Below are 115,343 nucleotides of genomic sequence, written 5' to 3' on the forward strand. Positions count from 1 at the left end.
TGCGGCGGTTACATCCCTGGAATGAGTGTAAGTGCACAAAATACCACTTCGTCTAGTACACAGAACTCAAGAAGGATTTCCGGAGTAGTGACAGACACTCAGGGTGAACCGATTATCGGAGCAACTGTACTTGTAAAAGGAACAGGCATCGGTACAGCAACAGATATCGACGGCAAGTTCTCTCTGGATATTCCATCAAATGGAAAAACCTTAGTAGTATCTTTCATTGGATTCGACGCGCAGGAAATTCCTGTTACAAATAATGCTACGTACAAAATACAGTTAAGCGGAACAGACTATGCTCTGGACGAGGTAGTGGTGACGGCTTTAGGTATGAAGCGTGAAAAGAAGGCGCTCGGCTATTCAGTGCAAGACGTAAAAGGAGACGCTCTTATTGAAAACCGGACTGCAAACATTGCCACATCACTGAATGGTAAGATTGCCGGTATGAATATTTCTTCAACTTCTATTCCCGGTGGTTCAAACCGTATCGTCATCCGTGGTAACAACTCTATATCCGGTAATAATATGCCGTTGGTAGTAGTGGATGGAGTGCCGTTCGACAACTCTCAAGGCGTTGACGACGTAAATACAAACTCTTGGGGTGCAGGTTATTCGGATACCGGTGACGGACTATCTATGCTGAATCCTGATGACGTTGAATCAATTTCTGTACTGAAGGGTCCTTCGGCTACAGCTCTTTACGGTTCACGCGGTGGTAACGGTGTGATTCTGGTTACAACCAAACAAGGACAGGGTGGCAGAACCAAAGTGTCATACAATAGCAACTTTACTTTTGAAAATGTAATGATCCAACCGGAATTCCAGAATGAATACGGTCAGGGTACAGATGGAGCATTTGTGGCTACCTCACGTAACTCCTGGGGTCCCAAAATGGGTACGGTTGTTACAGACTGGACAGGACAGACCCGTCCTTTGGAAGCGAAAAACAACGATTTTTCCGACTTCATGGACACCGGTACATCGTGGACCAATTCTCTTGACATCACAAGTTCCGCCGGTAAGATGAACTATCGTGTAGGTATGTCAAACACGATGCGTAAGGGTGTTATCCCGAAGAATGAGTTAAACAAAACAAACTTTTCTATTCGCGCAGGCGGCGAAATCATCAAGAACCTGACTCTCGATGCTAAATTGAACTATACTTATCAGAAAGGTCAGGGACGTCCTGAATTCTCTGCTTCAGGTTTCAACCCGATATTCGCTCTTATTTATACTCCGCGCAGCATCAACCTGCACGAGATGAAAGATGTTTTTGATAAAGACGGAAAGATTATCGACTGGTATCCCAGTATGCTTACGGTGGTAAATAACCCGTATGCACTGACTTCTCTCAGCGGTAACAAGGACGTAACCAATCGTATCAATGGTTTCGCTTCATTGACATACGAGGTTAGCAGCTGGCTGAAAGCTATGGTTCGCTTCGGTGGTGACACTTATGGCAAGAAGACCGAAAAGTGGATACGCCATGACTTGATTTCAAGTGCAGGTTATAAGGATGGTCGTTTCTCAACCGGTCAATACAATATGGCTGAATACAATGCAGATTTCCTGGTTACAGCACAAAAGGATAAGATTGCAGACTCCAAAATCTCCGGAATGCTTTCTGTTGGTGGTAACCTGATGAACCGCCAGTACAATAGTTTCTATGCCACAGCCGAAGGTTTGAACATTCCTGAACTGTATACCATTCAGAATGGTCAGTCCAAGACTACTTCGACTTCCAAATCAGAAAAAGAAGTTCAATCCCTCTATGCACTGGGACAATTGTCATGGGATAACTACCTGTTCCTCGATATAACTGTACGTAATGACTGGTCTTCCACATTACCGAAGGATAACCGCTCATTCTTCTATCCCTCATTCTCTCTGGGTTGGGTAGTGACGGATATGTTGACCAAGTTCAAAGTAGATGTTCCCAGCTGGCTTTCTTTCGCTAAAGTACGCGCATCTTATGCTGAAGCAGGAAATGACACCGATCCATATCAGCTGTTGTCTGTATTATCTACAGTTTCTAACATGGCAGGTGGTCAGATGGGCGTAGCAGAACCTTCTACGAAAGCAAACTCTAACCTTAAACCGGAGATTATCAAATCTACCGAGTTCGGTGCTGATATCCGCTTCTTCGATAACCGTTTAGGATTCGACGTTACATACTACAACAAACGTGCATATAACCAGATCATATCCATGCCTTCATCCATCACTTCGGGATATAGCGCCAAATATATCAATGCAGGACGTGTGGACAACTGGGGATGGGAACTTCAGATGAATGCCACGCCGGTTCGCACACGCGACTGGAACTGGAATCTTTGGGTTAACTTCGCCAAAAATTCTTCTGAAGTCGTAGAACTTTACGAAGGAGTGGAATCCATTACATTAGCTCGCCCGATGGGACAAAACTGTTATGTCATGGCTAAAACAGGTGAACCTTACGGACAGATTTACACGAATGGTTTCAAATATGACGAAAAAGGAAACCGCCTTGTGGGTGATGACGGCAAATACATAGTAGATCCTACCCTCCGTGTTTCCGGTAATATGAACCCGGATTGGACAGCAGGCATCGGTTCTTCATTAAGATGGAAAAATTTCTCTTTCGGATTCCTGATTGATGTCCGCTATGGTGGCGATGTATATCTGCAATCTATGATGCGTCTGCAATCTAATGGCCAGACCAAAGAAACTGTTGCCGGACGCGAAGAATTCTATTCAACCGGTAAGGGATTGATTTCTCAGGGTGTTAATGTAAACACAGGAGCTCCCAATACCGTTGAACTGAATCCTACCGCTTATTGGGGACAGTTCTATGGCAACATTGGAAACTACGTTTATGATGCTACCAACGTACGCCTTCGCGAACTTAATTTCTCCTGGATATTGCCGGACAAATGGTTCAACAAGACAATCATCAGTGGTATTAAAGTCAGTGCTGTAGCCAACAACGTATGCTTCCTGTACAATAACCTTCCGGGATTCGACCCTGAATGTACATACTCTACTGGCAACGGACAGGGTGTAGAAACCGCTGCTCTACCGTCTACCCGTTCATTTGGTTTCAATCTTAATGTTACATTCTAAAAATGAAGATAAAATGAATAAGTTATTTAAATCCATTATAAGCATTATTGGTCTTTCAATGGCCTTCGCGGGCTGTGTAGGCGATTTTGACGATATGAATACCGATCCCAACAACCCGACACCGGGTTCAGTAGATCCTAAGTTCCAACTGATATTCATACAGGGACGTGGTATTCCGTATGCCAATCAGTGGCAACAGATAGACCAGCTGATGATCAGTACTTTCTGTGAATATTCGGCTAACGACGGACTCTCGGCTTCCGACTATAACATAGACGCACGCTATGTGGACAACATTTGGGAGTTGACTTACACCGTGCTTACCAATGCCAATTCATTAATCCGGGCCAATGAGAGCAACCCTGTTCACAATAACGTCGTTCAGATGGCACGTATCTGGAAAGCGTATGCTATGTTGCGTTTAACGAATTGTATGGGAGATGTACCTTACTCTGAAGCTGCCAACGACATTGATCAGCCTAAGTATGACACTCAGAAGGACATATATTATACCATATTCGAAGAATTGAAAGATGCCGTAAGTAAACTGGATGAGTCGGCTGCCAAGAATGTCGGTTCTTATGACCTTATTTATGGTGGTGACGCCACCAAATGGAAGAAATTCGCCAACTCTATCCGCCTGCGCATGGCTGTCCGTATCTCCGACGTAGATGCCGCCAAGGCTAAAACAGAAGCCGCAGCTGCCATTTCAGCAGGTGTATTCAGCAGTGACGCTGATGCCGCCTTCCTGACGCAAGGAGAAGATAAATTTGCCCAGAACCCTATTTATTATCATAAAGGTTCTTCGGTGTTGCATATGTCAACGGCTTACAAACGTCTTGTAGAAGGTATCGGTGGACAAGCATGGCCTACCGCAGCCGACCGCGAAGCCAATAAGAATATCACCGAAGTTATTCTTACTGCCAAGAATGCTCCTGCTGTTGTCGATCCTCGCGCTCCGATCCACTTTGAACCCGCAGGTATCATCGAAAGCCCTGCAACTCCAAGCATGAACGGCAATTGGGACGGCACAGATCCGGGACACGTAGCTTCGGGTGTAGGTGCTGCAATGGACAATGGACAGTTTGTTAGCGACTTCTCAAAAATCGGTCCCTGGTATTATGAAACCATTGACAGAAAGTACCCTTTGTTCAAGTACAGCGAACTGTGCTTCCTGAAAGCTATTGCCATCGAACTTGGTCTTGCAAGTGGAGATGCCAAAACAGAATATGAAGCCGGCGTACGCTCAAGTATGACAGAACTGGGAGTTCCGGAAAACAAAATCGCAAATTATCTGGCTTCAACTTCTCCAAACTATTATGGAACCACAGCCAAGTATGACGACGTTACAGGAACTAACAATACACCTATGGATAAGATTCTTACCCAGAAATACATTGCTCAGTTCCAGGAATGTTCTTTTGAAACTTGGGCAGATCATCGCCAGTTCCACAAACCTACGCTTATGCCATTCGCAAGCGTAAGTTCAAGTGTCTTCAACATGAATCCTTCTGATCAGGCTAATAATACTCCAAACGCTTATATCAAGCGTATCTATTATCCTTCTTCGGAATATACCGTTAACGAAGCTAACGTGAAAGAAGCCGAAAAGCGCATGGGTGGAAGCAACAGCATACAAAATAACCTATGGTGGGATGTTAACTAAAAACTGATTCTTACGAAATGCGTAGTTGAGTAATTCAGCTACGCATTTCGTTATACATATAACCTCTCATCTGAAACAATATGAAAAATATTCTTCTCTTAATTCTTATATGTTGTCTTTCTCTGTCCAATCGGGCACAAGAACAGATGAATCTTTCATCGAAAATATCCGGTAAAGCAATCAAATTACCCGGATTTGTAACCAGTCCTCATTTTGAGGAACAAGTTATCAGCTTTATCCATACTCCAGGAATCAAAGTTCATATAAATGCTCCCGCAGAAACTAAATTCGGAAAGGATAAACCCACAAAACTTGTACTATATGCACTACCGAATGGCAACAGTACAGACTGGACCATCGGGAAAATGCCGGCAGAAGGTGATGACTGGCATTATCATATACAACACATAGGAGCTCAAACACGGTATATCAGAGCTACTGATCCGGAATGTAACTTTATTACGGTTTACCTGGAAGCAGACACCAAAAGTTGGGGAAGTTGGAGAAAAGCTGAACCTACACGGGATCAAAAGATCAAAGAAACAGTAGAGTATATTCTTTCTCTTTTTTCCAAGTATAATCCACATATCGAACTGAACAGCCACAGTGGAGGAGGAAACTTCATTTTCGGTTTTATGGATGCAGTTTCTGAAATTCCGGATTATGTGAAAAGAATCTCTTTCATTGACAGCAATTATAACTGGGATAATGAACGTTACGGAGATAAATTACAAAAATGGCTGGAAGCTTCTCCCGACAATCGCTTATTTGTAGCTTGTTATGATGATGCTAATGCTCTGCTGGATGGAAAGCCATTTGTCTCAAAAACAGGAGGGACCTGGCACAGAACCTATTTAATGCAACGATATTTGAAAAAGAAAATGAAACGTCTGTCATGGAATAAAACCGAAAATGATAGTATTATTTATTTCACGGCAGACAACCATCGGATTCAGTTTTATTCCCGAAAGAATCCGGAGCAAAAGATTTACCATACAATACTGGTAGAGCGAAATGGCTATATCCAGTCAGTATTCTCCGGCACGAAATACGAGGGAATGGGATATCAGTTCATGGGTAGAAAGGTTTATGACATGTATCGGCAAGATTCAGGGTCCTGGTAGAAGGCAGACTATATTCCTTGAAAGCCTTACTACAGGACCCCGTACTATACAAATTGTCAGTGATGAATCAGTTCCAATGGTAATTACAAGTTATATTCCTGATTAATCCTGCTGACCACTTGCAACTTTCCATCCTTCAGCAAAGAACGTGCATTAAAGAAATTCACGCCGTCTGCTCCTGCTTCGATAGATAGTTTTGCAGCTGTATATAGCTCTTCAGCCGTAATATCAGGAACAAATAAACCGGATACATACTTATTCTTATGGAAAGTTTCGCGCAAACCGTTTTCTATGCTAAACGGTATCCATTCAAGGCTTTCCGAATAAAACGACTGATAATTCATCGGGCATACAATATCTATTTTCCAGGTAGGCCAGTCCTGATAAACTGTCATGCGGGCACGAGTGGGATAAGGAAAAACAGCCGCCGAAACCAATTTACCTTCAGAATGGGTCGCTTCTACAATCTCATTCACCAAAGAAGTGACCTCATTCAAACGAAACTGCAACCATTCCGGACTCATCCACGGAGCCTGCAAATCTAACGGAGAGTAACCGAACAGTTTCTTAAACTTTTCTATTGCTACCGGATGATAGCCAAAATCATATTCAGCGCGATAGGTATCTTGCTGAATCTTAAACTTGTATTGTTGTAGGCGTCGTCCCAGTACAGCATCATTATAACGAATAAAATCCAGATGCACAGAAGTCAGTCCTTCCAAAGCTGCATAAGAAGCCGCTTTATCTTTCATATACCGTCGAGCCTCAGGCACAGAAGGACTCAGCCATTTATAATGCTTTACATAAGGGTCATATTCATGACTGTTATAACCTATCCGGTTTACATCAAACCATTCGGGATGCGCCAACGCCGCAGAATCCCCGGGAGCATTCACAGTAAACATCCACGCATGCACTTTTGCACCCTGATAGGACTTGGCAGCCTCAATATAACGCGCCACTTCTTCCGGTGAGCCACACATATAATAATTCTTGATACCGGCCTCATCGAAAGGCTTCATCCAGAGAATCAGAGACTCCACCGTGGCACTTTTATCCACATCGTCCCAGACTCCCAAAGCAACCTTTTGTTCCTGGTTTTGAACTTTCTTTTTTTTACCGGCTGATAACGGCTGAACAGCCAAACTGAAAATGCACGCAAATGCTGCACATAAATAAGTAAATTTCATGATGATGATTTTTTTGGTTCACAGCAAAGATAATATATCTTCTATATAAATAAGGTGAATATCTGATTATTTGCAAATTATTAATTATAATGCTAAAAATAATAAAATAAGTGTTTTTGATATTAAAATAAAATCTATCTTTGTTGCTACGAATATCCCCCTTAACAATAATACTATTATGAAGAAACTTCTGCTACTGATCTTTTTATTGTGTAGTACCTTCTGGTGTCAGGCACAAACAGACCGGGTTATTTTGGGTGACGAACAAACTTCCGAGTATTTTCCCATCCTAAAGGATAAACGGATTGCCATTTTCTCTAATCATACAGGAATGATAGGGGATAAACATCTATTGGATGTCCTTTTAGAAAACAAGTTCAATGTAGTTGCCATTTTCTCACCGGAACACGGATTCCGTGGAAATGCAGATGCAGGCGAGCACGTATCCAGTTCAGTAGACTCTAAAACAGGGGTGCCAATTCTGTCTCTTTATGAAGGGAAGGATAAAAAGCCAAGTAGGGCTTCAATGCAGAAATTTGATATTCTGATAGTAGATATACAGGACGTAGGATTACGTTTTTACACCTATTACATAACGATGTGCCGGCTAATGGATGTCTGTGCGGAATATAACAAGAAAGTTTTGTTATTAGACCGTCCTAATCCGAATGGGCATTATGTAGATGGACCGATTCTGGATATGAAATATAAATCAGGTGTGGGATGGTTGCCGATTCCTATTGTACACGGAATGACATTAGGGGAACTTGCATTAATGATTAATGGAGAAGATTGGTTGCCTGGTTCACGCAAATGTGATCTAGCAGTGATCAAATGCAAGAATTATACACATCAGACTAAATATCAGCTGCCAATTCCCCCATCTCCTAACTTACCGAACATGAAGTCGATATATCTGTATCCGGCTACATGCTTTTTTGAGGCAACTCCCGTCAGCTTGGGTAGAGGAACTTCACTCCCATTTCAGGTTTATGGGCATCCAAATATGACCGGATATAGCTACAGTTTCACCCCAAGAAGTATTCCCGGAGCTAAGAATCCGCCGCAGCTGAATAAACTGTGCCATGGAGTAGACCTAAGCAATATGAGTAATGAAGAAATCTGGAAACGAGGTGTAGATTTATCTTATGTCATCGATGCATATCGTAATCTGAATCTGGATGATCATTTCTTCCGTCCATTCTTTGAATTGCTGGTAGGAAGGGATTATGTACGGAAAATGATAAAAGAAGGAAAAAGTGCCGATGAAATTAAAGCTATGTGGAAAGATGACGTTAAGAAATTCAAGGTGCAACGTAAACCATATCTGCTTTACGAAGAATAAATTCATATACTATTACAAATCATAAATCAACCCTATGAGCCCGATATCTGTAATCATTACTATTGCCGCTTATTTCGTGATCTTGTTCACTATATCTTATATAGCCGGCAGAAAAGCCGACAATGAAGGCTTCTTTGTTGGTAACCGTAAATCGGCCTGGTATGTTGTGGCATTTGCCATGATTGGGTCCAGCATCTCCGGAGTGACGTATGTATCAGTACCGGGTATGGTGGCTGCCAGTAGTTTCGGCTACCTGCAAATGGTATTGGGATTTGTTGCGGGACAGTTCATCATAGCATTCGTATTGACGCCACTGTTCTACCGGATGAACCTGGTATCCATCTATGAATATCTGGAAAATCGTTTTGGTATGTCTTCCTATCGGACAGGCGCATGGTTCTTCTTCATCTCTAAGATGCTGGGAGCCGCGGTACGTTTGTTCCTCGTATGTCTGACACTTCAACTGCTGGTATTCGAACCGTTTGGATTACCATTTATTTTGAATGTGGCCATTACCGTAGCATTAGTATGGCTCTATACGTTCCGGGGTGGAGTAAAATCTCTAATCTGGACAGATTCACTCAAAACATTCTGCCTGGTGGTATCCGTAGTTCTCTGCATCAGTTATATTGCTTCCGATCTCAATCTGTCGCTGAGCAGTATGATCAGTACAATAGTCGATAGTGACATGTCACGCATCTTCTTCTTTGACGATGTAAACAGTAAACAATATTTCTTCAAACAATTCTTTGCCGGGGCATTCACTATGATTGCCATGACAGGACTGGATCAGGACATGATGCAACGTAACCTCAGCTGCAAGAACTTCAAAGATTCACAGAAAAATATGATTACGAGTGTTATATCACAGTTCTTCGTAATTCTGTTGTTCCTGATGCTGGGAGTATTGCTTTACATCTTCGCTGGTAACCAGGGCATTCAGGTAGAAAAGAGCGATGAACTCTTCCCATTGATAGCCACCGGTAACTACTTTCCTGCAATTGTAGGTATCTTGTTTATCATCGGACTTATTTCTTCGGCTTATTCCGCTGCCGGCTCAGCGCTGACAGCTTTAACAACTTCCTTTACAGTGGATATCCTCGGGACAAAAGGCAGGACGGAAGAAGAAATCGTAAAGATACGCAAGCGGGTACATATTGGTATGGCTGTAATTATGGGTATCACGATATTCGTATTCAACCTATTGAATAACACAAGTGTAATCGATGCCGTATATATACTGGCAAGTTACACATACGGCCCCATTCTCGGATTATTCGCATTCGGTATATTCATGAAACAACAGGTTCGCGACAAATATATCCCATTGGTAGCCATCCTCTCCCCTATCCTTTGCTTCATCCTGCAAAAGAATTCGGAAGCCTGGTTCAATGGATATCAGTTCAGCTACGAACTGCTGATATTCAACGCTCTGTTCACGTTTATCGGACTTTGCCTGTTGATCAGAAAAGATAAGAACTAATAATTAACTTAATACATCATCCATGAATGTAAGACTTCATTTTTTGTTCACTTTGCTCACCGCCTCCCTGATCCCCCAGACGGGAGGCGCGCAAGAGCTTCCGACGGATGTCCGCCAGGAAATCGGTAAGTTTCTGGACGCAACCGCACGGAAAGAAGTTTCCGTAGGGCGCATCCGGATTGACTCTGTCGCCATTGAAGAAAATACGTTGCAATTATTCGCTAACATGAACTGTGCATATATTCCTTTCCGGGAAGATAATGTGACAGAGATTTATCAAGGTGTGCAGGCATTGCTTCCGACAGAGTTTTCAAAATACAACCTGCAAATCCGCACAAATAAGCATAGCATTGAAGAATTAATCCCCCAAGCACTACGCAGCAAAAAGGACAAAAAAGCCAAAACATTCAATCCTGCCGGAACAAAACCTTTGGTAACGGCCCTTTCTACCCCCTATACCCCTACAAATGGCCTAAAGAACCGTCACATTGCCTTGTGGCAGAGTCACGGCTTCTATTATGAGCCCAAACTGACACGTTGGGAATGGCAACGCGCCCGCATCTTCCAGACGGTGGAGGATTTATATACGCAAAGTTATGTACTGCCTTTCCTGGTTCCCATGTTGGAGAATGCAGGAGCTAATGTGCTGATGCCCCGTGAACGGGATAGCCAAATAGCAGAAGTTGTCGTAGACAATGACGGTTGCCTTCACTCCCGTTCCGTTTATACAGAAAAGATAGGCGATAAGAACTGGATGCAAGGTACCGGTGAAGGTTTCGCCCATCTGCGCGATCAATATATCAATTTTGAGAACCCATTCCGTGAAGGAACCTTCCGCACTGTTGAGACGGTGAAAGGTAAGAAGGAGAAAGAAAGTACTGCCGAATGGATTCCTGAACTCCCGTCAACCGGACAGTACGCCGTTTATGTATCCTATAAATCATTGCCAAACAGTACGGATGATGCCCTTTACACCGTTTATCACAAAGGAGGGGTATCCCAATTCAAAGTGAACCAACAGATGGGTGGCGGCACCTGGATTTATCTGGGTACATTTGGTTTTGATGCCGGAAAAAGCGATGCCGGAAAAGTTGTTTTAAGCAATCGTTCTGAGAAAGCCGGACGTATCGTTACCGCTGATGCCGTAAAAATCGGAGGTGGTATGGGAAATATGGCCCGCCGTATCTCTGATGCAGGTGCCACAGAGAATATTAAAAGTTCTCAAGCTACAGGAGCTACGAGCTACGAGCTACAAGCTACAGGTGCTTTGCAGCATGACGGCGCAGCCAACTCGTCACTCGTAGCTCGTAGCTCGTCACTATATGAGATAAGTGGTTATCCCCGTTTCTGCGAGGCAGCACGCTACTGGCTTCAATGGGCAGGTATTCCGGACAGTGTTTATTCCGACAGCCAGGGTAAGAATGACTATACGGATGATTACAAATGTCGTGGTATCTGGGTGAATTACCTTGCCGGTGGTTCTGCGGTTAACCCGACAGAACAAGGACTGAATATCCCGGTAGATATGGCTTTCGCCTTCCATTCAGATGCAGGAACTACGCTAAACGATTCCATCATCGGAACACTGGGTATCTACTATACCAACGTCTACAATGAAGAATATGCCAACGGAGCATCCCGCTATCTGGCACACGACATGACAGACCTGATTCAGTCAAATATCGTACGGGATATCCGCAGTCTATACGAACCGGATTGGACACGCCGCGGTATGTGGAACCAATCCTACTACGAGGCACGCGTTCCCCGTGTCCCCACTATGTTGCTGGAGTTACTTTCTCACCAGAACTTTGCAGACATGCGTTATGGTTTAGATCCACGCTTCCGTTTTACGGTAAGCCGTGCAATCTATAAAGGTATGCTGCAATTCATTTGCTCGCAATACCACATGGACTATATCGTTCAGCCGTTGCCTGTCGACAATATGGCATTGAAAATGATAGGCGAGAATGAAATAGAACTGACCTGGCAACCCGTAGCCGACCCACTGGAACCAACGGCAAATGCTGAGAAATACATTGTTTATACTCGCATCGGAGATGGCGATTTCGACAATGGCGTGTTGGTAGATAAGAATGCCTATCGCACTGCCCTCCCTGCCGGCATGGTATGCAGTTATAAAGTAACCGCCGTGAACAAGGGTGGAGAAAGTTTCCCGTCCGAAATACTCTCTGCAGGACGCGCTTTCAACGAGAAAGGAACAGTACTCGTAGTAAACGGCTTCGACCGCATCAGTGCTCCGGCAGATTTTGTCGCACCTGTTCCCGGAGATACTTTACTTGCCGGTTTCTTAGATGATCTGGACCACGGCGTACCTTATCTGAAAGATATCAGCTATATTGGTAAGATGAAAGAATACCGCCGTTCCATTCCATGGATGGACGACGATGCTTCCGGCTTCGGCGACAGCTATGGCAATTACGAAGATAAAGTAATCGCCGGAAACACATTCGATTATCCCTCTATTCATGGAGCCGCCATTTTGAAAGCCGGATATTCTTTCATATCTTGCAGCGATGAAAGTGTGGAAAATAGAACAATGAACCTGAACGACTATAAGTATGTAGACCTGATATTAGGTAAAGAATGTCAGACCAAAATGGGACGTGGCGGTGTGAAGCCGTTAGATTTCAAAACATTCAGCCAACCTATGCAGGAAGCTATCACCGCATATTGCGGACAAGGCGGAAACATCTTCGTCTCGGGTGCTTATGTAGGAACCGACCTTTGGGACAATCGTCTTGCCGCGGCTCAGGAGTCCGATAAGAAATTTGCAACAGAAGTCCTGAAATATAAGTGGCGCGTGGGGCAGGCAGCTACAGAGGGTAAGGTGAAATGTGTAGCTTCACCGTTCCCCGCCCTTTCAGGCAACTATACATACCATAATGAACTGAATGCAGACAGCTATGTCGTAGAATCACCGGATGCCATCGAACCTGCAACGAAAGATGCATACACCATAATGCGCTATTCGGAAAACAACCTGAGCGCCGGAGTAGCTTACAAAGGCGACTACAAGACTTGCATACTGGGCTTTCCGTTCGAAGCATTGCGCACCGCCTCTGAAAGAGAAGCGTTAATGCGCGCCATCCTGACATTTTTTAATTAAACCAATCATCATCTATGAAGCGAAGACTTTTAATAATGTTCCTGTTGGGGTGTCTGCTACCGTTCGCGGTACAGGCACAACATGACACATTCCGTTTTGCGCAAATAACGGACATCCATTTCAGCCCCAACAACCCTAACCCGACGGAAGACTTACTACGTTCCGTCGCGCAAATAAATGCGACAGACAGTATCGACTTTGTTTTGGTTACGGGCGACATCACCGAAGAGGGCGACCGTGCCACTATGCTGAAAGTTAAAGAGACATTGGATTTACTGAAAGCGAAGTATTACGTGATCCTCGGTAACCATGAAACCAAATGGAGCGACTCCGGTTGTACTGCCTTCGGTGAGATTTTCGGCGGCGAACGCTTTGAATTCGAGCATAAAGGCATCCTGTTTCTGGGTTTCAACTCCGGCCCGTTGATGCGTATGGCTTACGGACATGTCGTTCCGCAGGACATCCGTTGGATGACGGAAGAAATGGATAAGTTTGGAAAAGACAAACCGGTTATACTCGTCACACACTATCCGTTACTGGACGGAGATGTTGATAACTGGTATGAAGTAACAGATGCAGTGCGCCCCTATAACATTCGTTTGTTCATCGGCGGGCACTATCACCGTAACCGGGATTTGCGTTATGATGGCATTCCGGGTATTTTGATGCGCAGCAACCTGCGTGATAAAGATGGAAAACCGGGATATGGCATCTATGATATAACGAAAGATTCGATCCTCGTCTACACTCAACGCATCGGCGAACCGAAAAAGCAATGGGCTGCTTTCTCGCTGGCTCAGCCCTATTATGATCGTAATGGAAAAGCAGAGAAATACCCCGACTTTTCAGTCAACACAGAATACCCGAATGTGAAAGAACAGTGGATAGTGCAAACCGGTGCAGGTATCTATTGTTCGCCTGCAATAGAAAAAGACAAAGTGTTCGTCGGAGACGATATGGGGTACCTGACTTGCTATGCCTTGAAGAATGGAAAGAAACTGTGGAATTTCCAGTCCGGTAAGCGCATTGTAGGCACTCCGGCTGCGGCAGATGGTATAGTCGTATTCGGTTCTGCCGACCGTAACATCTACGGTCTGAACAGTAAAGACGGAAAACTGCTATGGACTGTAAAAGCAAAAGACCCGGTACTGGGTGCGGTAACCGTTGAAAATGGAATTGCCTACATTGGTGCCAGCGATTCTACTTTCCGTGCTATTGATATCCATACAGGTAAAGTGATCTGGGCATATACCGGTGTGAAAGGATACATTGAAACCAAACCACTGGTAACAGCCGACAAAGTGATCTTCGGTGCCTGGGACAATACCCTCTATGCATTGAATAAGGCAGACGGCAAGGAATTATGGAAGTGGACAGGCGGTTTAACGCGCATGCACTTCTCACCCGCCGCCGTATGGCCGGTAGCCGCAGAAGGCAAAGTATTTATCACTGACCCGCAACGTGCCATAACGGCTATCAATATAGAAAACGGAGAAACTGTGTGGCGCACTTTCCAGTCTATGGTACGTGAAACGATTGGCCTATCGGAAGATGGAACGCGTGTATTCAGCAAGACCATGAACGACAGTATTGTCTGCTATGCCACACAGGGAGATCAACCCCGCGAATTATGGGCAAGCAACGTCGGCTTCGGATACGAACATGCACCCTCCATGCAAGTGGAAAAGGGAGGCGTAATGTTCGGCAGTACCAAGGAAGGACTGATCTTTGCTTTGGAAGCCCAAACCGGTAAAGTCTTGTGGAAACATAAGATAGGTAACTCACTGATCAGTACCGTAGTGCCGCTGAACGGGCGACAGGTATTGTTCACAGCTACCAGTGGCGAAGTGGGACTGCTACGAGTTAAGAATTAAAGAATTAATAATTAAAAGCAATATAGGACATTATGAATAAAATCAATTGTTTCGTTCCTTTTTCAGGAGCTGCACAAGCGGAAAAGACAGTAAAAGGCCTGCAAGAAACCGGCTTAGTGAATAACATTTATCTGCTCGCCCTACCGGACGTTACAGAAAACCTGCCCGGATGCAGTACCCTGCACATGCAATCCATCCAGTCCAGTGCGGCCATAAGAGACATAGCCGGACATAGCGATGCAGAATATACGCTGATCTATACAAAATATACGACACTCGAACTGGGTTTATTCGCCCTGGAGCGTATGATACACATTGCTGAAGACAGCGGCGCAGGCATGGTATATGCTGACCGCTACCAGGTAAAGGAAGGCAAGCAAACCAATGCCCCGGTGATCGATTATCAATTCGGCTCATTGCGCGATGATTTCGACTTCGGTTCCGTACTGTTATTCCGTACGGATGCATTCAAGGAGGCCGCTGCCCGCATGAATGAAGACGAATATAAATTTGCCGGGCTTTATGACCTTCGCCTGAAAGTAAGCCAGAACGAAAGTCTGGTACACATCAATGAGTATCTGTACAGCGAAATCGAAGACGATACCCGCAAGAGCGGTGAGAAGATATTCGATTACGTGGATCCCAAAAACCGTGACCGCCAGATTGAAATGGAACAGGCTTGTACCGAGCATCTGAAAGAAATCGGCGGCTATCTGGTACCCGAATTCAAACAAATAGAATTCTCAGCAGGCAACTTCGAGTACGAAGCTTCGGTTATCATCCCCGTACGCAATCGTATCCGTACCATCCGCGATGCCATCCATTCGGTATTGAAGCAGAAGACCGACTTTAAGTTCAACCTGATTATCATCGACAACCACTCTACGGACGGGACCACAGAAGCTATTGACGAATTCAAGAACGACGAACGCCTCATCCACATCATCCCCGAACGCAATGACCTGGGCATTGGCGGTTGCTGGAATATGGGAGTGCATCATCCCAAGTGCGGTAAGTTCGCCGTACAATTAGACAGTGACGACGTGTACAGCGATGAAAATACATTGACCACTATGGTTCGCGCTTTCTATGAACAGAATTGCGCCATGGTGGTAGGTACTTATATGATGACGGACTTCAATATGAACATGATTGCTCCGGGTATTATCGACCACAAAGAATGGACACCCGAGAACGGACGCAACAACGCACTCCGCATCAACGGTCTGGGCGCTCCGCGTGCTTTCTATACTCCGGTACTGCGTGAAGTGAAAGTTCCGAACACCAGCTATGGTGAAGACTATGCACTGGGATTGAACTTCTCCCGCCAATACCAAATCGGCCGTGTGTATGACGTAGTTTACTTGTGCCGCCGCTGGGACGACAACTCGGATGCTTCACTGGATATCGTGAAAATGAATGGTCATAATCTGTATAAAGACCGCATCCGTACCTGGGAGCTCCAGGCACGTGTGGCAATGAATAAAAAAGGATAACTATGAACCAAACCATAAACAATCTACTCATCGAGCAACTTGCCTCCTGGGAAACGGCACGTAATAATTATGCCGCCCTCAGCGGTGTGCAGGTGAAGGAACTGGATGTAAACGGCATTCCTTATAAGGTACAGTTCAATCCTGCACGTATCGTTTCTTCGGGAGCTAAAGTAGATGCCCAGTCCATCAAGGAACGCAAATGCTTCCTCTGCCCGGCCAATTTACCGCCGGTGCAGAAAGGGATTCCGTTCGAAGGACATTATAATATCCTGGTCAATCCGTTCCCCATCTTTCCCCGCCACCTGACGATACCGGAAGTGGCACACGTGAACCAGCGCATAGCTGTCCGTTTCAAGGATATGCTGGCATTGGCACAGACGTTAACGGATTACACGATATTCTATAATGGTCCCAAGTGCGGTGCCTCCGCCCCCGACCATGCTCACTTCCAGGCAGGCAACAAAGGTTTCATGCCTATTGAAAAGGACTGGCACGGACAGGTAGCCGGCAAAGTGGCAGATTACGGTGAAGCTACCCTCTGGTACTTGAATGACGCTCCCCGTGCAACATTGGTCATCGAAGCAGCCAATAAGAAACATGCTGCCGCCCTGTTCGATATCATTTACCACTCACTGGATATCAAACCGGGAGATGACGAACCGATGATGAATGTATTGGCATGGTATGAAGATGAGAAATGGATCGTATGCGTATTTCCACGTGAGAAGCACCGTCCGGCTTGCTATACAGCCGAAGGAGATGCCAATTTATTGAGTAGTCCTGCATCCGTAGACCTCGGCGGAGCGTTTATCACACCGGTCGAAAAAGACTTTCTCAAGATCACAGCCGAAGATATAGCCCAGATCCTGAGTGAGGTATCGCTTTCTGCCGAAGACTTCCATCGGGTGCGTCAGCGTATTAAAGAGAAGATATAGTTAATGATACTATTTGAACTCTCCTCCTCTTGGGAATCTGAGATAGTAATGCAATATAACACTTAAATAAGTATGAAAGAGCCCAAAGTACACGTAGGCATATTGTTCGAGCCGCAAATAGAGTTTATCCTACTGAATCCGTACCACATCAACGGTATGGAAATCAGTGGTAAGCAGGTTGTGACCTACAACGAAGGCAGGATACTGTGGAACGGACGCCTTTATGACGAGCTTCTATTTGAACCTGTAAACGAAGCCACCGACGCTTTCGAACTGCTCGATGTCACCATCGGCATCAACTTCCACTGGGAGCGTAAAGAAGACCAACGCTTCCTGGGTTCCCTAAAGATTATTGTGGAGAACAAGAAGCTGACAGGTATCAATGTTATTCACGTAGAAGATTACCTGACCAGCGTAATCTCCAGTGAGATGAGCGCAACGGCTTCATTAGAGCTGTTGGAGGCACATGCCGTGATTTCACGAAGCTGGCTTTTGGCTCAGATTCATAAAAACAAGGAGATTACGGAAAGCCAGGCAGAGTATTCCGCTTTCACCCAGACAGATGAAGAGTTAATCCGTTGGTACGACCGTGAAGACCACACCCGTTTCGATGTCTGTGCAGACGATCATTGCCAGCGTTACCAAGGCATTACCCGCGCCTCCACTGAAATCGTAAAGCAAGCCATCGCTGCCACCCGCGGACAAGTATTGACATCTGACGGTAAGATATGCGATGCCCGCTTCTCCAAATGCTGCGGCGGTGCATTCGAAGAATTCCAGTATTGCTGGGAAGATACGCCCCATCCGTATCTCCGGAAACAACGCGACTTCCGCATCTTCAATCCCAAAACCTGCGACCTCAGCTTTGAAGCTACCCGACCTGTTGGAGGATTACCCGACCTGACGGATGAACAGAAAGCGGAAACATGGATTCGTACCTCTCCACCGGCCTTCTGCAACACCACAGACAAGAAAGTCCTCTCACAGGTATTGAATAACTACGACCAGGAAACCACCGACTTCTATCGCTGGAAAGTAGTTTACACCCAGGAAGAGCTTTCCGCACTGATCCTGAAACGTTCCGGCATCGATTACGGGCAAATCATTGATCTTGTTCCTATCGCCCGTGGAACTTCAGGTCGGCTCTGGAAACTGAAAATCGTAGGAACCAAGAAGACGCTCACCATCGGTAAAGAGCTGGAAATACGCCGCACGCTGTCCACCTCCCATCTGTACAGCTCCGCATTCGTAGTAGATAAGGAAGACGTCTCTCCCGAAGGCATCCCCGCCCGTTTCATCCTTACCGGAGCAGGCTGGGGGCACGGTGTAGGGCTATGCCAGATCGGTGCTGCCGTTATGGGCGAACAAGGCTATAAGTATGACGCGATACTGCTACACTATTACATAGGCGCAAGTATCGAGAAGCTATATGAATAAACAGAAATAAGAAAATACCATGAAACAATCTACCAAGAAAACCAGTCCGTGGGCATGGATACCTACCCTGTACTTTGCACAAGGTTTGCCCTACGTAGCCGTGATGACCATTTCCGTCATCATGTACAAGCGTTTGGGAATATCCAACACGGATATCGCTCTCTACACCGGTTGGCTCTACCTGCCATGGGTAATTAAGCCTTTCTGGAGTCCATTTGTCGACTTGATCAAGACTAAACGGTGGTGGACCGTCGTCATGCAATACATCCTTGCCTTTGCATTGGCAGGCATTGCATTTTCCATCCCCACTCCCTTCTTTTTCCAGTTGACACTGGCAGTATTCTGGATAGTGGGCTTCACCTCCGCAACTCATGACATTGCCGCGGATGGATTCTATATGCACGCCCTGACGGAACATGAACAATCGCTCTATGTGGGCATCCGAAGCACATTTTACCGTATTGCCACGGTAGCCGGACAAGGCTTGCTGGTCATCATTGCGGGATTGATTGAAACCGGAACCGGTCTCGAACCCGCCATGTTGCAAGTTCAAGTCTCACCCGCTTACACTAACACCCTGACCTTGCCCGACTTTGAGGATACGAATATCGACACACAAAAAGAAGCCTATTTCGTATATACCTCTCCGATAGTACAAGCGGGTGTCACCGCTGCCGCCGATAATGATTCGGTAGATATAAAGACACAGATTGCCGAATTGGAAAAGGCTGTCAAAGCATCCAACATAGCCAATCACTTCGTTCCGGCCGAGGAAGCCAAAGAAGGCGATGCCACCGTAAAAGCAGAGAAAAAGGAGAGCACTTTCACCGCATGGGTACGTGAAACTTTCGGCGAGAAGCGCGAAGTAGCCGAAGGTGCTGTTGATAACGTTGCCATAGTAGGCGTACGCCTGTCCAAACAGCCATCTGCCGATGAAACCAAGATACTGAATGTCACCTTCAAAGACGGTGACCAAAGTATCAAACTGGAACAGAACAGCCTTTCCACCCGGTTCGAGTTCACTGCCGAGAATTGGGACAAGCCCGCCTACCTACTGTTCAGAATAGATCATAAGATTAAGAACGAGACTTCCGCTACCTTCGAAGGTGCATCCGGTAACATTCCGTTTGCCTGGTTGATAGTATTCATCGTACTGTCCGGATTCTTCTTCGCGGTGAGTATTTACCACAACTGGATATTGCCGAAACCCGCATCCGACCGTCCGTCGAAAGACGTTACCGCCCAGAATCTGATGAAGGAATTCTTCGATACTTTCAAGAGCTTCTTCACCAAACCGCAGGCAGGAGTCGCTATCCTCTTTATGTTGCTCTACCGTCTACCGGAAGCACAGCTCGTGAAGCTGATCAATCCTTTCCTTCTGGACCCAATAGACAAAGGCGGACTGGGACTGACTACCGGACAAGTTGGTTTCGTCTATGGTACTATCGGTATCATCGGACTGACAATTGGCGGTATCATTGGCGGTCTTGTTGCTGCACGGGGCGGATTGAAGAAATGGTTATGGCCAATGGCATGGAGCATGTCCCTCACCTGTCTGACATTCATCTATCTGAGTTATGCACAGGATCACTCGTTGCTGACAGTCAACATCTGTATCTTCATCGAACAGTTCGGCTATGGTTTCGGCTTCACAGCTTATATGCTGTATCTGATTTATTTCTCGGAAGGCGAGCACAAAACTGCCCATTACGCCATCTGCACAGGATTCATGGCACTGGGAATGATGTTGCCCGGAATGGCTGCCGGATGGTTACAGGAAACCATCGGTTACCGCCACTTCTTCGTATGGACCATTATCTGTTGCGCCGCTACCATCGGAGTATGTGCATTCATCAAGATAGATCCGAGCTTCGGAAGGAAAAAAGAAGAGTGATAACAAGTGATAAGTGGTAAGCAAGAAATCATAAATTATAAATCATGAAGAAATACATTCTCCTCTGTGTCCTCTGCGTCCTCTGTGGTGCATCGCAGGCACAAAAGATTCGGATAAAGACAGGCATCGAAGTCCTGAAAGACCAGAACTTCAAGTGTCTGGAAGGCAAACGCGTAGGTCTGATTACCAACCCCACCGGAGTGGACAATCAGATGAAATCCACCATCGACATTCTGCACGAAGCACCGAACGTGAATCTGGTCGCCCTCTTCGGCCCGGAGCACGGGGTTCGTGGTGACGTACATGCCGGCGACCACGTGACGGACATCAAAGACGCCACCACCGGACTGCCCGTATATTCCCTTTACGGCAAAACCCGCAAGGCTACGCCGGAGATGCTGAAAGACATTGACGTATTGGTCTACGATATCCAGGACATCGGTTGCCGCTCATTCACCTATATCAGTACAATGGGGCTGGCTATGGAAGCAACGGCCGAAAACGGTAAAGAATTTATCGTATTGGACCGCCCCAACCCGGTAGGCGGACTCAAGATAGAAGGCAACCTGGTAGAAGATGATTGCATTTCCTTTGTCAGTCAGTTCAAGATTCCGTACCTTTACGGGCTGACTTGCGGCGAGCTGGCATTGATGCTGAACGGAGAACGGATGATGGCGGCACCGTGCAACCTGCACGTTGTGAAGATGAAAGGCTGGAAACGCAAGATGGACTATGCACAGACGGGGTTACAATGGGTACCCTCTTCTCCGCATATCCCTCATCCGCACTCGGCCGTGTTCTATCCGGTAAGCGGCATTCTGGGTGAACTGGGATACATGTCCATCGGAGTAGGCTATACGATACCGTTCCAGATGTTTGCCGCGCAGTGGGTAGAAGCAGAAAAACTGGCGGAACGCCTGAACGCATTGAACGTGCCGGGTGTTAAGTTCAGGCCGATGTATCTGAAACCCTTCTACTCCGTGGGCAAGGGCGAATTGCTGCAAGGCGTACAGGTACACATCATGGATGTGCAGAAAGCCCCGCTGAGCGACATCCAATTCCTGGTGATGCAGGAAATCGCAGCGCTCTATCCCGACCGTGCCGTATTTGAGCATGCCGACAAGGGACGTTTCCGCATGTTCGACATGGTAAGCGGCTCGGAAGAGATACGCAAGCGGTTCTCACAGCGCAACCGGTGGGAAGATGTGCGCGACTATTGGTATAAGGATGCTGACGACTTCCGCCGGTTGTCGAAGAAGTACTACCTGTACAAGTAGGGAATAGTAAACGCTTCTTACACCCGAAGAGGCCATAAAGACATACGTATGTCACCCCTCATGAGATACGTATGTCAGGAGGTATGAGGTACTGTAGGTCATGGGTCATGAGATACGTATGTCATGAGTGGTGAGATACGTATCTCACCACAGGTGACATCGGGGCGACATCAGAGCAGCCCCACAGCACACCCTGACAGGGGTACAGGCAAAAGAGGAAAAGAATGATAAGGAAAAGAAAGGCGAAAACACTATGGTAAAAAGTAGCTACACTTCGTTTTTGCGGGAAATAAGGGGACTTATTCCGCAAGATAGGATATACACCGACGAACTGCGCCGGTTAGCATGGGGAACAGATGCGGGTTTCTACCGTCTGATCCCACAAATCGTGATTCGTTCCAACAGCGAAGAGGAAATCTCCGACCTGTTGAGACTTGCCGACCGTTACAGTCTGCCAGTAACGTTTCGTGCCGCAGGAACCAGTTTGTCGGGACAAGCCATTAGTGACTCTATCCTGATCGTAGCCGGAAAGCACTGGGAGAAGTACAGCATTTCTCCCGATCATGAACAGATCACCCTGCAACCGGGCATCATCGGCCAGCGGGTCAACGAGATTCTCGCGCCCTACGGACGTAAGTTTGCTCCGGACCCGGCAAGCGTGAAATCGGCCATGGTAGGCGGCATCGTCATGAACAACGCCTCGGGCATGAATTGCGGCACACATGCCAATAGTGACAAGGTACTTCTCTCCGCCCGCATCGTATTGGCGGACGGCACCGTGCTGGATACAGGGGACGACATTTCGCGTGCTTCCTTCGAAGCCACCCACCCCGATTTCCTTAACCGCATCTGCGAACTGCGCGACCGGATACGTGCCAACGAAGAACTCGCCACACGCATCCGCTACAAATATTCCATCAAGAACGTAACCGGACTGAATCTCCTGCCATTCGTCCGCTTCGACGACCCGTTCGATATTATTGCCCACCTGATGGTAGGCTCGGAAGGCACGCTTGCGTTCCTTTCCCAGATTACCATGCGCACCGAGTACGACTATCCGCACAAGGCAAGCGCCATGCTCTACTTTACCAGTATCAAGGATGCTTGCCGGGCGGTGGTGGCGATGAAGGAGCTTAAAAATGAAGAATTCTTCATTCCTCATTCTTCATTCATTGTGAAGGGTGCCGAGTTGCTGGACTACAAGAGTCTTTCTTCCGTAGACGACCCCATATATATAAGGTATAAGCAAGAAGTCTCCGATCCCTCCGGCCTCACCGCCGTGCTGACCGAGACCAAAGCCCGCACCCGCGAGGAACTGGAACAGAATATCTCAGCGATCGAAGAGTGTCTGAAACCTTTCAGCACCTACATCCCCGTGCACTTCACCGACCGACCGGAAGAATATTCCAAGTATTGGGCTATCCGCTCAGGCATATTCCCATCCGTAGGCGGTACACGCCAGCCCGGCACTACCTGCCTCATTGAGGACGTAGCCTTCCACATCGAAGACCTGCCCGAAGCCACTGCCGCCCTGCAACAGCTCATCGCCCGCCACGGCTACGATGATGCCTGCATCTACGGTCATGCTCTGGAAGGCAACTACCACTTTATCCTGAACCAATCTTTCAGTACCGACACCGAAGTAAAGCGCTACGAGGACCTGATGAATGACGTAAAGACCTTGGTAGTCGATAAATACGACGGCTCGCTGAAAGCAGAACATGGCACCGGACGCAACATGGCCCCCTTCGTGAAATATGAATGGGGAGAGGCAGCTTTTGAAGCCATGAAGGCAGTCAAGCAGTTGTTCGACCCGAAAGGGCTGCTCAATCCGGGAGTTATCTTCAATGATGACCCGCAATGCCACATCAAAAACTTCAAACCGTTGCCGTTGTTACGAGCTACAAGCTACGAGCTACAAGCTACGAGTACCATGCAGAATGATAGCGCAGCACTGGTAGCTCGTCGCTCGTCGCTCGTAGCTCTTTCAACTGACAAGTGCATCGAGTGTGGCTTCTGCGAAGTGAACTGCCTGTCGTGCGGCTTTACCCTTTCTTCGCGCCAGCGCATTGTATTGCAACGGGAAATATCACGTCTGAAACAAAGCGGTACAGACCAGGAACGTCTGTCTCTACTCGAAAAACAATACCGCTACCCGGGCAATCAAACTTGCGCAGGAGACGGACTATGCTCCATGTCCTGCCCGATGAATATCAATACAGGCGACCTGACCCATATCATCCGCCAGGAAGCACTGCCGAAAGGTAGCCTCGGATATAAAGCAGGAGATTTCGTAGCCAATCACTTCGCTGGTGTTAAGAGTAGTCTGCGCCCCGTTTTGTCATTAGCCAATTTCGGACACTCCGTATTGGGAACCAAAGCCATGAGCAGCATTACGAAAGGAATGCACAATGTATTGGGCGTGCCTTTGTGGACGCCTGCCATGCCAAAGAGCTATAAAGTTGAAACAGCTACCAGTGACAAGCTACCAGCTACAAGTACTATGCAGAATGACAGCGCAGCACTTGTAGCTGGTAGCTCGTCACTCGTAGCCGACAAAGTCGTTTATTTCCCCAGCTGCATCAACCAAACCATGGGCCTCCCGAAGCACTCCCCCGTGGAACAACCTTTGGTAAACAAGATGATCTCCCTCTTGCAAAAAGGCGGTTACGAAGTCATCTTCCCAAAGGAGATGGATAAGCTCTGCTGCGGCACCATCTGGGAAAGTAAAGGTATGCTCGACATTGCCGATCGCAAAGCCGCAGAACTCGAAGCCGCCCTTTGGGAAGCCAGCGAGCAAGGCAAATATCCTATCCTCTGCGATCAGAGCCCCTGCCTGCACCGCATGCGCGAAACCATTCAAAAGATGAAGCTCTACGAACCTGCAGAATTCATCTACACCTTCCTGCGGGACAAACTGGTCTTCACGCAGACCGACCGCCCCGTAGCAGTACACATCACCTGCTCCATGCGCAAAATGGGGCTGGCAGATACGATTGTCTCCCTGGCAAAACTTTGTTCCACGCATGTCTTCGTACCCGAAGAAGTAGGCTGCTGTGGTTTTGCCGGCGACCGCGGATTCACCTATCCCGAACTGAATTCCTATGCCTTGCGCAAACTCCGTCCGCAGATAGAAGCATCCGGCATCACCATCGGCTACTCCAACAGTCGTACCTGCGAAATAGGACTGACTACCAACTCTGGTATCCCCTATGTCTCTATCGCCTATCTCGTAGACCAATGCACGAAGAGCGTGAAAGCTGAAGCAACTGATAACTTATAACTAATAACTTAACACACTTATTACAATGAACAGTCAGACTAAGACAAACAAGCGCATTCTTGCCCTCGACATCCTTCGCGGTGTCACCATTGCGGGCATGATTATGGTGAACAACCCCGGCACTTGGGGACATATATATGCCCCCCTGCGCCACGCTGAGTGGAATGGCCTCACCCCCACCGACCTCGTCTTCCCCTTCTTCATGTTCATCATGGGTATCTCTACCTATATCTCCCTGAAGAAGTACAACTTCGAGTTCAGTCATGCAGCCGCCCTGAAGATATTGAAGCGTACTATTATCATCTTCCTGATCGGACTTGCCATCGGCTGGTTCTCCAGATTCTGTTACTACTGGGCAGGCTCCCATGAAGGTCTCAGCTTCGGCGAACAACTCTGGGCATCCGTCTGGACTTTCGACCGCATCCGTATCCTGGGTGTCATGCAGCGTCTGGCCCTTTGCTACGGTGCTACCGCTATCATTGCGCTGACCATGAAACACCGTCATATCCCTTATCTCATTGCCACATTGCTGGTAGGCTACTTCATCCTGCTGATGTGTGGCAACGGATTTGCTTACAACGAAACCAATATCCTCTCCATAGTGGACCGTGCCATCCTCACCCCCGCACACATGTACAAGGACAACGGCATTGATCCCGAAGGTCTTTTAAGCACCATCCCCTCCATTGCCCACGTATTGCTGGGCTTCTGCGTGGGTCGCATGATGCTGGACAGCAATAAAGCCGAGAGCCGCGAAGCGTTACTAAACTCTCACCTGATCAAATTATTCCTGGTTGGTGCCATTCTTACTTTTGCAGGCTTCCTGCTGAGCTACGGTTGTCCTATCAACAAGAAAATCTGGTCTCCCACCTTCGTTCTCACCACTTGCGGACTGGCCTCCAGTTTCCTGGCACTGCTCATCTGGATCATCGACGTAAAAGGATACAAGAAATGGTGTACTTTCTTCGAGGCTTTCGGTGTCAACCCCCTGTTCATGTACGTTCTGGGTGGAGTACTAAGTATCCTGTTCGGCAGCATCAGCTTCCCTTGGGGTGATGGCAGCGTCAGCATACACGGATTCTTATATAAGATCGTTCTTATGCCGATATTCGGTGAGACAGGCGGTTCACTGGCCTACGCACTGCTCTTTGTAGCCATCAACTGGTGCATCGGCTATCAATTGTATAAACGGAAGATATATATCAAGATATAGGAGGTAAAGGAGATATAGGAGATAACTCCTATAACTCCTTAAAACAACAAGTAAATAATTAAACTTAAAACGATATGATATTAATAGCAGACAGTGGCTCTACAAAAACCGATTGGTGTGTTGTAGAGAAAGGTAAACTCATCCAGCAGATTTCTACGAAAGGTACCAACCCTTTCTTTCAGTCGGAAGAGGAGATCAGTAATGAAATTGCGACAGCGCTGCTGCCCCAGTTAACGTCCCATGCCTTCAACGCTGTGTACTTTTATGGTGCCGGCTGTGGCTTCCCCGACAAAATTGCCATGGTACACCGTGCCATTATCCAGCATCTCCAGGTTTCGGGCGACGAAGTGGAAGTAAATACGGACATGCTTGCCGCCGCTCGCGGACTTTGCGGACACGAACCGGGCATAGCCTGCATCATGGGCACAGGTTCCAACTCGTGTTACTACGACGGCAAACACATTGGTGCCAACGTCTCTCCCCTGGGTTTCATTCTTGGCGACGAAGGTAGCGGTGCTTGCCTGGGTAAGTTGCTGGTAGGTGATATTCTGAAAAATCAGATGACTCCGGAACTGAAAGAGAAGTTCCTCAAGCAGTTCAATCTGGAACCGGCAGACATCATCGACCGTGTATACCGTAAACCTTTCCCGAACCGCTTCCTGGCAAGCCTGTCTCCATTCCTCGCTCAGAATCTGGACGAGCCTTGCGTGCGCACGCTGGTGCTAAACAGTTTCAAGGCTTTCCTGAAAAGGAACGTCATGCAATACGATTATCAGCATAGCAAGGTACATTTCATCGGCTCCGTAGCATTCCATTATAAGGAGGTACTTGCCGAGGCCGCACAGGAAATGGGCGTTCAAATAGGCACCATCCTCCAGAGCCCCATGGAAGGCCTGATTAGCTACCATAGCTAATCACCCCAGCCCTCATAAATCATAAATTATAAATCATAAATCTCATCATCATCATGGCATTCGTAAAGATATCAGAGCAACCTTCGCTCTACAACGACTTGGAAAAGAAATCTGTCCGCGAAATATTGGAGGACATCAACACAGAAGACCAGAAAGTGGCATTGGCTGTTCAAAAAGCCATCCCACAGATCGAGAAACTGGTGACACAAATCGTTCCACGCATGAAGCAAGGCGGACGCATCTTTTATATGGGAGCAGGCACCAGCGGTCGCCTGGGTGTGCTGGATGCATCAGAAATTCCTCCAACATTCGGTATGCCTCCTACGCTCGTCATCGGACTGATAGCAGGCGGTGATACAGCCTTGCGTAATCCGGTGGAAAATGCGGAGGACGATATGCGTCGCGGTTGGGAAGAGTTAGTTGAACGTAACATTACGGATAAAGATACCGTCATCGGCATTGCCGCTTCCGGCACGACTCCCTACGTTATCGGTGCCATGCAGAAAGCACGTGAGCACGGCATTCTTACAGGCTGCATCACCAGCAACCCCGACTCTCCGATGGCAGCCGAAGCAGATGTTCCCATCGAAATGATTGTAGGACCGGAGTATGTAACAGGAAGCTCACGCATGAAATCGGGTACAGGACAGAAAATGATACTGAACATGATTACCACTTCCGTCATGATACAACTGGGCCGCGTGAAAGGTAATAAGATGGTGAACATGCAGCTGAGTAACCAGAAATTGGTAGACCGTGGCACCCGCATGATCGTAGAAGAACTGGGATTGGACTATGGAAAGGCAAAGGCACTGTTGCTAATGCATGGTTCAGTGAAAAAGGCAGTGGATGCTTATAGGGGGGTAACATTATGAAACTCCTCCCTTCCTTTTTCTTCTTTGTGTTGCTTGCCCTGCAAGCCAATGCACAATCCTTGCAACGTGTTGCCCCCGAACAAGTCGGCATGGATTCCCGTCATTTGTTGTACGCTGACGAAGCGATAGAAACCGCCATCGCCAATAAAGACATTCCCGGTGCCGTACTCGCTGTAGTACGCAACGGGAAGATGGCCTACCTCAAAGCATACGGCAACAAGCGTGTGTACCCTAACACCGAGCCTGTGACTGTAAACACCATTTTCGATATGGCTTCATGCAGTAAACCCATGTCCACTGCCATCTGTACCCATATCCTGGCAGAACGTGGTAAGCTCCGCCTCCTGGATCCCGTCAGCCTCTACATACCTGAATTTAAGTCCTGGATGAGCGAAGACGGAAAAGGTAAGAAAATCATCCGCATCGCCGACTTGTTAACACATACTTCCGGTCTTCCCCCTTATGCCCCAACCAGTGAATTGGAAAAACAATATGGCTCCCCCAGCCCCGACGGAATGATAGAGTACATAGCCAACTGCCGCCGCGACTTCAAGCCGCAGACCGACTTCCAATACAGTTGCCTTAACTACATCACCCTGCAACGCATCATCGAAACCGTCAGCGGACAATCCTTACGTGACTTCGCCCGCGAAAATCTATTTGATGTATTAGGTATGGCCCATACCGACTATCTCCCCTGCAAGCGCGACAAGGATGGGAAATGGATCAATACAGCAGATGCCCATTGGACAACCTCTACCGAAGGTGACTGGCATAGCCTCATCGCTCCTACCGAGAAGCAATCCGACGGCAGTGTCCTCTGCGGACAAGTACACGATCCACTCGCCCGTGTCATGAATGGCGGTATTTCCGGCAATGCCGGCGTATTCTCTTGTGCCGAAGACATAGCTGTCCTCTGCGCCGCCCTGCAAAACGGCGGAGAATGGAACGGACACCGCATCCTCAGCCCATTGGGAGTAAAAGCTATGCGTACCGTCCCCCGTGCCACTGCTACATTAGGACGCACTTTAGGATGGGATAATTTCACCGCCTACGCTTCCAATAACGGAGATTATTTTGGTCCGAATACCTACGGGCACACCGGATACACCGGTACTTCCATCATCATAGACCCGGACAACGATACTTCCGTCATCCTGCTCGTCAATGCCGTGCATCCCGAAGACGGTCACAGCATGGTTCGCCTGCGCTCTCTGATAGCCAATGTTGTTGCTGCTTCTATCTATCCCACCCCACGTATTTATACGGATCATTATTATAAGCGCTTCCTCCAATTCATGGATGAACCTGCCATTACCTCCAAAGACATCGTCATGGTGGGCAACAGCCTTACAGAAGGTGGCGGCAACTGGAACACCCGCCTCAACAAGAAAAACATCCGTAACCGTGGTATCATCGGTGACGAAGTTATGGGTATTTACGACCGCCTGCACCAGATACTTCCGGGACACCCAGAGAAACTATTCCTCCTTGCCGGTGTCAACGACATCTCACACGACCTCACTGCGGACAGCATCGTCAGCATGATACGCATGACCGTAGAGCGCATTCAGCGTGAATCTCCTGATACGAAACTCTACCTGCAAAGTCTCCTGCCTTTCAACGAGAGCTTCGGACGCTACAAAAAGCTAACCGGGAAAACCGACATGATTCCCGAAATCAATGCGCAACTGGAGGTTTTAGCTAAAGATCACAAGATTACATTCATCAACCTCTTCCCGTTATTTACAGAGAAAAGTACGAATGTACTGCGCAAAGAACTGACCAGCGACGGCTTACACCTGAATGAAGAAGGATATAAGATTTGGGTAAAAGCGTTGAAAAAGAAAATGTAGATCCGTACTCTATAAACACAAGAGGCTGCCCATGAAATGAGCAGCCTCTCTATCTATTGTAAAAGAACGTCTACTTTACTGCTTCTAACAGCATATCAAATGTCAAGGTTGAATAACCAAGAATTGAACCATATCCGGCTTCTCCATATCCACATTGATAAGGAATATACAATATCCAGCGTTCTTTCGTATGCATATACTGTAATACCGTAGTCCATCCTGAAACGACACCTGTCACCCTAAAAGAAGATGGAGAATCGAAGTCCGTGGGCACCTTGGCGCCCTCGCCTTCAGAAAGCAGTACCCCTCGGTCTATTGCACTGTAACCAACAAAATTACCATCGAATCTATCCCCTAATATTATTGTACCATAATAGTATGTCGTAACTGACTGCGTATAAAGCGGACGCTCCCCAAGGGGGTTATCTGACGAGATTTTCTTACAGTAAATATACAAGGAATTCTCTGTCGTACTATTGTAGTTATCCTTAATAGCAAATAATTCACCTACAGGAATCTTACTAAGCTTAACAGAGTCACCGTTATCACCTTCATATTTCGCCCCTTCTATAATTCTATCAGCCCGACCACCTATGATCAGATTCAATGAATCAATATAAGCTTCATTCCGTTCTCGCCAGTTATCATACCTACCTACTTCCTCTACTTCTTCACAAGAAGTAAATACACCTGTCAAGAGTAACAGGAAAGGTAGAAATATTAAGAGTCTTTTATTCATTCTATTAATTTATTGTATTACTTATTGCAACCCCTTCAGCAATGAAGTGATGCTAACACGGTCTGCAATGATGTTATTCAGTTCAGCAATAGCCACGCGTTCCTGTTGCATCGTATCACGATTACGCAGCGTCACGCAGTTATCTTCCAGAGTTTGGTGGTCAACAGTCACGCAGTACGGAGTACCAATGGCATCCTGACGACGGTAACGTTTACCGATACTATCTTTTTCATCATACTGGCAGTGGAAGTGGAACTTCAATGAGTCGATAATCTCACGAGCCTTTTCAGGCAGACCGTCTTTCTTCACCAACGGCATTACAGCCAACTTCACAGGAGCAAGTGCGGCAGGCAATCTCAGTACTACGCGGCTTTCTCCACTCTCCAGTTGTTCTTCGCAATAAGAAGCAGACATGATACTGAGGAACATACGGTCCACACCAATAGAAGTTTCCACAACAAACGGAGTATAACTTTCATTCGTTTCGGGATCGAAGTACTTAATATTCTTACCTGAGAACTTCTCATGCTGGGACAAGTCAAAATTCGTACGGCTATGGATACCTTCCACTTCCTTGAAGCCAAACGGCATTAAGAACTCGATATCTGTAGCTGCATTCGCATAATGAGCCAACTTATCATGATCATGATAACGATAGTGGTCATCACCGAATCCCAATGCCTTATGCCATTTCAAACGGATTTCTTTCCATTTCTTGAACCATTCCAGCTCAGTACCCGGCTTCACGAAGAACTGCATTTCCATCTGTTCGAACTCACGCATACGGAAAATGAACTGACGGGCAACAATCTCGTTACGGAATGCCTTACCAATCTGTGCAATACCGAAAGGTATCTTCATGCGACCGGTCTTCTGTACATTCAGGTAATTCACAAAGATACCCTGGGCTGTTTCAGGACGCAGGTAAATCTTCATGGCACCATCCGAAGTAGAACCCATCTCTGTAGAAAACATCAGGTTGAACTGACGAACTTCCGTCCAGTTCTTTGTACCGCTGATGGGGCAAACGATTTCTTCATCCAGAATAATCTGGCGAAGCTCGTCAAGGTTATTATCATTCAGCGCCTTTGCAAAACGTTCGTGCAATGCGTCGCGTTTAGCCTGGTGTTCCAATACGCGACCATTTGTGCTACGGAACTGCGCTTCATCAAAAGCCTCTCCGAAACGCTTGGCAGCTTTGGCAACTTCTTTATTGATTTTATCGTCGTACTTTGCAAGTTGGTCTTCAATCAGCACATCAGCACGATAACGTTTTTTGGAATCACGGTTGTCAATCAAAGGGTCATTGAATGCGTCTACGTGTCCGGAAGCCTTCCAGATGGTGGGGTGCATAAAGATAGCGGAGTCGATGCCGACAATGTTTTCGTGCAGCAACACCATGCTCTGCCACCAGTATTGTTTAATGTTGTTTTTCAGTTCCACACCCATCTGACCGTAGTCATACACTGCTCCCAATCCGTCGTAGATGTCGCTGGAGGGGAATACGAAACCGTATTCCTTACAGTGTGATACGAGTTTCTTAAAAACGTCTTCTTGTGCCATTTTTTTGTTATATCTATTAATTTTAATCCTGTTCTTTATTAAAAAGCGCCACAAAGATAGGGATTTATATCATAAGTCGGGCAGGTGGGGTATTAATTTATCTTATCGTAACAAACTCTCACTTTGCACTTCCGTCACAATCTGTCCGTCAAACAGATTGATGATGCGGTGGGCATACGAGGCATCATGTCGCGAGTGAGTCACCACTACAAATAATTAAAAAACCTTCATTTGCAGGTTTTCCCGAGAAATTTAGTAATTTTGCGTTCGACTGAAAAATTCAGTGATTATTCAGAATAGATATTCCCGGAACAGATATGAGCGAAGACTTTGAAGCACCAAAAGACGATTTGGAAAACGGACTCCCGGAAGGGAGCGAAGGACATTCGGATTATAAACCCGCTGACGCGAAAGACGTAAAAGCAAAATACCAACTTAGCGGTATGTACCAGAACTGGTTTCTGGATTATGCTTCATACGTTATTCTGGAGCGTGCCGTACCCCACATAAATGATGGTTTGAAGCCTGTGCAGAGACGTATTCTGCACTCCATGAGGCGTTTGGAAGATGGACGTTACAATAAGGTAGCGAACATCGTAGGACATACCATGCAGTTTCACCCGCATGGTGACGCTTCTATCGGGGATGCGCTGGTGCAATTAGGACAGAAAGATTTGCTTGTAGACTGTCAAGGAAACTGGGGTAATATACTCACCGGTGACGGTGCTGCTGCTCCCCGTTACATTGAAGCACGCCTGTCGAAATTCGCCCTCGACGTAGTGTTCAATCCCAAAACTACCGAATGGAAACTTTCCTATGACGGACGAAACAAAGAACCGGTAACCCTGCCTGTTAAATTTCCTTTGCTGCTGGCACAAGGAGTAGAGGGTATTGCGGTAGGTCTTTCATCCAAAATACTTCCCCATAACTTCAATGAACTTTGCGATGCATCCATCCACTATCTGCATGAAGAGGAATTCAAACTGTATCCGGATTTCCAGACAGGCGGCAGCATTGATGTTTCTAAATACAATGACGGAGAACGTGGCGGTGCGGTACGCATACGCGCTAAAATTGAAAAGATTGATAATAAGACACTTGCTATCAAAGAAATTCCTTACGGGAAAACGGTAGCCAGCGTTTGCGACTCTATTGTAAAGGCAAGCGAAAAAGGCAAAATCAAGATAAAGAAGGTAGAAGACCTGACATCTGGCAACGTAGAGATATTGGTTCACCTGGCGCCTGGTGTTTCATCGGACAAGACGATAGATGCCTTGTATGCTTTCACTGATTGCGAAGTAAGCATTTCGCCCAATTGTTGCGTCATCGACGATCAGAAACCTCACTTCCTCACCGTGAGCAACATACTGAGAAAATCAGTAGATAACACCTTATCCCTGCTGCGCCAGGAGTTGGAAATACGCAAAGACGAAATACTGGAAAGTTTGCACTTTGCCTCACTGGAAAAGATCTTCATTGAAGAACGCATTTATAAAGACAAGGAATTTGAGCAGGCCCAAAATATGGATGCCGCTTGCGAACACATCGACGAACGTCTGACGCCTTATTATCCACAATTCGTACGCGAAGTAACCAAGGAAGATATCCTCAAATTGATGGAAATAAAGATGGGGCGCATCCTCAAGTTCAACTCCGACAAAGCGGAAGAACTCATTGCCCGCATGAAGGCGGACATAGAGGAAATAGACCATCATCTGGCTAATATCGTGGAATATACGGTAGACTGGTATTTGATGCTGAAAAACAAATATGGCAAGAATTTCCCGCGCCGTACAGAATTGCGCAACTTCGATACCATCGAGGCAAGCAAGGTAGTGGAAGCCAACGAAAAATTATACATCAATCGCGAAGAAGGCTTCATCGGCACAGGTCTGAAGAAAGATGAATTCCTCTCAAACTGTTCCAGCCTCGACGATGTCATTATCTTCTTCCGCGACGGGCGGTATATAGTTACTCCTGTTTCCGACAAGAAATTTGTGGGTAAAAATATTCTTTATGCCAATGTATTCAAGAAAAACGATAAGCGTACCATCTACAATGTGGTTTACCGTGACGGAAAAGAGGGTACACATTATATCAAGCGTTTTGCAGTGACAAGCATTATCCGTGATCGCGAATATGATGTGACGCAAGGCACGCCCGATTCACGCATCATGTACTTCACTGCCAACCCCAACGGTGAAGCGGAAGTCATCAAAGTAACCCTGAAACCCAATCCACGGGTACGACGCATTATCTTCGAAGAAGACTTTAGTGCCGTCGGCATTAAAGGACGCCAGGCAAGAGGAAACATTCTAACCAAGCTTCCGGTACACAAGATCGCCCTGAAACAGCGTGGCGGTTCTACTCTGGGCGGACGAAAAGTCTGGTTCGACCGTGACGTGCTTCGCCTTAACTATGACGGACGAGGCGAATACCTGGGAGAATTCCAAAGTGATGACAGCATCCTGGTGGTACATGACAACGGGGATTTCTACATCACCAACTTCGACCTAAGCAACCACTATGAAGCCAATATCCGTATATTAGAGAAGTTTGACCCGAACAAGATATGGACAGCCGTACTTTATGATGCGGACCAACAAAATTTCCCATATATCAAACGTTTCTGCATGGAGGCAACCAACCGCAAGCAGAACTATCTGGGAGAGAACAAGAACAATCGCCTGATTTTACTGACGGATGAATGCTATCCCCGCCTGGAAATCATATTCGGCGGACACGACAGTTTCCGTGAACCTATGATTATAGAGGCTGATGAATTTATCGCTGTAAAAGGTTTCAAGGCAAAAGGTAAACGTATCACTACGTTCACAATGGAAACTGTCAATGAACTGGAACCTACACGACAGCCGGAGGTTTCGCAGGACACAGAAGATCAGGAGGAAGAAGAGCCGGAAAATCTGGACCCCGATCATGGAAAGAGTGAAGATGATATCCGGGATGAAATAACGGGGCAGATGAAGCTGTTCTAAGTGATTAACGATTAGCGATTAGTGACAAGCAACTATATCAATGAAGTTACATAAGATTGTTGTAATAGTAGGATGCCTGCTTTTGTCAGGTGGAAGTATAAAAGCGCAAAGTGTTGAAGACAAGGCGCTGCAAGAGCTGAGGGCGGACTCTTCTGCAAGGACACGCTTTATAACCCGCGCCACAATGTACGGTGTCGGCTTCACGAATGTATTCGACACCTACCTGTCACCGCAGGAATACAAAGGCGTTGACTTCCGTATTTCCCGCGAAAGTATGCGCATGACGAAGTGGATGAACGGTAATGTATCTCTGCAAAGTTTCTTCCAGGCAGACTTAGGCTATACACACAACCGGGTGGACAACAACAATATGTTCTCCGGTCTGGCAAACTGGAATTACGGATTGCATTATAATTTTCCGATTACTTCTAACTTCAAATTACTTGCCGGAGGACTTATCGACTTAAATGGCGGCTTTGTCTACAATCTGCGCAATGGCAACAACCCGGCACAGGCACGCGCTTACATCAATCTGGATGCATCGGGAATGGCAATATGGGATTTAAGAATCAAAAACTATCCGATTAGTCTGCGCTATCAGGTTAACCTGCCTTTTGCAGGTATTATGTTCTCACCCAACTACGGACAGTCGTACTACGAAATATTTACGTTGGGCAACTGGAACGGGGTAATTAATTTCACTTCCCTACACAACCAGCCATCCCTGCGGCAGATGCTGACTGTTGATTTCCCGGTAGGAAGAGCCAAAATGCGTTTAGCCTATCTCTGGGATGCACAACAATCCAAAGTAAATGATATAAAGACGCATACCTATTCGCATGTGTTTATGGTAGGTTTCGTAAAAGAATTGTTTCTCATTCGTGACAAGAAGAAAAAATAGAGTGATAAAGCGATAACATCGTGATAAGGGGATAGAATAATGGGAATAAAAGAAATATATCATAGTAAGTTTAGATGGCTGGGAGTAGCGCTCATGATACTGCCTTTGCTATCCAGTTGTATCCGGGAGGAAGAGTTCAACAATTCACCACAGGGAAACTTCGAAGCTTTGTGGAAGATCATTGACGAGCAATACTGTTTCCTGGATTACAAACAAATAGACTGGGATGCCATCCACGATAAATACCAACCTCTCATTACATCCAACATGGGTAATGACGGATTGTTCCAAGTGCTTGACAGTATGCTGGCGGAACTGAAAGACGGTCATGTGAATCTGTACAGTTCTTCAAATGTGGCCCGTTACTGGGACTGGTATCTGGATTATCCCCGCAACTTCAACGAAGGTATTATCGAACGGCAATATCTCGGAAAGACGTACCGCATCGCTGCCGGCATGAAATATAAGATTCTGGATGACAACATCGGATATATCTATTATGAATCATTCTCCAGTGGTGTCGGTAACGGCAATCTGGATGAAGTCCTTTCTTACCTTGCTCCATGTAGTGGCCTGATTCTGGATGTTCGCAACAATGGTGGCGGAAATCTGACTAATTCAGAGCGTATAGCGGCCCGCTTCACTAATGAGAAAGTGTTGACGGGGTATATCCAGCATAAGACGGGAAAGGGACACAGTGACTTCTCTGATCCCAAACCCATTTATTTGGAGCCCTCCAATAGCATCCGTTGGCAAAAACCAGTAATGCTTCTCATCAACCGTCACTCTTATAGCGCAACAAATGATTTCGTAAATGCGATGCGCTATTTTCCTAACGTTACTCTGGTAGGTGACAAAACCGGTGGCGGTTCGGGATTACCTTTCTCTTCAGAGCTTCCGAATGGTTGGGGCGTACGTTTCTCTGCCAGCCCCCACCTGGATGCAGACAAACAACATATCGAATTCGGCATTGATCCGGATGAGAAAGTAGATATGGATGAGAATGATACCAAGAGCGATGCCATTATTGAACGGGCACGGGAACTCTTAAAAGTAGTCCAATAAACACTTTCTATGCCAAACTGTTTGCCAGAAAGAAAAAACTTTCTATCTTTGCCACCGCTTAACAAGAAAGCCACTGCGGGTGTGGCGTAATTGGCAGCCGCGCCAGACTTAGGATCTGGTGCCGAGAGGCGTGTAGGTTCGAGTCCTATCACCCGCACATAGATTAAAAAAAGCCTTCGGAAAACTTAATTCCGAAGGCTTTTTCTTTTCAAAGTCAGAACTATCTTTTCCTTATCTTACCTACTAACTTTTTGATGGAGCCAAAACCTATCGTAGGAGCATGTGCATGACAAGTATCAAAAACAACAAATTGTCCGGGTTGCACTTCGATAAGTTCACTAATAGGATCGTCAAAAAACTGAATATCTTTTATTGTATCCAACGGAGCTTTCGGAAATTTGCACTCGCTACGCAATTTGTAACCATAGTTTTCAGCTACTGAAACAGGCATCTGTAAATCAAGATAATTATCATGTATTTCAAGCAATGCTTTCTCCTGTTCTTTCATATCACACTCCATTATAATCACCCAAGCATTATCATCATCCAAGATATAAGTACCTGGTTTTACATTGATTAGATCAGTAGTATCTATGAAATGGAAAACTGTTGCAAATGATGGATTCAAGGCTTCCCAGAAGGCTCTGGCTTCAGCGTCAGCATTTTGTACAATCGGTTGCATCAACATCTGTTTTCTTGTACAACTATACACTGTAATAGACACGCAGAGCACAATAAATGCCCTTTGTATAATCAATAAAAGTCTCTGTAACTTCATTTTATAAGATTATTTTCACATTATATTCTAAATACGGGATTCCCAACTGAATCTCGTATTTTAAACTATAATCCCAACGCAATTAATGGAACACGTGTAATCGCCATATCCTCTTTGCCCACAGAATATAAAGTATACAGCCATCCATTTAATATTATAGAACTGGGATAAGCATAGCCTAAATTTCGCCCTTTGATACCCGCAAATCGATATTTCTTAGGAGCATCAATACGTAAAGCATATACACAATCGAATTTATATCCGTCCTTACTGACTGACACAGTTATCGGATCCCGGTCTAAATATAACGCTTGATCAAAACTATATGCATTTTGGTTGCCTATCAGCAACACAGTCCCGTCTCCTGATGAAATAGCCTGCGCTCTGCTTGGTGAATCCGGAATATCTGTCGGATAAGGAATTCCCCACCCACCTGCTCCATCATTGAAGCTCACATACATTCTATTATCATGTACCGGATTCTGTGAGGTTCCCCAGTCACGTAACATGAGTACCAGCCCTCCATCTTTAGCCCGATAGATAAAACTTTCTATTAGTTTATGACTGTCAATCGCCGTACGCAATACTCCCCATGTGTCTGCCGCCCACCAACTGATTTGATCGTTCTCCCGATACCAATTGCGTAGCCGGATACCTATAGGTGGAGCCGTAGCTGAAGCAAGATCTTGCATGTATACAGGCAATTTTCCACCATCAGGTAAGTTTTCAACCAGGAATGGTTGTCCGAATTCCCCTTTTTCGTTCACAGTACGAGCAATCGGATATACTTTGGCACCATGCACGTAGGTAATGGCATATAGCACATCATCAATAACCGCCCATCTGTCGGGTTTCAGATGAATGCCTTTCTCTGTACGAGGCAAGACCGGACCGGGAGCAGGAAACAATTCTTTTGCCTCCGACCACTTTCCCCACGCATCAGAAGTGGCATATAACACACGTTGCCCGGGAGCATCTTCACCTAAAGGATGATTTCCCCACATTGCATAAAACTTACCTTTATGATTAATCAGACAAGCATAATGATTATAAGCACCATCTTCCCGAGTAGGTGGTTGCCACACTACTGCATGTTCAGCCTTGGATAATACTGGGAATCCCGCACCAGCAGAAAGGTCAACAGTTGGCATTTGAGCATTCCACATTGGTACAACCGGTGTCCCCTGCTTAGTAACCTTATTCGTTTTAAAGTTTTTTGTTCCTACTTTCACTTCAATCTCACCTTGATTGTCACCACCCGGAGAGGATTTTTCTGAAGACGTTTGACAACAAATATTGGATAGCTGAATAAAAACGAGCAAGCCAGTTATCGATATTTTTTTTAAATTATCCATAATATTTTTTATTTAGTAGCCAACTGTTTGTTCCAGCTTAGCACCAACATTGCTATCAATAGCTGTCTGCGGAATAGGCCACCACTGGTGAAAATCTTGTATAGAAGTCCGGGTAAGCTCTCGTATACTATATTTCCTTACCCTATCCACCAGTCTCCCCATTCGCACCAATGTTCTGCGGCGAGGTTCCTCAGTAATCAACTCTCTGGCACGTTCATCCAAAATGTAATCTTCCGTTACGTCGGATGCTTGAACCGGTTTTGCTCTGGCACGTTCACGTACCACGTTAATATCCTTAGCTGCATTTTCCAAATCATTCAACCTAAAGTAGGCTTCGGCACGCAACAAATAAGTTTCAGCCAATCGGTACACAATGAAATCCTGATAGGTACGCCCGGACCAAGACGTACTCGTGTTGGTTAATGTACCTATATCTCCCTCAATCTTACGAGGATAAGGATAAACATTTTGCATAGTATCGATTTCTGTTTTTCTTGGTTCTACCAACTGCCCGAAATAGGCTGATTTCGAATTTGTGTAACGGAACTCCCTACGCATATTATGAACCGAATTACGCATATCATTGTCCCAGTTTCCTTTCCAGACATTATATAAGAAATAAGGCGTAGGACGTACTTGTCCGGTCCCTCTTCCCATACTATCAACGACAATCATACCTGACTTTCCGGCAGGATCAGTAAGTCTTTCATACCAAGGTCCCCAATTTCTCAAACGATTATTGCCATTACTACCGCCTTGTCCACCTAATGTCATGTCCTCAAACTGCCATACATAAATGGACTCTAAATTACCGGCATCACGATTCTGATTACCGTCTTTGAACATATCAGAGAAGGGATCTCCCGGCTCATTCATTTTGGTACCAAAACGTTCATCCATCAACTTATATAAACCGGAATTTATAACTTTATTAGCACTTTCTACAGCTAACTGATACTCTCCAAGACTAATATAAACTTCAGTCAACAGATGATCAGCAGCAGCTTTCACAATCCGGCCTTGCTTTTTCACCGTTGCAGGTAGCCATTTAGAAGCATATTCCAGATCAGCACGCGCAGACTGGAGGACCTCTTCACGGGTATTTCGCACAAAATTAGTTTTGGGACTAACATAAATGGTATCTATAATAGGTACTCCCCCATACAGATTAGCCAACATATTATGCGTATAAGCCCTGAAAAACTTAGCTTCGGCAATCATTGCATTCTTTTTTTCTTCACTACTCCATATATCAGCCAACTCCGGTTTACTGGCATATGCAATGATGGTATTAGCTATAGGAAACATACTCTCGTAAGCCCAATCCCACACATATGTAGTCACGGTACTAGTTGGAGTAAGCAGGGTATTATAATTATTACTGGAAGCTGAATTATTGCCAAACGACGCTATGTCTGTTGATGCACTCATTATATAAAAATAGCGGGAGGCATCACGAGCAGCCATCTCATCACGGGCAGCCTTATGCATAGCAGTCATATAGGCTTCAAAACCTATTTCGGAGGTCAAGACTCCTTCTGTACTATAATTAGAAAGAGGCACTTCATTAAGAAAATCCGAACTGCATGATTGGCCGGTAACTATTAACAGTGCGGCACACAGTATTTTACTTGTTAGATTGACGAGTGTTCTCATTTTTTTCTTGTATTAGTATTTTTAATATTACTCAAATAAATTAGTATTAAAAGCCTAACTTAAATCCTAATGTATATGTACGGGCAATAGGATATCTTTCTGATGAGATTGATTCAGGATTAGTACCCAGCCAATCTGTAAATGTCAGTAAGTTCTTTCCACTCAAGAATACACTGAGATTAGATAAACGATACTTAGTCAGGAATTTCTGAGGGAAACGGTAGGACAATGACACTTCCTGTACACGAATGAAACTGCGGTCGGAATACCAATTATGCCCAAGTACGCTTCTTCTATATTCAAGTGAAGGACGGGAATTTGATTTATTTTCCGGAGTCCACCATCCCCCATCATACATATTAACAGGACGGACAGGATCCAGACTATTGTTATAGAAATCCAAATCATTGAATGTTCCAATCCAACCTTGCATTGCATTGATGAAGATGGACAAATCAAAATTCTTATAACTGAAATTATTAGTAATACCCCAACGGTACTTAGGCTGGCTACCCTGCCCAATAATTGTACGGTCATGTTCAGCTTCAACCTTACCATCATCATTCAAATCTTTGAATCGTGCATAGCCAGATGCATATCCTGCAGGGAGTTCATCTCCCTCCTGATAAATACCATCAAATACATAATCATAATATACATTAATAGGCTTCCCTATGAACCAACTGTTGCCAATGTCATCATCTTCTTTACCATCCCCGTTAGCATCTTCACCATACAAACTTACAATTTTATTCTTGTTATGTGAGAATACAAAACTTGTACTCCACTCAAAATCTTTATTACGGATGTTCACTGTATTCAAAGTTAATTCAATACCTTTATTATTTACCTCTCCTAAGTTCGTCCATATAGATGAATATCCTGTCATTACAGGAATAGACCGCTCTACCAACAAATCGCGCGTATCCATATTATAAAGCTCAACCGTACCACCGATTCGCTTATTGAACAGTTCAAAATCTAATGCAATATTAGCTGTATAGGTTGTTTCCCATTTTAAATCCGTATTGGCAATTCTAGACGGATAAATGCCCAATGCTGACTCTTCGCCAAACACATAACGGCTGGTGGTTGCCAAACTTAATGACTGATAAGGTGAAATAGCCTGATTACCTACAGCACCGTATGACACTCTCAATTTCAGCAAGTCCAGAAATGCCGCATTATCCAGAAAGTCTTCCTCAGAAACTATCCATGCAAAAGCCGCAGACGGGAATGTTGCATATTTATGATTAGCCGCAAAAACAGAACTACCATCCCTTCGGGCTGTCAAGGTGAACAAATACTTATTCATGAGTCTATAGTTTAACCTTGCCATAGAAGAGATACCGGAAACTTTCTTAGCCGAGGAAGTTGTTTCTTGTAACCCGCCAACACCAAGATTATTCCATCCAAATGTGTCAAACTCTAATTGATCTGCACTTGCTGTGGTACTTTCTTCGTTACTTCGGTTTGCACCATACATTAAAGTTACATCAAATGCATGTTTTTCACCCAATTGGAATTTATAGTCTAAAATATTTTCAACAACCCAATCGCGCGACATCCAGTTGCGCTTGGAAGCTGATGAAGTATTTGCATCAACATATACATCATTCTTTGTAGAGTTATAATCACGAATCCAACGATAGTTCATTGAGTAGTTTATCCGGTATGTAAGACCCTTAACCCATGGAATATTAACTATTGAATAAAAATTTGCGAATAAATTATTCCGGTAATAATCTTTCTGAGAAAGGCTATTACTCCTCACAGGATTTGCAGAAACGCCTTGGTCTTCGGGTACAGTATATTGTGTGGGTGACCCATCTTCACGATACCACGTGCCGTATGGACTTTGTCTCTTGGCCAGATTGACCGATGCAGGTACACCTGACTGGTCGTTTTGAGAAAACATAGTACTGGTACCGATGCTCAACCAATCAGTAATCTTGCTTTCCAAATTCACTCTAAAGGACATTCGGGTCAGGTTGTCATCAAGTATCAATCCTTTTTCTTGCGCCATAGAGGCAGAAATATAATAGTTAGTATTCTTGGACTTTCCTGACATACTTGCATCCACTGATAAAAGCTGCCCCTGTTGAGAAATCAAATCCAACGGATCAATAGTATGGCCATTTCGATAGTTTTCGGCCTCCGTTAAAGTCAGATATGTAGAAACATCATTCGGATCATATGGGATTTCCCTAAGCCGTCGAATTTCCATTGATTTTTCCAGATAACGTTCCGGGGTCAACAACTTCAATTTAGAAGCCCAATCCGACAAGCCATAAAATGCACTTACATTAATATTAGGCTTCTCTGTTTTACCTTTTTTAGAAGTGATAAGGATTACTCCATTCGCGGCACGAGAACCATAAATTGCAGCTGAACTGGCATCTTTGAGTACTTCCATAGATTCAATATCGTTCGGATTGATATCAATCATACTTCCATTAAAATAAATGCCATCCAGAATAATCAACGGATCGTTTCCACCACTCAACGAACGAGGACCACGCACCAGGATACTACCGTTCTGCCCCGGACGCCCATTATCTGTAAACTGAACTCCAGCCACCTGACCACGTAATGCCTGAGTAACATTAGTATTCGGACGGCTTTCCATATCGCTCATATTCACTTTACTTACAGAGCCAGTCACATTACGCCGACTTTGGCTTCCATAGCCAACCACTACAACTTCCTCCAAAAGGCCTGCATCTTCCTTTAAAACTATTTTAAAGGAATTCTTTCCTGCAACTTTTATTTCTTGCGGTAAAAAGCCAATAAATGATATCTGAAGCATTGCATTATCTTCTACAATCAGTTTGAAATGCCCATCCACATCTGTAACCGAACCATTAATAGTGCCTTTCTCTACTACATTTGCTCCGATAATAGCTTCTCCCCGCTCATCAGTGACTGTTCCGGTAATTTGCTTCTTTTGCTGAGTTGCAGCACTATTTCCAGGCACCTCAATATACATCTCCGCTTGTGTGCCACTATAGGCATAAGCACCTATTGTCAAACTATTATAAACAGCCAACAATAAGAAAATGGAGCTCGATTTTATAATTAGCCATAAAAAATCATACGACTTTGCTGGTTTATTCATATCTTTACGTGTTTTTGATAGATTAAAATTTAGTATACAATTTGTTTGCGAGACAAAGGATACGTTAATTAATTGAAAACATTCTACAAAGTCGTGATGCTGCAGTGCAGCACCATGACTTTTTTTCTTATCTATACATCTCTCATAGGCATACATGTATTATAATTCAACTTCATTAATAACTCCCATTTCGTTACTGAACCGAGAACTTTTCATAATATCAATTTATTCAGCAACTATCTGCACCTTTACTTTTTCATTTTATTTTTTTTGCGTGCAGCAATATTAGCAGCTGATTTCTTTACTCTGCCGGGCTTACTAATACGCATTCCCAAATCGCCACGTTCTGAAATTATTTTTCCTTCTAAAATATCCTCTTCTGTAAAACGTGCCATGAGTACATCGCCTTCACGAGTACGCTGATGGTCATACGAAATATAAATATATCCGTCTGGTGTCTGGAACCCTGTGGGATATGAAACTCCGGAACGTTCATCAAGCAGTAAATTACCCGACCAGGTTTTGCCATCATCTGTAGAAATAAAAGCACGAAGATGAGAACGAGACTTAAGTTGCTCATCAGGCATACCATGACGTACAAGCAAGAGATTGCCTGACTTAAGTCGTAAAATAAAATGGCGTGAATTGACATGCTCCTGATATTTTTCGGGCTCTGTCCAAGTGAATCCCTTATCAGTAGAATAACTTTGCCAGATACCTACGCCTGTACGTGCCGTCATCCACCAACTACCATCTTTTTTCTCTATTGTCAGATGTTCATCAAAACTGGGAGAGGGATATTTCACCATTCCACGGAATTCCCATGTTGTTCCCTGATCTGTTGATACCATAAGGTGAGCACCACGTTTAGCATCTAATTCCGGATGTGCACCCTTCAAAGGATTCTCCTTCCACCCCTTTTCTAACAATATGTCCATGCGACTACGAGGCCAGATACTTACAGGAAGTACCCACTCACCACTACTCATCACTGTCGGTTTTTGGAGTGTACAACCAATACCTAAATAAACAGGTTCTGACCATACAGGATTCTCAGAATCCGGATTTTCGCATAGCGTATACCAGTTACCGGAACGTCCGTCATAGTAAGTCATTGCCTGGTCGAAAAAGAGCCAAAGGCGTCCCAGCGGATCTGTCCATAATTGGCCTACAATAGTTCTGCGTTTAAGAGGCAGTGATTCATCATGAGGATCAATAACTACTTTTGTCTTTGTCCACTTTTTGCCCTCATCATCACTCCAAGCCAGCACAAAAAAAGCATTCGCATTATCTCCGCCACCAACCCAGCAAGCCCAGATACGTCCGCCCGGCGTACGTTCTATTCCTATAGTCATACCATAATCCAAATTCTTGGCATTATAATTTTTACCAGGATTGGTATTAACCAGCGGCGGTATCATAGCCAAACTGTCTGAAATGCGTATAAGCTCTTGGTTTTGCGCGACTACAGTATGAGTGGCACAAAATATGAAAAACATTGTGTACAAAATATTATTTTTTTTCATGGCAATATAAATTTAAATATAAGTTACTTTTTATCAGACTTTAATTCTTTTGTATCCTGAGCGTAATACAGCCAAATCAGCTCCTATAGCAAAAGCACTAAACCCCATCACACACAAATCAGAAATATCTTCTTCCGGAGAGACCAATATCCCTGCTTGTTTACCGGAGGATATAGCTGCTTTAACAGTTAAAGAAATGGCCTCCTGAAAAGGTATTCTTTCATCAGCACTCTTTCTGACTGATAAATCAAGACGCAAATCACGCGGACCAACAAAAAGCATATCCACTCCTTCTGTTGCCGCTATAGAATTAGCATTTTGTACGCCTTCGTAGTTTTCAATCTGAGCAATAAACAAAGGTGGTTCCCACTCTGTGATATTCCTGGGAGCATTTTCCCCGTATCCAAACGACCGGGAAGAACTCGAGAATCCTCTTTTCCCGAAAGGCGGATAACGCATTGCACCCACCACCCGGGCAGCTTCTTCAGATGAAGAAACATGCGGCATCATAATACCTGCAACTCCCCAGTCCAGCAGACGCGCAATAAGTCCACTACGGAATTCACTTACACGTACAATCACTTTTGTACCACTTGATTTTACAGCCATCAGATTAGGCAGAATGTCATGCTCCTGCATGAAGCCATGTTCAAGGTCGAACAGCAACCAGTCAAACTGCATCATCGATATTACTTCGGTAACAATGGGGGAACCTAATGAAATCCACGTACCTGTACCAAGTATACGAGCCTTATTTTCTATATTCTGTTTCATACGTAAATTATTAATTTAATTCGCTATTACCTTATTTCTTCACAAGTCATCCATACTTTTCAGCTCTGTAAGCCCTTCATATGCGAGTTCTAATCTACTCAATGTAAAATTATGCAATCCCAGACCTCCTTCAGACCCCGAATTTATCAGAAAATAGTTACTATCTTTTTTAAAATATCCCGCCCCAACCCTTATCACAGCCTTAAACAGCATATTACGCATCAGATGTAGCCAAAAACGTGGTATGAAATTCTCCGGCAGAGGTTTTATTTCCTGATATCCTTCTATTAATGCATTCATCTCTTCCTTTGAGTGGAAACAAGCCATAAGTGAAATATCATCAGTAGGATCTCCTGAAATAGTATCGTCCCAATCAATCACAGCCTTTATGCAATCTTCCGTACCAAGCACATTCCATAAAGCCAGATCTTTGTGTACAAGACATCCACGTGAAATATCCAAGAATTTCAAATTAGCCACAACTGCTCCTAAAAAGCTATCAGCTTTCTCCTTTGTCAGAAAACTGTGCTGCACCAAGAAATCAAAATGCTTCTCTATATTCAGCATATAATAGTCACGATAAGTGGAATGCAGTCCTTCTAAACGTCCGTCGACACGCAAAATATCAGAATTGTATGGCCCAAAACCGTCCGTTGAAATACTTTGCCATCGGGCTATATAAGTACCTAGTTCACGCATCACAGTTCTCGTTTGCAGTTTATGAGATTTATAAATCCTATTCAAATCTGAGAATTCGACGTTTTCCATAATCTGCCAGGCAAAATCATATTTAATGCGAGATGAATCTACAGCGTATATGTTAGGGGTTGGAATTCCAATATCATGCACTCTATTTATAATGGTGGTTTCAACCTCCATATAGTCATCTTTCTCCGGTCCGTTCTCAACTCTCACGAAGTAGCTTTCATTATTCCTTGAAGCTAAAAACGTTAGATGGTTTCCTTGTCCTCCAGCTGAGGATAAAGAAAAATGTTCGCTTCCGAAATAATTGGTTAGTAACACCCCCAGTTCTTCCTGAACCTCTCTTGCATTCCCCTCATTACCTTCTTTGATTGCAAAAAAGGCCGAAGGACGATCACACTTCCAATAATAAATATTTTTTCTTGTTCCCATATCAATGTTTGGATGCTTCAAGTTCTTCAGGGCTCGATGTAAAACGCCAGATAGTAGCTAATATTCCTCCGATAGCAGTTTGCATGATCGAACAAAATACAGCAGGCACAGCTACAAGCGGCATAAAAGCAGGAAAACTATTACGAGCAAGTACCGCAGCCAAGCCTCCATTCTGCATGCCAGTTTCACATGCAATAGCCTTTGACATAGGTTTATCATACTTAAAGATTCGCCCAAAAGCATAGCCAAGGCCAAAGCCCAGCGAATGGAGTAATGATGCGGCAAGGGCTAATTGACCAGCATATTGAAACAAGAGTTCTTTTCCGTCAACCATAGCGGGAGCAATAATAGCACCGGATATGAAAACAATAGCCCATGTTGAAACAACAGGACCGGTTTGCCCCAACTTTTCTACAAACTTTGGAAATTTATACTTTATAAAGACCCCCAATGATACAGGAATCAATACTACCTGAACCACATTGAGAAACATCCCCCATGCATTTACATCAACATATTGTCCTGCCAGCAACTTGCAGAGCAGAGGAGTCATAAAAATGCCTAAGACAGTAGATACGGCTGTACTAATTATCGACAATGCAATGTTCGCACGGCCAATATAAGCAATCATGTTGGAAGCTGTACCTCCCGGACAACATGCTACCAATATAAGACCTACAGCAAATTCCGCAGGCAATCCCATCGCCATTGCAACAAGCCAGCCAGAAAGTGGCATGATAGTATACTGTGAAATAGCAGCTATTAGTACCACACGTGGTGTAGCAAATAAAGCTTTGAAATCTTCAACCCGAAGTGTAAGTCCCATACTGAGCATAACGACCGCCAATGCCAAGGTCATCCAACTCCCTTTAGTAAACCACATAAATGCACCTGGATATAAATATCCGACTATAAAAGCCAGAATAATCCAGATAGCATAAAGGTTAATAAACCATTCAATAATCTTTTTCATGTTTCTATTAGTTTTAAAATTAATATACGGTTAGCAATTTATGCAATCGATTGCATTGTGGCCTAAATTAAATTGCTAATGGTAATTCACGGTTAATCAAATACTTATGAGGTTTGAATTTTGATTACAGGTACTTACTTTTTAAAGATGACTCTCTTACTATAAGCTGTGGCTTATATACAATATCTTGATAAGGCATACCAGAGATAGCCTCCAACATTAATCTTGCGGAAGTTTTTCCAATACGATAACTAAATTGTTCAATAGAACTCAAAGGTGGATTCAATAAGACATCCCATGGCTCATTCACAAATCCTACAATGGCAATCTCCTGTGGGATTTTAATTCCCTTCTCAACAAAAACCTCCATTGCCGCTTTAGCTGCAAAGTCTCCCGAAAAGAGTATACCATCAGGCAACTGCTGGTTCTTTTGAGCCGACAATTTAATTGCATATTTCCGTCCTTCTTCTTCAGTGGTTAAAGCTGTATGAATATGTTTATTCGTAACTTCTAATCCATAATCACTCATAGCTTGCCTATATCCTCTATCCCGCTCACTCCATATCGAAACATTTTGTGGACCACGATAAAAGAAAATCCGTTTACAGCCTTGCTCTATAAGATGCTTCGTAGCCTCATAGGCCCCATTATAATCATCTTGCACAACACTACTTGTATTTGGAATAGCCATCTTACGATCGAACATAACCAAAGGAATTCCACTTTCGACCAGCGATACATAATGAGAATAATCAGTCGTTTCAGCAGCAACGGCAGCAATTATGCCTACAACTTTACCTTGACTCAAAGAAGCGATAATTTTCTTTTCACGCTCGAACAAATTACCGGAAGTAGCTATAATTAGGTTATAACCAGCTTTATATATCTCTGTTTCAACGCCAGCAATAGCCTGAACAAAATAATTACGATCAATGAGAGGCACAATCATTCCTATCGTCTTAATTTTACCGGTTTTCAAGGCCACTGCCATTTGGTTCGGTTTATAATTGAGCTCCTTTGCCAATTTATGAACAGCCTCACTTACTTCGCTGCTAATTCCCTTATGGTTATTCAGCGCACGCGAAACTGTTGAAGCCGAGATCTTCAATTCTTTAGCAATATCATAAATAGAGACTTTTTTCTTATCCATCATTATATTGTATCACTATATGAAAATACTATTGTGCACTGAAAGCTATTACTTCATTGCAATCGATTGCAATTATAGTGAAATTATAAATAAAACAAACACATCACCCTCATATTTAACATCTTTTTTAACGAAAAGGCAATGTTGGCTAAATGAAACATAGGAAGAGAAGATAAATACCTTAAAGATCCTTCCTCCCCCAATTGTGTTAAAAACCCAAGATTTAAAAGCCCTCGAAATCTTTTTTTCATTTGCATTGTTCTGATGCAATATATCATTCACATAAAAATTTAATGCAATGAAGAGAAACCTGAACCCTCCTATGAAGAGAGCCCTAAGGCTTAAAAATCTATTCTTGACGGTATGTTTCCTGCTGATAGGTACTGCCGCATTTTCTCAGGAACGGACCATAACCGGTGTCGTTACCGACTCATTTAAAGAACCGTTGATTGGCGTATCCATTGTGGTACAAGGCACCAATACCGGTGTAGTGACCGGACTGGATGGTGATTATTCAATCCAAGTTCCGCCCAATGCTACCCTCGACTTCTCATACGTAGGTATGGAGAAGCAAAGCATTAAAGTAGGCAACCAGAGCGTCATCAATGTACAGATGAAAGAAGACTCGCAGATGCTTGCAGAAACAGTGGTCATCGGTTACGGTAGCGCCAAGAAGCGTGACCTGACAGGATCTATCACCAACATTAAAGGTGACGAAATTGCCAACAAACCTGTTGCCAACCCACTGTCTGCCCTGCAAGGTAAAGTGGCCGGTGTACAAATCATCAACTCCGGTAAGGCAGGTGCCGACCCGGAAATCCGCGTACGCGGTACAAACTCTATCAATGGTTACAAGCCCTTGTATGTAGTGGACGGACTGTTCAATGACAACATCAACTTCCTGAACCCACAGGATATCGAGTCTATGGAAATCCTGAAAGACCCTTCCTCACTTGCCATCTTCGGTGTGCGTGGTGCCAATGGTGTAATCATCATCACCACCAAGAAAGCGAAAGAAGGACAGACACGGGTAAACATCAACGGTTCGTTCGGCTTCAAAGCTATCACCAACAAGATTGCAATGGTAGATGCCGATGGCTTCAAACTGTTGTATAACGAACAGTTGAGAAATGAAGGCAATCCGGAATATAATTTCTCCGACTGGACAGGTAACACCAACTGGCAGGACGAAATCTTCCAGACCGGATTCATTACGAACAATAATATCAGCATTACGGGTGCTTCCGACAGGCATAGCTTCTACCTCGGCGCAGGTTATGCCTACGAGCAAGGAAACATCAAGCATGAGAAGTACAGCAAGATCACACTGAGCATCAGCGATGATTATAAAGTGACGGACAACTTCAAAGTAGGTTTCCAGTTCAACGGCGCACGCATGCTGCCGGCTGATTCAAAGAGTGTTGCCACTGCCCTGCGGGCGGCTCCGGTGGCAGAGGTGTATAACAAAGAATATGGATTGTATACCTCCCTCCCCGGCTTCCAAAAAGCGCAGATGAATAACCCGATGGTGGACGTTGAATTGAAGGCAAATACCACAAAGGCGGAGAACTACCGCGGTTCGGGTAACATATACGGGCAATGGGACTTCCTGCAACACTTTCAGTTCAAAGCCATGTTCTCACTGGATTATGCATCGAACAGCACACGGACTTACACGCCGATTATTAAAGTGTATGATGCCAGTGCCGAAGGTGATATAGCTACACTGGGCACCGGCAAGACCGGAGTGACTCAGGCCAAAGAGACCGAGATGAAAGTGCAGAGCGATTATCTGTTGACTTATACCAACTCCTGGGGCGACCATAGCCTGACAGCCACCGCCGGTTTTACCACCTATTATAATAAGCTCGAAAATCTGAATGCCGGACGCACGCAAGGCGTAGGTCTGATCATTCCGGACAATCCCGACAAATGGTATGTAAGTATCGGCGATGCCGCCACTGCAACCAACGGTAGTACACAATGGGAACGTTCTACAGTATCTGTACTGGCACGTATTCTCTATAATTATAAAGGCAAGTACCTGTTCAACGGCTCCTACCGCCGCGACGGTTCTTCCGCTTTCTCTTATACAGGAAACCAATGGCAGAATTTCTACTCCGTAGGTCTGGGTTGGCTGATGAGCGAAGAGGAATGGATGAAAGGTATCGAATGGCTGGATATGTTGAAACTGAAAGGATCATGGGGTACGCTGGGTAACCAAAACCTGGATAGAGCCTATCCGGCGGAGCCTTTGCTGACCAATGCCTATTCCGCAGTATTCGGTACTCCGTCCGCCATTTATCCGGGCTATCAGCTTGCCTATCTGCCTAACCCGAACCTGCGTTGGGAAAAAGTAGAAGCATGGGAAGTAGGTGCCGAAGCCAACTTCTTCCGCAACCGCCTGCACTTTGAAGGTGTATATTACAAGAAGAAAACAAAAGACCTGCTGGCAGAAGTTCCCGGTATTTCAGGAACCGTGCCGGGCATCGGCAACCTGGGATCTATCGAAAACCTGGGTGTGGAACTTGCACTGAGCTGGCGTGACCAGATCGGCGACTGGAATTATAACGTCGGAGCCAACCTGACTACAATTAAGAACAAGGTATTAAGCCTTGTACAGGACGGATACTCCATCATTGCCGGAGACAAGAGCCAAAGTTATACAATGGCAGGTTATCCTATCGGTTACTTCTATGGCTACAAAGTAGAAGGTGTTTACCAGACTCAGGAAGAGATTAATAATTCACCGAAGAATAAGCTTGCAACGGTCACTCCGGGTGACTTGAAGTTTAAGGATGTAAACGGTGACGGTGAAATCACCACCGCCGACCGTACCATGATTGGTGACCCGACACCTAATGTCACTTATGGTTTCACTCTCGGAGTAGGTTACAAAAACTGGGAGTTGGCAGTAGACATGATGGGACAAGGCGGTAACCAGATTTACCGTACCTGGGATAACTATAACTGGAGCCAGTTCAACTTCATGGCACAACGCATGGACCGTTGGCATGGAGAGGGTACCAGCAATACCCAGCCGTTGCTGAATACGAAACACAGCATCAACAATATGAATTCTGAATACTATATAGAAGACGGCTCGTTCTTCCGCATCCGCAACGTATCATTGGCTTACAACTTCGACAAGGCGTTGATTTCCAAGATCGGTATGCAGGCACTGAAACTCTATGTGAATATTCAGAATCTGAAAACGTGGAAACATAACACCGGATATACACCTGAACTGGGTGGCTCGGCCATTGCCTTCGGGGTGGATGACGGAAGTTATCCGATGCCGGCGATTTATACGTTCGGGTTTAACTTAACGTTCTAAAGGGGCGTAGCGCCCCGGCAAGGTTTCCTTGCGGCGTACAAGAGTAACTCCATATTATAATAACCATAACAACAAAAGATTATGAAGATAAAGAAATATATCCTATCCCTGCTGATTGGCGCGACCGCCCTCTCATTCAGTTCCTGTAATGACTTTCTGGACCGTGACCCGCTGGGCCAGTTCACGGAAGACGACGCCCCCAACGCCCTTGTAGGCGGAAAGATATTCAACGTTTACTACCTGATGCGTTCGTATGACATCACCGCAGGTATTCCCGCTTTCATGGTACACATGGTTCGCAGCGAGGATTCCGAAAAGGGCAGTGATGCCGGCGACGGCGGTAACGAAGCTGCCATGTGGGATGATTTCGAGTACACAGCCTCCAACGGCCCGTTAGCCGCTTACTGGGGTCAGAACTACAAAATCATCTACCAATGTAATGAAATCTTAGACGACATCGCCAACAGCGACCATAAGGACGACACCGAATCCATCCGCAACCGTGGCGAAGCCCTCTTCTTCCGTGCTTACTGCTACTTCAACCTGGTACGCGCCTTTGGTGAAGTCCCCCTAGTGACCATCAAAGTAGTGGAAGCCTCCGATGCCAACGTCCCCAAAACCACTGCCGAAAAGATATACGAACAGATTGACAAAGACCTGACCGAAGCCGAAAAGTGCCTGCCCTTGAGATGGGACAGCGACTATACGGGACGGCTCACCTGGGGTGCCGCACGTTCCCTGCACGCACGTACCTACATGATGCGTAACGACTGGGACAATATGTATACAGCCTCTACCGAAGTCGTCAACTCCGGCATTTATAACCTGAATACTCCGGTTGATAAAGTCTTCACCGTAGAAGGTGAGAATTGCGGCGAAAGTATCTTCGAATTGCAATGCGAAGCCACCGATGCTATGAAAGAAGACGGTAGTATCGGCAGCCAGTTCTGCCAGGTACAGGGTGTGCGCGGAGCAGGCAATTGGGACTTAGGATGGGGTTGGCACATGGCCACCACCCTGATGGGTAAAGCTTACGAACCGGGCGATCCGCGTAAGAATGCTACACTGCTTTACTTCCGCCGTAGTGATGACGAGCCTATCACAGAGGAAAATACAAACACACCCTACGGTGAATCACCCGTATCTACGGCCATGGGCGCTTACTTCAACAAGAAAGCCTATACCGACCCAGCATTGCGCCGCAAGTATACCCGCATGGGCTTCTGGGTAAATATCCGTCTGATCCGCTACCCGGACGTACTGCTGATGGCCGCCGAATCAGCCAACGAAAAAGGTTTGATGGGCGAAGCAAGCGGTTATCTGGAGCGAGTACGTGCACATGCCCGCGGCACACTGACCAATGTACTTCCGAAAGTTGAGTCTCTGGATCAGAGTGTATTGCGTGAGGCTATCCGTCACGAACGCCGCGTAGAACTGGGATTAGAGCCCGACCGTTTCTATGACCTCGTACGCTGGGGCATTGCGCAAGAAGTGCTTCAGGCTGCCGGAAAGAACTACCAGCCTAAAAATGCACTGTTGCCATTGCCGCAAACAGAGATAGACAAATCGAACGGTGTATTGGTACAGAATCCGGACTACTAAACAACTCAAGTTACGCAAGCATCAACAAGCCGTGCAACCGCAGAGTTTATCAGAAAAACCTGCGGAGGCTAAGAAGCTAAGCTGCAAGATTCTTTTCTTTCCACCATGAGGAACTTTTCTTTCCACCGTAGAGAAAGTTTCTTTCCATCATGGTGGAAAGAAAAGTTCTCCATGATAGAAAGAATAAACAGATGCCACTTCCCGGCTTAGCAATAGGTAAGAAAATCCTTAAATGCCGCGGTCGGATTGCTTACGGCAACCCATACTCATTTTATTATCTTAAAACATAGAAATATATGAAAGCAATATTCAAAAAAGCAAGCCTGTTGCTGATGGGTGCCCTGATGGGCATAGCATCTGCACAGGCGCAAAAGTCTCCACAAGACATGGATCGCTTCATCGACGCACTGATGAAGAAGATGACCGTGGAAGAGAAAATCGGACAATTGAACCTACCCGTCACGGGAGACATCACCACGGGACAGGCCAAGAGCAGCGACGTGGCACAAAAGATTGAAAAAGGATTGGTGGGCGGACTCTTCAACCTGAAAGGGGTAGACCGTATTCTTGAAGTGCAAAAGCTGGCAGTAGAGAAATCACGCCTCGGTATTCCCCTGCTGTTCGGCATGGATGTGATACACGGGTACGAAACCATCTTCCCTATTCCATTGGGATTGTCCTGTACCTGGGATATGGCAGCTATTGAGAAGTCCGCCCGTATTGCAGCCATCGAAGCAAGTGCCGACGGCATTTCCTGGACATTCAGTCCGATGGTAGACATCAGTCGCGACCCACGTTGGGGACGTGTCAGTGAAGGCTCGGGAGAAGATCCGTTCCTGGGTGGAGCTATCGCACAGGCAATGGTATACGGATACCAGGGTGCCAATCTGCAAGACCAGTTGCACCGCAACGATGAAATCATGGCTTGCGTAAAGCACTTTGCACTGTATGGAGCCGGAGAAGCCGGACGCGACTATAACACAGTAGATATGAGCCGCAACCGGATGTTCAATGAGTTTATGTACCCGTATGAGGCTGCCGTAGAGGCCGGAGTGGGTAGTGTAATGGCGTCATTCAATGAAATAGACGGTATTCCCGCCACCGGAAACAAGTGGCTGCTGAGTGATTTGCTGCGTGGTCAGTGGGGCTTCGAAGGGTTTGTGGTAACGGACTTCACAGGCATTTCAGAGATGATAGAGCATGGTGTCGGCGACTTGCAGACCGTCAGTGCACTCGCTCTTAATGCAGGGGTGGACATGGATATGGTAAGTGAAGGCTTCGTCGGTACACTGATGAAATCCATTAAAGAAGGAAAAGTAAGAATGGGCACGTTGAATACAGCCTGTCGCCGGATATTGGAAGCGAAATACAAGCTGGGACTGTTCGATAATCCTTATAAATACTGCGACGTGAACCGTCCGAAACGGGATATCTTCACAAAAGAGCATCGTGACGCCGCCCGCAAGATTGCCGGCGAAAGTTTTGTTCTTCTGAAGAATACCCCCACCACCGCACAGCCACTCGTAGCTCATAACTCGTCAACCGTAGCTGCTTCACCCGTGCTTCCGTTGAAGAAGCAAGGCACAGTTGCCGTCATCGGCCCTCTCGGAAATACCCGCAGCAATATGCCGGGCACCTGGAGCGTAGCCGCACGCCTCAACGATTACCCTTCTTTATACGAAGGCTTGAAAGAAATGATGGCAGGCAAGGTCAACATCACCTATGCCAAAGGTAGTAACCTTATCGGCGATGCAGCTTACGAAGAACGTGCCACCATGTTCGGCCGTTCATTGAACCGTGACAATCGCACAGACCAGGAGTTACTGGACGAAGCACTGAAAGTTGCAGCCGGTGCCGATGTTATCGTAGCTGCACTGGGAGAATCTTCTGAAATGAGCGGTGAAAGTTCAAGCCGCACCGAACTCGGCTTGCCCGATGTACAGCATACTTTATTGGAAGCCTTACTGAAAACAGGCAAACCCGTAGTACTAACCCTCTTTACCGGTCGGCCGTTGACGCTGAACTGGGAACAGGAGCATGTACCTGCCATCCTGAACGTATGGTTCGGAGGCAGTGAAGCGGCTTATGCCATTGGCGATGTTCTGTTCGGTGACGTGAATCCGAGTGGAAAACTAACCATGACTTTCCCGAAGAATGTAGGCCAGATACCTTTGTTCTACAATCATAAGAATACCGGTCGGCCACTGGCAGCAGGCAAATGGTTCGAAAAGTTCCGTTCAAATTATCTGGATGTGGATAATGAGCCGCTATATCCCTTCGGTTATGGATTGTCATATACCACTTTCCAGTACAGTGACATTGCATTGAGCACACCGACATTGGGAAAAGATGGTTCCGTTACAGCCGTAGTCACCGTCACCAATACAGGCAAACATGACGGTGCGGAAGTAGTTCAACTCTATATCCGCGACCTCGTAGGAAGCATCACCCGCCCTGTACGCGAGTTGAAAGGGTTCAATAAAATCTTCCTTCGTGCCGGAGAAAGCAAAACGGTATCATTCACTATCACGCGTGATCTGCTTCGCTTCTATGATTACAACCTGAACTACGTAGCCGAGCCGGGTGACTTTGATATCATGATCGGTGGAAACAGCCAGGCTGTGAAGACGGCGAAGTTGACGCTGAGCAAGTGACAAGCTACAAGCTACGAGCTACAAGTGCCTTTCGGACTACACAGCGCAGCCACTTGTAGCTTGTAGCTCGTAGCTTATTTATCATCCCTAACCCCTTATTAATTATGAAACAATTAACAACCTACCTTCCCCTCCTCTTCTTGCTTCTCCTCGGAGCCTGCAAGAATGCCAAGACCGGAAGTGCCGCCCAACTTACCGATGATGCCCTCATGGACACCGTTCAACGGCGAACCTTCAATTACTTCTGGGAAGGCGCGGAGCCTAACAGCGGTCTTGCCCCCGAGCGTATCCACATAGATGGTATCTACCCCGAAAAAGACCAGAACGTCATTACTTCCGGCGGTAGCGGCTTTGGCATTATGGCGATACTTTCAGGTATCGACCGCAACTACATCACTCGTGAAGAAGGTCTGGCACGTATGGAAAAGATAGTCTCTTTCCTTGAAAAAGCCGACCGCTTCCACGGTGCCTATCCTCACTGGTGGTATGGAGATACCGGCAAGGTAAAGCCTTTCGGACAGAAAGACAACGGTGGCGACCTCGTAGAAACAGCTTTCCTTATACAAGGACTGCTTGCCGTACACCAATATTACGTCAATGGCTCTCCCCAAGAACAGGCACTTGCCAAGCGCATCGATACCCTTTGGCGTGATGTCGACTGGAATTTCTATCGCCAGGGCGACCAGAATGTACTCTACTGGCATTGGAGTCCCGAATACGGTTGGGCAATGGACTTCCCCGTACATGGTTACAACGAATGTCTCATCATGTACCTGCTTGCCGCTGCCTCACCCACGCACGGCGTTCCCGCCTCCGTCTATCATGAGGGATGGGCACAGAACGGCGCCATCGTCGAACCCCATAAAGTAGAAGATATCGAACTTCATCTGCGCTATCAGGGTTGTGAAGCAGGTCCCCTCTTTTGGGCACATTATTCCTTCCTCGGATTAGATCCGACTCATCTAAAAGATGAATACTGCGCCAGCTATTTCGATGAAATGCGTAATCTGACTCTCGTGAACCGTGCTTATTGCATCCGAAATCCGAAGCACTACAAAGGTTTCGGTCCGGACTGTTGGGGACTGACCGCCAGCTACTCCGTCAACGGATATGCCGCCCACATGCCGAACGAACGGGATGACCAGGGAGTCATCTCTCCTACCGCCGCTCTTTCGTCCATCGTCTATACCCCGGACTATTCACTCGCTGTGATGCGCCATCTCTATGATATGGGCGATAAGCTATTCGGTCCTTATGGTTTCTACGATGCTTTCTCCGAAACAGAGAACTGGTATCCCAAACGATATCTTGCCATCGATCAGGGACCTATTGCCGTCATGATAGAGAACTATCGCACCGGTCTGCTATGGAAACTATTTATGAGCCATCCGGATGTACAAAACGGATTGCAGAAACTGGGATTCTCAACAGATAAATAAATAAGAAAAGCCGGAAGCAGTACACAAACCTGTTCCCGGCTTTTACTTTTCCTCAAGATCACTCACACCGTCCTTATTCTTTATCCATCTAATAAACAATGCATTAAATTGATTTGAGTAGTAAATGAGTAGTCCCCGATTTGTTAAAAATCAGGGATATGTATTGGTGGTGAATATCTTTTTTGCAGTTCGCAAATCGAAAGCCGCAAGATATAAAAGCGAACTATTGAAATTTTATATTATATTCTGGTAAATACGTTCTACTTGATATTATTTCCTGCCCTGTACTTTTCACAGTCATAGTAACAGTTACATTAACTCCAAGATTCGCTACATATAATACAGGCTTACCATTAAAATATGCATTACTTATAGACAATGGGAAGCTATTTGTATCAGTACGATTATAAGATGCCATATATGAAAAGACCGTATTATAATATACCGAAAAAGTCTCTGTATATACTGAACTACTGCCAATATAAACACCAATATCACTTAAAACTATCGGATAGTCGTAGTATGCTAATTTAACCTTTGTACCTTTTTCTTCATTTTGAATAACTGTGGGAGAAGGATCATACCCTGATCTTTTACTTGGTATATAAGTACAGTATACCGTATAAGAATTATTAGGAGTAATATTATAATATTTTTTAAATTGAACATCCCATTCACTTCCCTCAAACTCCACAAGATTATAACGAACTTTATAAGTTATTTCATCCGCTATGGATGGATTAATAACTACATTAAATGTTGGACGAAATGATAATGTATAATATTTTCCCGCATACTTACAATTATATGCAGAAGCTATATCTGGCCGGGCAATTACTTCGTGATAAGTTCCTGTTATATCTAATATTGGTGCAGATGCTAAATTCCAAGCTCCAAATCCTTCATCACATTTTATAGCTGTTAGCGGCAAGACAGGAACCGAACTATTTTCAATCATTTGCCCCTTCAAATCAATAGTTCCATTAGTAGATAATTCAACTGTTTGTATAGTGGGTTCATTAACTTTTTTCGAACCGAGAAATGAACCAAAAAGAGCATTTAATCCTCCAGATATCAAACCTGTAACTCCCCCTTTAGCTAATCCAGCCAATCCACCAGCAACCATATTACCAATATTTTTAAAAATTCCAGAAGGAATATTGTTTAGGGCTTTTTCAGCCTCGCCTTTCACCCATTTCTCGGCAGCATCCCCACCTGCCTTTACTATAGAATTTGCACCTTTTTGCAGAAGATTCGGAGATGAAGAGTAATGATCTTCAACAATAGTACCTGTTGTTGTATCTTTATAATTCCCTGTAAGTGTCAACTCAGATATGTTTAACACTTTCGAATAAACATTTATGTTTCCATCAGCTCGTCCTGTATATGTAAGCGGTATTTGAAAACAATTCCAACCTTGATCAATACCCAAAGTAGTGTTATTACTCAAACAATTAACACCCACACGTTGAATTGAAGTTCGATCCAATGGTGCCGTAAATGTAGTTCCTTGATTGAAGTAACCATAATACTTTTCATCAAAGAACTCCCAAACAGCATTATTATTTAAGAACGAGCTCCTATTATAATAAAAGACTTTTAAAATACCTGTATATTTATTATAGAAGATTAGATAATCACTACCATTATCTTTACTGGGAGTACTTAAAAACATCCAACCATCTTGTTTCTTTATGTCCATTCTTGTATCATAGATTATGCTAGTAGGAGCATATTCGACCCAAGGTAAATCATAAGTCTTATTATCTGTCAATAGAATAGACGTTTGATTTTCCCAATCTTGTTCAAAATCCAGAGGGTTCAAGGATCTAGTACTCTCTGACGCATCAGTTTCTAAATTCAATAAATTGCTTTGGCTTTCATCTGTACATGAATAATTAATAAGAACAGATAAAATAACGAAGAAAATAGATACATGTTTCATAATAATAAAAATTTAAAGGTTATACTACTACATAAATATATTTTCAATGCAATAAATACGCCATGCTAATCATTTTCTCACAATCTACCCTATATTACAAACACTTATGACATTTAGTTTATTTAGTACATGAATTCCATAATAACGTAGGTCATTTTCTATCGTTTCCGTACACTCAAACACCACACCTATATTACATTTAAAGAATAATAAGATATACATTTGAGCTAATTAATAAACACCAGCAAGTTATGAAAACTTTATTAAATAACAAAGAATACAAGTGTAAATATTTTTATGAGATCTCCACTGGCGATACGATGATACACCCAAAGCCCCCGCTTTGGTCAAATAGATGATATCCAGAAACAGACCTCTTTCATCATCCACAAGAACGAACTTATCCTGAAACTGAAAGAGATGGTAGATGAGATTTGTTCCCGTAATACGCAGAAAGCCTTATTACCTCTTTACCAGAAAATAAATACATTGCTTGCCAATAACCTCGATACGGAAGATGACTGGAGAATGAGTACTTTTTAAATATAGATTAATAGAAAAGAAATCTATTTCTCTAATCATGTAACACCATGAAAAGTATCTGTAACATCCTACTAACCGGTTAAAAAAACATCGTCTATCTTTGCCAACAGATGTAAACCTCTTAAAAAGATAGAAACATGAAAAACAGGAAAACACGTTTATGGGTACTGATTGTTCTGCTGAACATAGGTATGGGCATTTCCACATTTGCACAGAAAATCCCCTTAGTCTACACTGTGGAAAATACGGGAATAAAGAATCCTGCACCCGTGTTGCCGGGTATCGATGAACTGCCGGTGGTAAAAACACTGACCGATCCCTTCCAATGGTCCGATGGCAGTGGCCGTTCAACCAACTTCAAGGACTGGAGCCGACGGCGTGCAGAGATAGCCCGCGAAATAGAACACTACGAAATCGGCGAGAAACCCGTAGTGTCGAAAAAAGACATTACCGCGGATATCGTGGATGATACCCTCAGAGTAAATGTAACAGTGAACGGACAAACGCTCACCCTGAAAGCAAAAATTACTTATCCGGCAGGTAAAGGCCCTTTCCCTGCCATCATTGGAATAGGCAGAGGTACGGGTAGTCTTCCTCCCGCCATCTTCACGAGCCGCAATATAGCACAAATCGCATTCAACTTCACACAAGTCATGTCGCACACACAAAAGCGCGGCAACGAGCCTATCAACAAACTTTATCCTGACCGTACGGACATGGGAGCCTATTGCGCCTGGTCCTGGGGAGTGAGCCGTATCATTGACGGATTGGAAATCGTAGGTAAAAAGAGCAAGATAGATACCAAACGACTGGCCATATCCGGTTGTTCCTTCGCCGGGAAAATGGCTCTTTTTGCCGGAGCATTCGATGAGCGTATTGCACTGACCATTGCTCAGGAACCGGGTGGTGGCGGTGCAGCTGCATGGCGTGTTTCCGAAACGCTGGGTGAAGTGGAAACTTTGGGAAGAACCAGTCATGCCTGGTTTAAGGAAAGTATGTTCCAGTATAAAGAAGATAATGTATCGAAATTGCCGTATGACCACCACGAACTGTGTGCCATGGTAGCACCGCGTGCACTGCTGGTACTTGGAAACCCGGATTATGTATGGCTGGCTGATGAATCGGGTTATGTCTCCTGCCGTGCTGCCCGTAAAGTATGGGAAACCTTCGGCATTGCCGACAGAATGGGCTTCTCCATCGTAGGCGGACATGGGCACTGCCAGCTGCCCGAAAGCCAGTATCCTGAAGTAGAAGCGTTTGTCGACAAGTTCCTGCTTGGAAAGAAAGACGCGAATACAGAAGTAACCATTGCGCCACTTTACGAAAAGGTGGACTATGAGCGCTGGTTATTCCACTAAAACTCTTTATCTTTGGGGGTATAACACTTACTAATACCCCCAAAGAATCATGAAAAGAATTTTATTAGCTATCTGTGTGATAGCGCTGTCTCTCCTTTCCTACGGACAAGGCAGCTACGAACGAGGCAGATTATTCTCCACCGCCACCACCTTGGGTGCCACCACCACCACCTTTCACATCGTCGTTACTAATGGAGCGGGCAGCTTTCTTCACACTGGCCTTCAATTCACCAATACGATAGCTAATGCTCATACCGAACGAACGGTTGGGATAACGACTCTTACTGGTAGAGTAGAAATTATCACCGAAGGTTGTATTATTAAAGTTTATATACTTTGAGAAGAGATTTGACCCATAAACGCTTACTGTCAATCGATCCTTCAGGAACGAGCGGTTTACGCTCAAACTATAATAAGAATAACCGCTGCCCTTTCCCTGCAAAGAAATATAGGGCGTACTTCCACCGGCATTCAAACTGGCACGTAAATTCCACGGGAAAGTATGCTGGATACCACCATACATAGAACCCTGCCAACCGTAATTGTGCAAGCCCTGCGACGGACTTTTAATATCCGAATACCCACCACGACCATTGATGTAGATACGTGTTTTAGGCGATGCATTCCAGTTGAGATATAAGCTCATATCAGTACGACGGCTCTTACCTATATTCTCATATGTCCTGTAAAGGGCACCTTCAGGAGCAAAGTGCCCCCCTTCGAATTCCTCACCTCCTTCGCCTATCAGTCGGCTGACATTCTCAATTCCACTGTTGTTGAAAGAGTGGCGTAATGAAACATTGATGTTGAATTTAGATGAGAAACTACTATAATTCAAATTGAACGAATGGCTCTTCTCACTCTCCAGTTCCGAATTACCCTGACTGATGAACATCGGGTTACTATCATCAAAATAAGGATTCAGATACCAAATGCCGGGACGATAGATACGCATGTCATATCCACCACGCAATGTCTGCGTTTGCCCCAGCTTAATACCCATAGATACGGAAGGCACCAGATCATTATAACTCACCTTAAAATCCTCACCTGCACCGACGATATAACGTACATCCTGCGCTGTGTGCTCAAAACGTAAACCTGGCTTGAAGGTGAAATCCTTGTAACGCAACGTATATCCCAGGTAAGCAGCCAAGATGTCATTCAAATGCTCGTAGTTACTACTACGTTTTTCATTGTATACATAGTCTCCATTACCATCGTTGCTCCTGTCCTCCTCAAAGTTATTTTTGCTGACATTGTTGCGGATAATGTACTTTACACCCGTTTCTATGGTATGTATCTTGCCGATGGGAGTCGTATAGTCTACCTGAAAAGTATGCTCCGTGGTATTAGTCTTACCGAAAGTGTGCGAATTGTAAAGTTGAAAATCCTCGGGCACTTGATAACGATCCAAATAGCGGTTATAACTATCACTCTCCTGTGGTTGAGTATTAATTTTATACGACAGGGTGAGCATACGGTTCTTGTTCTTCTTAGAAGTGCGTTGGTAGTCGATATTACCACGGATGGAATACCATGAACCGTCTCCGTCCATCAAATTACGATAACTATATGCTTTCTTGTCGCGTGCGGTGTTCCACATCTCAGTATTTCCTTGCGATTCGTTATCATTTCCACCACCATACATACCTACGGACATAGTGATGAGCCGCAATGTATCGATCTCATAACTAGCCTCCAAGTTGCCATGCTGGAATTGTCCGCTATAATCCGATTCGGAAGTGGACTCCAAGTACTTCTGGTCAGTAGAATTATAATCTTCCCGATAGCTATCCGAATAGCTGGTAGGCTGGGTGTTATAACTGTAATTGTAGTTGCCTGTCAACGTAAGCTTTCCCTGTTTGATCGTAGCATAGGCACCGGCACCCAGTCCCATATTGCTGGCACGACCGCTGAAGGTGGCTGTATAGCCTTCGAATCCACTGCCAACAGTCACAATATTGAGGATACCTCCCACTCCTTCGGCATCATACTTTGCTCCCGGAGAGGTGATAACTTCGATATATTTAATAGTATTCGCAGGCATACTCTTCAACACTTCCTTGGGGTTATTACTCATCATGTTGTTGGGTTTGCCGTTAACGTGTATCTTAAAGCTACTGCTACCGTTTACCTGTATATTATCTTCGCCGTCTACCGTCACCAAAGGTACTTTTCGCAACATCTCTATCACGGAATTGGTTTTCGAATCGGGGTCGTCTTCAATATTATACTCTATCTTGTCCACATCCACCTTCACCAAAGGCTTTTGAGCTACGACTTCCACTTGTCCCAATTCGTTGGATGCATCCGTGACATACAGCGTACCGAAATCAACAATTTTCTCTCCTGCTTTCACGGTGAAATCTTTCACAATGGTATTTCTACCAATAGAAGAAATCGTCATCACAAAATCACCCGTCCCCGGAATCTTTTCCTGAAACTTTCCTTTCATGTCTGTTACCAGCATTTTCAATGCATGGGCAGGCGCTTCTTTTTTCACGATTTTGATTGTGGCATAAGGTTCTCCCTCTTGAGTCAAAGAATCCAGTAAGACTCCTTTAATCTGAAATGGAGGTGCCGCATTCTGTGCCGCTACCAATGAGGATATTACCAACATGATAAGCAGCAAAGGGCATTTAATTTTCATTTCTGTTTTTGTTTGTTTGATGAATATTTAGTTGACTGTTCTTGTATTAGACGTAACTTGTACCTATTTTGTCACAATGAAAGTGGCAAAAGTAGGCTGTTTTTCTTGGACTACGAGGTTTTCGGAGTTAAAAAAGCACAAAGAAAAGGGGATAACCCGTGCTTTTATCTGTTTAATGCTACATAATACTCACCTTCACTATATTTTCTATTTCACCTTGTACTCGCAAACGAATGCATTCAATTTATCTTTTATAAAAAACAAAAAAACATTTTGAGGTACTTTTATCCTCCATGAAAGATAAAAATGTTATCTTTGTCTAAACATTCAGAGTTTGAACTACAAAGAATTTCTGGAATTCCATCAGTTGGAAGACATCGATTCTTCTTTAATGAAATATCTGACTTACGGAGGATTACCACAACTATATCGCATTGGAATAGAGAATCAGGATTTAGCCCAAGACTATCTCCATAATATCTATAATACCATAATATTGAAAGATGTCATTGCCAGAGAGCAAATCCGCAATGTGCCTTTCTTGGAAAACTTAATATCTTTTATCAGTGATAGCACAGGAAAAATAATTTCAGCATCAAGTATTAGCAAATACATGAAAACACAACAGATAGAAGTTACTACCACTGTCATATTAAACTATCTGGCCTACTTTTGCAATGCTTTTATCATCAACAAGGTTCCCAGATATGATATTCATGGTAAACGCCTCCTGGAATCCAGTGAAAAGTATTATTTTGAAGATTTAGGACTTAGAAATGCCTTAACCGGTTCCAACCAAATCGGAGATATTGAGAAATTAATAGAAAACGCAATCTATCTGCACCTCAAAAGCCAAGGATTTACAGTGTCTGTAGGGCAATTCCGACAAATGGAAATTGATTTCGTGGCTAAAAAGAATGGGCAAACCATATATGTACAAGCCACGTATCTTCTTGCATCGGAAGATACCATAGAACGAGAATTCGGTAATCTTCAACTTATTAAAGACAACTACCCTAAATATGTCATTTCATTAGACCCATTCCATAAAGTGAATGACCGGGAAGGCATTACGCAACTTCATCTAAGGGAATTCCTGAGAAGGGATTTCTGACAGCAAGAATAACTTATAACAAATAGAAAAAAAGCAGCATGCAAACATTCACCGCAATCACACCGCCAAAACCACGCAGCACCCACTGGCGCAACGGACTCTTCCCGCCTGCAAAGAACAACGCATAGCACATATTCACGGCAATATTACTCACTATAGCCTGCATACAGCAAGCTGTCACCACCACAACGGCAACGCCCGAACCTTGCAGCAGGTTCAGAATAAATGGAGTGATATCACTCAGCCCAGCAATGAACGACAAGACATTCAATCCACCCGTACCGGTATAAATCAAAGTATAATGTGTCACAATGGTGAATATCACAAACAGAACGGCAAAAATCAGTGCAACTTTAAATTCCAACGGGTTACTGCTATCTTCTTCTTCAGCTTCTTCGCCCGTCACCGGAATCGGCTTACGCTTCCGATGCAGATACCAGGCCACGCCCGCCGTAACGAAGGACATAATAAGCAGGTATGGATAAATTTCCGCAAGAATCGCCTTACTGAATATTCCTATTAATATAAGGAAACGAAGAAACATCATACTCACGGCCAACAACATTGCTGCGGCATATTCCGGCGCCTCCTGTGCAGGCGCCTTGCGACTCTTACGGGCCAGAACAGAAATAGTTGCCGTACTGCTATACAAACCACCTATAATACCGGATACCAGAATACCGGACTCATGAAATACATATCGCCTCAACAGATAAGACAGATAAGAGATACCGGATACAACTACCGTAGCCAACCAAACGGTATAAGGGGTCAAATTAATGTCGGGTATCAGATTTTCATTCGGCAACATCGGTAAAATAATACCACTGATGGCAAGGAACTTGGCGAGAGTAATCATCTCGTCATTCTTCATGCGCTGTGCGAGTTCCGTAAAAGTATGCTTCAATTCGGTAAAGAGCAATACCGTCACAACCACCATCACGTAAAACCAGGAGGGTTGTGTGGCTACAATAGGAGCAATGCAATAAGTGATGAGTGCGATAATAATGGTAGTAACCCCGAATACATGGAACTGAGATTGTTTAACGTAATAGTTCAATCCCAGCAGCAGTCCCAATATAGCGCCACCGCCCATAAACAAGCGGTAATCCACCGGATCAAGAATATAAAGCAGATACCCCAGAATACCTATAAAAGTGAACGTGCGGTCCGTACCGAACAACGTTGTCTCCCCTTCACGCTTCAAACTGATTTTCCGCTGTGAAAGTCCTATTAATAAAGAAAACAAAGTCACCAATACAAAGGTCACCAGTTCTCTAGGCAGGTATTCATAAAGTTTCTCCATTTCGTCCTCTGAATATACTTGATTAGCAACCATTTGCAAGGAGTTAACTTCCTGTCAACAAGAAGTTAACTCCTTGTTGACAAACTCTTAACTTCTTGTCGACAAGGTATTAAGGCCTTACCAAGCAGTGTATGGATGCTTCATCAGTTGCGAGTTATAGTAACGGACGTCGCCTGTTACTTCCTGCCCTATGAAGTCCGGCTTTTCGAAAGCCTCATCTTCCGAAGCCAATTCCACTTCAGCAACTACCAAACCTTCATTTTCACCGTAGAACTCATCCACCTCAAACGTATGCCGTCCGCTGCGCACCAGATAACGGGTTTTATCAATAACACCCGGTTCACAAAGTTTCATCAGTTCCTCTGCTTCATTCAATGGAATCTCTTTTTCCCACTCATATCGGCTGAGTCCCGAGGCATCGGAAGCACCTTTTATCGTAAGATATCCCTTTCCGTTACGGATGCGCACCCGCACGGTCCGGCCTCTTGCACTACTGATATAACCTTGTACAATACGGCTTTGTTCATACGCCCTCGATTTGTACTCCCCCGTCACGAGGAATTTCCGTTCTATTTCTTGCGACATCTATTCGTTATTTCCCCAAGAACGAGTATCCTATCAGCATCACCAACACCAGTATCAATGCAGATACGCCAATAATCAACAACACTTTCTTAGCTTGTTCTTCTTCTTTCTGGCTATGCATAGCCTTTTTCTTACTCTTTCCCATAATGTGTTCTTAGTATTAAAGTTCAACTGATAACAAAGTAACATGAAATTCGGGAAGATTCCAAAAGAAAAGAGGAAATTTATTTGTGACAAACTAATACCCGAACCGTATCTGAGCCGTACTTGCTCCGTACATTCTTCGGTTAGAGGTACCTCTGAGCGAAGAAAGTACGGAGTTGGTACGGAGCAAGTGCGGTTCAGATACAGTTCGGGTATGGCAGAAAGGTATCTTGAACTACCTACAGGTAGTTAGTAAACTACTACGTAGTAAGTGTCCAACTACTTACGGGTAGTTTAGTATTTACTAGGTAGTAGTTTTTCGATGCTCTAAGATAGTTTTCTAAAAAAATGGTACAGCTATATGGAATATATATTACCTTTGTCGTGATCACTTAGACAGTATTACACAAATAACGGATGTATCCGGTAATATTGTACAAGAATTGAGTTATGATGCCTGAGATAAACTACGAAATCCAGCTACACAAGCTATCTATGCGCCAGGAAGTGAACCGGAACTCTTTTTAGGCAGAGGATATACCGGACATGAACATCTTGCGGTCTTTGGTTTGATTAATATGAATGCCCGACTATACGATCCGGCATTAGGACGTTTTCTAAGTCCTGACCCGTATGTACAGAACCCGGATTTCAGTCAGAATTTCAATCATTACAGCTATTGTTTAAATAATCCGCTAATATATGTAGACCAAAATGGTGAATGGTTCCTTATAGATGATTTAATCGCTGCTGCTATCGGTGGTATATTCAATGTAATAGTTAATGCCGTATAAGGCAACATACACAGTGTAGGACAAGGATTCGCCCTCTTTGGGACAGGAGCAGCTTCTGGATTTGTAACCATCTATGCAGGACCAATTGCCGGAGCAGCGGTATTAGGTGCAACAAATAGCATTGTCAATCAAGGATTCAACAATGGCTGGGGTAACATAGACTGGATGCAGGTTGGCAGTTCAGGTATAATGGGGGGAGCAACTTCTTATTTAGGAGGAAATTTAGGTAGCTATTTTGCAAAACCAATTAGCAAATTAACAGAAGGGATTGCAAGCCCCATATTAAAAGAGGTTTTGACACAAGGAACATTAAACTCCGCTACAGGTTTTGGTTTAGGTACGGCTATGGCCTTAGGTTCAGGTGCTGATCTTGGAGAAGCATTAAAGCAAGGAGGCCAAAGTGCTGCATTAGGATTAATGTCTGGTATAATGAATGGCACTGCTGACGGTATAAGAACCGGTATTAAAGAAGGCATTGACCCATTTACTGGTAAATCTTGGATGAGTGAAAGGGCAATGAATTCAACGCAACATGCTAATGCCAAAAATAGGAATAATGACTTAGATATATCAGAGAGCAAAATGGCAAAAAAGACAACAGAACTAGTCATGAGAAATCGATATAGATTAAAAGAAGGTGATAATACATTCGTAGGTAAAATCAATGGTATAAACAAAAGTATAAAAGCTTTTGTACGAAACGGTGAAGTTATATCTACTAATCTCTATCCTAGAATATCTAATAGAAGAACGGATGGTCCCATCATCAAATTTGGAAACAAAAAATGGAAATAAATAATTCAATGATAAGAATAGACAACAAACAAAATGTTTTTTAAAGAATACGTTTTTGCGAGAAAAGTGTTCTTTGCAAAAGACGTTTCTTCAGGAAATACGTCTTTTACAAAGAACAGTATAGCTTTCTCTTCACGCTATTGAAAACAAAGAATGGGCATCACTTCATCCATCAAGTGACACCCATTCTCTTTATATGGAAATAAAATTTATTCCTCTTGTCCCGCAAATTCCATCAGATACGCTTTGATGAAGCCATCTATCTTGCCATCCATCACTCCGTTGACATCCGAAGTCTGGAAGTTGGTTCGGTGGTCTTTTACACGGCGGTCATCAAATACATAGCTTCGTATCTGCGAACCCCATTCGATTTTCTTCTTTCCGGCTTCCACCTTGGCTTGTTCGGCCATGCGGTGCTGAAGTTCCTTATCATACAGAATGGAACGTAACTGGCGCATTGCATTCTCGCGATTCTTGGGTTGGTCGCGGGTTTCCGTATTTTCAATCAGGATTTCCTCTTCCTCGCCCGTATACGGGTCTTTGAACTGATAACGCAGACGAACTCCGGATTCCACTTTGTTCACATTCTGCCCACCGGCACCACTGGAACGGAAAGTATCCCAGGAGATATTGGCGACATTGATGTTTACCTCAATGGTATCATCAACCAGCGGAGTTACAAAAACAGAAGCAAAAGAAGTCATACGCTTGCCCTGCGCATTGTAAGGAGATACACGCACCAGACGATGCACACCATTCTCCCCTTTCAGATAGCCATAGGCATAATCACCTGAAATCTCGATAGTACAGGTTTTGATACCGGCCTCATCCCCTTCCTGCAAGTTAGAAATGACAGCCTTGTAGCCATTGGTTTCGGCATAGCGCAAATACATACGCATCAGCATGCTTGCCCAGTCCTGACTTTCCGTGCCACCTGCACCGGAGTTGATTTTCAACACACAGTCCATCTGGTCGGCTTCATCACGAAGCATATTTTTCAGTTCAAGTTCATCAATGGCAACGGAGGCTTTGGCATAAGCTTCATCTATCTCTTCCTCGGTTACAAGTTCATCCTTGTAGAAGTCAAAGGCTAGTTGCAATTCATCCGATAATGTCTTTATTTCATTATAACCGGCTATCCACTGTTGCAAACCTTTCACCTTCTTCATCTGTGCCTCAGCCGCCTTCTGGTCATCCCAAAAACCCGGAGCCTGCGTGCGCAACTGTTCTTCTTCCACCTGGATTTTCTTTCCTTCGATGTCCAGATAGCGGTAGAGTGCCTCGGTGCGCTCTTTAATGCTTTTCAGTTGTTCTATGGTAATCATAAGTTCTATTTACGATTTAACGATTTACTATTTACGATTGAAATTAGTATCTAATTATGAAAATATTTACTTTTTGAGTGCAAAGGTATGAAAAAAACGCATATTTTTGCAGTTATCAATCTAATAAGTCAGCTTATGAACAAACTATTCCGACAAATTGGTTTAACGTTTATCCTACTGGTAGCGATAAGCTTAGGTAGTTGTACGTCGAAGTACAGCTACGAAACAGTACCCAACGATCCGCTGAAAGCGCGCATCTACACTCTGGACAACGGTTTGAAAGTCTACATGACTGTAAACAAGGAAACTCCGCGCATACAAACGTACATTGCAGTACGTGTAGGTGGTAAAAACGACCCCGCAGAAACTACCGGATTGGCTCACTATTTCGAGCACCTGATGTTTAAAGGCACCACGAACTTCGGTACTCAGAACTATGAAATAGAAAAGCCTTTGCTTGACCAGATCGAAGAACAATTCGAAGTTTATCGCAAGACTACGGACAGCCTTGAACGTAAAGCTATTTATGCAAAAATCGACAGCATCTCCTACGAAGCATCCAAATATGCCATCCCCAACGAATATGACAAACTGATGGCCGCCATCGGTGCCAACGGTACAAATGCCTACACCAGTTTTGACGTTACTTGCTACACGGAAGATATCCCCAGCAATCAGATTGATAACTGGGCAAAAATTCAAGCAGAACGTTTTGAGAATTGCGTGATCCGCGGTTTCCACACTGAATTGGAAACGGTTTACGAAGAAAAGAACATGTCGCTGACCCGCGACCCGCGCAAAGTTTACGAAGCAGTGCTTTCTTCTCTTTTCCCACACCATCCGTATGGAACACAAACCGTACTTGGAACTCAGGAAGACCTGAAGAATCCTTCCATCACCAACATCAAAGAATATTATAAGAAATGGTATGTGCCCAACAACATGGCTATCTGCCTTTCCGGTGATTTCGATCCCGACCAGATGATTGCAACCATTGATAAATATTTTGGTGGTTTGAAACCGAATACTGATCTGCCGAAACTGGACCTGCCGAAAGAGACCCCGATTACAACACCTGTTGTACGTGAAGTTATCGGCCCGGATGCCGAAAGCGTTGCTCTTGCATGGCGCTTCCCCGGAGCAGCCGACAAAGATGTGGAAACTTTACAAGTAGTTTCCCAGATACTCTATAACGGACAAGCCGGTCTGTTCGACCTTGACCTGACACAACAGCAGAAGACGTTAAGCTCTTATTGCTATCCTATGACCATGAGCGATTACAGTGCACTGTTGATGCAGGGACGCCCCAAACAAGGACAGACTCTGGACGAAGTGAAAGACCTCATGCTGGGTGAACTGAAGAAACTCCGCGACGGCGACTTCGACGAAAAGATGCTGGAAGCCAACATCAACAACTTCAAACTGTATCAGATGCAGCAGTTGGAAAACAATGACGCACGTGCCGACATGTTCGTTGAGTCATTCGTAAACGGCAGCGACTGGGCAGACGAAGTAACCTCCCTCGACCGTATGTCAAAGCTGACCAAGAATGACATCGTAGCCTTTGCCAACAAATATCTGAAAGATGACAATTACGCCATCATCTACAAGAGACAAGGCAAAGACCCGAATGAGAAGAAGATGCCGAAACCCGAAATCACTCCTATCGTGATGAATCGCGACACTGCCAGTACCTTCCTGAAAGAAATACAAGCAAGCGTAGTGACTCCTATCGAACCGGTATTCCTGGACTACTCCAAGGATCTTACCCAACTGAAAGCAAAATCGGATATTCCTGTACTTTACAAACAGAATACAACGAATGATATTTTCCAGTTGATTTACCTCTTTGATATGGGTAACAACAATGACAAAGCACTCGGTACCGCTGCCCAATATCTGGAATACCTCGGTACTGCCGACATGACTCCGGAAGAGGTTAAGAGCGAATTCTATCGTCTTGCGTGCTCATTCTTTGTATCTCCGGGTAGCAAACGTACTTATGTTGTACTCTCCGGCCTCAACGAAAATATGCCTGCTGCCATGGCCCTCTTCGAAAAACTGTTGGCAAATGCCCAAGTGAATAAAGAGGCTTATGCAAATATGGCTAACGATATTCTGAAATCCCGCAAGGACGCTAAGCTGAATCAGATGCAAAACTTCTCACGCCTGATGTCTTATGCTACTTATGGTCCGAAATCTCCGGCAACCAATCTGCTGACCGAAGCAGAATTGACCTCTATGGATCCGCAACAGCTTGTGGACCGTATCAAACAGTTGAACAGCTTCAAGCATCGTATTCTTTACTACGGACCAAGTAACCAGGATGACCTGCTTGCCATCATCAATAAAGAGCACCAGGCACCGGAGACTTTGAAAGAAATTCCTGAAGGAAATAACTTTGAAGCACTACTGACACCGGAAACGAAGATTTTCATTGCTCCGTATGATGCTAAACAAATCTATATGTCGCAAATCTCCAACAAGGGAGAGAAATTTGATCCTACAGCTGAATCCGGCCGCCAATTGTACAACGAATATTTCGGTGGCGGCATGAATTCCATCGTATTCCAGGAAATGCGCGAAAGCCGTGGTTTGGCTTATTCAGCATGGGCCAGCATGCTTCCGCCAAACTATTTGACAGATCCTTATATGCTCCGCACACAGATTGCTACGCAGAATGACAAGATGATAGACGCCATCAATACATTCAACGACATCATCAACAATATGCCTGAATCGGAAGCTGCCTTCAAGCTGGCCAAAGACGGTATGATTGCCCGTATGCGTACCGACCGTACCATCAAAATGGATGTTATCTGGGATTATATCAATGCCCAATATCTGGGACAGAACGTAGATAGCCGTATCAAACTGTACAACGATGTGCAGAACATGACGTTACAGGATGTTATCGACTACCAGAATAAGTGGATCAAGGGACGCACCTATACATACTGTATCCTTGGTGACAAAAAAGAACTGGATATAAATGCCTTAAAGAAGGTAGGTCCGGTAATTGAACTGAAACAGGAAGATATCTTCGGATATTAATATATCTGAGCAGTAAAACAGGGAAAGGGTTGCATTGTCATGTAACCCTTTCTTTTTTATAATTTCTGCCGGTTCTATTCTATAAATACTCTTTATTACACAAAAAGTCCACCCTCCCCGCACTGTGATTACGTACATTTGCCCCGTATTCTAATTTGTATCACATATCTAAAAGAGTATAAGACAGACCATGAAACGTTTATTCATCTTTATTATGGGAGCAATGATGGCTGTGGCAGCCACGTCCCGCACGTTCGACATGAAACAGTTGGGGGCTGATGCCAAAGGCATCAAGCCATGTACGAAACTGATTAACCAGACTATTGAAAAAGCAGCTTCGGAAGGGGGTGGAACCATCTATTTTCCTGCCGGGACTTATCTGACTGCTACTATCCACATGAAAAGTAACATTACATTGCATCTGGAATCAGGTGCCATTGTGCGCTTCTCAGACAGGTTCGAGGATTATTTGCCTTTTGTAACCGCGCGTTGGGAAGGAACCGTTATGCAAACCTTATCCCCGCTGATTTACGCTCATTCGGCAGACAATCTGACCATTACCGGACGTGGAACGCTGGATGGGAACGGACTGAAATGGTGGTTATGGGAATTTGAGACACGTAAAGTGATAAAGGAGAACGGTGGCAAACTACCTTCTCTGGATAAGTTACAGCAAATGTGGGTGGATGCCAATAAGGACCTGGAAATATCCGATTACTATAAGCCTTCGCTGGAACGTAAAATGTTCCGTCCGCCTTTTATTCAGTTCTACGAATGTACGAATATCCTTATTGAAAATGTGAAGATCATCAACTCTCCTTTCTGGACTGTCAATCCGGCCTTCTGTGATAACGTTACAATACATGGAGTAACCATCAATAACCCGTCAAGCAATCCCAAAGGACCGAATACGGACGGTATCAACCCGAGTTCCTGCCGGAATGTACGCATCTCCGACTGTTTTATCAGTGTTGGAGACGATTGTATTACCATCAAGTCCGGACGTGATGCCGACGGACGTAAATATGGGAAAGCATGCGAAAACATCACAATCACCAATTGTATCATGCTTTCCGGTCACGGTGGAGTGGTCATCGGCAGCGAAATGTCGGGCGGTGTAAAAAGGATAGCTATATCCAATTGTGTGTTTGATGGAACGAATGCCGGTATCCGTTTAAAAGCATCCCGCGGACGCGGTGGTGTAGTAGAAGATATACGGGTAGACAATATCGTAATGAAGAATATACAAGGAGATGCCTTTATTTTCGATTTATTTTATGACCGTTTATCGAAAGTAGAACCGGTGAGCGAACGTACTCCTATTTTCCGGAATATCCATTTAAGTAATGTTACGGGAAATGATATCAAGCGGATAGGCTATATAAAAGGTATTGAGGAAATGCCTATATCGGAACTGTCTTTCTCCAACATGAATATAGTGGCCGGAAAAGGATTTCAAGCAGAAACAGCCACCGATATCCGTTTTAACAACGTAAGTTTCACCGTAGAAGAAGGACCTTCACTCAACATCCGACAATGCAAGGATATATTCCTGAATGACGTGCGGACAAAGCAACCGATAGCCGGTCAGCCGGTGGTGGATTTAGAAGCAATAGAAAACCTATCAATCATTCATTGTGATTCCACACAAATTGTCAGGAAATGAATGTCCGGTAACAGGCAACCGGACGTTCTTTGTCAAGAGCATATTTACAGAAGATTAACGGACGGGAGGCATAGACCTCCCGTTTTTGCTTTCGGAACAGACCGTCTGTTTGCCTCAGACACATGATCTGTATGCCCAAAACGTATGGTCTGTTTACCTCAGACGCATCGTCCGTTTCGCAGGGATGAATCAGTGAAACGCCACACCTCAACGAGTGAAACGAATGGGCTTAAAGCGGTTGAAGTGTGGCATTTAGGTTATTGAAGTGTAGCATTTAAGCTGCTAAGCTGTGGCATTCGGGAAGTTAATATATGGCATTTCAAAAGACGAACCATAGGGATAAAAAGAAAACGGAGAAGCAATGCCTCTCCGTCCGTGCTAATTTAAAATTGAATCTTAAATAGATTTACGAATACAAATATACGACATCAGAAAGGCGATGTCAAGTATTCGGGGATTTTTTTCACTTTCCGACAACTATTTTATAGCAACCGTCGTACACTGCAAATCTTCCTCTTTAGAGCTTCCTCCTACCATGATATCATAGCTACCGGGACAAACTCTTACTGTATTGGATTGATCGTCCCACCACTCCAATTCTTTATCTTTCAGATCAAACTCCACATTGACGGTCTTTCCTGCCGGAATAGATACACGCTTGAAAGCACGCAAGGTTTTGATGGGTCCTTCTGCATCTCCTTGTTTTCTAAGATAAACCTGCACCACTTCTTCTCCGTTACGCTTGCCCGTATTGGTAACAGGTACAGTAAGTTTCAAAGACTGTCCGGCTGTAAGTTCATTCTTGTCAAGTACGGTTTTACCATAGCCGAAGGTGGTATAACTAAGACCGTAACCGAATGGGAACAAAGGTACATCCTGCATATATCTGTAAGTTCTTCCGGCCATATTATAATCTTCAAAGTCAGGCAACTGAGATACATTGCGATAGAAAGTAACCGGTAACTTACCCGCCGGATTATAATCACCGAACAATACCTCGGCAACAGCCGTACCACCTTGCTGACCGGGATACCATGCCTGCAAGATAGCTTCGCACTTCTGAGTCTCAGGTTCCAGTCCGATAGGCGATCCTGAACAGTTAACCAGAATAATCTTCTTACCTGCACGATGCAGGGCATCAATCAGTTCACGCTGAACGGCAGGTAACTCAATATCCGTACGATCTCCTTTCTTGAAACCGGGAAGATTTACTCCCATCTCCTCTCCTTCAAGGCTGGGAGATATACCGCTCGCAAAAATAACGATATCTGCATCCTTCACACGCTCAACAGATTTCCTTATATCCACATCTTTCTTAAATCCAAGATCAAAGTTCAGCTGTGCATCACTTCTCAGATACTCAAAATCAAGCTCCAGATCATACGATTTACCGGCCTGCACCTTCATCGCATGAGTAGATTTTCTTGCACCGTGCTTGTTTGAGAAACTTTTCACTTCTTCTCCGTTCACACGAAGTCTTCCGCTCCCATAGCAATAAACCTCAAGAACAATTTCTCCTGATTCTTTAGGAGTAAATGCACTGTTATAGGTTGCGGAGAAATCCGTAAGATTCACCCCCGGAGCAAACACCGTAGCACCCGAAGTACAGAAACGGAAAGGAGTGGTGACCTGTGCTGTGGTCACCGGTTCGCCCTCACGCTTCAGGTTATTCCAGTAACGAGCCGTGAAACCGGGACCTTTGTCGGACTTACACTGGCTGAATGCACTCTGAATCAGAGTTCTTTCTACCCATGGGCAGCCTTGCTCATAGATCAGTTTATCATCAGCGCCAAGCATATTCCGTACTCCGTCAAGAATGGTAACAGTGTGTGGCGGCATCCCGTTGTAATTTCCCCATTGCATAACAGAGTCATTCGCATTCGGCCCCATAACGGCTACCGTCAGTCCGCCACGTTTCAGCGGCAGGAAGTTATCCTTATTCATCAACAATGTCATGGATTCACGGGCCATATTCAATGCCAGAGAGTCGTGAACAGCAGAAGCTACTACGGAGAAAGGTATCTTGGTCCAGGATACTTTTTCCGGTTCATCCATTTCCCCCAATGCAAAACGGGCTTTCATCAGTCGCTTGACAGACGTGTCCACAGTCTCTTCAGAAATTAATCCTTTTTTTACGCTCTCTATCAAAGCCTTATAGCTGGAACCACATTCCAAATCTGTTCCACTGATCACCGCAGCAGCAGAGGCTGACTCTGCATCGGGATGGGTGTGATGACCACGGTCGTTGTAGAAGTCAGCTATTGCACCGCAATCAGATACTACTATACCGTCGAATCCCCATTCTCCACGCAATATCTGCATCAGCAGGCGATCACTTCCACAGCAGGGATCACCTTCAAAACGGTTGTAAGCACACATTACTTCTTCCACTTTCCCTTCTTTCACCAATGCTTCGAAGGGTGGCAGATAAGTTTCATACAAATCACGTGGCTTTATATTCTCCGCATTAAAAGAGTGACGATTCCACTCCGGTCCCGAATGTACGGCAAAATGCTTGGCGCAGGCATGCAGTTTATCATATTTTCCATCGGCAGGTCCTTGCAAACCTTTTACCACCATCACGCCCATCCGACTTGTCAGATAAGGGTCTTCACCATAGGTCTCAATACCCCTGCCCCAGCGCGGATCACGATAGATATTCACTGTGGGAGTCCACATGGTCAAACCCTGATAGCGTTCACGGCTATCCTGAGACGCGTAGTAGGTATTCTTCGCACGTGCCTCATCCGACACGGCATTGAACACTTCGTACACCATTTCCGGGTTAAAGGATGCTGCCATACCTATCGGCTGAGGAAAGACCGTAGCCAAGCCTGCCCGGGCAACGCCATGCAGCGCCTCATTCCACCAGTTATACGGTTTAATACCCAATCGTTCCACAGAACGGGAGCCATCCATCATAAGATGCGCCTTCTCTTCCAGCGTAAGTTCCTTCACCAGAAGTTCCGCCCGCCTTTCAGGAGATAAAGAAGCATCCTTGTAGGATGGCTCTCCGCAACCTGTCAAAGCAAGGAAAGGCAGTAAATAAAAAAGTTTTCCTTTCATCATTGTCTATTATTGTTGTGGCAGTCCATAGCCATTTGTCACTTTTCCTTTGGATTGACTGATTGTTTCATAAGGAATAGGCCAGTAATAACACGGAACACTCTCTTCCGATGTAATGCCCGGAAGAATATTACTCAGATATATATCAATATTGGCGGCAAGAGTGCTTCCCCACTCTGTCTTTACATATCCTTCCGCTTCTAATTCTGCCGCAGTCTCACTATCCGGAGCAATATATTCAAATAGCCCTTTGATTGCGGTATTATGGTTGGTTCCATTAACAGACAACCCTAACTGAGCAAAATCCAATACACCACGCCATCCCGGGAAAAGTACAGGATCGTTTTCATCCGTACAGTCATAAGTCAGTTTAGCACCTGCAACCTGCTTTGTCCAGATGTAAGCGGGTAAGATGTTGCCATTCTCAAATTCATGATAACCTTTAGTCTTCAGATTTTCAGCAAGGGTTGACATCTCATTACGTACTTCCATTGCTTTTTGTGAGAATTTACCACTCCGAACCAGATCGTAACCGGTATGCCCTTCACCGAAAAGTTCAAACTTACGTTCCATCAGAATAGCTTCTTTCAGAGCTTCACCGGACAAACCGGAAATATTATGCAGATCATCACCAAAAGCTCTTTCACGAATCTGATTAACCAAGCCTATAGCTTCAGTATCTGCACCCAATCCTGCTTTCACTTCCGCTAACATCAGAATAACATCAGCTACACGCATAATCGGCATATTGAAGCCTGCACCCATCTGGGGACCGACAAAGTAAGGATTTTGGCGGCAAATATCCCATTTATTCAAACAAATACCTCCGTCAACCTTAGCACCTGCCTTAAAAGTAAAAGCCAACTCATTACCTTTACCATCCAGTCCGGTAACCACTGCACTAACATCGCGACGTTTATCAGCGTTGTCATAACCACCGTAATAGAAACTCGGCACCATACGTATACCGGCAAATACTTTATTCGGGGCAGTATTGTTACCACCGTTAGAACCACGACCGAAATCATAGCAATACATACGGCTTGTAGCTTGATTCTGTACACAACCTATTTCAAAGATGGCTTCAGGACTCATCAGAAGATCCATTCCATATTGGAAATGACGTTGGAAAGGATTGTTTGCATAGCTACGCTCATCCGTAGTAACCAGTTTGGTGGTTCCTGCATTGGTTGAAAGAGCTTTCTGCAAATAGTCTTCAGCTATAGTGTAATAGTTCTTGTAATCGGAACGACGGGCATAAGCGCATTTGCGTTTAGCATCCGTGCTGAGAGTTTCGAACTGTACACTTCCATAAAGTTCCGGCATATCTGTACGGATAGTTTGATAGCCTCCGGCATAAAGAGCCATTTTACCAATCAATCCATCAACAAATGTCCGCGTAATACGCTCACCGTTCAAACCGCCTTCCCCTACTTTATACATATACGGTTCCGCTGCTTTCAATTTTTCAATCAGTGCATCATAAATATCAAAACGTGAAGTCAGCCCGTAATTATCTACATAGTTATTCTCATAGCCATACGGTACATCACCACAATGTTTAATCAAGTCGAAGTAACATAATGCACGCAATGCTTCGGCTTCACCTTTCAGATGTGTCCAGTCGGAAGTTCTGCCTGCTGCGATATCATCCTGATAAGCTGTTTTGGCAGCAATCAGATCAGCTGTTTTTCCGGCATAGGAGATCACATTGTACAAAGCATTGAAGCTACCTTTCATGTGGTCACAAGGAATCTGTTCGGGAACCAGCTTTGCATTGATATTATTGGAAGTATTATTCTCAGGGAAATATTCGATATCCGAACGGTAATGGTCGTTCCAATCGTATGCCCCATTACACGACTCACGATAAAGAGCATAAGCTCTTGACAAAGTCTTTAGAGTTTCTGCGGGACTGGAAGTTACAAACTCGTCATCTGTATTAGAAGGAGAAGAAGTTTCCAGAAAGTCACTGCACTGTGCAAACAAGACACAACAGGCTGACGCAAATGCCATTTTTATATACTTATTCATAATTTCATCTTTTATTAAATGGTTAGAAGCTAAGATTTACACCCAGTACGAAGGAACGTGCACGCGGATAAGTACCCCAGTCCATACCCAATTGAGGATAGGTCTTTGTAGAAGTGGATGTACTTACTTCAGCATCGATTCCGGAATATCCTGTAATCGTAAAGACATTATAGATACTTCCGTAAACACGCAGATTACTGATACCCGCCTTCTGAAGAATACTCTTCGGTAAAGTATACCCCAAAGTCAGAGTATTCAAACGTAGATAAGAGCCGTCTTCAATACCTAATGTAGACACATAGCCATTCTCACTGTATGCCAGTGGTAACTTAGCATTCGCATTGGCAGCATTCAGTTGTTCAAGAGTGGTCAATGCAACCAATTCGCCATTCACTACATCATAGATTTTATAGCAATCCTTTACTATAGAGAGCTTATTCTCGTAAACGGCACCTTCTTTATAACCATAAAGTGCTGCCAGCTTATTTACATTATAGATTTCATTGCCATAGCTCCAGTTAAAATACAAACCTAAATCAAAGTTCTTATAAGTAGCGTTAATATTAAAACCACCGGTATGGACAGGTGTCATATCGCCGATAACATCCACGTCATCATCATTGATAATACCGTCATCGTTCAGGTCTTTGAACTTTGCCATACCCGGGTAAGCCAACTGTCCTGCAGGGCGTTCGTTTATACCATTGTGCAAGTGATAGTTGGGGAATACAGCAGAAGAAACATCCGCAACTCCTTTCTTCAGGGTATACACCCCATTTTCATAAGTAAAATCGTCGGTAGTATAGAAGCCATCAGCAGTCAAGCCACGTACCAAGCCTACAGGACGCCCTTCTTTCAAGACATAATCTGATTTCGGGAAAGTAGATGAAGTAGCCCATTCCGTACCATAAAGTCCAGTGACATTATCAGCCAGTTTGTCCACTTTACCGCGATTGAAGTTAATATTGAAACCAGCCGTTACATTCCAGTCCCTCGTTTTCACGAGTACACCCTGAAGAGCAATTTCAACACCTTTGTTGCTGGTCTGGCCTACATTGGCGTAGGTTGAAGTGAAACCCGTGATACCCGGTATGGCAGTTTTCATCAGCAAATCCTTGGTAGTATTCCAATAGGCATCAATCGTACCTGTCAAGCGGCTATTAAAGAAACCGAAATCAACACCGATGTTGCGGGTAATCGTAGTTTCCCACTTCAGATCCTTGTTCGCCATATCTGCACCAAGTGAATAAGAAGGCAAGAAGGCGCCATTCACGGCTCCCTGGTATCTCTTGTCACTAGTCGATTCCCAATTCTGTGACCACAGACTGGAATTTATACCATCGTTACCTACCTCACCGTAGGAAACACGGAGTTTAAGGTTATCCAGCCAGTTCACATCATTCAGGAATGCTTCTTCAGACATACGCCAGCCCAAAGCTGCTGCCGGGAAATATCCCCAACGGTTACTGGGAGCAAATTTAGATGAACCATCCGCACGGAATGTAACCGTCAACAGATAGCGTTCCATAAGGTTATAATTCAAGCGGCCAAAGAACGAAAGGATACGGCTCGGCGTGGAAATACTTGAAGAAAAGTCTCCCACTCCCTTAGTACTGTCATATTGATTGATCATGGCAAATGCATTCTCTTTCGTAAAGTTTGCAGGGAAATAGGTTCCTGAGGCTTTCAGTCCGTCACCGCCCGAATTGGAAACTTCATGACCGGCCAGGATGTTCAAGCGGTGTATCTTAGCAAAAGTAAAGTCATAGCTCAAGGTATTTGTCCAACGGAGTCCCCAGCTATTCTTTTTCTCCAGATTCGCATTACCTGCATATAGAACCTCACCGGTACTATCATCCAGATAGTTATTTATGATGGCTCCCGTCCATTCTTTATTCTGATTCCAGGTCTGGCTGAGAGACAGGTCAGTATGATAGGTCAATCCTTTCACAATTCCCCAGTTCAGCGAGAGAATACCACGCAATGACTGCTGGGCATTCGGCGCATACTTGTCATTGATACGGTTTACCGGATTATATCTGTCCCACTGGCTCTGTTTGGCATAGTTCTCAATCATACCTTCATTCATTGCAGACAAATCACCCAAAATATCATCTGTCGCAATAGGGCGGAAACGATAAGAAGATGACAGAACTGATCCGCTGCCATTTGTAACACCCTCATCACCCATCTTTTTAATATTGGTATAACGGGTATCAAGACTCAAATCAAGGTTCTTGGCAATCTTCTGGTTCACTTTCAACGAAACATTGGCACGTCTATAATAAGAAGCGAGTTTCATACCATCCTCATCCATGTAGTTAACGCCAAACAGCACTTTGGTCTTTTCAGTACCACCCGTAACTGAAAGGTCATGATTATGAGAGAAAGAATCTCCATAAATCTTCTTCTGGATATTATCCGCCTTCACATTGCGATAACTTTCTATGCCGCCAGGGTTGGTAGTCGTATAACGTCCTATTCCATACAGTTTCTCCAATGGTTCCATATAGCTGTTACCACCAACCGAAGCTGCACTTGCCCAGCTATATGCCAGGTAGTCATAAGGATCGAGCGCATCCATATACTTAGTCGGTGTATTGAACTTCGCATAACCATTGTAGCTGACAACAACACGTCCTTCTTTAGCCCCCTTTGTGGTAACAAGAATTACACCATTAGCACCACGGGCACCATAAATAGCCGTTGATGAGGCATCTTTCAAAACGTCAATCGACTCAATCTGATCGCCCGGAATATCACTCAACGAGCCACTGACTCCATCAATCAGTACCAGCGGATCATTGCTCTGTGAGATAGAACCGCCACCACGTACACGAATAGAAACAGCGGCATCGGGACGTCCATCCTGCGTTGTTACATTGACACCGGCCAGCTTACCCTGCAAAGCTTGAGCTGCATTGGCAACAGGCATAGCTGCAATTTGCTCACCCGAAACAGAGGCTACCGATCCGGTAAGGTCCTTACGTTTTACCGTCTGATAACCGATTACTACAACTTCATCCAGAATCTCAGCATCTTCAGCCAATGTCACATGAACCGGTTGTCCTGCAACAATGGATACAGTTTGCGTCTGCATTCCGATAAAGCTTATTTCCAATTGTTTGGCTGTACCCGGCACGGCAAGGGAGAATTTACCATCCAGGTCTGTAATTGTACCGATAGAAGCGTCACTTACTACTCTGATATTAGCACCAATAACAGGATCACCTCTGCTATCGAGCACAACACCTGAAACAGTACGACTCTGTGCAAGAGAGATAAGGCAGATCATACTCATCAAGAGAGTAGCAGCTGTCCTTTGAACAAGTCTTTCTAAATTCATAAGTAATGTGTTTTTAATAGTTAATGATTAAAATGATTCACTCCGCAAAAGTAGCCAACCTGTGTCATAGCAACGGAATAAAATCAGGTAACAAGAGTGCACTTTTTCAAAATGGGACAAAAAGGAGGTGGACTATTCGGGCGAAATATCGGCTTTTTCGGTCAAACAGGTCCTATACTTTTCATTTATTCCCTTTTTTCTATACATTTGTTCTGCACTATTCAAAACAGTACTATGAGACGACTGATTATCTACTTCTTATACTTAATGATACCGATGTTTTCATCGGCACAGCCCATCTGCCAGATTACTGATTTTACGGCAGAGAACGGACTACCCCAAGATATCGCATCAGCAGTTTTACAAGATCAGAAAGGCTTTATCTGGATCTGTACCCGTAACGGACTCAATAAGTTCGACGGATATACATTCAAGAACTACAAATCCGCGCCACATAAAGAATATACACTATCCAACAATCGGATAACCTTTATTTCAGAAACCGCATATGGCGATATCTGGTGTCAGACGTATGACAGCAAGGCTTATATATTCGACACGCATCTTGAAATCTTCTATGATGTTCTGCAAACAGTAGATAAAGATATGCAAAGAAGAAACTTTGTCCAGAAAATATTTCCCCTAAAAGAAGGCATAGCCTGGGTGACATGCGACAAAGGTTATTGTTACAGAATCGATGAAAAGAGATATAAAGAAAAAGACGGAATTACACTCTATAGCACATTCAATGGTTTTTTAAAAGGTGAGCACATCTTCACTATCTTCCAGGATTCCGATAAGGATGAGTGGATATTGACAGACAAAGGTATATCCATTATAGGCAACAAAAAGATCGACAGTGATTTTCCTTTCCAGTTTATTCAGGAATACAACGGTACAATTTACCTTGCTTCCGCTTCTGAAAAGATAGCCTATTATAACCAACAAACTGAAAGCATAAAATTTATAGAGCTTCCTTACCCCATCAACAAAATAAGCTCTTTAGACATAACCAACCATGGGCTACTCACCATAGCCACTGATAATGGCGTCATCCTGTTCAATCCGGAAAATAAGACTTCTCAGCTAATTGATATCCGTACTCCCATGCAATCCTCCAATGAAGCTATCTCCATTTATGAAGATAAAGAGGGAGAGCTATGGATATTCCCCACTACTCCCGGAGTGATACGCTTTAATCCGGCAACAGGTGAAAAGCAATACCTCTTTACACCCGAAAAAGAGGTCGTGAATTATGGCAGAGAGAACAAAAACACCATATTTGAAGATAAACAAGGTACTTTATGGCTGATTCCCCATAATGGAAACTTCTGTTATTATGATAGGAAAAGTAAAGAATTGAAAGCTTTTTATACTGATCCGGACAATCCTCAATCGCTATTTGCTCCGCTTGTTCGCTACCATTATCAGGACAGACAGGGAAACCACTGGCTAGTCAGCGCCAGAGGAATAAAGAAAATGTCTTTCTATCCACAAATTTATAATCTGAAAGGAATAGACAGGGGATTTGAAATCCGCGCCTTCCTTTTGGACAGTTCACAACGATTGTGGGTAGCTTCCAAAAGCGAATATGTCAGGATATACCACCCTGATGGCAGCCTGTCCGGTTACTTGTCTTCACAGGGAAAGATAGGTAAAGACAAAGTATCATTCAATGCCAGTGTTTACAGCATCTGCGAAGGAAAGGACGGAACAATCTGGATAGGAACCAAGGGAAACGGACTATTCCAACTCACAAAGAAAACCGATGGGAATTACGACGTACAAAATTATATGTATGCCTCCGAAGACATCTATAGTTTGAGCAACAATGACATATTCAGCATATATTCCGATAATCATGACAACATCTGGATAGGATGCTACGGTGGCGGATTAAATCTGCTACAACAAACACCTGAGGGAAAAGTGTATTTTATCAACCACAGGAATAAGCTACAAAACTATCCGTTCAGCACCTGCCATAATATCCGCTATATTACAGGTACGGAAAATGGTATCCTGTTGGTAGGAACCACCTTTGGTTTGGTTACATTCTCAAATGACTTTGCACAACCGGAAGAAATCAAGTTCTACAGAAATATACAAAACAGGAACAGACCCTCTAGTCTGACAGGAAATGACATTATGCATATATACAAAAACAGCCATAAAGACATCTATGTATTGACATTCACCGGAGGAGTCAACAAAATCACATCCAGAACCCTGCTTAGCGAAAACATTGAATTTCAGTATTACACCGAGCAGGAAGGGCTAGGTTCCGATATGGTCCTATCCATGATAGAAGATTCCCAAAAGAATCTGTGGATAGCATCCGAAAATGCTTTATCCAAATTTAATCCGGAAACAGAGGCATTCGAAAACTATAGTACAGGATTTCTCAGACAAAAGATGAACTTTAGCGAAGCGATACCCACCATAAACGCCCGGCAACAATTGATTTTCGGCACAGATATGGGCTTTTTGGAAATTGTTCCGGAACAAATGAAGAAGAGTGATTATGTACCTCCCATCGTCTTTACAGATTTGAAAGTCAACGGAAAGAAATCAACTGTCTCCACCGATGATTTGAAAGAGATAGCTTTACATCCTTCGGAACGAAATATTAATGTACAATTTTCAGCATTAGACTTCACAAGACCGGATGACATACGCTATGCCTATCGCCTGAAAGGTCTTGAAAAAGAATGGAATTATAGCGATAAAAACAAATCAGCAAGCTACATCAATCTGCCCGCAGGCGAATATCGTCTTCAGGTGAAATCAACAAACAGTGACGGAGTATGGGTAAACAATATCCGTACACTTTCCATCAAGGTCATTCCTACCTTTTGGGAGACTCCTTGGGCTTTACTGGCATATCTTGCAGCATTCATCCTTCTCACAGGGTTAATTCTGTATATCTTCTCTTACATCTATCGACTGCGTCACCAAGTGGATATGGAACAGCAATTATCAAATATCAAACTGAAATTCTTTACCGATATTTCACACGAGCTACGCACACCATTGACTCTTATCTCCAGTCCGGTCAGTGAAGTTCTGGAGGACCAGACCATTTCTCCTTCCGTACGGGAACATCTGACCGTTGTACATAAAAATACGGAACGCATGTTACGTCTTGTCAATCAGATACTCGATTTCCGAAAGATACAGAATAAGAAGATGAAAGTAATGGTTGAACAAACAGAATTGATTGCTTTCCTGATGAAAATTACAGAAAATTTCCGTCTGATAGCTGAAGAGAAACAAATAGACTTCACATTCAAAGCTGATCAAGAAGAAGTATATATATGGATAGACAGGGACAAAGTGGAAAAAATAGTATTCAATCTGTTATCCAATGCATTCAAATATACTCTACCAGGGAAAACCGTAAAGATTACAGTACAGAAGTCGGATCAGCATATCCGCATTTCCATTATTGATGAAGGTATCGGTATTGCTCCTGATAAGATAGGTTCTCTTTTCAAACGCTTTGAGACACTAAGCAAGAACAACAATATTCTGCAACCTTCATCAGGCATAGGTTTATCACTCGTCAAAGAATTGGTGGATATGCATCACGGAAATATAGAGGTCAAAAGCCAACCGGGAACGGGTAGCGAATTCAGTGTAACTTTACCTTTGGAACGTGAAGTGTTTGAGAAAGATGCACAGGCCGAATTAATCCTTGCTGATAGTTCGGACAATACAGAATATATTACCACAACTGTAGATAACGGTATAGTTGAATCCGAAAACAGCTCGGAAGAGGATTTTTTATCCATTTTAATCGTAGAAGATAATCGTGAGCTGAGAAGCCTGCTCAGAAATATACTATCAAAGAAATACACTATCCTGGAAGCAGCAAACGGAGAAGAAGGTTTGAAACTTGCATCGGAAGCTATACCCGATATGATAATCAGTGATGTAATGATGCCTGTCATGGATGGATTGGAAATGATTAAACGTATCAAGGAAAACAAAGATATCTGCTATGTTCCAATCATTCTTCTATCAGCAAAAGCATCATTGGATGACCGTATCACCGCTTTGGAACAAGGTATCGATGATTACATTACGAAACCATTCAGTTCTTCGTACCTCAAAGCCCGTATTGCTTCTCTGTTTACCAAGCGTAAGCAGCTACAGGAAATATTCATGAAGCAGTTATCAGCAAACAATGAAACCGATAATTCTAAGGACTGGACTCCTTCGGAACCCGAAGTGATGCCGCATGATAAGTTATTCATGAAAGAAGTGATGGATTTCCTGGAAGAGCAAATAGATAATCCGGATCTGGTGATCGACGATTTCGCCAACAAGCTACTGCTGAGCCGGAGTATTTTCTACCGGAAGCTTAAGTCCATTGTAGGAATGCCTCCGGTAGATTTTATCAGGGAAATTCGTGTAAAAAGAGCTGCCCAGCTGATCAGAAGTGATGTATACAACTTCTCTCAAATAGCTTATATGACCGGTTTCAGCGACCCGAAATACTTCAGCAGATGCTTCAAAAAGCACATGGGAGTTACTCCAAGCGAATATAAAAACTCCATTAATAACGAGGAGGATAATCCGGATCAGTAAAAGATAAAGTTCTTTATAGCAAGTCCCTGACTCTGTCCACGGAACAGGAAATAAATTTTGGACTTATCTTTTACTGCTCCACTGACCTCAAAGGTTTGCTTCTCCCATTCTCCCGGAGTCTGGTTCTGATTTATCGGGCAAGTGGCTATCAACTTACCATCAAGACTTCCCTCCCTTATCTCAATCACTGTTCCGGGAGTTTCCGCCTGAAGTTCGATAGTTACTTTTTGAGGGTTCTGCTTAAAGCACATATTATTGAATACGAGCCAGTTTCCATCCCGTACTCCGGAAATAAACTGCATAGGGCGTTTTGCTACCGGACGTACTAATTTCATTCCTTCACGATCATCATACTGAGAAAAGTCTATCTCGGTAAATGCATCGTAGTGATTTCCCCTGCGATTACTTTCTAATTCAAAATAATCAAAATCGGCATAGCCGCCAGTAGCACCTTTATTCAAGTTATAACAGCATAAAGCATGACGGATACCCAGAAATCCCCAGAAGTTAGAAACTCCTTCCGGACCCAAACGGTTATATTCAAGATTATCCAGACTATAATAAAACAGTAAAGATCCTTGCTTTGTCACTTCAGTGCGCAGGTATATCTTATCAGTTTTGACAGGAAGACTATCGACAACAGTCTCCCCTTCTCTTCCTCCCTGCCTCATTTCAAGCCAAAAGCCATCCGCCTTCTTCCGTACTCCCAGTTGGTACATGACTCTCCCCATAATGCCATTTCCGGCAAAATCTCCTTCACGGAGTCCGGTCAAATCTAATGAAACAGTTCCGGTACTATAAGGTCCGGATACTTTCTGTGTCAGCGAATTACGCGCCCATTCAAATCCCTTTGCATACTGCGCATAAATCCTAAAATAACCGGGACGATCCGTCAGACTCCATTTATCTTTCCGGGGTACATGATTGAATTCCCATACATGAGCCAGTTTCGAAGAACTGAAATCATCCGAATGTTGGGGAAATGTAATCTCTTGCTTGGCCTTGACTGCCGGTTTTCTATAAGTTACCACTCCTTTTCCCGGTTTACCTTCCGGGCCTACCACCGGCCAATCCTCTTCCCATTTCATCGGATACAGCATCACACATCTACCCATATAATCCCTGTCCTGGAAAGTATAGGCCCACGATTCACCTTCAAGTGTCTCCACATATCCGCCCTGATGTACACCGGCATCAGCATAGTTGATATCATCATCAATAAGGACCTTTGTTTCATACGGACCGTAAAGATTACGGGAGCGGCTGATCATCTGTACCCCATTGTATCCCAATGCCGGATTGAATATATAATACCAGCCATTCCTTTTATAAGTGTGACATCCTTCAAAAAGATATTCATATCCCTTGGGAGCTGTTATAATCAGGGTACCCTCATCGTTAGGATCCAGTACACCGGTTCCATCATTTTTCAAACGTGTCAGGTATATTTTCGTCTTTCCATGTGTGACATATTTCTTACCATCATCATCAATGAAAAATCCCGGATCATACAAACGCTTGTCAAACTTATGCATTGAATACGGCCCTTCCGGGTTATTACTCTTAAACATTACAAAACCATCATCGGCAATATTAACTCCTATATAATAGGTACCGTCATGATATTTAATGGAAGGAGCCCAACACAAACGACTATACGCGGTCTGCTCATTCTCCATCCTATATTGAGGGCGGAAAGTGATGCTGTCGTAGGCATGCCCTATGATACGCCAATTTATAAGGTCCTTAGAATGGCAGATAGGAATACCCGGCATAGCAACGAATGAGGAACTGACCATATAAAAGTCTTCACCTACCCGTATAATGTCAGGATCGGGATAATCGGCATTAATCACCGGATTGGTATAAGTACCGTCTCCATTGTCAGACGATAAAGAAGCCGTAGTTTGTACGGGAGCAGTACACGACTGTACCATGAGTATGCAACAAAGCATTAACAATGCGGAAAAGCCATCCGCTATTTTTCCTGTAGTAATAGATAAGTTATACATCTTACATAAATTAATATAAAGTGAGGATGCAAATATATGCGGTACAGGGTCATCAAGAGGGGACAAACCGGTAATATGCGTGCACTTTTTAGGCACACGGATATATAAAAACTCCCGATTAAAAGTTCTGACTCTTAACCGGGAGCTTTTTATTTTCAATAGATAGGTTTATTATATCTTTATTCTTCGTACATCTTATCTATCACTTCCTTGTAATTCTTTGCAACTACAGGACGCTTCAACTTCAAAGTATTAGTCAGTTCACCACGTTCCATACTGAAAGGTTCGGGTAAAAGTGTGAAACGTTTCACTTGCTCATAGTGGGCAAACTGCTGTTGCAAGGTATCTATGCGGGCACGGAACAAACCGAGAATCTTAGGATGTTGCAGCAGTTCTTCCATATTCTTATATTCAATGCCTTTTTCCTTGGCATAATCTTTCACAAAACCATAGACCGGTACAATAAGGGCAGACACAAATTTACGCTGGTCGGCGATAATGGCAATCTGATCGATGTAACGATCAATAGCCAGTTTCGTCTCCAAAGCTTGCGGGCTGACATATTTACCATTGGAAGTCTTGAACAAGTCCTTGATACGCTCAGTCAGATAAAGTTGGTCACCCTTCAGATAGCCGGCATCACCGGTATGGAACCAACCGTCTTTATCAATAGCAGCGGCAGTAGCTTCCGCTTTCTTATAATAGCCTTTCGTGATAGTCTTTCCACGCAGAAGTATTTCATTCTCGTCACCGATCTTCACTTCTACATCAGGCATCACGGTGCCTACGGAACCAATTTCGTAACCTTGGTTAAGGAAACAAGAAACGGTAGCAGTCGATTCGGTCAGACCATAGCCAACCAACATATTGATACCTACCGAATGAACAAATTCACAGATTTCATCAGGTACGGCAGCTCCAGCAGTAGGGAAGAAATTACCGTTCTCAATACCAATCGTCTTTTTCAGTAAAGCATAAACCGTCTTTTCGTAGAATTTATATTTCAGATGAAGCATCAACGGCGGAGTTTTACCTTTACGCAGATAATCGATGTTGTGTATCTTACCCACCTTGATGGCATCCAGCATCATAGCTTTCTTCAACCCTGTTTCCTGAGCAATCTTCTCCTGCACACCGGCATACACTTTTTCCCAGAAACGGGGAACACTGCACATCAATGTCGGACGGATTTCTTTAATGGTAGTCTGGATATCCACCGGACGCAGGTTGATACAAATCTGCACACCTTTGTGCACACAAAGATACGTCCATGCTTTCTCGAAGACATGTGTCAGAGGAAGGAAGTTCATGGAAATATCCTGATCGGTCATGTCTACCAGACGGATATCATGGATACGGAAAGCCTCCATATAGTTAGAATGATGCAACATTACCCCCTTCGGTTCGCCAGTTGTACCGGATGTATAAAGAATGTTGGCAAGGTCATCATCCGATGCACGGGAAGTACGCTCTTCCACTATATCGTTGTTCGGCAAACCTTTTCCTGTTTCCAGGAATTCATCGAAATAGATGGAAGTCATGTCACGAGGGTCGCGTACTACAGCACGGTCGAAAATGATCAATTGCTGTAACGATTGGCAAAAGCCAAAGACACTGAAAGCCGCATCATACTGGAATTGCTCGCCTACAAATATATAACGTATCTGAGCATCATTGATAATGTACTGCGCCTGTGCCGGCGAACTGGTAGCATACAGAGGTATGGTCACCGCACGGTTAGCAAATGCCCCGAAATCTATATAAAGGCATTCGGGCTTGTTCTGAGAAAAGATTCCTATGTTTTCTTCTTCCTGCACTCCTAACTCTACGAGTGCATTCGCAACTTGTCGAACTGTTTGTGAGAATTGATTCCAAGTGATGGGGATCCACTGCGACGTTTCGTAATCCCTGTATTTCAGAGCCACCTTGTCGCCATACTTCTCTGCCCGCCGATGTACGAGGACAGATAAATGATGATAAGTCATATTATTCATATATTGGTAAATTCGGCACAAAGGTAGTGGTTTCATTTGAAACTATTTCTATATTGAGAATTAAATATTTAGTATATACTTCCGCAATATTAGTACTATCCGACTCTAAAAAAGAGTGGTTACCCTACATTTTTGTTCGTTTTTCCAAAGAAATACAAATATATGTATATATTTGCACCCGATAGTTTTTTAAATATCAACGCAATTACTTAACTAACATGAAAAAGATTTTAGCATTAGTCGCCATATTGGCGATAGGTTTAGGGAGTATCAACGCACAAGATAACCTCAGATGGGGTGTCACGGCAGGTATGAATGTAAGCAGCCTCAACGTAACCGGATTGGACAGTCGCGTAGGTTTCCATGCAGGCGTTAAGGCTGAATTGGGACTGCCTCAGTTTACGGAAGGTCTTTATATGGATTTCGGAGCGCTGCTTTCGCTAAAAGGCGCCAAAGTTGAAGCAGGCAGTATGGCCAGTTTCAAGATCAACCCGTACTATTTGGAGATTCCGGTACACATTGGCTATAAATATGCTGTAAATGATAATTTCTCCTTGTTTGCCAATGCAGGTCCTTACATTGCAATCGGTCTGTTCGGTAAAGCGAAAATGACAGCTGACGGCAGTTTGGTAGATGGAGGTTCCAAGGTTTCCGAATCAGAGAACGTGTTTGGCGATGACGGATTCAAACGTTTTGACCTTGGATTGGGACTGAAAGCAGGTATAGAAATCAGTAAGAAGTATCAGTTCTCCATCGGCTACGACTTCGGATTTATTGAAGCTGAGGAATTGATGGGCTGCAAGAATAGAAACCTGATGATTTCCTTAGGACTCATGTTCTAACGATATCAGGAATAAGAAAAAGGCGTCATCCAACGCCTTCTTCCAACATACTTGATCCTTATATTTACAATTACATAAACCAATTTAAAGACTTAATTACATGAAAAAGATTTTAGTAATATTCGCATTATTGGCAATAAGTTTCACGAGTATAAATGCACAAGAGAACCTCAAATGGGGGGCAACGCTCGGTATGAACTCCAGTAATTTTTCCGGAGATGCATTCAGTAGCAAAGTAGGATTCCACGCCGGAGTCAAGGCTGAAGTGGGATTGCCACAAATTGCCGAAGGAGTATATTTGGATTTAGGTGCCCTACTGTCACTAAAAGGTGCCAAGGTTAATCTTGGTTCCTACGATATCAAGTATAATCCTTGCTATTTAGAAATTCCCGTACACATGGGTTATAAATATACAGTGAATGAGAATTTCGCCGTTTTCGGCAATGCAGGTCCTTATGTTGCTATCGGTCTCTTTGGTAAGGTTAAGATAGATGGAGCTGAATCGTCGGATGCATCTGATAATGTTTTCGATGAAGATGGTGGTGGCATGAAACGTTTTGATCTCGGTCTCGGGTTGAAATTCGGTGTAGAATTCTGCAAAAAGTTTCAAGTTGCTTTCGGGTATGACTGGGGGTTAATAGATAACGCCGATCACATAGATAACAAGAACCGTAACATGATGATCTCTCTGAGCTATATGTTCTAAAAACATAAAGTAATCAGCAAAGGGCGTCATTGAACGCCCTTTGCTGATTACTCTTTCACCTTGCACACACTACCCTTTCCTTATTCACCGGCATCAACGGATGGAATGGCATTTTTATCCTGCCGATTAAGCATATTTCAGTATTTATCCGTAAGTTTGCATCCCAATAATTTAACTGATTGAGATATGACTTACGATATACCCACAATGGTTTCTGAAGCAACCGGAGTTCTTAAGTCTCTGATTGCTATCCCTTCTCTTAGCCGCGATGAAGAAAAAGCAGCTGATTATCTACAGAATTATATAGAGTTGCAAGGCATGGCAACCGGACGAAAAGGCAATAACGTATGGTGTCTTAGTCCGATGTTCGACTTAAATAAGCCTACCTTGTTGCTGAACTCACACATTGATACCGTGAAAGCTGTGAACGGCTGGCGGAAAGATCCGTTTACACCTACCATGGAAAGTAACGGGAAATTATATGGATTAGGTAGTAATGATGCCGGAGCAAGTGTCGTCAGTCTGTTGCAAGTCTTTCTGCATCTTTGCCGTACCACACAGAAGTATAATCTCATCTATCTCGCTTCCTGCGAAGAAGAAGTTTCCGGGAAAGGGGGCATCGAATGCGTATTGCCTGAACTTCCTCCGATCCATTTTGCTATTGTAGGTGAACCTACCGAAATGCAACCTGCCATTGCGGAAAAGGGATTAATGGTACTGGACGTGACCGCTTACGGGAAAGCCGGACATGCCGCACGAAATGAAGGAGACAATGCCATATATAAAGTATTGGAAGATATCGCCTGGTTCCGCGACCATCATTTTGAAAAGGTATCTCCACTATTAGGTCCTGTAAAGATGAGTGTAACGCAGATCAATGCAGGCACGCAACACAATGTAATCCCAGACCGTTGTACCTTTGTGGTAGACATCCGCAGCAACGAGTGTTACAGCAATCAGGAACTATTTGCAGAAATACAAAAACACATTACCTGCGAGGCCAAAGCACGTTCGTTCCGTTTAAGTTCTTCTCATGTGGAAGAGCAGCACCCGATAGTGCAACGTGCCGTTGCCATGGGACGTGTACCTTTCGGCTCCCCTACCCTTTCCGACCAGGCTCTGATGTCATTCCCTTCTTTGAAAATGGGACCGGGAAAGAGCAGCCGTTCCCATACGGCAGATGAGTTCATTTTCATTCAGGAGATAGAAGAGGCGATAGAACTGTATCTGAAATTGTTGGACGGGGCAGTTATCCATGTCTGACTCAAAACAAATCAACTATTCAATTATCACACAAAATGAGATATGCCCTTTCATGTTTACTGAGTATCAGCATACTATTTATATGCATAACAGCTGAAGCAAAAGCTGACGCTACTTCTGATTCAATATACACTCTCAAACACGTTTTGAAAGTACATATTGCCACACCAGACAGTGCTCTCAGTTTACTAAATACAATGGAGGCAAAGAAACTTGAAAAGCTTTGCCTGATAAATGCGCAACGAGGAATAGTCTACGCCGGCAAAGGGCAACAACGAATGGCTTTGAATTATGCCCTGAAAGCCTATCAAGACACTATACTCCGACACGAATATATCTATTACTTACAGACAATGTCATGTATTGTCAACGCATATAAACTTCTGGAAAATCATAAACTAAGCATCCGTTATCTGACAGAAGGCATCAAGGCCGCCCGAGAAATGGGACATAAGCAGACAGAAGCTAATTTCCTGTTCACTATGGGAGAAAACTATTATGCTTTAAACCAAAAGCAAGAAGCGTATGACTATTTCATACAAGCCATTAATTTATTGGAGAATGAAGAATCATTCCGCATGAAGCCCTATCTTTCTTATTTTTACGGAGAGTTAACCAGTTACCTGTCCAAAGAGGGGAAATATAAAGAAGCAATTGCTATCTGCAATAAACGTGAAGAATTAATCAACCTGATGAAAAAGCAAGATGGCATTCCATTGGGATATATAAACCAGCAATCGGCCTATTTATATATCAAGCAAGCCTATCTCTATGCCAAATCAGAAGAAACAGAAAAAGCTTTAGACTATTTTTCCCGATTCTCCGCCACCAACTATTCAAAAAAGAAGGATATGCAAAGATACGTCCTGGTATATCAATTGGCCATGAAACAATATGGGCAGGTATTGGATTACTACGAAAAAAAAGAGCCGATCAATCAAACAACAGATACGATAAACAACGATTTCATCGAGGTATTAGTGAATTTATCAGAGGCCTGCCAAGGTTTGAGCAATTATCGGGAAGCCCTCCAATATCAGAAAAGGATACAGGTTATAGAAGACAGTTTGAATGTTCGTGACAAAAAAGAAACTGCTCTGGAATTGGCTACTATCTACAAACTGCAAGAGAAGGAATGGAACATTCGTCAAAAGGATGAGCAACTCCATAATTCTTTTATAGTTCAGGTTTTGTTAGGTTGCGCATTCGTTTTAGCTCTCATATCACTATGGCTGGCCATACGCCACATGAACATCATAAGAAAAAAGAATATACTCATGGCAAATAAGCTGGACAGTTTGATGTCTTATGAAAGAGAGATAGACAGACTACACAGGCAGATAGCTGTAATAGAAGAATCCGATCAGGAAAATTCTCTCAACAAAAGCTTATTTAAAAAGATGGAACGCCTTATCAAAGACGAGAAACTTTATCTGATACCTGAGCTTTCAAGGCAAGATATGCTGGAGCGACTCTCCATAGATAAAAACCGATTCGGACAAATGTTACAAGAAAATACAAATATGACTTTCTCGCAATATCTCACAGAAATACGTTTGAAACATGCATTAACAGAATTAAAGATTCACCCGAACTATACCATACAAGCCATTTCCGAAGAATCCGGCTTTGCCAATACCCGCAATTTTCAGCGTTTATTTAAAGCTGCATTTGACATGACACCTTCCGATTACAAGAAGATAGTACAGGAAAAACAGCACAGAGAGCCCCCTATGGACTAATGGGGTTACACCACAACATCATAATAGTGTAACCCTCATTTTCAAAACCTTCAACTCAAATGCTATCTGTTATTCCTTCTCCATATAAGTGCGTTTCACCACCCACTTACCATCACTTTTATAACATTGCACTACCATCATCGTACTTCCCTTTTCAAAGTTGAAAGAGACCCATTCTCCTTCAGTTTCTGTCAGGAAAGCGTTCAATGCATCTAAAGCGGCCTTGTCACTACCATTCAGGCAAGCCTCGGCATACTTATTGTTTTTCTCGGTGTCATCACTCCAATTTATTTCCAGGGTTTCGCCATATACTTTCTTAATATCTTTATAATATTGGCGCATAATGGTGAAAGGTACTTGGGTTTCAAATAAATTCACTTCCTGCACCTTATACAGCTTATCACTCTTGAAGGTATAACCGACAGTCGTCTCTTTTCCTCCCGTCAGCGAAGAGCCGAACTCACTTTTCAATACGGCCGCATACAATTCGGCATCCCCTTTCTGTTTCTCCAACACACCGCCACAGTTCCGCTGAGTCTCTTCAAGATTATCACCCCAGAAGGAATTGCGTACATCACAAGCTACTACCTGCAATTCTTTCTGTATAACGTCGTCCCTATAAATCTTACCTTCCGCATCAGGATAGTTGAACTGATAGCGCACCTTGAAACTAACCGTGTATGTACCTGCTTCGCTGAAGGCATACGTATAGCTACAAACATTATTTTCCGCTTCTACGGGCAGATCGGCTATGCCACCCAAATTGAAAGAATACTCCGTTTTCGACACGTCTGAACTGACTGATGCCGGCAAAGCAAAACTCATCTTCACAGGCTGGCCTACTCCTACTCGCGTACGATCAAACGTAATGTTTCCGGAAAGTTGCGGAACATTAGCAACCGGAGTATCATCCGAAGAACAAGCTCCCAATAAAAACACAGTAAGCAGGCATAAAGACAGCCCAAAAATTCTTTTCATCTTCATTTTCTTTTTATGTTTAAAATTATAGCGAGCAAAGTTAAGCCATAAACATTATTTATTAGATAGAAAAGAGAAATGACAGGCGACAAATAGTCCATATAGATGCGACAAGATGCTAAATACAAGCAGACAAACCATTCCGGATGTACAGTCTATATATCAATACCACCGTCATATAGACGCCCAAAGAACAGGATAAAAGAAAAGCGTTCAGTCTTTCTAAATACGGATGATTGAACGTATAGGCCGGAAGTTTAGAATGATCCGTTATTTATCCGCATCACATACACACTTTTCTCGCATAGCATAAAAATGTATCCTGCTATAACTGCAACGGTGACGATATATTCGTCCTGCCAATCACACAGTGTAAGAAAACCGAAAAATCTGCTATTTCTCCTTTCACAGGAAGTTAAGAGTTTGTCGACAGGAAGTTAACTTCTTGTCAACAAACTCCTAATTTCTTGTCGACAAGAAACTGACACTTTGTAGCGCATTGATAATCAGCGATAAATCCCCTTGTACGAAAAAGGATATTCGTACACATATATTACTTGCTTTTCACATACCTCTTATATATTCCGTTTGAATCGGGCGTGCCTCAAACAAGCAATGTCATGATGCAAAACAAGCAATGTCGTAATACGGAATATTGCTAGTTTTGCATCATGACATTGCTTGTTATAATTATACTCAATACATCAAGTGTTCTTTTCTTCCTGCAGCCTTTCAGTTTTTTCCCGAACTTCCTGTTCATCGGCATTCCAGCTGAAACTTCCAGGATTATAGTTGTTTCAGGCATATTTCAGCCGGAATGCCGATGAACAGGAAGTTCGAGAAGATCTGAAAGAACGGGAAGAGCATTTTCTCTGAAATAGTGGGTGTAGGATATTCCATAAAAAGCATCCTTCCTTTTGGTTATTCCCTACAATTCATTTATCTTTGCATAAGCCGAAGAGAAATGCGGCATGTTGAAGCTATTTTTGATAACGAAAAAACTGGTAATTTTATTTAAGTCAAAAAACAGAACTTCAATAAAGATGTTTCACGCAGACCAAAAAGGGTCGGGCGTGCAAGCATGTTTATGAGTTCTGTGGGTATACCAGTGCCTTTCGTTACATAAATATGAACTATACGTCCGACTTCTTTTTGCATAAAGGGGATGAGGGCAATTTTAAATATTTAAAACCCGAAGAAGACATGAATACCCCGAAGGATGAGATGATAACAGCAGCCATCCACTGCATGGTAGAACAGAGGAAGCACGAGATATGGGAGGTGCTCTACCCATTAAGTATAAAATATGGTTTTACGCTCGATTCCGACTATGCCAGCATCAAGCTGGAACCTCCCTGTAAAGACTTTCCGGAAGAAAAATGCGAATGTAAATTACCGCTTGATTCCGTGTACAGTGCCTTTGTGAAAGGTGATTTTCTTTATGTGATGTGCCGCGGGAAGGTGTATTTCATTCTCGATCTGGAAAGTGGAGTGTGGAGGATATACTTGCCGATGCACAGACCTCCAAGGCTGAAAGTACTGTGGTGGAATATTCAAGAGACGGTAAAGGATTTGGTATGGTTCGCGAGACATTGGAAAGGACTGAAATAATTTTAATCAGTACTATTTTTACAAACATGAATTATCCTTGCTAATAAATCCTATTAGTTTACTGATTATCAATAGATAGTATTTACATTCAATTCATCAGGTAATGTAAAAGCATTTACCCCGGGATGTAACGAGCTTTACCTCTTATTGTAACGCTTGTTACCTCCTATTGTAACGGCCTTTACCTCGGCATGTAAATGGAGTTATCACTTGGAGTAAACTACACCATGATACTTTCCGTGCAATTTTCCTAAATAATCACCTATTTTCATTACTTTTGTAAAAATCACCCCATAAACTAATGCTATTATGAAGAACCCAACTTTTCTTTTATTATATATCATCCTCTCTTACTGCACAGCAGCATCAGCCCAACAAGAGAAGATATTTCATAGTTATGATTCTTCCGCAAAAACACAATCAGAAGGCGGCTGGTTATGGAAAATATCAGGCAATGGCCTCGCTCACCCTGCTTATCTGTTCGGAACATATCATGGCTCACCTCACATTCTTTATGGATACGTAGATAGCATTCCGGGATTTCGTCAAGCCCTCGACGCTTGCAGCCAGTATGTAGGAGAAGTAGCCTATAGCAACGATTCAACCTCTTTCTTTTCCAACGCCAAGTTGCCCGCAGGCACAACTTACCATGATTTGCTAAATGAAGAAGATTATCAGCTCGTAGACTCAACGTTGCGCCATAAAATGGATGTACCACTACATCGGATGTACCTAAAGCCGGGGCATCTGTCTATGCTTTTAGGACAAATAGACCAAATAATGAAGTTAAAGAAAGCAGGATATTCAGAATCACAGATAGACAGCATCCACTCTCAGGTAATGGATGCCGTATTAGAAAAGAAAGCCAAAGAAAAGGGATATATAATCAACGGGCTGGAAACAATCTCAGAACAATTTGAAATGATAATGCCCGGAGATTTAAAAGAAAATGCAACTGCATTGGCAGAATACTGCCGAAAAGAAAAAGAGAAAGACAAGGAATATACACAATTTCAAACCTTAACCGATGCTCTTGTAGAAGTATACCGTTCACAAAGCATGAAGCGCCTGATCGAATATGAGATTCAAATGGATGCTTTCTACCTTAACGCTTCTCCCTACTTACAGGAGATAGCCATACATCAACGAAAAGTATTGTTGAAAGCCCGGAACATGAACTGGATAACCAAACTCACCGGACTCATAAAGGACAAAACGACCTTTATTGCCGTCGGAGTGCGGCATCTGCCGGGAGAGAATGGACTAATCACCCTTCTGCAAAAGGAAGGATACAAAGTGGAGCCTGTTGAAGTGAAACGATAGTCTAGGGATATTCAGTAAATGCCTTATATTGTATAGAATGAAAAGTAAGTCTTTCTTTTCGTTAGGCTTTACTCTTCATTTTTTATGCTTTTATTCTTTCGACAGAGTTTTATATTTATAAAAGAATCTAAATTCTTTAGTACTGCAAACCGTCCATGCGCATTGAATAATGTAAAACTCTTAAGCACTTGTTGCCATGTAATATTTTTCTTCCTTTGATGTTTCCTACGCTTTCCTCATTTTTTGTTTTTAACCCCGCCCATCCAACAATACAGATAATGCTGAGCCATGAGAATAAACAACTACTCCATGTTATACTAACCTATTTGATCTTTCTTCAATTCCGCTGAAGAAAAACCAAATAGATTATCAATATAGAAGTCGCTCATTAATAAACCATCAATACCATAACTTACATACGACTAAAGTCAAACAATTCAGATTCTGTACGCGCACCTTGCATCAATGTTTCTATTTTCTTTACCATCTCTGGATATTGTTCTGAAACATCATTATCCTCATGTATATCTTTGGATAAGTCATAAAGTTCAAATGTTGTTTTCTCCGGACAACCAACAAACAGTCGCACGCCTTTCCAATTGCCATAACGTAGAGCTTGTCTACCTCCTTTTTCATGAAACTCCCAATAAAGATATTCGTGTTCCTTCTGCTTACCTTTTCCTAACAAAGTCGGCAAGAACGAAATGCCGTCAGTTTGAATATCACGTGTAGTGCCTGTTAACTCGGCAAAGGTTGGCATCATATCCCAGAAAGCCATAATATGGTCATTCGTAACTCCACCCTCAATATGATTCGGGCAACGGATAATCATCGGCATACGAATGCCCCCCTCATAGAGATCACGCTTCACTCCGCGATAAGGTCCGTAACTTTTAAAATAATCAGGGTTTGCCCCGCCTTCTCTATGAGGTCCATTATCAGAAGTAAATACGACAATAGTGTTATCATCAATTCCCAATTCAGCTAACAGTTCCATTATCTCACCCACATATTTGTCCAAACGAGTTACCATTGAAGCAAATGCAGCCAAAGGACGTTCTGCCGCACCATAAGCTCCCCGGCGGTTCGGGTTTTGCTCTGCCCAAGCCTCATCATCTTTTGCCGGGATGAGATTACAATAAGATTGATATACCGAATCTTTCGGCAAAACCAATTCTGCATGGGGAAGAGTATATGATAAATAGGCAAAGAATTTTTCTCCCGCATGGCTGCGAATATACTGTAAAGCCCGATTATGGATTAAATCCGCTGAATACGTACCCTCAGCCTGATTGTAATTTTCGGGAAATTCTACACGTTTTGTACCGTCCCACAGATGATCGGGATAATAATCATGAGCCAATGTTTGACAATTATACCCCAAGAACTCATCGAAGCCCACTTTAGTCGGATCTGATTCGGAACCTGGATATCCCAAACCCCACTTTCCAAAACACCCGGTTGCATAGCCAGCCTCATGGAACAGTTCTGCAATAGTATATGTACCGGCAGGCATTGCTACTTGTCCTTCAGGATCCATACGCATGTTGCCGCGAATATATGTATGTCCCGTATGTTGCCCTGTCATCAGTGATGCACGCGAAGGCGCCGAAACAGAAGTACCGGAATAGCACTGCGTAAACCGCATACCTTCATCAGACATCCGTTGCAAATTAGGAGTCTTTATTAAATTCTGCCCATACGGTGAAATATCACCTATACCAAGGTCGTCTGCCAAAATATAAATGACATTGGGGCTTTGTTTCCATTCCGCTTCCGGCTGCTGCGCACAGCTACAAGCAACCATAGCTCCTGCGATTCCACAAGAGATGCTAAATAATTTTTGTTTTTCCATCTGAAATCAATTTAGTATTAAATTTATCAATCTATCGTTATTGCCTTTTTAGCTTTCGGAGTAAATAATACATCGTCGATGCAAAACTTTCCTCCCTTTATCTTAATATTCCGGTTACGACTACCGGACACCCGAACTTTTTGCTCTCCGTTTCCGGCATAAACTAAATCTTTGACCTCAATGTCTTTTGAGTTATTGAATGAAAGTACCGGCCCTTCTGCAACATCCAAATGTATATTTTCCATCCGTAATCCACATGTCTCATCAACCTGCGCTCCGGCAACAGAATGTATCATACAGTCAGTAAGAGATACATTACTTACATTCATTTCCGGAAGGCCATTGAAAAACATTGCCCTACCAGCATCACGGCATGTGATGTTTGAAATATGTATGTCTTGAAAACACGGAGTGTCATCAGTTACCGGCATGAAGGGAACATCAGTCATTTCACCTCCTTCCGGAATACCATCCGGTTCAGGAGTTTTCTCTTGATAGTAAGAGTCAAACCAAATAGCATAGTTCGCTATATCATTCATCATGATATTGTCTACGTATACATTAGACACAACTCCACCACGACCTCGTTTGCTTTTGAATCGAAGTCCAGTATCAGTATCAATGAAACGGCAGTTCCTCACAGAGACTCTATCAATACCACCTCCCGTATCACTTCCGATGACAAATCCGCCATGCCCATGAAACACGGTACAATTATCTATAATAATGTTGGCACAAGGTCCTCTTCTACGTCCCACATCACCAATTCCACTTTTCAGACAGATGGCGTCATCTCCCGCGTCTACCGCACAATTCACTATCAGTGCATTTGTACATGAACTCAAATCAATGCCATCACCATTCTGAGCATTCCAAGGACAACGAACCATAATTCCATCAACCACAATATTATCGCTTAAAATAAAATTTACATGAAAACTCGGAGAATTCTGGAACACGACACCTTGCAACAATACTCTCTCGCAACGGACAAAGCGTACCATACGTGGACGTTTCTTGGCTAACTTCTCAGATGATGTTTCAGGATACCATATTGCTCCATCCTGTTGTACAGTCCCACCTGTTTTTATAAAACTATTCCATTCTGCATTGCTAACCTTAAAACGCTTGACCGGACGCCATAATTCTCCGTTACCATCAAATACACCTTCACCGGTAATTGAAAAATTACTTTCATGATAAGCACTGATAGGAGATTGGCAACGGCTTCCAGAAGTGCCCTCATCCGGTGATAATAAAGGATATTGCGTTTTATCAGGTGTAAATAAAACAATTGCATTTTTCAAAACATGCAAGTCGATATTACTTTTCAAAACGATAGGACCAGTAAGCCATATCCCCTCCGGAACAATTAAATGCCCTCCGCCACGTTCTGACAAGTCTGCTATAGCCGCCGCAAATGCCTGAGTATTCAATGTCATGCCATTACCGATACCACCATACTCAGCCAGAGAAACTTCCAGTTCAGGAATAGCAGGAGTAACCGCTTTTGGAATATCAAAAGGCAAACCTTGATAGTATTTACCGTATCCTTCCGCTTTACAGGGAAAAACAACAAACAATATTACGAACACAAGCATAATAAGTTTAACTAGCTTTCTCATATTACGTATTCTTTTAAAATTTGATGTTACAAAAGTAAGTAATCTATAAAATGGAGATTTGTAAAAATCATCAGTTATCATTCACTTTTTATCAAATACTATTTATTTCATCTTCTTTATTCTTGAATTTATGCAGTTGAATATATTCCTTGGGCGACACCTTATATTGTTCCTTGAAACAACGACTAAAATAACCCGGATCTGAGAATCCCAACTGATAGGCAACTTCTGATATGGAGAACTGTCCGGTTCTAATAAGCAATTCGGCTTTTATCACACGATACTCTTTGATAAGCTCTATAGGAGATTTGCCAGTCAAAGATTTTATTTTATTATACATAGTAGTTCTTCCCAACTTGAGATGAACAGCCAGATCATTGACCGTCAATTCCGTATCATGTATATTAGTATCTATCCATTCCATAAGTTCCTTCATGAACTCTTGATCACGATTGGTCACCACCACATCCTCCTGTGATACAAACTCTTCAATGCGATGATTGGCAGACTGAGATGAGAAATGTTCAAAAAGCAATCTGCGCCGTGTAAGGAGATTGTCTATGCAAACCAGCAAAAATTCCACACTAAATGGTTTGGTAATATAGCTATCTGCCCCATACTTTATAGCTTTAAATTTATCTTCCGAAGTTTGTTTTGCCGTAAGCATAATAATAGGAACATGACTGGTCTCAAAGTTATGGCGAAGCTTATCCACCAATTCGATTCCATCCATCCGTGGCATGATTAAATCTGTCACGATAACGTCCGGTTGATGGACAGCGATTTTGTCCAATGCATCCACCCCATCCACAGCTTCAATCACTCTATAACTCTCCATCAAGTTATTAAAGATAAATTTACGTATCTCTGCATTATCGTCAACAAGCAAAATTGTTGGCGCATCCTTTGGAAGAGCCTGTTCTGAATAAGTCGCTGATATATTTTTCATGTCAGTCGACACCGAATAATTATTTTCATCCGCTACAGTGTCAAAATCAATCTGCTCCATACTGAAATGTTGATTACCCCGCAAGAGTTTTATTGTGAAGGTACTGCCTTTCCCCACCGTACTTTCCACATTAATGGTACCATGATGTAATTCCACAATCTCCCGACACAAAGCTAAGCCTATTCCACTTCCATGTATATCTCTCCTTATCGCTTTCCGAAATTGTGAGAAACGGGCAAATATCTGTTTCTGGTGTTCTTTGGAGATTCCCACTCCGGAATCATCTACAGATATATAAACACAGTCCTTTTCATCTTCTGCCTCCTTACATGTTATAGACAGAGAAACCCTCCCATTATCCGGAGTAAATTTAAAAGCATTGGAAAGTAAATTGTATAACACACTCTCCATTCGCTCCGTATCAATCCATAACATAATACAACTATGAGAAACTGTCAATAAGAGAGTGATTTTTCGTTCATCAGCCATATCCCTGAAGTCTTTAAGTACATTCTGAGCTATGGGTATAATATCAGCATTCTGTACTTTAAGTTCCAATTTGTCTTTAACTATTTTACGGAAGTCGAGTAATTGGTTTATTAAAGATAACATCCGTTTGGAATTCTTGTATGACATTCCTAAACTGTCTTGTCCTCTTTTTGACAATGTTTCCCGTTTTTGCAAATCCTCCAATCCTCCAATAATAAGGGTCAAAGGAGTGCGCAATTCATGTGAAATATTAGTAAAGAATCTTATCTTCATTTCCGACATGTGTTGTTCCATCCTTGTTTCTGCACGAAGCTTTGTCATTATATAAAGTGTGCGCATTACAAGCCATAATACAGCTAAAAACAGAATACTATATATACAATAAGCATACCAGCTGAGCCATGGAGGAGTAGCAATGTGAATCTTCATCGTAATCTCCGGACTGTTCATCAACTCATTGCCAACAAAAGCTTTGACATGAAAAGTATAATGCCCATGAGGAACTTTTGAATAATAGGCACTGTTTACTTTTCGCGAAATAGTCCAAGTATTATCATACCCTTCCAAATAATACATATAATTTACTTTGTCTTGCAATCGGAAATTAAGTGATGCAAACTCTACCCGGAAGAGTAAATAATTATATGGTAATTCTATCTCATTCTTTGTTATATCAGTCTCCAAAAAAGGATTTGCGATCTTCTGATCCTGTATTTCCAGATCCGTGAATGACAGACGATATTCATATTGAGAGAACTGCACTTTATGAGTATTTATCATCTGTAGTTTATTTAGCCCTCCAAAAAGGATAGTGCCTTTAGCGTCAGTGGCAACGGATGCTTCATTATAAGATATCGGAGTAGAGTTGCTCCATAGAGAATAATCAGTGAATATTTTCTGCTGAGGTTCAAAACGCATGATTCCTTTCTCGGTCGAAATCCAAATATTCTTGTCAATATCTTCGGCTGCAGCCAACACGATATTGTCAAGCAAGCCATTAACTGTCGTATAATTCACAAATATGGGTACCTCATTGTCGGAATATCCTTTTATTAAACTTAATCCTCCTCCATAAGTTGATAGCCATATCTGTCCGGAGGAATCTTTCAATATATGTATGACATCATTTCCTCCAATAGAATTCTTACTGCCCGGATAGCGTCTACATACAGTAAATTGCATTTCTTCGGGTGATTCTGAAGGATTACATATCATCAATCCCTCAGTCGTAGCTATAAACATTCTATCTAATGTATCACTAAGTATATATCTGACTCGCTTGCCCTCTCCCCTAGGATAATTGGGAAAATTATTATAAATATTTATAAAGCGATCAGAGTCGATATCAGACAACAGATTTATTCCTCCTTCAAAAGTCGCAATCCATATTCTGCCAAAACAATCCTGGTCAATAGCATAAACATGATTATCAGAAAGTGACCCAATATCTCCTTCTACATGAAGATAATGATTAAATTTATATTCCTTCCCGTCAGGGGTAAGACGCCACAACCCATTTCCTTTAGTCCCAACCCAAATATTTCGAAGTGAATCCTCAAAAATAGCATATATCTTGCCTAATGGATTTCCATTATCAGAATGAGAATAGAGATGTTTTAAATTGTATTGACTATCATAACAATATAATCTACCATTCTTTGTTCCGACCCATAGATTACTATCTCTATCCAATTGGAGAGCGCGTATATTATCTGGATAATTTGTGTCCTGTCCACTTGAAAGTTGGAAAATATCCGACCGGGCATCTTCTATAACAATTTTCACTAATCCTTTTTCATAATATGGCGAAAGCCACATGACATTATCATCATCTATTTCGAAAGCGGTAACTCCATTTGTCATTCTGAAATCGGTTGAAGGTACATTAAAGAAAGGTTCTACCAAGTCTTTCTCCCGGTTATAATAGCCAAAACCTGCTTGTTTCATTTTTATCCATACAACATCATTACATTCTTGTACTACGCTCAATGTATCGGAAAAATAATCAACAGTATTCAACTCTTGACTGAAGTGTTTATAATCACATCTTGAGGGATCAAAGCGTGTAATACCCGGGCACAAATCGGTTATCCACACAGTATTGTGAGAATCAACTGTCATGTGGCATATATGCTGTGGCACAATACCTGACGGCATTTTATCTTCCAAAGCATTCATCTTTTTCTTCAGCACTTTAACCCCACTGAAGGAAGTACCGATATATAGTTCACTTCCATCTGCTGCACTAGCCAGAGTCGTTATGCCATCTATTTTGATATCATCATAGCAAAGTAGAGAGTAGCCTTTCAAAAACCGAGAAATCAAGTGATATTTTGTAGCGAAAGCAATTCCTTCACCTACAACGGCTGCTGCAATAATCGGTTCATCACTTTTAATACGCATCTCAATCTGAAAATCGGGTGTTATAGTTATCACACGCCTCCCCCTATCGCAAACCAGCCAAACAGCACCATCAACTGTTTCACACATAAAAGAAACAGCGGAATCTATCTGTCTATTTCCAATAAAACTATGAGCCGTCAGAGGGGAGCTGTTTTTGGAACCAGAGAAACATACCACGCCATTATCTTGAAACTCAACCCATACAGTCCCTGTTTTATGGCAAAATAAGACTTTTCCTATACGATAAGATTTCCCAGCAAGTTGATCTACAAGTTGATCTATACTCTCGAATTGTTCTGTAAAACGATTAAAGCGATAGAGGTGCCCATCGTAAGTCTGAAACCATAAATGCCCGTTCGCATCCTCCATGACCTGAGTGAAACGATTATGCTGTACCGGAAGATTATCCGGATCATTGCAATAATTTTTAAAATGGTAACCGTCAAAACGGCTTATCCCATTCCAAGTACATATCCAGACAAAACCTCTTGAATCGGTATAAATATCTAAAATGTTATTATGCACGAGTCCATCTAACGATGTGTACGTTGAAAAAGTACCTCGTAAAGATTGTGCTGATATCGTCATTGGAGATATCCAAATGCAGAAAAACAATATATGTAGAAATTTCCTCATAAATAAAGGGTTTATTGGAACAAATATAAAACTATTCTTCTCCCCACACAGCCTTCAGCTTATATTTTTCAATTTCTTCCGATGTGAGTTGCCGACTCCATACTACTCTTTTGCCAGTTCCAGCCCCAGGTCCCTTATTATTATATTCGGCATAAAATGCAGTTCCGCTCTGTACGATAGCTTTCTTCCAATCTGACCAACCTTCCGGACATATATGAGTACCCAAAAAACAATTTAAAAAGACAGTTTGAGCATGGATTCTCCAAGGGCGACCCAGAAAAACATGATCTACATTCTTCGCTGCAATCAAGGAACAGCTATCAAAAATAAATCCATATTGTTGTCCTTTACAAGTCGATGCAGCTGTTATATAAGAGTTCTTTTTACTCAAAATAGTGCATTCTTTAAAATAAGCTGTCGCACTTCCGAAAATGAAGTCCGTGGTTCCTTCAATCAGACAGTTTACAAACAAATAGCACTTGTTTCGACTACATAATTCATCTTCTTTCAGATTTCCGATACCATATAGGAACAACGTATCATGATTGCCTTTTATATGGCAATTTATGTAACGTTGCCTATCACCCATACAAAGTAATGCTACCGCTTGCCCTACAGCAGGTTCCGACGAATTCTCAATCGTAATGTTTTCTGCAACAAAAGAATCAGCAGCATTAATGATAGTTGCCGTTCCCGGAGTGCCAATGCGCACTCCGGTTTTTCCTGGTAATCTGGCAGAATCATGCCAAGTGATGACCGTTTGCCCTCCCGGCCTACCAATAATCCTGAGATTTTTCTTTGACGAAGGTATATTAACTTTCTCTTGATATATTCCTTCCTCTAAAAATACAACTGTTTCACGGTCGCAAAAATCAGGAACAGCCACTATTGCCTCACTTAAAGTTTTAAAATTACCACTTCCATCAGCAGATACGACAAAATCTGCCTGATAAAGTGAATCGCCTGCATTCGCTGTAATATCCGTTACCGATAAAATAACGAGAAAAAAATATATAAATATTTTCATCTTAGCTTATTTATATACAACGCTCCCTTCCGCCTTATTTGAAACAAAAGCGTTTCTCCCCGATATACAAGAAGAAGAAACTGAAATCAACCGATTGCGACTGCCCGTTACTATCAAAGCGTTCCCATCTATCCGGCGACATTGAAAACCTATAACAGTTAAATCTTTCACATTATTGAGCATCAATGCCGGACCACTTTTTGGAGTAACCATCACATTACGCAGGTTTACATTGGTAGCTTCGTGTATCTTTGCACCTTCGTCAGCGTATATGTGACAATCTTCTATAAATACATTCCGGACATTCATCTCCGGCAGTCCGTTGAAAAGCATTGCCCGTTTTGCTCCGTGACAGGTTACCTGCGATATATATATATCCTTGAATTGTGGCGTAGTCTCATCTGCATCAAAAGCAATCATGTCCTCGTCTTGTTCCGGTAGTTTCACGCTCACCCGTTTCCCATAGAACAAGTCAAATAGTAAAGCTTCCGAAACGATATCATTCATCATGATATTTTTAATGTAAATGTTCTCTACAACACCTCCACGTCCACGTTTACTCTTGAATCTCAGGCCTACATCCGTACCCGAAAAGCGACAATTGGATACGGCAATGTTCTTTACTCCCCCACTCATCTCGCTGCCCACAACAAAGCCTCCATGTCCATGATAGCAAACGCAGTTGTCCACAATAATATTAGAAGCCGGTATACCACGACGACGTCCCTCTTCATCTTTGCCACTTTTAATACAGATAGCATCATCACCTACATCAAACCAACTGTCGGTAAGAAGCAAATTGGTACATGACTCAATATCTATTCCATCACCATTCTTGGCATACCACGGACAACGCACAGCGATATTGTGAACAATAATATCACGGCTAAGAGAGAGGTGTACATTCCAACAAGGAGAATTTTGGAACACAATTCCTTCCAGCAAAACTCCATCACATTCTCTGAAATTCACCATTACAGGTCGTAAAAAGTCACGAACGCTTTCAAAATCCTCCATTGTCTTAGCCCAGGGAACAATGTTTTGAATGGCATCTTTGGCACCGCGATAGTAACTTTCCGTAGGATACCACAACTCACCATCCTCACTAAGTATTCCTCCACTTTGTATACATTCATTCCATACCATAGGTGGCATTTCATTCTTCTTTCCAAGGCGCCAAATATCACCTGCACCATCTATGATTCCCTTGCCAGTAACAGCTACATTGCTCTTTCTCACAGCCGAAAGCTGAGGCTTGCAACGGAACGTCTTACACCCCTCAAACACGGTTTCGACAATGGGATAGAGAGACTTGTCCTGGCTGAAAACCACTATCGAATTGTCTGACAGATGTAATTCCACATTGTTTTCCAATTCAATTGGTCCGGTCAGCCACACCCCTTGGGGCACAATCAAACGTCCCCCTCCCTTTGAAGCAAGATATTGAATGGCTTTCTCAAAAGCTTCACTATTGAGTGTCACTCCATCACCAGAACCGCCAAAATCTGTTAAGCAGATATTTAAATCAGGGATTACAGGCCGTTCAATAACAGGCATTTCAAACGGTAAATCACGATAAATGTCTTTCATATCCTTTGCTTGCAATTTCATACTTGAAAAGGACATAATTATAAATAGAAAAATTAATAACTGATTTTTCATTCTATATCGATTAAAAGTTAATCCCAACCTTCATTTTGATACCCCTTCAGCGCTAAATTCAATTCTATTGCAGCCAAAGGTATAGGGCGCAGATAAAATTTGGTGGTAATCCTCCCCACAGGAATATCCGGATTGTGCGCTTCCACATATTCTGCTAATTTCCCCGTCCTAGTCAGGTCTGTCCAACGATGGTACTCCCCAGCCAATTCGCGGGCACGTTCATTCAAAATATAATCAATGTTCATCTCAGATGCGACCGCAGGTGTTGCTTTAGCACGATTACGTACAATATTAATATAAGAGACCGCTTCTTCCGGTTTATTCAACTTAATATAAGCTTCCGCAGCTATCAGATTTGTCTCTGCTAAACGAGCTAAATAGATGTCACGCATAGAAGAAGTAATCTTAAAATACTGTTTTCCATTCTCTATATCATCAAACTTACGAAATGGAGCTACTCCACAGATATCTGCAGACATTTTAGCTTGATAAGAGGTTTGTTCATTGCTAATATTATTTCCTTCCGGAAGCATTTCCACTATAATTGCATTTTTACGACTGTCAAGAGCCGAGCGCCAACTTGCTATGTTTGCAATCTCCCAAGAAGGACAATAATAATAAATCACTTCACTCGTATTTTTCTTTTTCTCATCATAATAGTCCCAATAACTTTGACGCAACTCAAGCATAAAAGTTCCTTCATATCGTTCATCTTGAGCCGGATTATCCGTATTTGTATTAAATACTTCATGCATCCATAATGTGGGAGTTAATGTAGAGGAGGTATATTTATGACCAGCTTCTGCACCTTTTAAATAAGGTCCGTAATCAGCTTGTTGTCTGTTTCCATCTTTCTGTACATCAGCTACAGTTGCTACATTGTAATCAATAAAAAATAGAATCTCCTCATTCCTTTCCCCTTGGTTACTGAACAAAGTTGTAAATGGCGTGGTCAAAGGAGCACCTGCTCCTGCACTTTTAGCTGATGTAACGGCTGCATTAAAATCTTTCTCATCATGAGTGAGGTATCCTTTGCATAAATAAGCTTTTGCCAAATAATGTTTAGCAGCGACTTTTGTAAAACGACCGTCGCTTGATTTCTCAGCAAGCACAGATGAAGAAGAAGCCAACTCTGTCAATTCATCAATAATAAATTGGAAAATAGATTCCGCACTCTCTCGCTGTACACTTGCAATAGGAGAAGTAGTACGTGTGGTCACTAAAGGAACTCCACCGAACTGCTGTACTAAATTCAAATAATAAAATGCACGTAAACCACGTGCTTCAGCAACGCGCTCGGCACGGCTATCATCTTCACCTCCCCAATAAATCACTTCATTCGCTAAAGAAATAGCCTTGTAGTGTTCCTTATAAAATGTTGTCACATTTTCTTCGGCACTTGAATAGTTCTGACCATACAAGTTACAAACTTGCACAGAAGTACGTCCACTTGCAAAAAGATCAGTCCCTCCCTCAAACAGCCAAGGAGCATCACTATATATAGTTCTTAATGAGCCATAAGCAGCATTACACAAACTTTCAAACCCAGCTGATGTGTTATAGTAATCAGCTCCCGGTACATTCGATTTATTATCCTGTTCCAAGAAATCAGAACATCCAGCTAATATTGCAAATAAAAAGACTGTCACAACTGTATATAACTTTTTCATAATCATATTTCTACTATTAAAATTTAACATTTAATCCTAATTGATAAGTAACAGAACTCGGTCCTCCTGTTCCATCTGAAATTTTAGCATCAGCCCATTCCGGATCAAATCCTTTATAATCTGTGAAAGTGAAAGGATTCAATATATTAGCGTAAATACGCAAATTCTCAAGACCTATTTTCTTTATCAGTTTTTTAGAAAAAGTATATCCAACTGTTATATTTTTAATTTTCCAATAAGAAGCATCCACATAATTATTAGATTCAAATTCTTTATTCTTACTAGTATACCAACCATTTCCACCGCCATAATTATAAGCTGCCCCATCAAACGGATACGGATAAGAGCCTACGGTTGTATGGTCAGCCACTATATTAGGATTGGATGTAAGTGAGGTCGTTGTTTTTCCATCCCACGTATAATTGAATATTGGAGCACCCTCTGGAATATAAAAATCCATATTCAATTTAGTTCGTCCACGGTCACTATAATTTGTAAATTCTTCCATAAAAGGACTATATAACAAATGCCCTTGCTTCGTATTTATACTCATAGAAAAATCCCAATTCTTATATGACAAAGTGGTAGACAAGTTTCCAGTCCATTTCGGTAAAGCATGCCCCAATATCTGCCGATCATCATCATTCAGTTTCCCATCTTTATTTGCGTCTTCATAAGTCATACATCCTTCAAAATAGCCATACCATTCAGAATTGGTCTTTGTCACCCCATTAATCGTTACTAACTCATTCGCTTTTGCTTGAGTACATATTCCCAATTGTTTCAAATCATAAGCAACATCAATGGGTTGCCCGATAAACCAACGCTCGGCACGCATGTCTTCTTTCTTACCTTGTAGTTCAAGAATTTCATTTTTATTCTTAGCGAATGAGGCCGTTATATCCCAATAAAAATCCTTTGATTGAAATAATATTCCTTTCAACATCAATTCCACTCCGCTATTACGCACTTTACCTACATTCGCAGTCATACTTCCATTATAGGAACCTTGTTCTAATAATAATTTCATATCCATAAGCAGATCTTTGGATGTTTTTGTATACCAATCAAATGTACCAGAAACTCGTCCTCCCAAGAAAGCAAAATCCAGACCTGTATTAAATTCCGTGGTAGTTTCCCAACTTAATAATTCATTCATAATACCAGGACCAAATCCTTTACCGAAGCCAGAATAATAAAGCTGATTGGCAAGAAATGAAGTTTCATAATTTCCTACAGAAGCATTATTTCCCGTAGCACCATAGCTAACACGTAATTTCAGATTATTAATCCACGACATACTGTTTTTAACAAAATTCTCTTCACTAATACGCCACGCTAATGCCGCCGAAGGAAACATTCCCCAGCGATGACCTTC

The 115,343-nt window shown here is 43.4% G+C and carries 68 protein-coding genes, 1 tRNA gene and 2 pseudogenes (2 of these 71 cut by a window edge); 39 read left to right on the top strand and 32 right to left on the bottom strand.

From position 1 onward, the window contains the following. From K6V21_RS03075 to K6V21_RS03085, 3 genes are all read left to right on the top strand, one after another. On the top strand, positions 1 to 3,105 hold the 3' portion of the coding sequence (locus tag K6V21_RS03075; RefSeq protein WP_224320818.1) for a SusC/RagA family TonB-linked outer membrane protein. It extends 45 nt beyond the left edge of the window; the window shows 3,105 of its 3,150 coding nt (coding positions 46-3,150); its start codon lies beyond the left edge, outside the window; the stop codon is at positions 3,103 to 3,105. A 13-nt stretch (positions 3,106 to 3,118) separates the two neighbouring features. After that, the gene (locus K6V21_RS03080) at positions 3,119 to 4,771 is read left to right on the top strand and encodes a SusD/RagB family nutrient-binding outer membrane lipoprotein (protein ID WP_224320819.1); all 1,653 of its coding nucleotides are present in this window, start codon (positions 3,119 to 3,121) and stop codon (positions 4,769 to 4,771) included. Positions 4,772 to 4,851: 80 nt separating this feature from the next. After that, positions 4,852 to 5,895, top strand: a complete 1,044-nt coding sequence (locus tag K6V21_RS03085) for a hypothetical protein (protein ID WP_224320820.1) — start codon at positions 4,852 to 4,854, stop codon at positions 5,893 to 5,895. Positions 5,896 to 5,978: 83 nt separating this feature from the next. Here the strand turns inward: K6V21_RS03085 and K6V21_RS03090 are convergent, their stop codons facing one another. Next, positions 5,979 to 7,085 carry a family 10 glycosylhydrolase gene (locus K6V21_RS03090; RefSeq protein WP_007216998.1) on the bottom strand — a complete coding sequence of 369 codons (1,107 nt, stop codon included), beginning with the start codon at positions 7,083 to 7,085 and terminating at the stop codon, positions 5,979 to 5,981. Positions 7,086 to 7,263: 178 nt separating this feature from the next. Here K6V21_RS03090 and K6V21_RS03095 point away from each other — a divergent pair, with 178 nt between their 5' ends. The 14 genes and pseudogenes from K6V21_RS03095 (at position 7,264) to K6V21_RS03160 (ending at position 30,097) form a co-directional block, all read left to right on the top strand. Next, positions 7,264 to 8,430, top strand: a complete 1,167-nt coding sequence (locus K6V21_RS03095) for an exo-beta-N-acetylmuramidase NamZ domain-containing protein (protein ID WP_224320821.1) — start codon at positions 7,264 to 7,266, stop codon at positions 8,428 to 8,430. A 34-nt stretch (positions 8,431 to 8,464) separates the two neighbouring features. Next, positions 8,465 to 9,913, top strand: coding sequence for a sodium:solute symporter (locus K6V21_RS03100; protein WP_007216996.1), 1,449 nt, complete (start codon positions 8,465 to 8,467; stop codon positions 9,911 to 9,913). A gap of 22 nt (positions 9,914 to 9,935) precedes the next feature. Next, the gene (locus K6V21_RS03105; protein WP_224320822.1) at positions 9,936 to 13,043 is read left to right on the top strand and encodes a xanthan lyase; all 3,108 of its coding nucleotides are present in this window, start codon (positions 9,936 to 9,938) and stop codon (positions 13,041 to 13,043) included. Between the two features lie 14 nt (positions 13,044 to 13,057). Next, the gene (locus K6V21_RS03110; protein ID WP_224320823.1) at positions 13,058 to 14,917 is read left to right on the top strand and encodes a PQQ-binding-like beta-propeller repeat protein; all 1,860 of its coding nucleotides are present in this window, start codon (positions 13,058 to 13,060) and stop codon (positions 14,915 to 14,917) included. 32 nt (positions 14,918 to 14,949) lie between these two features. Further along, the gene (locus tag K6V21_RS03115; RefSeq protein WP_224320824.1) at positions 14,950 to 16,413 is read left to right on the top strand and encodes a glycosyltransferase family 2 protein; all 1,464 of its coding nucleotides are present in this window, start codon (positions 14,950 to 14,952) and stop codon (positions 16,411 to 16,413) included. Positions 16,414 to 16,415: 2 nt separating this feature from the next. Then, positions 16,416 to 17,348: a DUF4922 domain-containing protein gene (locus K6V21_RS03120; RefSeq protein WP_224320825.1), complete on the top strand. Its 933-nt coding sequence runs from the start codon at positions 16,416 to 16,418 to the stop codon at positions 17,346 to 17,348. Positions 17,349 to 17,420: 72 nt separating this feature from the next. Further along, a complete protein-coding gene (locus tag K6V21_RS03125) occupies positions 17,421 to 18,785 on the top strand; it encodes a SpoIID/LytB domain-containing protein (RefSeq protein ID WP_224320826.1) in 1,365 nt (454 codons plus the stop codon). Positions 18,786 to 18,804: 19 nt separating this feature from the next. Next, positions 18,805 to 19,311: pseudogene (locus K6V21_RS26710) on the top strand (MFS transporter); the annotation flags it as partial. 1,412 nt (positions 19,312 to 20,723) lie between these two features. Next, positions 20,724 to 21,956 carry an exo-beta-N-acetylmuramidase NamZ domain-containing protein gene (locus K6V21_RS03135; RefSeq protein WP_224320827.1) on the top strand — a complete coding sequence of 411 codons (1,233 nt, stop codon included), beginning with the start codon at positions 20,724 to 20,726 and terminating at the stop codon, positions 21,954 to 21,956. A gap of 253 nt (positions 21,957 to 22,209) precedes the next feature. Further along, positions 22,210 to 25,239, top strand: a complete 3,030-nt coding sequence (locus tag K6V21_RS03140; protein WP_224320828.1) for an FAD-binding and (Fe-S)-binding domain-containing protein — start codon at positions 22,210 to 22,212, stop codon at positions 25,237 to 25,239. A 25-nt stretch (positions 25,240 to 25,264) separates the two neighbouring features. Further along, positions 25,265 to 26,452, top strand: a complete 1,188-nt coding sequence (locus K6V21_RS03145; RefSeq protein ID WP_224320829.1) for an acyltransferase family protein — start codon at positions 25,265 to 25,267, stop codon at positions 26,450 to 26,452. Positions 26,453 to 26,526: 74 nt separating this feature from the next. Further along, positions 26,527 to 27,366, top strand: a complete 840-nt coding sequence (locus tag K6V21_RS03150) for an ATPase (protein ID WP_007216986.1) — start codon at positions 26,527 to 26,529, stop codon at positions 27,364 to 27,366. Positions 27,367 to 27,419: 53 nt separating this feature from the next. Then, entirely contained in the window at positions 27,420 to 28,241 is an 822-nt protein-coding gene (murQ, locus tag K6V21_RS03155) for an N-acetylmuramic acid 6-phosphate etherase (protein ID WP_021968228.1), read from the top strand. Then, positions 28,238 to 30,097: a serine hydrolase gene (locus tag K6V21_RS03160; RefSeq protein ID WP_224320830.1), complete on the top strand. Its 1,860-nt coding sequence runs from the start codon at positions 28,238 to 28,240 to the stop codon at positions 30,095 to 30,097. The genes murQ and K6V21_RS03160 overlap by 4 nt, the downstream gene beginning before the upstream one ends. Positions 30,098 to 30,167: 70 nt before the next feature. Here K6V21_RS03160 and K6V21_RS03165 read toward each other — a convergent pair whose 3' ends face one another. From K6V21_RS03165 to K6V21_RS03175, 3 genes and pseudogenes are all read right to left on the bottom strand, one after another. After that, positions 30,168 to 30,836 (bottom strand): FKBP-type peptidyl-prolyl cis-trans isomerase, encoded by a 669-nt coding sequence (locus K6V21_RS03165; RefSeq protein WP_007216983.1) that lies wholly within the window; start codon positions 30,834 to 30,836, stop codon positions 30,168 to 30,170. A gap of 21 nt (positions 30,837 to 30,857) precedes the next feature. Continuing rightward, positions 30,858 to 32,399 carry a glycine--tRNA ligase gene (locus K6V21_RS03170; protein ID WP_007210731.1) on the bottom strand — a complete coding sequence of 514 codons (1,542 nt, stop codon included), beginning with the start codon at positions 32,397 to 32,399 and terminating at the stop codon, positions 30,858 to 30,860. A gap of 102 nt (positions 32,400 to 32,501) precedes the next feature. Then, a pseudogene (locus K6V21_RS03175) lies at positions 32,502 to 32,609 on the bottom strand (ABC transporter ATP-binding protein); the annotation flags it as partial. Between the two features lie 107 nt (positions 32,610 to 32,716). On the opposite strand from K6V21_RS03175, the gene K6V21_RS03180 reads away from it, so the two are divergent. The 4 genes from K6V21_RS03180 to K6V21_RS03195 all read left to right on the top strand — a co-directional run bounded on the left by K6V21_RS03180 (position 32,717) and on the right by K6V21_RS03195 (position 37,518). Beyond that, a complete protein-coding gene (locus tag K6V21_RS03180; RefSeq protein WP_217712509.1) occupies positions 32,717 to 35,395 on the top strand; it encodes a DNA gyrase/topoisomerase IV subunit A in 2,679 nt (892 codons plus the stop codon). A 40-nt stretch (positions 35,396 to 35,435) separates the two neighbouring features. After that, complete coding sequence (locus tag K6V21_RS03185; protein WP_034753200.1) at positions 35,436 to 36,296, top strand: DUF3316 domain-containing protein; 861 nt, start codon at positions 35,436 to 35,438, stop codon at positions 36,294 to 36,296. A gap of 39 nt (positions 36,297 to 36,335) precedes the next feature. Next, positions 36,336 to 37,361, top strand: a complete 1,026-nt coding sequence (locus tag K6V21_RS03190) for a S41 family peptidase (RefSeq protein WP_217712510.1) — start codon at positions 36,336 to 36,338, stop codon at positions 37,359 to 37,361. Between the two features lie 75 nt (positions 37,362 to 37,436). After that, positions 37,437 to 37,518, top strand: a tRNA-Leu gene (locus K6V21_RS03195). A 63-nt stretch (positions 37,519 to 37,581) separates the two neighbouring features. On the opposite strand, the gene K6V21_RS03200 is transcribed toward K6V21_RS03195, so the two are convergent. The 9 genes from K6V21_RS03200 to K6V21_RS03240 all read right to left on the bottom strand — a co-directional run bounded on the left by K6V21_RS03200 (position 37,582) and on the right by K6V21_RS03240 (position 49,828). Further along, the gene (locus K6V21_RS03200) at positions 37,582 to 38,043 is read right to left on the bottom strand and encodes a YhcH/YjgK/YiaL family protein (RefSeq protein WP_158580796.1); all 462 of its coding nucleotides are present in this window, start codon (positions 38,041 to 38,043) and stop codon (positions 37,582 to 37,584) included. 161 nt (positions 38,044 to 38,204) lie between these two features. Next, positions 38,205 to 39,494, bottom strand: a complete 1,290-nt coding sequence (locus K6V21_RS03205; RefSeq protein WP_224320831.1) for an exo-alpha-sialidase — start codon at positions 39,492 to 39,494, stop codon at positions 38,205 to 38,207. A gap of 12 nt (positions 39,495 to 39,506) precedes the next feature. Continuing rightward, positions 39,507 to 41,150 (bottom strand): RagB/SusD family nutrient uptake outer membrane protein, encoded by a 1,644-nt coding sequence (locus tag K6V21_RS03210; RefSeq protein WP_224320832.1) that lies wholly within the window; start codon positions 41,148 to 41,150, stop codon positions 39,507 to 39,509. Positions 41,151 to 41,196: 46 nt separating this feature from the next. Further along, the gene (locus K6V21_RS03215) at positions 41,197 to 44,268 is read right to left on the bottom strand and encodes a SusC/RagA family TonB-linked outer membrane protein (RefSeq protein ID WP_224320833.1); all 3,072 of its coding nucleotides are present in this window, start codon (positions 44,266 to 44,268) and stop codon (positions 41,197 to 41,199) included. Positions 44,269 to 44,516: 248 nt separating this feature from the next. Next, positions 44,517 to 45,767, bottom strand: coding sequence for a sialidase family protein (locus tag K6V21_RS03220; RefSeq protein ID WP_224320834.1), 1,251 nt, complete (start codon positions 45,765 to 45,767; stop codon positions 44,517 to 44,519). 60 nt (positions 45,768 to 45,827) lie between these two features. Continuing rightward, positions 45,828 to 46,568, bottom strand: coding sequence for an HpcH/HpaI aldolase family protein (locus tag K6V21_RS03225; protein WP_195208730.1), 741 nt, complete (start codon positions 46,566 to 46,568; stop codon positions 45,828 to 45,830). 39 nt (positions 46,569 to 46,607) lie between these two features. After that, positions 46,608 to 47,702 (bottom strand): phosphotransferase family protein, encoded by a 1,095-nt coding sequence (locus K6V21_RS03230; RefSeq protein WP_224320835.1) that lies wholly within the window; start codon positions 47,700 to 47,702, stop codon positions 46,608 to 46,610. A gap of 1 nt (position 47,703) precedes the next feature. Further along, positions 47,704 to 48,675, bottom strand: a complete 972-nt coding sequence (locus K6V21_RS03235) for a bile acid:sodium symporter family protein (protein WP_224320836.1) — start codon at positions 48,673 to 48,675, stop codon at positions 47,704 to 47,706. Between the two features lie 124 nt (positions 48,676 to 48,799). Beyond that, positions 48,800 to 49,828, bottom strand: a complete 1,029-nt coding sequence (locus K6V21_RS03240; protein WP_118216827.1) for a LacI family DNA-binding transcriptional regulator — start codon at positions 49,826 to 49,828, stop codon at positions 48,800 to 48,802. A gap of 295 nt (positions 49,829 to 50,123) precedes the next feature. On the opposite strand from K6V21_RS03240, the gene K6V21_RS03245 reads away from it, so the two are divergent. The 4 genes from K6V21_RS03245 (at position 50,124) to K6V21_RS03260 (ending at position 58,857) form a co-directional block, all read left to right on the top strand. Beyond that, complete coding sequence (locus K6V21_RS03245) at positions 50,124 to 53,162, top strand: SusC/RagA family TonB-linked outer membrane protein (RefSeq protein WP_224320837.1); 3,039 nt, start codon at positions 50,124 to 50,126, stop codon at positions 53,160 to 53,162. 81 nt (positions 53,163 to 53,243) lie between these two features. Beyond that, positions 53,244 to 54,764 (top strand): RagB/SusD family nutrient uptake outer membrane protein, encoded by a 1,521-nt coding sequence (locus K6V21_RS03250; RefSeq protein WP_224320838.1) that lies wholly within the window; start codon positions 53,244 to 53,246, stop codon positions 54,762 to 54,764. Positions 54,765 to 55,060: 296 nt separating this feature from the next. Next, the gene (gene bglX / locus K6V21_RS03255; RefSeq protein WP_224320839.1) at positions 55,061 to 57,418 is read left to right on the top strand and encodes a beta-glucosidase BglX; all 2,358 of its coding nucleotides are present in this window, start codon (positions 55,061 to 55,063) and stop codon (positions 57,416 to 57,418) included. Positions 57,419 to 57,522: 104 nt separating this feature from the next. Next, positions 57,523 to 58,857 carry a glucoamylase family protein gene (locus tag K6V21_RS03260; protein WP_224320840.1) on the top strand — a complete coding sequence of 445 codons (1,335 nt, stop codon included), beginning with the start codon at positions 57,523 to 57,525 and terminating at the stop codon, positions 58,855 to 58,857. Positions 58,858 to 59,080: 223 nt separating this feature from the next. On the opposite strand, the gene K6V21_RS03265 is transcribed toward K6V21_RS03260, so the two are convergent. Then, a complete protein-coding gene (locus K6V21_RS03265) occupies positions 59,081 to 60,802 on the bottom strand; it encodes a hypothetical protein (RefSeq protein ID WP_224320841.1) in 1,722 nt (573 codons plus the stop codon). 420 nt (positions 60,803 to 61,222) lie between these two features. On the opposite strand from K6V21_RS03265, the gene K6V21_RS26655 reads away from it, so the two are divergent. After that, positions 61,223 to 61,345 carry a hypothetical protein gene (locus tag K6V21_RS26655; protein ID WP_258771197.1) on the top strand — a complete coding sequence of 41 codons (123 nt, stop codon included), beginning with the start codon at positions 61,223 to 61,225 and terminating at the stop codon, positions 61,343 to 61,345. Positions 61,346 to 61,482: 137 nt separating this feature from the next. Next, positions 61,483 to 62,703, top strand: a complete 1,221-nt coding sequence (locus K6V21_RS03270) for an alpha/beta hydrolase family protein (RefSeq protein WP_224320842.1) — start codon at positions 61,483 to 61,485, stop codon at positions 62,701 to 62,703. Between the two features lie 130 nt (positions 62,704 to 62,833). Here K6V21_RS03270 and K6V21_RS03275 read toward each other — a convergent pair whose 3' ends face one another. Then, positions 62,834 to 65,356, bottom strand: coding sequence for an outer membrane beta-barrel family protein (locus tag K6V21_RS03275; protein ID WP_224320843.1), 2,523 nt, complete (start codon positions 65,354 to 65,356; stop codon positions 62,834 to 62,836). Between the two features lie 334 nt (positions 65,357 to 65,690). Here K6V21_RS03275 and K6V21_RS03280 point away from each other — a divergent pair, with 334 nt between their 5' ends. After that, a complete protein-coding gene (locus tag K6V21_RS03280; protein WP_224320844.1) occupies positions 65,691 to 66,470 on the top strand; it encodes an ATP-binding protein in 780 nt (259 codons plus the stop codon). Between the two features lie 13 nt (positions 66,471 to 66,483). On the opposite strand, the gene K6V21_RS03285 is transcribed toward K6V21_RS03280, so the two are convergent. The 3 genes from K6V21_RS03285 to K6V21_RS03295 form a co-directional block, all read right to left on the bottom strand. Further along, on the bottom strand, positions 66,484 to 67,776 hold the full coding sequence (locus K6V21_RS03285; RefSeq protein WP_224320845.1) for an MgtC/SapB family protein: 1,293 nt from the start codon (positions 67,774 to 67,776) through the stop codon (positions 66,484 to 66,486). Between the two features lie 117 nt (positions 67,777 to 67,893). After that, positions 67,894 to 68,361: a CYTH domain-containing protein gene (locus K6V21_RS03290; protein WP_224320846.1), complete on the bottom strand. Its 468-nt coding sequence runs from the start codon at positions 68,359 to 68,361 to the stop codon at positions 67,894 to 67,896. A gap of 7 nt (positions 68,362 to 68,368) precedes the next feature. Next, complete coding sequence (locus K6V21_RS03295) at positions 68,369 to 68,506, bottom strand: hypothetical protein (protein WP_167332554.1); 138 nt, start codon at positions 68,504 to 68,506, stop codon at positions 68,369 to 68,371. 490 nt (positions 68,507 to 68,996) lie between these two features. Between K6V21_RS03295 and K6V21_RS03300 the strand changes: the two genes are divergently transcribed. Then, positions 68,997 to 69,299 (top strand): RHS repeat domain-containing protein, encoded by a 303-nt coding sequence (locus K6V21_RS03300; RefSeq protein ID WP_224321990.1) that lies wholly within the window; start codon positions 68,997 to 68,999, stop codon positions 69,297 to 69,299. A gap of 189 nt (positions 69,300 to 69,488) precedes the next feature. After that, on the top strand, positions 69,489 to 70,094 hold the full coding sequence (locus tag K6V21_RS03305) for a hypothetical protein (RefSeq protein WP_224320847.1): 606 nt from the start codon (positions 69,489 to 69,491) through the stop codon (positions 70,092 to 70,094). Positions 70,095 to 70,303: 209 nt separating this feature from the next. On the opposite strand, the gene prfB is transcribed toward K6V21_RS03305, so the two are convergent. Beyond that, positions 70,304 to 71,419, bottom strand: a complete 1,116-nt coding sequence (prfB, locus tag K6V21_RS03310; protein WP_217712524.1) for a peptide chain release factor 2 — start codon at positions 71,417 to 71,419, stop codon at positions 70,304 to 70,306. A 135-nt stretch (positions 71,420 to 71,554) separates the two neighbouring features. Here prfB and K6V21_RS03315 point away from each other — a divergent pair, with 135 nt between their 5' ends. After that, a complete protein-coding gene (locus K6V21_RS03315) occupies positions 71,555 to 74,473 on the top strand; it encodes a M16 family metallopeptidase (RefSeq protein WP_224320848.1) in 2,919 nt (972 codons plus the stop codon). Positions 74,474 to 74,663: 190 nt separating this feature from the next. Then, complete coding sequence (locus K6V21_RS03320; RefSeq protein WP_224320849.1) at positions 74,664 to 76,139, top strand: glycoside hydrolase family 28 protein; 1,476 nt, start codon at positions 74,664 to 74,666, stop codon at positions 76,137 to 76,139. Between the two features lie 477 nt (positions 76,140 to 76,616). Here the strand turns inward: K6V21_RS03320 and xyl3A are convergent, their stop codons facing one another. The 3 genes from xyl3A to K6V21_RS03335 are packed head-to-tail and all read right to left on the bottom strand — an operon-like array spanning position 76,617 to position 84,540. Next, positions 76,617 to 79,205: a xylan 1,4-beta-xylosidase gene (gene xyl3A / locus K6V21_RS03325; protein WP_224321991.1), complete on the bottom strand. Its 2,589-nt coding sequence runs from the start codon at positions 79,203 to 79,205 to the stop codon at positions 76,617 to 76,619. A 9-nt stretch (positions 79,206 to 79,214) separates the two neighbouring features. Next, positions 79,215 to 81,239, bottom strand: a complete 2,025-nt coding sequence (locus K6V21_RS03330; protein WP_224320850.1) for a RagB/SusD family nutrient uptake outer membrane protein — start codon at positions 81,237 to 81,239, stop codon at positions 79,215 to 79,217. A gap of 22 nt (positions 81,240 to 81,261) precedes the next feature. Continuing rightward, positions 81,262 to 84,540, bottom strand: a complete 3,279-nt coding sequence (locus K6V21_RS03335) for a SusC/RagA family TonB-linked outer membrane protein (protein ID WP_224321992.1) — start codon at positions 84,538 to 84,540, stop codon at positions 81,262 to 81,264. A gap of 279 nt (positions 84,541 to 84,819) precedes the next feature. On the opposite strand from K6V21_RS03335, the gene K6V21_RS03340 reads away from it, so the two are divergent. Then, positions 84,820 to 89,178 carry a hybrid sensor histidine kinase/response regulator transcription factor gene (locus K6V21_RS03340; protein ID WP_224320851.1) on the top strand — a complete coding sequence of 1,453 codons (4,359 nt, stop codon included), beginning with the start codon at positions 84,820 to 84,822 and terminating at the stop codon, positions 89,176 to 89,178. Here the strand turns inward: K6V21_RS03340 and K6V21_RS03345 are convergent. Together K6V21_RS03345 and K6V21_RS03350 are read right to left on the bottom strand one after the other, a co-directional pair. After that, positions 89,172 to 91,190, bottom strand: a complete 2,019-nt coding sequence (locus tag K6V21_RS03345; RefSeq protein WP_196065371.1) for a family 43 glycosylhydrolase — start codon at positions 91,188 to 91,190, stop codon at positions 89,172 to 89,174. The genes K6V21_RS03340 and K6V21_RS03345 overlap by 7 nt on opposite strands. Before the next feature lie 179 nt (positions 91,191 to 91,369). Then, a complete protein-coding gene (locus K6V21_RS03350; RefSeq protein ID WP_196065373.1) occupies positions 91,370 to 93,175 on the bottom strand; it encodes an AMP-dependent synthetase/ligase in 1,806 nt (601 codons plus the stop codon). 227 nt (positions 93,176 to 93,402) lie between these two features. Here K6V21_RS03350 and K6V21_RS03355 point away from each other — a divergent pair, with 227 nt between their 5' ends. From K6V21_RS03355 to K6V21_RS03370, 4 genes are all read left to right on the top strand, one after another. Beyond that, on the top strand, positions 93,403 to 94,026 hold the full coding sequence (locus K6V21_RS03355; protein WP_196065372.1) for a porin family protein: 624 nt from the start codon (positions 93,403 to 93,405) through the stop codon (positions 94,024 to 94,026). A 100-nt stretch (positions 94,027 to 94,126) separates the two neighbouring features. Next, on the top strand, positions 94,127 to 94,732 hold the full coding sequence (locus K6V21_RS03360) for a porin family protein (protein ID WP_007216945.1): 606 nt from the start codon (positions 94,127 to 94,129) through the stop codon (positions 94,730 to 94,732). A gap of 186 nt (positions 94,733 to 94,918) precedes the next feature. Then, entirely contained in the window at positions 94,919 to 95,995 is a 1,077-nt protein-coding gene (locus K6V21_RS03365; protein ID WP_007216944.1) for a M20 family metallo-hydrolase, read from the top strand. Between the two features lie 197 nt (positions 95,996 to 96,192). After that, positions 96,193 to 97,737, top strand: a complete 1,545-nt coding sequence (locus K6V21_RS03370; RefSeq protein ID WP_224320852.1) for a helix-turn-helix domain-containing protein — start codon at positions 96,193 to 96,195, stop codon at positions 97,735 to 97,737. A gap of 69 nt (positions 97,738 to 97,806) precedes the next feature. Here K6V21_RS03370 and K6V21_RS03375 read toward each other — a convergent pair whose 3' ends face one another. Further along, positions 97,807 to 98,715: a hypothetical protein gene (locus K6V21_RS03375; RefSeq protein ID WP_129616612.1), complete on the bottom strand. Its 909-nt coding sequence runs from the start codon at positions 98,713 to 98,715 to the stop codon at positions 97,807 to 97,809. 1,203 nt (positions 98,716 to 99,918) lie between these two features. Between K6V21_RS03375 and K6V21_RS03380 the strand changes: the two genes are divergently transcribed. Next, a complete protein-coding gene (locus K6V21_RS03380) occupies positions 99,919 to 100,326 on the top strand; it encodes a hypothetical protein (protein WP_007216940.1) in 408 nt (135 codons plus the stop codon). 309 nt (positions 100,327 to 100,635) lie between these two features. Then, positions 100,636 to 101,649 carry a TraB/GumN family protein gene (locus K6V21_RS03385; protein ID WP_129616611.1) on the top strand — a complete coding sequence of 338 codons (1,014 nt, stop codon included), beginning with the start codon at positions 100,636 to 100,638 and terminating at the stop codon, positions 101,647 to 101,649. A 412-nt stretch (positions 101,650 to 102,061) separates the two neighbouring features. Here K6V21_RS03385 and K6V21_RS03390 read toward each other — a convergent pair whose 3' ends face one another. From K6V21_RS03390 to K6V21_RS03420, 7 genes are all read right to left on the bottom strand, one after another. Continuing rightward, positions 102,062 to 103,504 (bottom strand): arylsulfatase, encoded by a 1,443-nt coding sequence (locus K6V21_RS03390; protein ID WP_007216937.1) that lies wholly within the window; start codon positions 103,502 to 103,504, stop codon positions 102,062 to 102,064. A gap of 26 nt (positions 103,505 to 103,530) precedes the next feature. Next, positions 103,531 to 105,129 carry a glycoside hydrolase family 28 protein gene (locus tag K6V21_RS03395; protein ID WP_129616610.1) on the bottom strand — a complete coding sequence of 533 codons (1,599 nt, stop codon included), beginning with the start codon at positions 105,127 to 105,129 and terminating at the stop codon, positions 103,531 to 103,533. A 91-nt stretch (positions 105,130 to 105,220) separates the two neighbouring features. After that, positions 105,221 to 109,606 carry a two-component regulator propeller domain-containing protein gene (locus tag K6V21_RS03400; RefSeq protein WP_007216935.1) on the bottom strand — a complete coding sequence of 1,462 codons (4,386 nt, stop codon included), beginning with the start codon at positions 109,604 to 109,606 and terminating at the stop codon, positions 105,221 to 105,223. A gap of 31 nt (positions 109,607 to 109,637) precedes the next feature. Further along, a complete protein-coding gene (locus K6V21_RS03405) occupies positions 109,638 to 110,633 on the bottom strand; it encodes a pectinesterase family protein (protein WP_129616609.1) in 996 nt (331 codons plus the stop codon). 6 nt (positions 110,634 to 110,639) lie between these two features. Further along, the gene (locus tag K6V21_RS03410) at positions 110,640 to 112,223 is read right to left on the bottom strand and encodes a glycoside hydrolase family 28 protein (RefSeq protein WP_224320853.1); all 1,584 of its coding nucleotides are present in this window, start codon (positions 112,221 to 112,223) and stop codon (positions 110,640 to 110,642) included. Positions 112,224 to 112,312: 89 nt separating this feature from the next. Then, positions 112,313 to 113,965 carry a RagB/SusD family nutrient uptake outer membrane protein gene (locus K6V21_RS03415; protein ID WP_129616607.1) on the bottom strand — a complete coding sequence of 551 codons (1,653 nt, stop codon included), beginning with the start codon at positions 113,963 to 113,965 and terminating at the stop codon, positions 112,313 to 112,315. Between the two features lie 16 nt (positions 113,966 to 113,981). Then, positions 113,982 to 115,343: the end of a SusC/RagA family TonB-linked outer membrane protein gene (locus K6V21_RS03420; RefSeq protein ID WP_129616606.1), read on the bottom strand. The gene runs 1,890 nt beyond the window's last position; 1,362 of the gene's 3,252 nt are visible here — the last part of the coding sequence; its start codon lies off the right edge, out of view — the gene reads right to left on this strand; the stop codon is at positions 113,982 to 113,984.

The organism is Bacteroides cellulosilyticus (assembly GCF_020091405.1).
Lineage (GTDB): Bacteria > Bacteroidota > Bacteroidia > Bacteroidales > Bacteroidaceae > Bacteroides.

Coding starts and splice junctions, on each gene's coding strand:
- K6V21_RS03400 (WP_007216935.1), bottom strand. CDS start 109,606: ATGAGGAAATTTCTACATATATTGTTTTTCTGCATTTGGATATCTCCA.
- K6V21_RS03105 (WP_224320822.1), top strand. CDS start 9,936: ATGAATGTAAGACTTCATTTTTTGTTCACTTTGCTCACCGCCTCCCTG.
- prfB (WP_217712524.1), bottom strand. CDS start 71,419: ATGATTACCATAGAACAACTGAAAAGCATTAAAGAGCGCACCGAGGCA.
- K6V21_RS03230 (WP_224320835.1), bottom strand. CDS start 47,702: ATGGGAACAAGAAAAAATATTTATTATTGGAAGTGTGATCGTCCTTCG.
- K6V21_RS03345 (WP_196065371.1), bottom strand. CDS start 91,190: ATGTATAACTTATCTATTACTACAGGAAAAATAGCGGATGGCTTTTCC.
- K6V21_RS03170 (WP_007210731.1), bottom strand. CDS start 32,399: ATGGCACAAGAAGACGTTTTTAAGAAACTCGTATCACACTGTAAGGAA.
- K6V21_RS03160 (WP_224320830.1), top strand. CDS start 28,238: ATGAAACTCCTCCCTTCCTTTTTCTTCTTTGTGTTGCTTGCCCTGCAA.
- K6V21_RS03220 (WP_224320834.1), bottom strand. CDS start 45,767: ATGTTTTTCATATTTTGTGCCACTCATACTGTAGTCGCGCAAAACCAA.
- K6V21_RS03210 (WP_224320832.1), bottom strand. CDS start 41,150: ATGAGAACACTCGTCAATCTAACAAGTAAAATACTGTGTGCCGCACTG.
- bglX (WP_224320839.1), top strand. CDS start 55,061: ATGAAAGCAATATTCAAAAAAGCAAGCCTGTTGCTGATGGGTGCCCTG.
- K6V21_RS03205 (WP_224320831.1), bottom strand. CDS start 39,494: ATGGATAATTTAAAAAAAATATCGATAACTGGCTTGCTCGTTTTTATT.
- K6V21_RS03115 (WP_224320824.1), top strand. CDS start 14,950: ATGAATAAAATCAATTGTTTCGTTCCTTTTTCAGGAGCTGCACAAGCG.
- K6V21_RS03125 (WP_224320826.1), top strand. CDS start 17,421: ATGAAAGAGCCCAAAGTACACGTAGGCATATTGTTCGAGCCGCAAATA.
- K6V21_RS03145 (WP_224320829.1), top strand. CDS start 25,265: ATGAACAGTCAGACTAAGACAAACAAGCGCATTCTTGCCCTCGACATC.
- K6V21_RS03090 (WP_007216998.1), bottom strand. CDS start 7,085: ATGAAATTTACTTATTTATGTGCAGCATTTGCGTGCATTTTCAGTTTG.
- K6V21_RS03080 (WP_224320819.1), top strand. CDS start 3,119: ATGAATAAGTTATTTAAATCCATTATAAGCATTATTGGTCTTTCAATG.
- K6V21_RS03095 (WP_224320821.1), top strand. CDS start 7,264: ATGAAGAAACTTCTGCTACTGATCTTTTTATTGTGTAGTACCTTCTGG.
- K6V21_RS03235 (WP_224320836.1), bottom strand. CDS start 48,675: ATGAAAAAGATTATTGAATGGTTTATTAACCTTTATGCTATCTGGATT.
- K6V21_RS03360 (WP_007216945.1), top strand. CDS start 94,127: ATGAAAAAGATTTTAGTAATATTCGCATTATTGGCAATAAGTTTCACG.
- K6V21_RS03315 (WP_224320848.1), top strand. CDS start 71,555: ATGAACAAACTATTCCGACAAATTGGTTTAACGTTTATCCTACTGGTA.
- K6V21_RS03275 (WP_224320843.1), bottom strand. CDS start 65,356: ATGAAAATTAAATGCCCTTTGCTGCTTATCATGTTGGTAATATCCTCA.
- K6V21_RS03340 (WP_224320851.1), top strand. CDS start 84,820: ATGAGACGACTGATTATCTACTTCTTATACTTAATGATACCGATGTTT.
- K6V21_RS03225 (WP_195208730.1), bottom strand. CDS start 46,568: ATGAAACAGAATATAGAAAATAAGGCTCGTATACTTGGTACAGGTACG.
- K6V21_RS03120 (WP_224320825.1), top strand. CDS start 16,416: ATGAACCAAACCATAAACAATCTACTCATCGAGCAACTTGCCTCCTGG.
- K6V21_RS03265 (WP_224320841.1), bottom strand. CDS start 60,802: ATGAAACATGTATCTATTTTCTTCGTTATTTTATCTGTTCTTATTAAT.
- K6V21_RS03250 (WP_224320838.1), top strand. CDS start 53,244: ATGAAGATAAAGAAATATATCCTATCCCTGCTGATTGGCGCGACCGCC.
- K6V21_RS03415 (WP_129616607.1), bottom strand. CDS start 113,965: ATGAAAAAGTTATATACAGTTGTGACAGTCTTTTTATTTGCAATATTA.
- K6V21_RS03135 (WP_224320827.1), top strand. CDS start 20,724: ATGAAGAAATACATTCTCCTCTGTGTCCTCTGCGTCCTCTGTGGTGCA.
- K6V21_RS03390 (WP_007216937.1), bottom strand. CDS start 103,504: ATGGAAAAACAAAAATTATTTAGCATCTCTTGTGGAATCGCAGGAGCT.
- K6V21_RS03355 (WP_196065372.1), top strand. CDS start 93,403: ATGAAAAAGATTTTAGCATTAGTCGCCATATTGGCGATAGGTTTAGGG.
- K6V21_RS03260 (WP_224320840.1), top strand. CDS start 57,523: ATGAAACAATTAACAACCTACCTTCCCCTCCTCTTCTTGCTTCTCCTC.
- K6V21_RS03245 (WP_224320837.1), top strand. CDS start 50,124: ATGAAGAGAAACCTGAACCCTCCTATGAAGAGAGCCCTAAGGCTTAAA.
- K6V21_RS03405 (WP_129616609.1), bottom strand. CDS start 110,633: ATGAAAATATTTATATATTTTTTTCTCGTTATTTTATCGGTAACGGAT.
- K6V21_RS03375 (WP_129616612.1), bottom strand. CDS start 98,715: ATGAAAAGAATTTTTGGGCTGTCTTTATGCCTGCTTACTGTGTTTTTA.
- K6V21_RS03365 (WP_007216944.1), top strand. CDS start 94,919: ATGACTTACGATATACCCACAATGGTTTCTGAAGCAACCGGAGTTCTT.
- K6V21_RS26655 (WP_258771197.1), top strand. CDS start 61,223: ATGGTAGATGAGATTTGTTCCCGTAATACGCAGAAAGCCTTATTACCT.
- K6V21_RS03330 (WP_224320850.1), bottom strand. CDS start 81,239: ATGAATAAGTATATAAAAATGGCATTTGCGTCAGCCTGTTGTGTCTTG.
- K6V21_RS03140 (WP_224320828.1), top strand. CDS start 22,210: ATGGTAAAAAGTAGCTACACTTCGTTTTTGCGGGAAATAAGGGGACTT.
- K6V21_RS03190 (WP_217712510.1), top strand. CDS start 36,336: ATGGGAATAAAAGAAATATATCATAGTAAGTTTAGATGGCTGGGAGTA.
- K6V21_RS03270 (WP_224320842.1), top strand. CDS start 61,483: ATGAAAAACAGGAAAACACGTTTATGGGTACTGATTGTTCTGCTGAAC.
- K6V21_RS03350 (WP_196065373.1), bottom strand. CDS start 93,175: ATGACTTATCATCATTTATCTGTCCTCGTACATCGGCGGGCAGAGAAG.
- xyl3A (WP_224321991.1), bottom strand. CDS start 79,205: ATGAAAGGAAAACTTTTTTATTTACTGCCTTTCCTTGCTTTGACAGGT.
- K6V21_RS03285 (WP_224320845.1), bottom strand. CDS start 67,776: ATGGAGAAACTTTATGAATACCTGCCTAGAGAACTGGTGACCTTTGTA.
- K6V21_RS03165 (WP_007216983.1), bottom strand. CDS start 30,836: ATGAATAAAAGACTCTTAATATTTCTACCTTTCCTGTTACTCTTGACA.
- K6V21_RS03295 (WP_167332554.1), bottom strand. CDS start 68,506: ATGGGAAAGAGTAAGAAAAAGGCTATGCATAGCCAGAAAGAAGAAGAA.
- K6V21_RS03395 (WP_129616610.1), bottom strand. CDS start 105,129: ATGAGAAAGCTAGTTAAACTTATTATGCTTGTGTTCGTAATATTGTTT.
- K6V21_RS03370 (WP_224320852.1), top strand. CDS start 96,193: ATGGAGGCAAAGAAACTTGAAAAGCTTTGCCTGATAAATGCGCAACGA.
- K6V21_RS03185 (WP_034753200.1), top strand. CDS start 35,436: ATGAAGTTACATAAGATTGTTGTAATAGTAGGATGCCTGCTTTTGTCA.
- murQ (WP_021968228.1), top strand. CDS start 27,420: ATGGCATTCGTAAAGATATCAGAGCAACCTTCGCTCTACAACGACTTG.
- K6V21_RS03200 (WP_158580796.1), bottom strand. CDS start 38,043: ATGCAACCGATTGTACAAAATGCTGACGCTGAAGCCAGAGCCTTCTGG.
- K6V21_RS03320 (WP_224320849.1), top strand. CDS start 74,664: ATGAAACGTTTATTCATCTTTATTATGGGAGCAATGATGGCTGTGGCA.
- K6V21_RS03150 (WP_007216986.1), top strand. CDS start 26,527: ATGATATTAATAGCAGACAGTGGCTCTACAAAAACCGATTGGTGTGTT.
- K6V21_RS03410 (WP_224320853.1), bottom strand. CDS start 112,223: ATGAAAGACATTTATCGTGATTTACCGTTTGAAATGCCTGTTATTGAA.
- K6V21_RS03290 (WP_224320846.1), bottom strand. CDS start 68,361: ATGTCGCAAGAAATAGAACGGAAATTCCTCGTGACGGGGGAGTACAAA.
- K6V21_RS03085 (WP_224320820.1), top strand. CDS start 4,852: ATGAAAAATATTCTTCTCTTAATTCTTATATGTTGTCTTTCTCTGTCC.
- K6V21_RS03110 (WP_224320823.1), top strand. CDS start 13,058: ATGAAGCGAAGACTTTTAATAATGTTCCTGTTGGGGTGTCTGCTACCG.
- K6V21_RS03335 (WP_224321992.1), bottom strand. CDS start 84,540: ATGAGTATGATCTGCCTTATCTCTCTTGCACAGAGTCGTACTGTTTCA.
- K6V21_RS03180 (WP_217712509.1), top strand. CDS start 32,717: ATGAGCGAAGACTTTGAAGCACCAAAAGACGATTTGGAAAACGGACTC.
- K6V21_RS03385 (WP_129616611.1), top strand. CDS start 100,636: ATGAAGAACCCAACTTTTCTTTTATTATATATCATCCTCTCTTACTGC.
- K6V21_RS03380 (WP_007216940.1), top strand. CDS start 99,919: ATGAATACCCCGAAGGATGAGATGATAACAGCAGCCATCCACTGCATG.
- K6V21_RS03100 (WP_007216996.1), top strand. CDS start 8,465: ATGAGCCCGATATCTGTAATCATTACTATTGCCGCTTATTTCGTGATC.
- K6V21_RS03240 (WP_118216827.1), bottom strand. CDS start 49,828: ATGATGGATAAGAAAAAAGTCTCTATTTATGATATTGCTAAAGAATTG.
- K6V21_RS03215 (WP_224320833.1), bottom strand. CDS start 44,268: ATGAATAAACCAGCAAAGTCGTATGATTTTTTATGGCTAATTATAAAA.
- K6V21_RS03305 (WP_224320847.1), top strand. CDS start 69,489: ATGGGGGGAGCAACTTCTTATTTAGGAGGAAATTTAGGTAGCTATTTT.